The following is a 115,343-nucleotide window of genomic DNA, read 5'->3' on the forward strand; positions in this document are numbered from 1 at the left end:
AGGTCATTAATCCTGCGCAACATATTATCCTCTGGAACGATTAGGTCATAGAGTCCCATATAAGGACTTAGCTTGATGGACTGTTGTTTTGGAATCATCGGAACCACCCACTTAACATAGATTACCTTCATTATAAAACAAAGAACGGCAGAATCCCTCACAAAAAGTAAGGGATTCTGCCGTTCTAGTTAGGCTAGGTTAAAAGCTATTAGTTAAGTAGCACTAGGTTGATTGGAGCGGAAGGTGCGAGACTCCTGCGGGAGCAGCGGGACAGGTGAGCCTCCTGGAGCGGAAATCAACCGGCTAATTTAACAAAGGCTATCCTTTAAGGACTTTTTCAGTGGCCTCGCCCAGGCTAGGGGTTTTTTCTTTTCCCAGTCATAAAAAAACATGCCCCTACATACTAATCAAATAGTGAGTTTCTATTATAACTTCATGTGCATTTCTCTTTCCCGCAGCATCAAAGCTCGGCATAAAGAGAGGTGAAGAGATGGGAGCTATCCCTTACACCGAAGAAGACGTTAAGCTTCTGGCCCGGCTCATGCGCGCAGAAGCTGAAGAAGATGGAAAGCTTGGCATGCTGATGGTCGGGAAGGTGGGTGTAACCGTGTCCGGGGGGGATTGTATAGGCTTCAAGGATATCCGGTTAATCAGAAGGATGGTCTTTCAGAGTCCAGGCGGGTTTGTGGCCTTACAAAAAGGTTACTTCTATCAAGGTGCGCGGCAAAGTGAGCTGATTTGGCCCGCAAAGTCATAAACGGACAGCGCCACCACCCTGCAAGCAATGCATTATGGTTCTTCCGGTCTCAAGCCAGCTGCCCGGCCCAATGGTTTAACCAAGCGAACCCTGGACGGTTCAAGGCCCATTGCTTTTATAAACCTACTCCGCAGGACTGTCCTACAGTCTACTAGAAAAAATGGCAAGGCTATTTCATCCGTACTTAATTTAAGATGGCTGATTTTAATTTTTAGGAGGGAAAAAATTGAGTCAATCTAATTATGGTCAATACCCTTATTATGGTCACCAGCAGCCTTACACCGGGGCTGCTCCAAAGGCACAGAACTATCAGGCACAGCCTGGAATGGCGGGAATGCCTGGAATGGCGGGAATGCCTGGAATGGCGGGAATGCCGCCAGGAGGGACAGTTGCAGGCGTTAGCGCAGGCGCTGCACCAGGCACGCAGATTCCTGGGATGCTGCCGCTTGAACAATCCTACATTGAAAACATTCTTCGTTTGAACAAAGGAAAGCTTGCTACCGTGTACGCAACCTTTGAAAACAACACGGAATGGAATGCAAAGGTATTTAAAGGCATCATCGAAGCAGCAGGGCGTGACCATTTAATCCTAAGTGATCCGCAAACCGGCATGCGTTTCCTCATCCCAATGATCTATCTGGATTACGTAACATTTGAAGAAGAAATCGAATATGAATATCCTTTCGGAGGCGGAGCTGGATTGACCCAATACTCGCCAAGATAAAATAAAAAGGAGCTTTGACCCCAATGTCAAAGCTCCTTTTTATTATAGATATTTAACTGCAGCAATAATCAACAGCACCCACGCCGCTAAAAAGGCTACGCCGCCTAGCGGGGTAATCGCTCCCAGCACGCTGATTTTTGTCAGCGTTAATACATATAAACTTCCGGAAAAAAGTATAATGCCAATTAGCATCAGCCACCCTGACCACGATAGCAAGGCAGTGGCCGGCAGTTTGCCAAGCAGGACACCGATAATCAGCAAGCCGGTTGCATGGAACATTTGGTAGGTTACACCTGTTTTCCATGTTTCCAAATACTTTGGCTCAACTCTGCCCTCAAGTCCATGGGCTCCAAATGCTCCTAAAGCAACTGATAAAAAAGCATTAATGGCTCCGATGATAATAAATAACTTCATGTTCCCCTACACCTCTTATCCCATTTTAAAAATCAAACAATGAATCGCCGTTTGCCTCATCATCCATTTTCATTTTCTTTGGCTGCAAATTTGCAGGCTGTGCAGCCGGCGCGCTGTATGTATGGCTGACAGAAGCAGCAACAGAAGTGCTTCCTGTTTCTGATTCTTCCAAAACGAGCTCGCATAAAGACTTGATCGCCTGTACCCTTTCCCTGATACGGGCTTCTGACGAGCTGTTTTTTGCTTCAAGCAATTCTTTTTCCATCTTACCCAAAAGTTTTTGAACAGAGATGTTCAAACACTTCACCTCTTTCTGCGAAAAGCGGCAAATCTGCTTTTCCTATTGCCATTATAGCTATATTGGCCTTCCTTCTAAATCCTGGGGCCAATTTAAAGTTTATCAGTTTTTCTTTTCGAAACGCAAACAGGGATGACCAGATGCCCGAAAAACTTCCATGGCGGGCATCAGGCTCGTCTTGAATTGGAAAGCCTTGCATCCTTTTGGATGAGTACGATCCCATGTGACATAAAAATTTTTGCATTTGAAACAGTCTATCCGCTGTGAAGTCATCTATTTTCTCAATCCCTCTTTCCCGTTTTAACCCTCTTTTGTAATGCAGAAGCATATTTCGAGCAGTTTCTTTTATTCTCTCAAAATAAATGTATGTTTCACGTGAAACATGGCGAATCAAATCATAGTTCAGAAATCTTCCAATCGATTGGCTCCTCGCCCTGTTCCCTTAAAAGTTCATTTGCTTTTGAGAATGGCCTGCTGCCAAAGAATCCTTTACGAGCGGAAAACGGGCTTGGATGCGGAGATGTCAAGATAAAATGCTTTGAATCATCAATGAGCTTTCCCTTTTCCTGTGCTGGTTTTCCCCATAATATAAAGATAACAGGCTTTTCCCTCTCATTCAGCTTTTGGATGACCCTATCGGTAAACAGCTCCCATCCTTTCCCCTTATGTGAATGAGCCTGTCCTTTTCGGACTGTCAGGACCGTATTTAATAGAAGAACACCTTCTTTCGCCCATTTTACTAGATAGCCATTGTTGGGAATATCGCAGCCCAAATCAGCCTGCATCTCTTTAAAAATATTTTTTAGGGACGGCGGGATTTTTACATCAGGTTTCACAGAGAAGCTTAAACCGTGTGCCTGGCCAGGCCCATGATAGGGATCCTGCCCCAGAATAACCGTCTTCAGATCCTTGTAAGGTGTATATTGGAGAGCATTAAATATATCCTCCTGCTTGGGGTAAACGGTATAATTCTCATATTCATTCTTTAAAAACTCCCTAAGCTGCCTATAATAAGGCTTCTGAAACTCTTCACTGAGAACCTCCTGCCAGTCATTTTTCAAGATGTTTTTTGTCATAAGGATCCCCTTCCCTTTTCATCTGAAAGGCTCATGCCTCGCTATTTTTATATACCCCGTTAACACCCATATAATTAGTCATTCGTTAACATTAACTAATCTACCATTCTTTTATCCATGTTTAAAATATAGCAGAGCGGATAAATATTGAATATAACGGGCAGCATAAAATGCCCTTCAAATATATAGGCTAAATCTTATAAGGAGGATGTTATATATGTATAAAATCGAAGTCGTAGAAAATGGCGTACAAGCAACAGACACAATCGGAATGCTGGAAAGTCAAGGATTTAATAAAGATAACATTTACATTTTCGCACATGACAAGGATCGTTCTGAGCACCTTTCAGATGCTACTGATACAGGTGATGTTGGTATGAAGGAGCAAGGTTTTTTCGATTCTGTCGGCAACGTATTCAAAAAGCGCGGAGATGAGCTTCGTTCCAAGTTTGAATCTGTCGGCTTAACAAAAACAGAAGCGGAACAGTACGAAAAGGTACTGGATGAAGGCAAATTAGTAATTGTAGGTACAGACGAAGTAAAATAATTAAGATAGAACCTCTCTTAGTTTTAAAAAAACGAGCCCGGGCCATCTTCATGGTTACGGGCTCGTTTTTTTGTTATTTATCCCATTAATCGCTGATAAATCGATTTTGCCTGTGTTAAATTCTTTGTTCCATGAATAAGGGCCCGACCGTCTTTAAAAATGACGAGGCGCTGTTCCTCCATATCAACTGACAGCAAATAGGGGTTGCCTTTTACCTGGTATCCAAGTGATTTTAGCTGCTTTACCAGTTCACTTAACTGAATTTCTAGCTCTTTAGGCGGACGGATTTGTACCGTATCCCTTCCGCAAAGAACGGTAGACTTCATCATGTTTTCCGTCTGCAAATATGGATAGGTTCTTTCTTTTCCGCATGATAGACAGCCTTCATCCTTCGCCTTCGACACCTTCATGCTCGTATACTGGTTCCGCCACAAGTCAAAACTCACCATCTCGGTTCGGACTGCATCCCAATCCTCTGCTAAAATTTTCAGTGTCTCTGCAGCTTGATGGGCAATGACCATTTGCACAGCCGGGGCAATGATTCCGCCCGTATCGCAGGTCATCCCTTGAATCGGTATTTTCTTCAAAAGGCAATTCAGGCAAGGAGTCCTTCCTGGAATAATCGTCAGGCTCATGCCAAAGCTGCCTACACAGGCTCCATATATCCAGGGGATCTCGTATTTTTGCGAGATATCATTAATTGCCATCCTGGTTTCAAAATTATCGGTGGAATCTAGAATGAGATCCACTCCCTCAACAAGCTCTTCCAGCTTTTCAGGAGTGGCATCCCCGATCACCGAGTGTATTTCCACATCCGAGTTAATCCGCTTTAAGCGTTTTTCCGCCGCGGCAGCTTTTGGAAGCTTTTCAGCTACATCACTTTCTGTATAAAGCTGCTGACGCTGCAGATTGCTCGCCTCTACATAATCCCGATCAATGATCGTCAGCGTGCCAATTCCTGCCCGTGTCATCGTTTCGGCATTTCCCGATCCCAGAGCACCAGCTCCAACAATCAGCACATGTTTGGAGCGGATTCTTTCCTGCCCCTCGTTTCCGATAGGCGGAAACAAAGTCTGTCGTGAATACCTTTCGGACATGGCTGCACCTCCTTAGAAAAGCGTAAGGCGCCCGCAGACTAAAGTCACCGCGTCCTGTGGCAACGTCTGCATGACCTGCAACTCCCAAAAGTTATACTTTTGGTCGTGCCATGATTATGCTGACAAAGCCTTTCCTGTCCCGCGGCCCTCCAGCATAAGACAGGCCCTGTAAGAAGGTGATTTTTCCTTCTGAAAGAGATTGGCTTATGACCTTGAGCTGATGGCGCCTGAAGCTAGATAATTATCTGATTTGCTTTTCTGATTTATTCTAATGGGAATATCACCCTCCGCTTACAGGAGGTATAAATGCGACCGTATCTCCGTCCTGGATCACTTCATCATCTGAAGCAAATTCTTCATTCACTGCTGCCATGACCGTGTCCAGTTTCAACCCGTACTCTTCCGACAGCAATTGCTTCAGTTCCGCAATCGTTTTGCCGCTTGCATCCTTGGTCACTGACTCTTCGCCAACATGATCCCGTAAATGGGCAAAAAACATAATTTTATTCATTTAAATCCTTCGCCTCCGGTTTCCCTTCTGGATATGCTACTGTTTCAAGCTGATTTCCAATCCACTCTTCTCCGTCTTCCCAATGTTCCTTTTTCCAAATCGGCACAATCTCTTTGATTCTCTCGATAGCATATCGGTTTGCTTCATAGGCATCCGCACGATGGGGAGTAGATACTGCTATTACAACCGCGACATCCGTAATGTCCAGCTTGCCTGTACGGTGTGTGATAGCCACTTCTGCCCCATCCCAGCGTTCTTTAATTTCCTTTCCGATTTGCTCAAGCTTTTTAACCGCCATCGCTTCATACGCCTCATAAATTAAGTAAAGCGTTTTTTTGCCATGTGTAAGCTCTCGGACGGTTCCAATAAAGGTTGTAATTGCCCCCGCCTCCCGCTGCACTACTTTATCTATAACACTTTGGATATCAATCGGCTCTTTTGAAATCTCAAAATTCATTGGATCACCTCATTATTCTATAGGAAAGCCTCTTTTTGCCTAATACATCTTAAATCGGCGTTTATCCCATTTTGACATATACCCTGCCGGAAGTGAAATGACTGCTTTTAAAAATATTTTATTTAGGATGTTTGCCCTTTTCAGCTGCCATTTTTAGTGCCATTTGGTACTCATCCGGGAGATTCATATTAAAGAAATGGGCTTGTTCATATAAAAATCCCATCCTTTTAAGTTCGTCACCCTTCATAATTGAAGCATTAATGTCATGCAAAAATTCGCGGATCCTCAGCCTGTTGTCCCTCAAAGCTTGCTCTGCTGCTTCCTTCGTATCCTTTCGGTAAGCTGCATAAAGGGGATGAAGACGGCCTTCGATTTCTGGCACCGCTGCCTGATGGGTATCCAGTTTTTTGAGAAGAATTTTTCCAAGCTCCGTGGATATAAATGGCATATCACAGGCAACAATCAGGTTCTTTAGCGTATTGGATGCGGTCAAGCCTGCATGTATTCCTGCAAGCGGTCCCTTTTCTTTCCATTGGTCACTAACCATGGGAAGCCCAAGGAATTGGTACTCTTCCTGGTTGTTGGCCACGATAATCATTTCTGATGACATAGAAGCCAATTGGTTTGCTATGCGTTCAATTACCGTTTTGCCGCCTATTTGTAAAAGGGCTTTGTTCTCCCCCATCCGGCTTGAATGCCCTCCTGCTAAGATAATACCCGTTATACTCATCGTCCTCACCTGACTTTACCGTTATGAAGCCCCTGGCTCCCTATTTAACCATTCTATCCTTATCGTTTTATTTTACCATCTATTCCGTTGTGTTTCTTCGATAAAGGTCCGCCGGCTTTTATCAACCAATCGGAAACAGGATCGGACCTGAGGGACTAAAGCTAGGAGCTGACGATTAGACGGGCAAGCCATTCAGCCTGGAAGAACTGACAGTCAGAGGAATCGGGTATAAATTTACCGTCTCCTGAAAAAACTAACATTTGCCTTTGCAGATTGTCTGCGGAGAAACCGGCTCTGGGTGAATAGGAGCCGGTTTCTCTGTTTTTAAGACAAAGTACTCTCATTGCACTCATTTCCGAACTATTTAAAAAGGCATTCTGCCAGTTGAAGATCTTTTATCTGCGGATAGACCTGCTTTATATGCGGATAAAAAATTTTAATGTGCGGTTACGCCGGATTTATGTGCGGATAAATTTTTCTCTTTCTATACAACAACGAGGGAACCCTCCCCCATACGATCTTCACTATCCAACTCTCTCTCTTCCACTACCAATTACCTTTTTTAAAAAAATCAGTGAATCAATCGACTCATTTCCTTTAAATCGTGCAGGTAAATCCCTCCCTTTATTAGAAAACACCTCGATATACCAATTTTATACAGGAGGGAATACGATTGAAATTTAAAAAGATATGCTCGGCGATATTAACGTTCTCCTTAACCGCCAGCCTTTTAGCTGTCCCCGCCAGTTTTAGTACAGCAAGCGTAACAACTCAAGCCACAGAAATCAGCTTTGAATCTTCCTCACTGCAAAAAACCTTTGAAAAAGCTGCAAAGGAATTTGGAGTTTCTGAGAGCGTCCTTTTGGCAGTTGCTTACAACCAGACGCGCTGGGAGCAACATGAAGGCCAAAGCGAGGCTGGCGGCTATGGAATAATGAATCTTGTTGATTTGCCGGCTGACCTTAGCGCCAGAGGCAAGCATGATGATGGGCTAATCGAAGCTGAAGCTTCCAGCATCAGCAGCCTCAATGCTGCTGCAAAACTCCTGAATGCTGATCCGGAAACACTAAAAAAGGATTCGGAGCAAAATATCCGGGGCGGCGCAGCGCTGCTTGCTGAATACGCACGCCAGACTACTGGAGAACTGCCTTCCGATCCTGCTGACTGGTACGGTGCAGTCGTGAAGTTCAGCGGCACTGACCAAGAAGCAATTGCAAAAGACTTTGCGGACCAGGTCTATGCCACGATCCAGCAAGGGGCTGAAAGAAAAAATCATGATGGACAAAGAGTGGCTTTAAACGGTCAGGAAATTACACCAAATAAGAACACAGCCAGCTCCATCCCTCTTCGCAATACAAAATACACAAATACCGACTGTCCAAATGGCCTGGATTGTACCTTCATCCCTGCCGCCTATAAGCAATTTTCGAGCAGCACCGGGAACTACGGCAATTATGACATCGCCAACCGCCCGGAAGATGATCTCGATATTCGCTATATTATCATCCATGATATTGAAGGAAGTGCTCAATCTGCGATCAGCCACTTCCAGAACCAATCTTATGTAAGTGCACACTATGTTATTGATTCAGCAACCGGAAAAATCACACAGATGGTTCGCCCTGAGGATGTACCGTGGCATGCAGGAAACTGGTATTTCAACATGCATTCCATCGGCTTGGAGCATGAGGGCTTTGCCGCTGAAGGTGCTGACTGGTATAGCGAGCAAATGTACCGCTCTACTGCGAAGCTTGTAAAATATCTCTCAGAACGATTCGGCATTCCTTTGGACAGGCAGCATATCATTGGCCATGATGAAATTCCTGGATTAACAGCAGCCAAGCACCGGGGAATGCACTGGGATCCTGGCGCCTATTGGGACTGGGGGCACTTTTTCGACCTTCTTGGAGCCTCTATTAATCCAAGCGACGGAGACAAGGACAGTGATATCGTTACAATCCGCCCAAATTACAATACGAATCAGCCTGATTTTACGTACAGAGGAATTGAACAAGAGCTGGAATCTTCTAGTCTGATCCATTTATATCGTGAACCGAGTTTTGACGCTCCACTGGTTCGCGATCCTGTTCTTCACAGTGGAGGTAATAGTACGAGAAATATTAACGACTGGGGCAATAAAGCAGCCATTGGCCAAAGCTTCTATAAAGCTGGACAGGAAGGCGATTGGACAGCTATTTACTACGGCGGACAAAAAGCATGGTTCTATAATCCGAACAATACGAATAGCGTCCCAGGCAGCGGAACATTAATTACGCCAAAAGAAGGGCTTGATTCCATACCTGTTTATGGCGCTGCCTACCCGGATGACGCTGCCTATGACGAAGCCGGAATTGCAGAATGGGCAAGAGGGAAAGCCCAGGTGCTCTACCAGATGCCTGCCGGCCAAATCTATACAGCAACAGCACCGATTCAATCAGACTACTACCACGCAAAGTATTACAACGACCCTGCTACCAATAAAGTCGTAAAGGGCAATGATGAATACTATCAAATTTTCTATAATCACCGCTTAGGTTTTGTGAAGAAAAGCGATGTTGAAGTAGTAAAATAACAGCATAAAGGGAGTTATTCTTTTTTAGAGAATAGCTCCTTTTTTTGCTAAAAGGGATTTCTTTTTCAACATTACTAGTTATCGCAGCAATTGCCATAACAACTATATAAATCTTTCACTTCTGTACTTTTGGGAACAGCAGCGGAAAACTTAATCCTGTGAAATAATCTCTGCAGCCCTTTTAGTTTTTACCTTTTGCAATTATTGTTATAATTAGAAAAACATATCCAGCAGAACTTCAAGGAGGAATTTTGCACATGACCATGAAAAAAGTTTTAACAATTGCAGGTTCTGATACAAGCGGCGGCGCTGGCATCCAGGCTGACCTTAAAACATTTCAGGAGCTCGGCGTTTATGGAATGACAGCCTTGACAACGATCGTGACTATGGATCCTAAAAACAACTGGAGCCACAATGTGTTCCCAATTGCTAATGAAACATTGGAGACACAGCTTGAAACGATTTTATCAGTCGGAATTGATGCCATGAAAACTGGCATGCTCGGTTCAGAAAAAGTTATTAAAATTGCAGCAAAAACAATCAAAGAAAATAACTTGGATCGCGTAGTCATTGACCCGGTAATGGTTTGCAAGGGCGAAGACGAGCCTATCCACCCTGAATTGAATGAAGCATTAAGAGATCTGCTTGTTCCGCTTGCGACTGTTGTAACGCCTAACCTATTTGAAGCCTGGCAGCTTGCCAAAACAGGTCCGATCCGAACCGTCGAGGACATGAAGGAAGCTGCAGTTAAAATCCATGAGCTTGGCGCCAAATATGTACTTATCAAAGGCGGCAGCAAATTAAAACACGAAAAAGCCGTTGACCTTCTATATGATGGACAAGAGTTCACTCTATACGAAAGTGAACGTGTTGAAACTACCTATACACACGGAGCAGGCTGCACATACTCTTCAGCCATCACAGCTGAGCTTGCCAAAGGCAAACCTGTAAAAGAAGCTGTCCAAACAGCCAAGGAATTCATCACAGCAGCGATCAATCATGGTTTCCAATTAAACGAATATGTCGGTCCTACTATGCCTGGTGCATACCGCAATTACGGTGCAGGCCGCCTCGAATCCGAACAAGAAAAATAATCTGAAACAGAGTCCTTAAGGCTCTGTTTTTTTGTGGGAGGCTATGTTAAACCGGATTGTTGATTGGAGTGGAAATCAACAGGCAAGTTTAACAGAGTTTTTTGGAAAAATGGTTGAGATAATTGGACGGATATTGTCGTTTCGCGGATAAAACCAAATTTTCGCGGTTATAGGATCTACCCAATGTATAAGCCTCTCTATTCCTTAGCATTCTCCCCTCGCTGGCTGCATTTTTACAAGATCCTCCCTCCCTTTAAGCTCCTTTTTCGCTTTTCGGCTTTTTTTTTAGTAAGATAAAAATACAATCTGCCATTTTCAGGCTGAACAGATAGTAAACCACATAACTTATACATGAAGAGATAAATTGGAAGGGGGATTATGGATAATGGAACCGGCAGTTAAAGAGACGATACAAAAAGAAATAGACCGCTTAGCCAATAAAGACGTATATATTCATTTGGAAACAACGAATGGGGCGTATGCTTCCCATTTTGATGAAAGCTTCTTTTCCTCAGGAGCGTATATCCGCAATGCCAACTTGATCTATGAACATGGCAAAATCACTGGAAACGGCCCTTTCAGAGTTGGATTAAAACTGAATTTTGGCTGGGTTTACGCTGAAGGCATCACGCATTTTGAAGTGGATGAAAAAGAAAGGCTTCTTTTAGCTGGCCACGATTTCAGCGGCAAACTTGCAGTTGCGCTGCTGATCAGTGAAACGCCATTTGAGTAGAAAAGCTGAAGCGCCTTTCCAAGGGACGACTATGGCTCTTAGACTCTTCTGCTAGACATAGAGAACACTTAAACACATTGAAAGGAGCATACCGAAATGGAAAAGGAAAGACATGTACTCGTTTTCTTCCCTCATCCGGATGATGAAGCATTTGGGGTTTCAGGAACCATCTCCTTACATATTGAAAACGGGACGCCTGTTACCTATGCCTGCCTGACACTGGGAGAAATGGGACGCAATATGGGTAATCCCCCTTTTGCCAACAGGGAAACATTACCGAAGATCCGCAGAAAAGAGCTGGAGGCTGCAGCGAATGTGCTGGGCATCCAGGATTTAAGAATGCTTGGCTATCGTGATAAAACCGTAGAATTTGAAGACGAGGAATTGCTGGCAAACAGGCTTGGAGCCATAATAGGCGAAGTCAGACCGTCACTCATCATTACGTTTTATCCGGGATATGCCGTACATCCCGACCATGATGCAACAGGTGCTGCTGTTATCAGAGCAGTCAAGGAACTGCCTGCAGACAAGCGCCCAAAAGTTCACTGTGTGGCATTCTCCAATAACTGTGAAGAAGAAATCGGCCGGGCTGATGTTGTAAACGACGTCAGTGCAGTAGCCGACCGGAAAATTGCTGCCATCAAGGCACATACTTCCCAGACCCAGCTCATGGCGGCAAATATGGAAGAAAGCCTTAAAAATCAAGATCCTGAAGTGATGGCAAGAGTCTATAAAGAACGTTTCTGGACCTATAAATTCTAATATATAAACAAGGCCGCCTCTGATGTCAGGGCGGCTTTTTTCCACTTTTATTTCTAATCTTGCCCTACTTTTTGCCCATGAGCTTTTCACGCAATGGTGATAAAATCTTCATAAGAGTTGTGCAAGCGTTTTCATTTCATCTCTTTGTGCAAACGATTGCACCTTCCGATACCCGCAATCCAATCTAATAAGGAGGGAAATTCATGAAACAAGCAAGAAAAGCCGGCATCTGGATTATGCTGCTAAGTTTGATTCTCAGCTTATTTACAGGAATGAATCCGCAATTATCATCTGCAAATACGGTCCAAAGCCCTGTTGCAGACGGAAATAATGTGACTTTTTCCTACCAGGGTGAAGCTCAGCAGGTTCGTATCGCCGGAAGCTTTACCGACTGGCAAAATAAAGCTTTAGAGATGACCAAAGGAGAAAATAATATTTGGTCAAAGACTATCCATCTATCACCTGGAGTCTATGAGTATAAATTTATTCTGGATGATAGCAATTGGATTACCGATCCAGCAAACAGCCAGCATGCCAATGGCAACAGTCTATTGGTAATAAGCGGACTAAAGACTGCGATGCCTGTTGATATCGAAAAGTGGAGCACAATCAACCTTTCTGCAAACCTATTAAATAGCGATGGCACCACCGAGGATGTGCAGCCTGCCTGGAGTTTAAAAGAGGAAACAGAAGGCGTTACGCTGATAGATAACCAGCTGATAATTTCTGATATTACCGCAGCAGGAAGCGTAACCGTTATTGGCGAATACAATGGATATACACTTGAGCACATATTTCAAATTGCTGCTCAGATAAATACCTATACTATTAACTACCACCGTAACGACGGAGAGCAATTGAATTGGGATTTATGGGCTTGGGAAACTGGGAAAGATGGCGGTGCTTATCCTTTTACTAGCCAAACAGAAGGGTTTGCGCAAGCAGTTTTAACATTTGCTTCAAATGAAATTAATGTTATCCCCCGCCCCGGCAACTGGGATACACAGGATGTTACTAGAATCATCACTATGCCTGAAGGCCAAAACGAAGCAGAAGTATGGCTGGCACAGGGTGATGAAACCGTTTATTACTCAAAAGAGGATTTTGACAATAGCAACATAGAAGATAATCGCCGTTTTATCGAGTTTACTTATGTGAGAGACAATCATGACTATGAAGGCTGGAACATTTGGACCTGGCAGACTGGTGTAAAAGACGGACAAGCTGATTTTACTGAAGTCACCGACAAAGGGGCTGTTGCTTTGATTGAAATTGGCCAGCAAACCGAGCAAATGGGCTTTGTAATTCGCAAAGGCACAGGCTGGGACCAAAAGGATCCATATGGTGCCGACCGCTATATTAAAGCAGGGAACGATAACTATACCAAGGTGGTTGTCACAAGCGGCCAGGGTGAATTCTATCAAGTCCCTTCCATCACTGGACCTGTTTTAAATAATGGAAGCCTCACCCTCTATTATAGAGATCCAGAGCTATTCAAACAGGGAGAAATGGAATCAATTGAAAAGGTGCAGGCAAAATTAGATGGACAGATTCATGAAATGACGTACTCCCCTAAGGAGGAACGCTTCTTCACAACGGTTGATCAATTGGAAGAAGGAACACACGAATACTCTTTCCTTGTTACGAAAAATGGAGAAACCTCCGAGGCTGCAGATCCTTTTAATACCGTTGATGGCAAATCAACCGTCACCTATAAAAACCCTTCAGCTGAAATCATCGCTGGAGTAAAGCCGGAAAAAGTGACCTACAATGAAAATGCTGTTCTATCCATTGAAACGATTCTTTCCGATTCAGAAGTAGCCATTAAAGAGGTTTTTGCAGACCTGTCTGCAATCGGCGGAAGCAGCAAAGTCAGCATTGACCCGGCTTTAAATGCACAAACCATTTCCATTGATCAATCCGTTACGGCTGGCCAGAAGCATTTGCCGATCACAGTCGTGGATGAATATGGAAACGCGCATGAAGGAAAAGCATCCATTGAAGTAGCAACCCGAACCTTTAGCGGCAAAAAAGGTGACTTTGATTGGGATGAAGCCCGGATTTATTTTATGCTGACAGACCGCTTCAACAACGGTGATTCTTCCAATGATGATCCGAATGGTGTAAATTACGACCCTTCCCACCTTGAAACCTACCATGGAGGAGATTTCCGAGGTATTATTGAAAAACTCGATTACCTTGAAGATTTAGGCATCAACACCATCTGGATTACACCAATCGTAGATAACATCAATTGGGATCTCCGCTATGACAAGGATGGAAACCAGTACGGCTACCATGGCTACTGGGCTAAGGATTTCTCAACATTAGATGAACATCTTGGAGATATCCAAACATTCCAGGAGCTGTTGGAAAAAGCCCATGACCGCGGCATAAAAGTGATGGTGGACGTGGTTCTAAATCATACAGGATACGGACTGAAGGAAAATGACCCATCCATTGGACTAGGGATTCCTAACTTCCCTACTGACGCTGACCGTGAGCGCTTTGCCGGTATGATCCGGGATGGCGGAACCGATACGATCCGAGGCGAGCTTGCTGGTTTGCCAGACCTGAAGACTGAGGAAGAAGCAGTCCGAAGACAAATGATTGAATGGCAGACGGCCTGGCTTGAAAAAGCAAAAACAGATCGCGGAGACACGATCGACTACTTCCGCGTTGATACCGTTAAACATGTGGAACACACAACCTGGAAAGCATTTAAAAATGCACTGACTGAAATCAAGCCCGACTTTAAAATGATCGGGGAATACTATGGCGGCCATGCAGATGAACATGGCGGCTTTCTGGACAGCGGCGAAATGGATTCCATCCTGGATTTTGACTTTAAGCATACGGCGGCTGATTTTATTAACGGCCATATTGATGCAGCGGAGGAAAAATTGCAGGCGAGAAATGGTAAGCTGACAAACACCGCTACGCTGGGACAATTTTTAAGCAGCCATGATGAAGATGGCTTCCTGATCACAAGTGCAGGCGAAGATTGGGGCAAAATGAAAATTGCCTCTGCCCTCCAAATTACGGCAAAGGGCCAGCCAGTTATCTATTATGGTGAAGAAATTGCCCTTTCAGGCAAGCATGCAGGCGATATGGATAAAGGTGAATTCAACGAAAACCGCTATGACTTTGACTGGTCCTTAATTGGAAATGACATGCACGAGCATTACCGGAAGCTTCTTAACATCCGGAAAAATTACTCTGATGTCTTTTCAAAAGGGTCACGTGAAAAGCTAGCAGGCAGCGATTCTGACGGATACCTGTTCTTTAACCGCTCCTACAACGGCACGCACGCTGTTGTCGGGTTAAACATTGAGATGGAACAGAAAAAAGTAACCATTAATGTCCCATTTGCTGCCGGCAGCAAGGTCATTGACCAATATAGCGGCAAGAAATACAATGTGGACAAAAACAACCAAATTAAAGTCAAATTGCCAGGCAGAAATGACGGCGGTACCGTCATTCTTATCCAGGACGAAAAGAAGCAGAAATAAAAAACAGGGAGCCTTCTCACGGAAGGCTCCCTGCTTTTTTATATACTACTTCTCCAACATTTCCTTCAAATACTGAAGCTGGCTTCCATCTTCCTGTTTAACAATGTTCACAATAAAACGTTTTGTTAATTTTGCTACAAGGCCGCTTGTTTTGACGTTTGCTTCCATCTCTACCTGCGTTCCTTCTTCTATTTCATGAAAAGCATATTTATATTCCGTAATTAATCCATTGGCATTGCTGCGTGTTGTATAGGTTTTATCTTTTTCAAAGTCAATGATTTCAACATCGGCTTTTATATTTTTTCCTCTGACCATACGGGTTTCAATAAATTTTGTCCCTCTTCCAATCTCGCCCTCGGTCTGTTTTTCCACTTTCACGACATAAGGCATGAGTTCAGGGGCGTTTTCCATCGTAACCATATAATTAAATACCTCATGTACAGGTTTATTGATGATCTCACTGGAACGAAAATCAGCCATGCTTTGCACCTCAGAATCATAGAGTGAAACTTCAATCAGTGGGGGTTTTCTTTATCCCCCACTGATTGTTAGTTGAACCAATCGGGCCTTACGGGCAGTTTGAATCCCACTTATGCTTCTTCAATCCCTCTGAATCTTGAAGTGGGAGTCTTACTGCCCGTTAGACTGCGATAAAGTCTATGAATTCATTATATAACAAAAACTCTGTACTGACTAACGCCCTACTCGCTAATGGCTATTAAAAAGGCTTTTCTCATAGATTGTTGTTTTGCTATGAATTCTGCCCGTTGATTTCAGCACGGGGCACTTGCTTTACGAAAACAGCCATTAAAAAAAGATCCTAAACAGCTTATAACTTCCGATGAAAATGGGAGCAAAACCTGCACCAATCCACGATGACAATTTTCCTGCCGGTTATTTCAATGATTCCCTCTTTTTTTAGCCTTGAAAAGACCCGGCTAACACTTTCACGGGAGGTTCCTACTAAAGTGGAAAACTCCTGGACTGTAATCGGAAGCTCAATATGCATCCGGTTGCAATGATTGGCTCCGAATTTTTCTGCAAGCCTCTCTAGTGTCTTGATGGTTTTCGTATAAACATCAAGCAGAGCAATGTCTCTCAAAATGGATGTCATATCCCTAAGCGACTCACTCATGTAACGGATAATCTGGACTGCCATCTCGGGAGAGTACATTAGCTCCTTTTCAAGGTCATCTGTGTTCAAAAAATAGATTTCTCCATCCTGTACCATCGTACCCGTTGCCGGATAGGTTTGACCTGTCTGATTAAATAGATTGGCTTCCGCAAAAATTTCACCCTTTTTTTTAATGCAGACAATGATTTCGTTTCCCTGCTCATCCTGCTTGGTCAGCTTTACAATGCCTGAATGGACAAAATAAACTCCTTTGGCTACCTCGTATTCAGACATAATTTTATCGCCTTTAGTATACGCCCTTTTAATGATCCGTTTATCTATCAGCTGGATGGACTCACTTGGAAGATCCTTGAAGATTTCAATTTTCCCTAAAAACTCCTTGATTAGCGGCTGCTGGTACAACGCTCCGGTATTATCTCTCATTTCGTTTCCCATCCTTATCCCCCGCTTCCACTTTGTAATCTTTAGGATTATTGTAGCGAAGGCCTCTTATTTGGAAAGTGATATATCTCACATTTTCTCCAAAAGCGCTCAAAACACTTTCACAAATCCTTCACATTAACCTTAAAAATCCGTGAAAAACATCACATAAAGATGCGTAAGCTGAAGTTAGGATGATAAAGAAAACTCTAAGGAGGGAACAAAGTGAAAAAACCTTTTATTCATTTCATTATCAGCGCCATCCTCGGGCTTGGTATTGGATACTTGGCCTTTGATGTTCTGGGTGGTGAAGACGATCCAGGTAAAGAAGCTGCTGTACAGGATAATGAAGCATCCAGCACCGGGGAAACCAGTCAAAAAACTGGAGAAACATCCTCCGATTCAAATACAGCAACTACCGTTATTGCCGAGGAAAATATTCTTCAGGCAAAAGGCTGTCTGGGATGCCATTCTGTGGAAGGTTTAAATCTCCAAGGCGGTGCAACAGGTCCGGACTTATCACAAGCTTTTAATAATGTCGAAAGTAAGCACAGCAAGCCTCTAAATGAATTTCTGAAAGAACCGACCTCGGCAGTCATGTCGGGTGTTATTGGCGGAAATCCACTTACTGAGGAAGAAATTACCCAAGTTGCAGATTTGCTTAAACAGGCTTCAGAATCTAAATAACTATTAAGGTGGTGCCATGCTTATGAAAAAATGGGTTCCAGCTGCTTCCGGCCTGCTTGCCGGCTTTTTGGCAGCAACTGTCTTTTTTGCTGATTTATCGCCTGCACAGCGAAGCGAAGCATCAAACGACACTAATAAAAGCAACGCTGAAAAGGTTTATGTCCCATTTGGAGAAAAAGATGAATACTATTTATTTGCATCAGGCGGACATTCCGGACAAATGTTCATTTACGGAGTCCCCTCAATGCGTCACATTCGTACTGTACCAGTTTTTTCAAAGGATTCAGCAACCGGCTATGGCTGGGATACACATTCGAAAGAGATGCTGGGTGACTATACCTGGGGCGATCTTCACCATCCTGCATTTTCTGAAAAAGACGGCGACTATGACGGAAAATATATGTTTGCCACTGATGTTGGGAACAGCCGGGCAGCGTTGATGAATTTAGAAACATTTACAGTTAAAGACATTATTAATGTTCCTAATACAAGCGGTCCGCACTGTGCTGCATTTGTTACCTCCAACACAGAATATATGTTTCTTCCAACCCGATTCGCTGTCCCGATTGGAAGAGAGTATGCATCGCTTGACGAATACAGTGAAAAATACCGCGGGGTTATGTCTGCTGTTACATTTGATGATAAAAAGGAAAAATTAAACATCGCTTATCAAGTAGCGCTCCCGCCATGGTCATATGATTTGTCAGATGCAGGTAAAAAAGTGTCCGCAGACTGGGCAGTAATGACGACTTACAACACCGAAGAAGCCACTACCAACCTTGAAATCAATGCTTCACAAGCTGACAGGGATTACATCGTTTTGTTCAACTGGAAAGAGTTAGAGAAAATGATCAAGGATGGACAATATGACGAAGTGACAGGACAAAAAATGATTTTCCCAGAAAAACATAAAGGCGGCATTTACCTCGTTCCTGTCGCAAAATCGCCACATGGTGTAGATGTAACACCGGATGGCAAACGATTTATTGCATCCGGAAAACTGGCACCTGCTATGACTGTATTTTCTTTCGAAAAAGCATTCGAAGCGATTAAAAAAGAAGATTTTGCGGGGGAACGCAATGGAATTCCAGTCTTAAAATATGAATCTGTAATGGAAAAAGAGGTAAATCCTGAAAATGCTCTTGGGCCTCTTCATACACAGTTTGACGAAAAAGGAATGGCATATACAACAATGTTCATCTCCTCTGAAATTGTAAAATGGGATCCTAATACCGGCGAAACATTGGATCGGGTACCTGTACAATATTCTCCTGGACACTCTGTGGCAGCAGAAGGTGATACTGTCGATCCTGATGGAAAATATCTTATCGCTTTAAACAAAATTGCCAAAGACAGTTACTTGTCTGTCGGCCCTTCCCATCCGGAATCTATGCAGCTGATTGATCTATCCGGCAAGAAAATGGAAGTAATCCAATCATCACCTGTTAACCCTGAGCCTCACTATGCTCAAATGATTAAGGCAGATAAGATTAAAACAATTTCTGTTTATCCAAAAGATGAAAACAATCCGGATGCTGTATACAGCCAGGATCAAACGAAAATTGTCCGAAAAGGAAATGAAGTTCACGTTTACGGCATAGCCATGCGCTCCAAATTCATCTTTGATGCAAAAGTCGAGCGGCCTGATCAAATTGAGGTAAATGAAGGCGACAAAGTGGTTATTCATTTAACAAACATCGACTTCGATCAGGATATTACCCACGGTTTTGCCATTAACGGCTATGACTTAAACATTGAGGTTCAGCCGGGACAGACCAACACAATTGAATTTACAGCTGATAAAGCAGGCACCTTCCCGATCTATTGTACGAATTTCTGTTCAGCATTACACCAGGAAATGACAGGCTACTTTCTTGTGAAACCAAAAAAATAAAAGGTGAAAGGGTGTCAATTTCGATTGATGCCCTCCCCCCTTTTAAGAAAGGCGAGATACCTGTGGATCGTAAATATTTTTCCACCACTTCTTCCATCCTGCTAATCACAGCCTCCGCATTGATTGCAGCTTCTTTATTTTTCCCCTGGTGGGGCATGGAATTTTTTGCTCCCCAGTATCCGGAGGGCTTAAATATCATTGTCTATCCCAATAAGCTTGAGGGAGAAATTGATATAGTCAATGGCTTGAACCATTATATTGGAATGAAAAATTTCAGCGAGGCTAATTTTCCTGAATTAAGATACCTGCCCTTTCTAATTGGAGGGTTAGCCATTCTCACACTCATTACAGGTCTCCTCAAAAGGAAAGCCATACTCTTTTTGCTCATTGGTTTTTTTATTATAGGGGGAATGCTCGGTGTATGGGATCTGCACAGGTGGTTAAAGGATTTTGGAACAAATTTGAGCCCTACTGCTCCCATTACTGTCGAGCCCTTCATTCCGCCTATCATTGGTGAGAACACCTTAGCCAATTTTATTACCCATAGCTACTTGGGAAGCGGATTTTATATGGTAGCAGCAGCCTTTATTCTTCTGATAATTCCTTTATGGAAGGAACGGAGAAGATGAAGAAACTCTGTCTCCTTGTTTTCTTAATCTTTTTAACCTCCCTGGCTTTCCTAAAATATGGATACGCTTTTGGGAGCCTGCAGGATCTTATTGATTCAGCTGAAGATGGAGCAATTATAAAACTGGAAGACAAAACGTATGAGGGAAATATCACTATTAATAAAAAAATAGAAATTATAGGGAGCAATAAAACAGTCATTAAGGGTGACGGTACGAGTAATGTCGTATCTATTCGCTCTCCAGGAGTAGTTATGAGAAACCTCACAGTTATGAACAGCAGCATGGACCGGAATTCCTCCGAGGAATATGCGGCAGTAAAGATCTATTCCGACGGCAACCTCCTGGATCGCATTAAAATCAGCAGGTCCTTCCATGGAATCTATTTAAGCCAGGCACACGGAAACGTTGTTCAAAACTCGGAGATTACCGGTCTGGGTAAAGGAGAAATTGCCAACCAGGGGAATGGTCTTCATGTTTATTATGCCAACAGCAACTTATTGAAAAATAATAAGATAACCGGTACAAGAGACGGCATGTTTTTTGATTATGCCAATGACAATACCATTTCAGATAATGAGATAAGCCATACCAGATATGGTTTACATTATATGTATTCTGACCATAACCGCTTTAAAAACAATATTTTCTTCTTTAACACCGGCGGAGCAGCTGTCATGCACTCCAGTGGACTAACTCTTTCAAACAATCAATTTATTTTTAATTATGGGCACCGTTCCTTTGGAGTTTTGCTCTTGTCTGCCAACAAAATCGAAATAGAGGATAATACTTTCTTTTTAAATCAGCGGGGCCTTTATATTGATCAATCGACTTCAAGCTCCATCCGGAAAAACCGGATTATTAAAAACCAAATCGGCATTGAACTTTGGGCCAGCTCAAATGATCAGGTTTTTTCAGCTAACCAAATTCACGAAAATACGATTCCTGCAGTCAGTTTAGGCGGACAGGGACAAAACAGCTGGAGTGAGAACGGCGTGGGAAATGATTGGGGCAGGACTTTACCCAGCCTCGATTTGGACGGAAATGGCATAGGTGATGAGCCAATTAGTTACCAGTCTTCATTCCACCAGCTCATAGAAGATCATGAGTTAACCTATTTATTTTTGAAAAGTCCGGCTATAGCCGTTTATGAAAAGATGAATGCTCTTCTTAAGAAGAATAAAACCATGTTTGAAGACACTTATCCGCTAGTTCGACGAGGCGGAGACAGCATCCCATTGGTTTGGTTGCTACTTGGGGCAGCTGCCTCCTTAACGATCTTATTAAAAGGGAGACAATGGCTATGCATTACATTTGGAAAGAATGGAAGGAAAACATAAGAGGAAAAGGACTATGGTTATCCTTCGGCATCGTGATACTGGTCTCGGTCATTATTTTATACAAATCCACTATTCTTTCTTTTGATCAAGGATTTTATATTTTACTGTTAACCTTATTTGATTCAATGATCTATTTCATCCCTATTCTGTGTTTATTTCTTGGAGCATTCTCAATCTTCCAGGAAAAAGAACAGAAAACCTTAGTCATGCTTTTAACAAGAAACGAAAGTTATTCCAGCTTTTTGCTTAAAAAGTCCCTTGCAATTCAGGCCGTTTTGGTTGGCCCCATTTTCATATGGTTTCTGATCTATATTCTTCCTATAAAATTTTATTTTCAGCTGGATGGCAAGCATTATGCAGTATTTTTAACCTCCCTTTTAACCTTGATGCTGGTTTTTAACCAGTTTGGAATTTTAATCGGAAGTCTCTCGCGGTCACGTATGCAGATTGTAGGGTATGCAATTATAACATGGTTTTACTTTTTCTTCTTACACGATTTTATTATGCTTGCCCTATTGCCTTATATCACATATGAAAATGTAAAACTTTTTTCAATCGCCTATTTTTTCAATCCTTTACAAGCTTCACGAGTTTTTCTTGAGACAGGTCTGGAGGTTTACTCATTCGGACATATGTCCAAATTGCTGAAATCATTTATGTGGGTGAAGCCTGGGTTTTTTTTAATCGGAAATGCAGTTTTGCTTCTCCTCTTCTCATTTTTATTAGCCGTGGCTTTGCACCGTAAGGAGGGATTAGATTGATTGAAATAAAGGAATTAACTCAATTTTACGGAAAAAAAATTGTTTTAGATCATGTGAATCTTACCATTGAAACAAATGAAATCTGTGCTCTGGTCGGTCGAAACGGAGCGGGAAAGTCTACTCTTATTAACAGCCTGCTCGGGATTATTCCTGTTAAAAAAGGGATCGTAAAAATAAATGGATTAAAGTTTTCCAAGAGAAATTCAGGAGATATTGCTTTCTTGCCTGAAAAATTCATGCTTTATCCGCCCCTATCAGGGCTTGAAAATATGACCTTTTTTGCCCTGGCTTCCTTAAAGACAGTGGATATGGTGCGTATCAGGGAATTATTGGAGTCTGTCTCTCTTTGGGAAGACCGCCACCTCGCCATTAAGAATTATTCAAAAGGAATGCTTCAGCGGTTGGGATTGGCAATAACACTTTATCAGGATTCAGGCATTTTAATACTTGATGAACCAACAAGCGGCATTGATCCAATGGGGAGAAAAGAAATTCTTCAAATTTTGAAATCTCTTGAGGGAAAAACCATTCTTTTATCTTCCCATCATCTGGATGAGATCAGACAACTATGCACACACGTTGCCTACTTAGAAGATTGTACAATTCAAAAATTTACTGTTGATGAATTCCTGGAAACTCAAAGGTTGGGAGATAATGCGTTATGAAACAGTTTTTTATTGGAAGTCTTTTGCTGCTTATTCTGATATTATCCGGGTGCAGCTCCAGCCCGAACATTAATATCGAAGTAAGTGAACCTTTCTTTATGCAAAAAGATAAAGCCACTTTATTCAAGGTAGCAATTTCAGAGAATAATAATGCTTTAACTGATTTAAAGGTAACAGCCGATTTTTCCATGAAAAATATGGATCACGGGCAATACCAGACAACCCTTCAGGAAGAAAAGGATGGAATTTATTCCGGAAATATTGAATTGCCAATGGCAGGTGATTGGGAAATCTTCATTACTGCTGAAAAGGGCAGCAAAGTAACAGAGGAAGTCCTCGAATATGAAGTGAAAGAGCCAGAGGGCGCTGCACTTATTAACGGTGATTGGATAACTGAAAAAGACTTGGAATTCTACCTTTTTATTAATAAACTGCATATCGCGATAAGCAGATCCCAGGATGAACAAACCTATAAAGGCAATGCCCTGAATGAAGCAATGGCCTATTGGGATGCCCAGGAGAAAATGAATGAGGACCGCAATCAGTTATTAACACAAATTATTAGGCTGCGTTCCATGGCATATCTCTCTATAGAAAAAGGCCATGAAGCAACAAAAGAAGAAGTATCCAGCGAACTTGAGAAAGTAAAGGAGCAATACAATCAATTCGATATAGCAAAAAAAATGATACAGGAGTACGGCGATCAAAGATTTTGGGAGAAACAGGAGAAACAATACGAGTTAATTGTTCTCTCCCAAAAAGTCCAGCAGGATTTAATTGAAAAAGTAAAAAAAGAAAACCCTGATGTCAACGAGCAAGAAATCTATTATCTTGCCCAAAAGCAGTATGAAGAGCTGCTCGTCTCACAGGTTAATTCACTTAAGATTGAATTTTTTTAAAGAAGCTTACAGCTCCCCTTTAAACAACTTATAGACCTTCCATCTTGGATGGGAGGTTTTTTTGTCGAAACATTTATCAAATAATGAGTGATTACTCACTTTACACCACTGGTTATTTGCTATATGATTTGTATGAGTGATTACTCACTTTTATGAAAGAGGTGGAAATATGAATAATGAAAATCCGGTAGTTTTCATTCAAAATGTATCAAAAAGCTATGGAAAACAGCAGGTACTTAAAAATGTAAACTTAGAAATCATTCCGGGAGAAATATTCGGCCTCCTCGGTCCCTCTGGAGCAGGAAAGACGACCATAGTGAAGCAGCTGGCCGGATTGGAAACTCCCACACAAGGAGAAAACTATATTTTCAGTGAAAAGATGCCCCGTTTAGATTTGATGAACAGGATTGGCTATATGGCCCAATCCGATGCCCTTTACGGAGAATTAACAGCAAAAGAAAATCTTGATTTTTTTGCTTCTCTTTATGGACTAAAAGGAAAGGAAAAACAGCAGCGAATGAAGGATGTTATGGAAATTGTATCTTTAACCGAACACTTCGATAAGCTGGTTTTCAACTATTCTGGGGGAATGAAGCGACGCCTTTCCCTTGCTATCTCGCTTCTGCATAAGCCGGGATTGCTCATTCTTGACGAACCTACTGTTGGCATTGACCCTGTCCTGAGAAAAGGTATTTGGGCTGCATTTAAAGACCTAAAGGATAATGGAACAACTATTATCGTTACCACTCATGTAATGGATGAAGCAGAAAAATGCGATAGGCTGGGAATGATCAGGGATGGACAGCTCATTGCAGTTGGATCTCCCGAGGAATTAAAGCAGCAAACAAGCGCGGCCAATATTGAAGATGCCTTCCTGGCATATGGAGGTGCTTAAAATGAGAATTACTGCGCTGGTTATTAGAATACTCCGCCAGATTGTAAGAGATAAACGGACCATGGCCCTTTTGATTTTCGCGCCTATGCTTGTCCTGACCATGCTTCACCTTGTATTTAATGGAGATGAATATAGGCCTAATATTGGGCTCGTTGATATACCTGAAGCAATTGAAACTCAATTAAACTTAGAAGATGCTATTATTAAACATTACGAATCTGCTAATCTGGCAGAAAGTGATTTAACGAGTAGGGAGCTGGATGGGTATCTGTTGTTTGAAAATATGGCTCCATCCATAGTCCTGGAAGGGAGCGACCCGAGTGTAAACGGCTCCGTCTTAAGATGGGTTCAAAACGCGTTAAAACCCTTGCAGCAAAATCTAACCAATAAGGAAATGGAAATCAATTATCTATTCGGCTCAAGCGACATGGGGCAGTTTGATTATTTCGGCCCAGTCCTTCTTGGATTTTTCGTCTTTTTCTTCGTTTTCCTTATTGCCGGTGTTTCCTTTTTGCGCGAGAGAACCACTGGAACACTTGAAAGGCTTTTAACAAGCCCGTTAAGAAAATGGGAAATCGTTGCAGGATATACCATCGGGTTTGGCGTTTTCACCATGATCCAGGCTACGATTATTGCCTGGTACGCCATATACGTGCTTGGAATGCTGATGGAGGGAGCTTTTGGCTATGTCCTGCTCATTACTTTGCTTCTTTCCTTATCAGCACTAACCCTGGGGATACTGCTATCCTCCTTTGCCAATAACGAGCTGCAAATGATTCAATTTATTCCGCTGGTTGTTGTGCCGCAGATCTTTTTTTCCGGTTTATTTAACCTCAAAACGATTTCGGAATGGCTCAGCTGGGTTGGACCTTTAACCCCTTTATATTATGCTGCCGAAGCATTGCGGAATGTGATGGTGAGGGGCTTTGGCTGGGATATGATTTATAAAGACCTGCTGGTATTGCTGGGCTTCTCTCTGCTATTTATGATTCTAAATATTGCTGCTCTAAGAAGGTACCGAAAAATATAAAGCCTGTAAATTTCTTTTTATATTTTTAATCCTTTATAATAAATGTATAGATTAGTACGGATAAAGGAGTTTACTATGTCAGAGCACGATTCGGTTATTGAAGAGTTATTCCAGGAAGAAGAGGGACTCACGGATAAGCAGAAGAAAATTATTATAGCAGCGGTTGAATCGTTTTCCGAGAAAGGCTATGCAGCTACCTCAACTAGTGAAATTGCTAAGAAAGCAGGAGTAGCAGAGGGAACGATATTTCGTCACTATAAAACAAAAAAGGATTTGCTGATGGGCATTGTCTCACCCATGATGGCAAAATTAATCGCCCCATTTGTCATAAAGGATTTATATAAAGTAATCGATCATAAATATGAACGTTATGAAGACTTTCTAAGAGCTATGATGGAAAATCGGATTGCCTTCTTAAAAAACAATATGCCCCTTTTAAAGATCCTAATCCAGGAAATTCCGTTCCACCCCGAGCTTAAGGAACAATTTAAAGAGCATATTGCCTGCAAGGTGTTCGAACGCTTTGTTAACCTGGTGGAGTTCTATCAGAAAAAAGGCCAAATTATTAATATTCCTTCTTACAGTGCCGTTCGAATGACCTTTACATCCATATTCGGCTTTTTGATCACCAGGTATTTAATTTTGCCTGAAGCGGAGTGGAATGATGAGGAAGAGATTGAATTAACCATTCAATTCATTATGCATGGACTTTCTGTAAAATCATAACAAAAGCCTGGCAGCTGCCAGGCTTTTTATATATCAGTTAAAGAAATTCTATAAAGCTTGTCATCCTTTTCAAACGGATTTCCGCGGCCATCTGTGTTGTTGCTTATAAAATAAAGGTTATTTCCTTCAATAAAAACATCCCTGATCCGGCCTAAATTCGTCACAAGCTTTCTAACTTTTTTTGCCTCCAGGTCAAACTCCAGAACTGCACTGCCTCTTAAGGCAGCGGTGTAGAGCTTGCCATCATGGTAGGCCATCCCGGAAGGAGCCCAGGTTTCATCATCCCCTGAAGTAAACAAGGGAGATTCCATGCCTTCTTTCTTTTCAGTCCCTTTTATGACAGGCCAGCCATAATTCTTTCCGGCTATTATTTTATTGATTTCATCATTGGCTGAGGGCCCGTGCTCACTTTCATACAAAGTCCCGTCCGCTGCCCAGGCAAGTCCCTGAGGATTACGGTGGCCATAGCTATAGACATATGAATCGGGAAAAGGATTATCTTCCGGTATGGTGCCGTCCAGATTCATTCTTAAGATTTTGCCTCCCAAAGAATTCATATCCTGCGCAATTTCCGGATTAGCAGCAGCATCGCCTGCTGTTGCGTAAAGCTTGCCGTCAGGGCCGATTTCAAGGCGGCCGCCATGGTGGAACTGGCCGCTCGGAATTTTATCCAGCAAGATCTTTTCCTCTTTCCATATTCCATCCTGAAGCTGGAGAGTGACAATGCGGTTAAACTGGCCGGTGCTGTTTTCGTAGGTATAATAGGCAAAGGCTTCATTCGACTTGGAAAAGTCAGGGGCCAGAACAAAGCCAAGGAAACCCGCTTCCGCTGCTGTAGACAGCTTTTTTTCCAATTGTACCTTTTGGCGTTCCTTTTTGCTTTCGTCAACTTTTACAATGCTTCCCTGTCTTTCCGAAATATAAAAGGTTTCTCCCGTTTTGGCAATGGACCAGGGAATATCCAGCTCATCAGCGAGAATTTCCGGTTCTTCATTTGCAGGAAGGCTGACTTCCTGCTCTTCAACCTTTTCCTTTACCTCATTCTCCCCGGCGTTTGTGCAACCGGCAATAAATACAAAAGCCAGAAGCCATACACCTAATACCCTTTTCACCCAGCTCCAACCTCCTTGAATTACTCTAGTACTTCCCAAATCGCTTTAGCTACTCCGCTGTCTTCGTTTGTTGATGTAACTGCATCACATTGCGCTTTAATGATTTCATCGGCATTTCCCATTGCGACTGATCTTCCGGCCCGTTTGAACATGGACAAATCATTATAATTATCGCCAATCGCCATCGTTTCTAGATTTGAAATTCCTTTTTCTTTTACAAAAGCTTCAAGGGCAATCCCCTTTTGTGCATCCACACTTGTCAGCTCCAGGTTTTCATCCCCTGATGAACTCACTGCCATACCTTCCAGCTGAAGCAAGTCCTCCTTTGCGGAAGCGAGAAAATCTGGTTCAAACGAGAAGGCCAGCAGCTTATAAATTTGATGCTCCTCGTGGTTGAAAAGTTCATCATAGCTGTTCACTTTATGCACCAGCCCCTTTTTAAACCGTTCTTCTGCGGCTTTTGTGACCTCGTCAATGTCCGCTTCAGGGTTTCCGCTTAAAAAGATATCCACAATGATTGAGACGCCTCTATCTTCATCCACTGTATATGTACCTTGGTTTGTATACACCTCGAAATAAACATTGTTCTGTATAAGGATATAAGCAGCTTTTTTAGCCAAGGCCTTATCGAGCGGATTGGAAGAAACCATTTTTCCATCCGCAGCCCTTACCTCAGCGCCATTTGCACAAATAATCGGGCAGGAGATACCAGCTTCCTCCAAAACAAAGCTTGCTTCGAAGTACGAGCGTCCGGTTGCGATTACAACCTCTACTCCTTTTTCTTGTGCTGCTTTGATTGCTTCAATATTCTTATCCGTTATTTTCTGTGTTGCTGTTAAAAGAGTTCCATCCATATCACTGGCAATGCATTTGATCATGTTTATCTCACCTTCTGGCTGTAGTAGTATTTTTACAGAAAAACTTATTTTGCCATTCTAACATGTTCTTTAAATTATTTTAAATGTTTGTGCTCTCCCCTAAATACGAGGCTCGTGCCTTCCGCTTCAATCAACACAGTTGCTATAACAGGAATAGCTGTATCACAGCCTATTTTTCTAAACTAAATACTTACTCCCTTCCCTGATGCTTAACTTGGCAAGGGGATTGGAATCGATAAACTCTTTTACTGAAGCAGGGTTTGTTTTGGAATACTCCCTGAGAGCCCATCCAATCGCTTTTTGGATGAAGAACTCCCTGCTTTCATTATTTAGGAGAATATAGCGGTATAATAACTCTTCATCTGTACGGTCTTTATACTTTAACTGAAATAAAATCGCGGTCCGGCGAAGCCACATATTATTGCTGGAAGCCCATCCGTCAATTCTCTCCTTTATCACTTCAGGATGCTTTTCCGCAATTGCCCCAGCCGCATGCGAAGCAAGCATGTCGACTGTATCCCACCAGGACTTTGATACAATCAGCTTTTCAATTAAATCAAAATGGCTCTTGTCCAATTTCTTTGTGAATTTCCCAATATAGTCAAGAGCGGCACTTTGATATTCTCTTTCTTCCATCTCCCACAATGCTTCAACGAAATCCGGCTTGAACTCCTGTTTTAACATCCCGGTTTCATTAAAGAATTCTTTTAATAAAATTCTTCTTTCAGGCGTTTTAATTCCTAGGAAAGGAAACTTGTTTTTCATGTAGCTTCCCATGGGAACAGCTTTCTCTTCACATCGGTTTTCCTCAAAAAGCTTTATTAACAAAGTAATATTCATATAAGCACTCCTTTTTACATCGAAACAGGTTTTATATCATCATGCTAAGGGTAAGGTATTTTAGGGATTTGTCTCTTTCTCCGTTTTTGGACAGCTTTTCCTCTTCTTATTAAAATCCATTTTAAAGAGTTAAACCCGAATAATACAATTCCCATGAATGATTAGACAGAAAAGAAGGCCAAAATACAACTATGCGTTATTTTTTATGTTCGGTTAGTTTAGGGGGGATTTTATTGAATGATAAATCCGGCAATATAAACAGTGTATTTTGGATTTCAGCTGTTGTTATTTTGCTTTTGGTTTTACTGGGGGTTTTTACTCCCGAATTATTTGCAAGTGCAGCAACAAAAGCCTTTAATTTTACTACATACGCATTTGGTTGGTTTTACTTAATTTCGGTCTTGTTTTTTGTCTTATTCTGTATCTTTCTTGCCATAAGCAAATATGGCCGCATTAAACTTGGGAATGATGAAGATAAAGCGGATTATCCCTTTTTCACATGGATTGGGATGCTATTCAGCGCTGGGTTTGGAATTGGATTAGTTTTCTGGGGAATTGCGGAACCGATGAGCCATTACTTTACACCGCCAAGGGAGGGGATGGAGCCTTTAACAACAGATGCTGCCCGGGAAGCTATGGGCTATTCGTTTTTCCACTGGGGTGTAAGCCAATGGTCTGTGTTCACCATTGTCGGCTTGGCGATTGGTTATTTTCAATTCAGGAAGAAAGAGAACGGACTTATTTCCACCACTTTAAATCCTTTATTCAGCAAAAAACGGGAGCCTGCTACCCTAAAGAAATTCATCGATATTTTGGCTGTTATCGCAACAGTCATGGGGGTAGCGACATCGCTTGGACTCGGTATTCTCCAGATTAACGGAGGTCTGGATGCAGTATTTGGTATTGAAAAAAGTGCTTTAACGCAAATTTTGATTATCGTGGTTATGACCGCTTTATTCCTGTTATCCTCATCTACAGGACTCAATAAAGGGATTAGATACTTGAGTAACCTAAATCTTGGACTTGCTTTAGTCCTTATGCTTTTCGTTTTGGTTACAGGTCCTACCGTGTTTATTTTAAATACATTTACACTTGGAATAGGCGATTATATCTCAAATTTTATTAATTTGAGCCTTCGCATGACCCCTTATAAGGGCGGCACATGGATCCGGGACTGGACCATTTTTTATTGGGCCTGGGCCATTGCCTGGTCACCGTTTGTAGGAGCCTTTATCGCAAGGGTTTCCAGGGGAAGGACCATCCGTGAATTCGTGGTTGGCGTCCTGATTGTTCCTCCGCTCATCGCCCTTATTTGGATTGCGGTATTCGGCGGAACAGCTTTGCACTTCGACCTTTTCAGCGGTACTGCGATTGCAGAGGCTGTTAATAACGATGTAACTTCAGCCTTATTCCAAACCTATAACCAGCTGCCGTTCAGCTTCCTGCTTTCCGTCCTTTCCATCCTGCTGATTCTGACCTTCCTGATCACATCTGCAGACTCAGCAACCTATATTTTAGGAGTAATGACGGCGAATGGCACTTTATCACCGCCGCTCACTACACGGATTGTATGGGGAATTTTGATGGGGGCCATTGCGGCAGTCCTCCTTTTAAGCAGCGGCCTTGAAGGTCTGCAGACTGCCTCTCTCGTCACGGCTCTTCCATTTACGATTATTCTGATTCTTATGTGTGCTTCGTTATTTAAGATGCTTCGTAAAGAAACAATACCGGTTAAACGCAAGAAATAGGCTGAATGTCTTTAAGATTATTTTGTTTACACACTAACAGACCTCCCACTAGGAGGTCTGTTTTTATTCCACTTTGAAAAACAGACCTATCCACTTTTTCTCCGTCTTCTATTCTTGTTGTTTTCTTAACAGCCTATTGATAATGGCTATAAATCTTTTTCCAAAAGCATAGAAAGCATACATATTTTTCAAAATCCGCTGCAGTTAGTGTTGCCAGCTTAAATATTATTTCAGAAAAGAAGGAATATAGGGAATTTTACAGAAAATATAATAGGTTTAGGGATCAATTTTTTTAAGGGGGTTACATCATGAAAGTACTGGTATCATTCTTTAACCGCATTATGCAGCGGTATCTGCCTGATCCATTTTTATTTGTTATTATCTTAACTTTCGCCGTTTTTGGATTAGGTTTGATTTTTACTGACAACGGGCCTTATCAGATGGTCCAGCATTGGGGCAATGGTTTTTGGGGACTTTTAGTCTTCTCCATGCAAATGGTGCTTGTCCTGGTAACAGGGCATGTATTGGCCAGCAGCCAAATTTTTAAAAAGGGATTAGGTGCTCTTGCCTCAACTGCAAAGTCACCTGGCCAGGCTATTATCATTGTTACGGTTGTTTCCATGATTGCCAGCCTAATCAACTGGGGCTTCGGTCTTGTCATCGGTGCTTTATTCGCCAAGGAACTTGCTAAAAAAGTTAAAAATGTGGATTACCGGCTTTTGATTGCAAGCGCTTACGGAGGATTTATTGTTTGGCATGGAGGAATTTCTGGTTCCATCCCATTGACGATTGCTACACCGGGCCACTTTTCGGAAGAAATGATTGGTGTGATTGCAACTGACCAAACCATTTTTGCCGGGTTCAACCTTTTTATTGTTTTGGCACTCTTCTTGATTTTGCCTTTTGTTAACCGCTTTATGATGCCATCAAAAGAGGAGACAATCGTTGTGGATTCTGCACTTCTTCAGGATGATGTTCAGGCTGCCACTCTCGAAAAAGGGGCTATGACACCGGCAGAACGACTAGAAAACAGCCGCATTATCTCCTTGCTGATCGGACTCTTTGGACTCGTTTTCCTGTTTTACTATTTTGCTTCAAATGGCTTCAAGCTCAATCTTGATATTGTTAACTTCTTGTTCCTGTTTCTTGGCATCCTTTTCCACGGAACACCTAAGCAGTTCCTGGAAGCGGTCGTTAATGCTGTTAAAGGAGCAAGCGGCATCATTGTCCAGTTCCCGTTTTACGCTGGAATCATGGGCATGATGACAACTTCTGGATTAGCAGCAGTTATGTCAGAGGGCTTTGTTTCAATTTCCAATGAATTCACGTTCCATTTTTTTGCGTTTCTAAGTGCAGGATTAGTAAACTTTTTCGTTCCTTCTGGTGGGGGACAGTGGGCAGTTCAGGCTCCTGTTATGCTGGAAGCGGCAAAGGCCATGGACGTATCCATTCCCAAAACGGCAATGGCTGTTGCATGGGGAGACGCCTGGACAAACTTAATCCAGCCTTTCTGGGCTCTGCCTGCTCTTGCGATTGCTGGCTTAAAAGCAAAAGATATCATGGGATACTGCGTACTGACTCTGCTTGTGAGCGGCGCAGTCATTTCTCTGGGATTGCTGTTTTTCTAAAAATGTAAGAGGATGGTGCGTTCCCATCCTCTTTTTTTGCGGTTCGTTGATATTTGGTCCAGTTTCGTTGATATATCATAAAATTCGTTGATAAAACTTCTTCACCGCCGCCCAAACCTGCTCAAGAAACAAAAATGCATGACAGCCAGGCGGCCATCATGCGCAAATTAAAGCATCCCATTATGATGATCATTTTTCATGTTTTGCATATGCGACTCCATATAAGCCCTTTCCGACTCAGAAACATGCTTTGCATTTTCCTCAGGGTCAAAATCGTCAATTCCCTGTCTTTTATGCCACCAGTCAACAAACATGCCAACTCCCAACAGTACTGCACAAAAGCCAAGAAGATAAAGAATCAATTTGATCACCTCTATATATTATATTATTTTTCAGAAAATAATGACATCTTTAACGAGCCCATTTTCATAGAGGCTTTCGTTTATACTTTCACGGTTTCGGGCAGGTTCTGATAGCCTTCCTGATAGATGCGGCTAATAATGGATTCAATTTCGGGCTCCTCCACTGTCAAATCCTTGATATTATGAGTCTTCGTAATCTGGGCAATTAATTCGGATGCAGAAACCGCATCCCGGTTAAACCGAATCCAGAATCGGCTGGATTCCTCTTTAAAAACCTCACCGCCTGTAACCTTCAAGCGGTGGGAAGATTCCTCTAAATCTACAATGAGTATCCTGTTTTTTCCGAACTTTTCTTTCACGACTGCCATTTCGCCATCATATACCTTTTGCCCATGGTCGATGAGGATCATGCGTTCACACAGCTTTTCGATGTCTTCCATGTCATGAGTTGTTAAAATAACCGTGATTTTTCGCTCATTATTAATCTCTTTAATAAACGTCCTCATTTTCTCTTTGGCTACAACATCCAGTCCGATGGTCGGCTCATCCAGGAAAAGAATCGGCGGATCATGCAAAAGAGAAGCAGCAATATCAGCCCTCATTCTTTGCCCAAGCGAAAGCTGGCGGACAGGTGTATTCAGAAATTCATCCAGCCCCAATATTTCAGTAAATGTATCCATGTTTTCTTTGTAGCGTTTATTCGAAACCTGATAGATTTCCTTGAGCAGCTCAAACGATTCAATTGTAGGCAGATCCCACCAAAGCTGTGTCCTCTGGCCAAAAACAACTCCGATATTCTTGGCATTTTTCTGCCTGTTTTCATAAGGAACAATGCCGTTTACCTTAACTTTTCCTGAGCTTGGAACGAGAATACCCGTCAGCATTTTAATAGTCGTTGATTTGCCTGCCCCATTCGGTCCTATGTAGCCTACCATTTCGCCCTCTTCTATGGAAAAGCTAATATCCTTTACTGCTTCCTTTTTAATATGCTCCCGTTTCACAAGGCTCTTCATAGCCCCCAGAAGGCCTGTTTCCCTCTTGGCAACCATGAAGTCTTTCATTAGATGTTCAACCTCTATAATCATCATTCTAGCCCTCCTAGTCTATGTTACGAACCTGTACTTTTATATTGCTTCAATCCCAGCATCCAAATATAATAGGCTACGGCAAAAAAGATGATTCCGACAAGCGGCGAAAAATAACCTATTTTGTCAGGGAAAAATGGCGTTTCTTTTTCCAGTAAAACGGCAGCAGGAAAGTAGTTAACAAATCCGAAGGGAACCACAAAGGCTGTGAACCATTGTACGGCCTTCGGATAAATAACCAAAGGATAGTTGGTTAAATTCCTTGCTGGATACATGGCGACCCAGTAAAACTGCTCTGATTTGGTCGTCCAAAATGCAAGGGCTGAAATCATCACCAGCAGCCCGCCCTGTATGAAGACGCCTCCTATAACTGAAAACAGAAGAAATAAACTTTTGCCAAGTGTCCAATCCAGCTGCAGCTCAAAGCCAACCCAAATAAAAATACCAATACTGAAAATAAATTGGCCAAAGGAGGCAACATCAAATTTCATCGCCATGAAATGAAAAAACGGATTGATTGGCCTGACAAGAAAGCGGTCAAACGTGCCATTCAGGATGTATGTGTCAAGGCCTCTAAAGTGGAAAAATAAAATAATGCAGAATCCCCAAGATAAAATGGCAACTGCAAATAAAAACAGCATTTCATAAAAAGTCCATGAACCCAATTCCTGAAACTGGTAGAGCATAATCCACATCGTTACCGCAGTTCCTGTATATGAGGTAATCAGCCCCACAATCCTCATCACAAAGGCAAAACGGTACTGCAGCTGTGCCCTTACACCAGCAGAGATGAGTTTAAAGTATAAATCGAAATATTTTAGAACACTCACTCTCTATCCTCCCTGAACAACAACTTTATGTGATGCTCTGTTCCAGACCAGCCTTAATAGCAAGTAACAAACTCCCACCCAAAATAATTGAATCCCTAGGGACAGCAGAATAGCGCTTCCGGAAATTTCACCTATAAAAATGGCGTTTGGTATGTAATAGATTCCTTGAAACGGCAAATAAAGCGCCATTTTCTCCAGCCAGCCCGGAAAAAACCAAAGCGGGATGACCGATCCAGAAAGAAGGGACATCGCAAAGTAAAAAATATCGACGATGCCGCCTGTTTCCACTAGAAAAAAGGAAAGCAACCCGAAAGACATCTCAATACAATAGCGAATCAGAAAACCAATAAATGCTGAAATGATAAATAATACCCAAGTCTGCCAGCTGTCCGGCAAAGTCAAATCCATGAATATAAACAGGACAGTATATAAGGGAAGCAGGGCTGTGAGAATATAAAACGCTACACTTCCAAAGTCCGCAAACAGGTAGCGCAGCGGTACATCAAACGGTCTCATTAATTCCAGGGAAATATCCCCTGTCCGGACCTTCTCCTGAATATCCCAAAGCGGGGTACCCGCTCCATTTACTCCCGTTAAAAATTGACTGACCACAATATACGTGAGCATCGCCTCAAAGCTGACACCGCCCGCTTCTTCTCTTCCTGCATATAAAGCAGTCCAAATCGAACCCCACATAAGGAGAAAAATAAGATTGGAGCCAAGCCTCGACCAGACATCGAACCGGTAAACGGCCGAACGAAGAAAAGCCTTCTTCGTGAATGTCCAATATAAACGAAACCTAAACATTCACCCACCCGCTTTTTGATTATTTTGATTATTTTATATTTTAACATAATATGGGAGCTGAAAATATGCTTGTCAAAATAATCTTTTCTGTGTTTAAAAAGGAGGGAAACGGTGGAATTTAAGAGAAAGGAGTTGGCTTTTTAGAGGTTATGAATTAAAATAACTTTTGGTTTATAAATATTAAATTGAAAAGGTGAATTGTATTGATTGATGCATCCAGAAAGAAGTACACATCTTCAGAAATATTAAAATTTGTTATTCCATCACTTATCGGAATCAGCTTTTTTATGGTTCCGCTAAAATATAACGGGGAAATTACGATACCAATCGCCATTTTTTCAGGCTGGATCCAGGATTGGCTTTCTGCATATCTCCCTGAAATTATGACCTTTATCATCGTTCTGACCCTTCTCGGTACAATCATTGCAAAGTTTTTAAAGCCAGCTTTCTTCGAAAAAAGCACGTTCTTTAAAAATTTGTTTGATGTTCCGGCTATATGGTTTGCGGCAAGAATACTGGGGAGCATTTTTGCTGTAATGACCCTGTTCCAAATTGGGCCTGAGCAAGTTTGGTCTGAATATACCGGTGGCTTGCTGCTAAATGATCTGCTGCCCATTCTATTCTCGGTCTTTTTGTTTGCAGGACTTTTTCTGCCGCTGCTATTAAATTTCGGCCTTCTTGAATTTTTCGGGTCATTATTAACAAAAATCATGCGCCCTGTCTTCAGGCTTCCAGGAAGATCTTCGATTGACTGTGTCGCTTCCTGGCTCGGAGATGGAACGATTGGTGTTCTTTTAACAAGCAAACAATACGAGGAAGGCTATTACACTAAAAGGGAAGCAGCTATCATTGGCACCACCTTCTCAGTGGTGTCCATCACCTTCAGCCTTGTAGTAATCTCACAGGTTAATTTAGGCCATTTATTCGTGCCTTTTTATTTAACCATTACAGCAGCCGGATTCGTTGCGGCGATTATTAGCCCAAGGATCCCGCCATTATCCAGAAAACCTGATACGTATTATAACGGCCAGGAAGGCGGACTCGATGAAACAATTCCAAAAGGACACACTCCAGTCAGCTGGGGATTATCCCAGGCAATTGAAAAAGCAAAAGGCAATCAGAGTGGAAAGCATTTCTTTGAACAAGGTGCCAAAAACATTCTTGATATGTGGATGGGTGTGGCGCCAATTGTTATGGCACTTGGCACACTTGCACTTATCATCGCTGAGTACACACCAGTATTTAAGTATCTGGGCATGCCTTTTATTCCGCTCCTGCAGCTCATGCAGGTCCCGGAAGCAGCTGCAGCTTCTGAAACCATGATTGTCGGATTTGCAGACATGTTCCTTCCATCTGTTATTGGGGCTAGCATAGAGAGTGAATTAACTCGCTTTGTCGTAGCAGCTGTATCGGTTACACAGCTAATTTACATGTCCGAAGTGGGCGGACTGCTTCTAGGTTCAAAAATTCCGGTTTCTTTAAAAGACTTAATCATCATTTTCCTGGAAAGAACAATTATTACACTGCCGGTAATTGTACTGGCTGCACATATTATTTTTTAAATATCAAAAGGGTATCCGGCATGGGATACCCTTTTTGTTTGAGTTCCTTAAAAACATTGGAACGATCTGATTCTTCTTAAATCCGTTCCGTAATAGGTCCAGCGCCATCTTCTCCAGCGCCAGCCTGCTACAGAGGTCCGGCCGACATATGTCGGGTAAAACCAGAAGCTGTTTCCATTTTGAAGCCATACATAAGTATAGCGGAATAAACAGCCCCTAATGGCACCAGGATCAACTGCAAATGCTGTGGCTTGCTGCATCTGTGGAGTAAAACTTGGCGGAGGCCCCGCTGGCGGTCCATCTTGCTGTCCCCCGCCGCCCGGTGGTCCCGGTGGCCCAAACCCTCCTCCTGGCCCTCCTGGTGGCGGTCCCGGCGGCCCGAATCCTCCTCCTGGAAACGTTCTGCCATCAAAAACATAGTCTGGCATATATGGATAAAAAGGATAATTTGTATAATCCATCTATTCTAAGCTCCTCTCCATATCCCTTCGGTGTAATGTATGCCTCTTGCCTAAAATCGTGATTACGCCTACTAGACCTTTTCGGAAATCAGCAGCAGTTCAGAGCGAATGTTCTCTTTAATCCTTTCTACTGCCTCAAAATCCATAGCATCTACATATATCTCTTCTAATTCATCATGAAGACTTTTTGCCCTTGCCAAATAAGATATTGCTTCACTCATTTTATTTTTATAACGGGTGCTGATGTCTTTAATCTGTTCAGCATAAATTTCATCTGTTCCTGAATTGATGGTGATATCATACATATCAATGATTTCATCACCATCTCGACTCGGAAAATATTCATGTGGTGCGGTGCTATCGAAAATAGCCAAACCCAGCTCCCGCACTATGATCATATCGAGGCTGTGAGGGTCAAAGCCACAGTGATAGATTTCAATATCAAATCCTCGGTTTTCGGCCTCTGCAGCCAGCTTCTTCAGCATAGTTGACTTGCCTGAACCTGGACGCCCCTTAATAAAGTACCTCTTCTGAATATCTTCTGTAAGATTTGGCACGAAGTCTACCGCGCCTGTTGGAGTGGCGGCCCCTAAATAACGGTGCTTAACAGATGGTGTTTTATTCAATTTCATATTTCTATAGAAGGTCTGAATGAGCTTTTTCGTCAGTTCATCCGCCTTTTGGAAATTCATATTTTCGATATAAATTTTTTCCCATTCGTCATGGATTTTCAACGCTTCAGCAAATGTTTCGTAGGCGGTTGCGAATGAGCTGCTAATCTGGCTTGCCAATGAAGTAATTTCTTCTTTTTTCCCAGCCAATGCCTTCGAATCCCAGGCTTCTCCCAGATTGATATATTCATCAACTGCGCCAGGTGCTTGAGGTTCAATGACATGCGGAGCTGTTCCATCTACAATGCCTGCTTTTAATGCTGGAATGATAACTCCGTCGATCGAATGATTGTCAGAAGAGCAGTGAATATATTCAAGATCATAGCCTTTTTCAGATAGTTCCGCTCCGATTGCTTTCATCAGAGAGGATTTTCCTGTCCCAGGCCCGCCTTTTAAAATAAAGAGGCGGTCAAGCCCTTGCAGGTTGGAATCAAATAAACTGTGGAATCCGCGGGCAGTATTTCCGCCGGCAAAGTAATTTAATGTCTTCCCAGCCACTCTTACACTTCCTTTCGAAATGCATTTTCACCTTACAGTATGCAAAGGGAGAAGGATGGGTGAATGCCTATGAAAAAAAAGCTGATGGTTGCTATATTTTTATTAGTTGAAGTTATTTAGGCAAAGTTGACGATATATGCAAAAGATTGATATATATTTATTGAGTTGACGATATAAGAGGCAAAGTTCATGATAAACTGGATTTTTAATAATAAGGCTCTGATAAACTTGCCTGTTGATTTCCGCTCCAGGCACTCAGTGAACCGCGGGCGGCCCGACGCTCCTCGTCCCATATCGCGTCTGCGGGGTCCCCTTTGACACACTCCTCCCGCAGGACTTTGAACAAGCTTCCCAGAATAAAGGGACCGCACGAAGGAAATGCGAATGCATTTTCGAGGATCTCGTGCCTTTCGCTCCAATCAACATTAAGCTTTAACACAGCCAATAAAAAAGAGCGCTAAACCACAACGATTAGCACCCTTTAAAGGATTATTTATTCACTTTTCACAAGATCCTCTAGCTTTGCCTCTATAACTTGCTGTAAATCCCCTATTTTCAGCTCCATTTGCATGCCAATCTTACCGCCGCTGACAATGATGCTCTCGAGTACGGAAGCCTTAGCATCAACGTAGGAAGGATATTGCTTTTTCATCCCGACTGGAGAACAGCCTCCGCGGATATAGCCGGTAAGCTTCTGGATATCCTTAACCGGAATCATCTCTACCTTTTTTTCACCTGCAGCCTTTGCAGCCTTTTTCAGATCAAGTTCATCTTCCACCGGAATGATAAACACATATACCTGCTTACTGTGGCCTTGAGCGACTAGCGTTTTATAGACCGCCTTAGGGTCTTTCCCAATCTTCTCCGCAACCGAAACCCCGTCTATCTTTCCATCCTGACTGTCGTAGGTGATTAATTCATAATCCAGCTTCTGCGCGTCCAGAATACGCATCGCATTCGTTTTATTCTTAGCCATACCTGCTCCTCCATTACCTATTTTCCCCATTTTAGCACTTCCCGCCACTTTCAAAAAGCATCAGTTGGTCTAGAACCTGTATAAGTATCTGGCACCCCTGGACGTCCAACCGAGACATATTGAATCCCATGCTTTTCCGTTTCCTTGACGGAATAGCAGTTTCGGCCATCGAAGAGGAGGGGAGTTTTCATGCTTTCACGGTATTTAGAAAGGGAGAACTCTTTGATTTCCTTCCATTCGGTTACGATGAACGCCAGCTCTGCCCGCTCGATGGCCTCATCAATGGAGGATGCATAGCTGATCTTGTCACCAAACAGGCGCTGTACCTTTTCCATGGCGACAGGATCATATACCACTACATCCGCACCTTCATCCAGCAAATCACGGATCAAATCCAGAGACGGAGCCTCCCGGATATCATCTGTATTAGGCTTGAAGGATAAGCCGAGCACAGCAGTTCTTTTTCCTGACAGATTACCAGCCAGATTTTTTGCCTTCCTGTATAACGTTTGCTTTTGTCTGTCGTTAACCTCCCTAACCGCTCTGAGTATTTTAAAATCATAATCATTTTGGCGGGCCATTTGCTCCAATGCCTGGGTGTCCTTTGGAAAACAGGAACCGCCATATCCAATTCCGGCATTCAGAAACTGGTTTCCGATCCTCTTATCCATTCCCATTCCAGTACTGACATCCTCGATATTCGCACCTGATAAGTCACACAAGTTGGCTATTTCGTTGATAAAACTGATCTTTGCCGCCAAAAAAGTATTGGAAGCATACTTAATCATTTCCGCACTTCGGGGATCTGTATGCAAAACAGGAATGGCAAGCGGCTGATATATTTCCTCTACAATCCGAGCAGCCCTCTCATGGCTTGATCCAATCACTATGCGATCTCCATGAAATGTATCGTAAATTCCTGAGCCCTCACGAAGAAATTCTGGATTCGAAATCACTTCAACAGTCAAGCCAGGCATAGCATTATCCAGAATCACTGCCTCAATTCGTTCATTTGTGCCAATCGGAACTGTGCTTTTAATGGCTACCGCTACGTCCTTTTGAATGTTTTCGGCAATGTCCAAAGCGGCTTGATCAATATTAGTGGTATCCGCTGAACCATCTGCTCTCTGCGGCGTACCCACTGTGATAAGAATGCAATCAGCATCTTCATAAGCCAAATTGGCTTGATCTGTGAAAAACAGACGTTCTTCACCCATATTTCTGCTTATCATTTCCTGAAGCCCCGGCTCAAAAATTGGGCACCAGCCGCGATTTAAATCCTCTATTTTTTCTGTATCCTTATCGAAACAGATCACAATATGTCCAATCTCGGCCAAACAAGCGCTTGTGACCAGACCTACATAGCCTGCCCCGGCAATGGTGATGTTCATGAAAAGACTCCTTTATCTACTCAATAAAAAACAGGATACTCACATGAGAATCCTGTTTTCATATTACTATTTTATACGATATACGCGCGCTTCATAAGGCTTAAGTGTGAAAGAATCAACATCTTCATGCTTTTCAACAGCGTAGTTATTCAATAAAAGCTGGTCATATGAAAGCTTAAATTCTGATTCAAAGTCTGCTGCCTTGGATGAAAGGTTTGTAATAACCACTACCTGATCATCCTCAGAAGTGCGGGTATAGGCATAAATCTGCTTATCTTCTTCTAGTAATAAATCATATTGCCCGTATGTGAAGACTTGATTTTCTTTTTTCAGGCGAATCATTTTCTTATAAAAAGAAAGGATGGAATCTTCGTCCTGAGATTGTATTTCCACATTAATATTCGTAAAGTTCGGATTTACTTTCATCCACGGCTTGCCAGTTGTAAACCCTGCGTTCTTCTTTGTGGACCACTGCATTGGTGTACGGCTGTTATCACGGGATAATGCCCAAATGATCTCCATGATTGCCTGGTGGGACTTGCCTTCTTCTTTTTTGATGCGGTACAAATTTTTGACTGCCACATCGTCATAATCATCAATGGAAGGGAATTGAACATTTGTCATGCCAATTTCCTGTCCCTGGTAAATAAACGGTGTTCCCTGCATTAGGAAATACATCGCACCCATTGAAGTTGCGCTTTGGTGCCAATATTCATCATCATTTCCCCATGTTGAGACAACACGCGGCTTATCATGGTTCTCGATGAATAAAGCGTTCCAGCCATCGCCTTCAAGCCCTTTTTGCCAGCGGGTAAGAACTTTTTTAAGCTCTACGATATCAAGTTCCGGATTGGTTTCCGCATCCCACAGGCCAAGGTGTTCAAATTGGAATATCATATCCATTTTGCCTTTTTCCTCACCAACCCAAAGGTCTGCTTCAGCAACAGTAACACCGTTCGCTTCGCCAACAGTCATTACATCATAGTTAGCATATGTGCGGTCTTTAAATTCCTTTAAGAATTCATGAATTCCTTCCTGGTTCATATGCATATCAAAGGATGAAACATACTTTTTCTTTTTCGGATTCGGCATGTCAGGGAAGCCGGGACGCTTTTTGATATGGCTGATTGCATCGATTCGGAATCCATCGATTCCCTTATCCAGCCACCAATTAACCGTATCATATAGCGCATTGCGGACTTCTTTTTTCTCCCAGTTCAAATCAGGCTGTCTAGTAGAGAAAACATGCAGGAAATATTGATCCGTATTCTCATCATACGCCCATGCGGATCCGCCAAAAATACTTTCCCAGTTGTTTGGCTCTTGACCATTCTTGCCGTCTCTCCAAATATACCAATCCCTTCTTGGATTGCCTTTGGAGGAGCGCGACTCTATGAACCAAGGATGCTCGTCACTTGTATGGTTTAAGACAAGGTCCAAAATCAGCTTCATATCACGCTTATGGACTTCGTCAAGCAGCTGGTTGAAATCCTCCATCGTGCCGAAGTCTTCCATAATATCCTGGTAATCTGAAATATCATAACCGTTATCATCATTTGGAGATTTGTACATTGGGCAAATCCAAATGACATCTATACCTAAACCTTTTATATAATCAAGTCTTTGAATGATTCCCTGAAGATCGCCAATCCCATCCTCATTTGAATCCTGGAAACTGCGTGGATATATTTGATACCCAACGGCTTCCTTCCACCAAATCTTCTTCATATTAACACCCTCAATTTATAAAAAATTTCTCATTAGTGTGCAAACGTTTGCATTGAGCGGTATAAAAAAAGGCTGCTTGCTATCAGCATTTGCATACTACTACAGTAAGTGTAACGCTTACAATTGATTTTATCAATACCCTTTTCGTGACAAAATTGGGTTAATTTCTGGAGAAGTGGTTCTATTTAAACACAATAAAGCCGCAGTTTTCTTCACTGCGGCTTGCTAGGATTTAGGCTGGCTCCAATTGAAGCTGATCCCAATATGGCTTTAATGAGTGGCAAATAATCTTCCGCATAAAAGCCTTATCCATTTCCGGAAGGAGTTTTTCAGCAAACCCCCATGCATTTTCTTCTATTTTCAGGGCAATTTGACAACGTTCCTGTTCAGTCCCACAAAGGTCAAGCCGTTCTGCCAATTCTTCGAGCTCTTTATCCTCCGCATGCCCAAGTTCATGTGCAAATACAACAGCAAAATAATCCCAAAACTGTTCACCTGAAGAAAACAGCTGATAACATTGGTTTTTAATCTCTTCAATATATAGTGTAATTGTGTGTGATCCCATGCTGTACTTTCCGCCTGCTAAACGATTTCCCGGAAAATGACCTTCCAGCTTAATATTCACAAGGCTCCCTGATCTCTCCAGCAACTCCTGAACAACTAGATCCAATCCCTCTTTTTTCAATTCATACACCTTTCTCTATGAGTGTTCAAATAGTGCGCATTTCCCGACTTTTGAACAGCCCCCAATAGCTTATAGGCTATTATATGAGAAAAAGGCCAAAAAATAAACCTAGTTAATTACCCTTATATAATGAGTGTGAAACCTTTTAAATCTACTTTTTTTCCTGCATAAGCGATTTATGAATCCAAATGGCTGCCTGAGAACCTTCTCCCATTGCGATTGTGACTTGCTCAGAGTGTGCTGCGACGTCGCCTGCTGCCCAAACATTTTTTACATTAGTCATCTTTGATCGGGCATCTGTTACAATATGCTTATTTTCTAGGCGTTCGACTCCCAGCTGTTTGGCTAGGCCGGATTTTACCTCGTTTCCTCCAAAAGCAATAAACCCTCTATCGCCTGTTACTTCTTTTCCACTTTCCAGCAGTACTCCATTAAATTTGTCATCTTCTGCAAGAACCTTTTGAATTTCACTTTCAATATATTCAATGTTCTTTTCCTTCATTTTCTCCATGAACATTTGATCTACCGCGGCTTTTTCATGGTTAATATAAACAAGGTCATTCGTCCAATAGGACAAAGTTAATGCCATATTAGCACCCGCGTTCCCTGAGCCGAGTACTATCGTGCGTTTGTCCTTCACCTCATATCCGTCACAATCCGGGCATACATACACTGAAATGCCCAGGCACGGCATTAATTCAGGGAAGGGAGGGATGCGATCCATGACCCCTGTTGCGAGCAATATCCGGATGCCGCTGTATTTATTCCCGTTAGCGGATGTAACTTCAAAACCTTCGCTTGTCTTTTGAGCCTGCTCAACCTTTTCGAAAGCAAACTCCACCCCAAGGCTTTCCGCATGCCTTTTCCCGATTTCCCGCAATTCCTGGCCGCTAACACCATCAGGATACCCTAAAATATTATGGTAGCTCTTGCATATGGTAGAGCGTCCATCATTTGAATCAAGAACCAAAACTCTATGCTTATACCTGCCAAGCTGAATAGCAGCCTGCAGGCCAGCAATTCCGCCACCAACAATTAGACAATCATAAGCCAACTCTGTTCCTCCTTTTCTGTGCCAAAATAGGCTGTACCTGTAATTTACCCGGAAAAATCCCATCTAAATACAAAAAAGGAGAGTTTCGGTCAATATCCGAAACTCCCTTTTTCCTTTATTTATTCATATGTGCAAGAAAGCCGCCAAGAAGCGTATCCAAATCTTCTTCGCTTTCCTCTTCAGGTTCATCTTCTGCTTGTTCTTGCTGTTTTTTTCTTGCTTTTTCCCAATCAAAATCGAGCAAATCATCTTCAATATCCGACACCGGTTCAGAATGGGTTTCTTCTAAGGCAGCCGCCGCTGAATCATATTGTTCAAGCTCAGGCAAAGGTTCCTCTTGCAGATACAATGCCTCATCCAGATCAGAAGACCTGCTGTTCAGGGAGGCAAGCAAAGACGTAGCACGAACAGGATCCGTAATTAACTGATAAAGAATGCTGCCCAGTAATGCTTCTGAATGCTCATGCTTTAGCCAATCCCTTTGAATCTTGCTTAATCCCTTAGGAAGGGGAATGGTAATGGTTTCCCTATCCTTGTTCTGGGAACTGCTGACTCCCTGCATTACATACTCTGCAATTTTGCTTGAAAAATTCCGTCTTTCGGTTTCCTTCAGCTTTTGCAAATGCTTCAAGATATGATCAGGTGTATCAGAAGGGACACGAAAGGATATCGATTGCCCTCTCTTTATTTCAGAAGAGGAAGCTTTTTTCATGAAGTATCACCCTAGTTGGCTTTAACAGGTTTTTTATCCTGGTCTGCCTTTTCTTTATTCGTTCTTCTTGTAAAATCTGAGACCAGCTTATAATAAGCATTTGCCATCATCCAGATGCTTTCTTTTTCATCCTCGAAGAAGTCAATATTATAGCCGTCCAGATTGTTATTTAATGTTTTCAGATAATCTTTTAAAACAATAGAACCGCCGCCTACAAAGTAGCAGATCTCTGTTTGTGAGTTCTTTTGCCACACATTGCGGAGCAGGCGATACTGCTTCTTAGCCAGGTCAAGAAGAATGCGGTCTGTTATATCATGGACGCTTGTCCGGCTTCCTTTTACCATGATGTGGTTGCGGTCATTCTTTTTCGTAATGATTTCAACTACATCTCTGCGACTGTCCAGCTCAACACCATGCTTCGATCTGATTTCTTCGCGGATGGATTCAAGCGCTTCTGAAACCCCAAGGTTAAATCCTTGAGCTTTGTCATCATCAACATTGCGGTTTTTAATCACAGCAATATCGGTTGATAACCCGCCAATATCCTGAATAAGAATGCGCTTATCAATTAAATCCTTATTAATAATGTTTAAGTTATTGTCCATTACAAGGTTAATGTAAGCCGCAAAACCTTCAGGATAAACTTTGACTTCATCAAATTTGATGTTGACCTTTAATCCTTGATATTTTGGTGTAACAAGGAATTCAACCTGATGGACAGATCCCAGTAATTTTGAACGATAACCGGCATCTTTTCCTTCTTTCACTTCACGAAGGGGAAGGCCTGTCCCAAGCGTATAGTTTGAATCAATGACATTTCCTGATTTTTTAAAACCTGTTGAACCATCTTTCTGAACAGCATCCAATGCCAATGCGGCAAAAAGCATTACTAATGTCTGATCTTCTTCAGACTTGCTGCTTCCAGGATCAAGCTCAGTGGCATTATCGCTTTTTGTCGCCAAATGGCCGACACGATAAATCGCATTATTTTCTTTCAGGGCAGGGGAGTGGACTCTAATATGTATACCTTCAAGCGGATCCTTGCTGTCCAGCTCTTCAATTCCGATAACCGGTCTATCTTCAACATCTCTTGCAATTACATTTGGGATGTTTAATTCTGCATCCATTTTTCCAAATATCGCTTTAATAGAATCGTTCCCTACATCAACTGCTGCAATTCTTGAATTACTCAATTCACTTCAATCCTTTCATTCTCTTAAATAGAGGTGTTTATTTAAGAGTAATCCAGATTACTAGATTTTACAATGAGAGGAGATAAAAAGTAATGAAAGCGTAAAGACGTAAACAAAGTGTAAACTTTAATCATCGTTGTTTACACTTTTGACCACATGTATACACTGTTGCATACTCACTATTTTACCAAAAGTGTACGTTTTTGCATACATGTATACATTTTTGTGTGCAACTGTATTCGTTTTTGCTTACTTGTTTACATTTTTGTTTACATTCAAAAATCGTCGTTTTTTACCCTAAAAACTTTTTAGTTGTTTTTAAAAATAGGCTCTGTTAAATTTGCCTGTCGATTTCCCTTCAGTCACTCGCTTTCCGCGTGTCCTCCGCTCCAATCAACAGGGGGCTAAAATCAACACTGAACGTTAACACAACCTAAAAATAAAGGGAAGTGCCAGGTTTAATGAAACCACTTTCCCCTTTTTTTAAAGGTACATTTATTATCCATTTTAAAAAATGATAATTAAATTAGTGTTGTGAGCTCTTTAAAGCTGATTTTACAGCTACTTGCTAACCGGATTACCAAATCAAGTTTTCATTATTTATTCCATATCGAAGTACGACTATGCCAATGTAGACCCTGAGAAGATTATGTACTGACAAAGCACCAAATTTATTGTTCCCTTGGTCAGGCCCGGAAGCTTAAGACCTTCTAATTCAAACTGAAATTTTTTTATCCAACAGATTAGATTCTTTAATATTAAATAAGGTTGGCCCCTGCATTAGTCCCCCTTTTAAGCATAAATAGATTTTATAAGATGGTCGGTTATATAGCACACATTCTGTGTAGAATCCAAAATAACGACTTTACCTGGAGAGGCAGTGCCTGCTGAAATACAAAGAGGAGGGAAGGGGGTTTAAAATATACTTATATAAATGATCAGCACCGATCTGGCGTCAGCCTCGTCACTGCGCTCCTCATAGAATATGCTGCGGTGCTCGTTCAGTCGCTTCCTTGATCTCCTTCCATCTTAATGCCTTCAATGTTATTGCTCTTCTTTTAATAGCAGGATAGAAAACTGGGATGTCGATTACTCGGTTATTGATTCTTTATATAAAATTATCTAGTTTCCAAGAAAGAAGAAATAAGGGATAAATACCAATGCCCTTTTTCCAAAATAGCCGCCTGTCATAAATCCAGCATAGTATATGTCCTATATAAAACGAAAAAGACGGGAAATCATTTGCAGCTTCACATTTAAAGGCTTAGGTTATTTACAAGAAGAATATTCATTCGGCAATCATATATACATTTTCGTATGCGTGTATACAAATACGAACACATGGCTTCATACTAATAAGCATACGTGATTGTACACTTGTTTACGTTTTTGTATTCATTTGCAAACAACACCGTGTACTTGTATACACTATTGTTTACACGAAAAAAACTCACTCTTTTGTCCTATTAAAACTTCCTTTCTGTCTATATATTTCTTGCTTTCAAAGAATAAATTTAATCAAAGAAAAAGGACGCCTGGTTAAACTATTACCAGACATCCTTTGGGAAGTATCATTTAATAATGCATAAATAAATCGGCACTTTGAGCTTTATTCTAAAACCTAATATATATCCATACAAGTATTAAACAAACTAAAAAGAGGTACTTACTAAACAAAAATTCCATACTTCCTAAAATAGGTATTGAATTTTTAAAATCTTCCGAGTGTCAGTTAATAAAAATTAAATGTTATAAAATTATGAAAATATTTTAAATTAAACTATTTAATAGAAAAAAACTCCTTTAAAATAGATATATATATAATGGAAGGGAGAACAGTTTTATGCACGGCTCAAGAATCTTCATGTTGTCGCTATTTTTTATTTCAATAGCCATTGCTTTTTCCTCAAAGGGTATCATTGTTGAGAGCCCTGCATATTTTAAAGCGCTGTTCGTTTATTGGTTCTTTTCAAGCTTGTACCATCATTTGCGCATTATCAGCAAAAACGGCAGTACCAGTATGGATTATGGCATCAATTACAGCCTATCGATCGGTATATTTACCGGGCCTTTAGGTTTATTTTTATTTGAAGGCATCTACCGATTTACCGTTTATTTCAATAAAAAGCTCACGAAAACAGCTGATCCGGATGAATTTGTCCATACCTTTTACAATATCGGTTCTTTCGTGCTCAGTAATTCGATTGCTTTTTATCTGTTTAATTTTCTCTATCCCCTCTTTCAGCCAGTACCGTTTGGTTTTTGGATCATCATGCTTATTCTGATAACCGTCACATCCCTGCTTTCAGATGCTTTCTTAATCACCATTTTCACTTTGTTGGGAGATATCAAAACAAAACGGGAAGCAATTGATTTTATTAAAACAAGAAGTATCCTGGATATGGGGAAAATAGCCTTCACCAATGGCCTTTTGCTGCTATTCCTTCAAGAAGGCAAATGGGAAATGCTTATTAGTTTATTTGTCCTGAATTATCTTGTAAGCCGTTCATTTCTTTCAAAATCCCAAATGCTGCAAAATAAGATAGAACGGGATAAATTTGAACAAATGGCCTATACAGACTTTTTAACGGGTGTATACAACCGAGCCTATATGGATAAAAAAATGACTGAGCTGAACAGAACGGATGAATATATCGGCATTATAGTGGCGGATATAGATAAGTTCAAAAGAATTAACGATAGTTACAACCATGCTGTTGGCGACCAGGCGATCAGGCATTTTGCCAATACGCTAAAAAGCTATCTGTCCAAAGAAGATTACTTATTTCGAAGCGGCGGAGAAGAGTTCACAATTTTTCTCAGAAATCGCAACTATTCGGAGAGCGTTTTATTGGCGGAAAAAATTCGCAAGGGAATTGAAATTAGCACTTTTGAAGCCGAATTTAAGGAAGAAAACATTTCACTATCATATACTGCGTCATTTGGACTGTTTTTCTATAAAGTAAATGAGCAGCTTTCAATCGAAAAAGCATATGTTTATGCAGACCAGTTGCTGCTGCAATCAAAGGATTTGGGCAAAAACAGGCTATCGAGCAGTGACGCATTTAGTAATAAAGAAACAGTACTTGCTGAGGTTTAATAGAATCTGAAAAACGCCACCGGATTGGGTGGCTTTTTCTATGGGAATAATATACATGTTTTTAAAGAGTCCCAAAACAACAATTATTCTGAAAAAATAAATTTCTGGATAAAATTAAAGGATAATTCAATTATTCATACTAAAGAGTCGATAATAACCATGGTTACATAAAATTTTTTTTGACAATCAGAAACTACGAAAGATATTATAGAATAGCTAAAGGAGGATTATACATGACAGATAATAATAGGCAGAAAATTGTTGAAAGTGTGCCTCAAAAAGGCTTCTTTGGCCATCCTAAGGGCTTGTTCACACTTTTCTTCACTGAGTTTTGGGAACGTTTCTCTTACTATGGAATGAGAGCAATCCTTGTATTTTATATGTATTATGAGGTTTCAAAAGGCGGATTAAGCCTTGATGAAACAACTGCACTTGCCATCATGTCTATCTACGGATCATTAGTTTATATGTCCGGTATTATTGGAGGCTGGCTGGCAGATAGAATCTTCGGAACTTCAAAGGCTGTTTTCTACGGCGGAGTTTTAATCATGCTTGGTCATATCGCTCTTGCTATTCCTGGAAGCCTTGCAATGTTCTTTGTATCCATGGTGCTTATCGTCCTTGGTACGGGACTTTTAAAGCCTAACGTATCCAGCGTTGTCGGGGAAATTTACAGTCCGGAAGACACGCGCCGTGATGCCGGCTTCAGTATTTTCTACATGGGTATTAACCTTGGCGGATTCCTTGCACCTTTAATTGTCGGAACAGTTGGAATGAAATATAATTTTCACTTAGGTTTCGGTATTGCTGCAGTAGGTATGTTCTTTGGATTACTGGTATTTATCTTTACAAAGAAGAAAAACCTGGGATTGGCAGGAACATTTGTTGCCAACCCTTTAGCAGTTGATGAAAAGAAAAAAGTTTACACACGTATTGGATTGGGAGCCTTAATTATTGCGATTTTAGTTGCAGTTGGTATCCCTACAGGACTTTTAACAGTAGATACTTTTATCGCGCTTGTTGGTATTTTAGGGATCACAATCCCAATTGCATACTTTACAGTTATGTATCGCAGCCCTAAGACAACGGATGTGGAACGTTCACGTATCATTGCGTACATTCCGCTGTTTATCGCATCTGTTATGTTCTGGGCTATTCAGGAACAAGGTTCAACGATCTTGGCTAACTATGCGGATAAGCGTACACAGCTGGACTTCATGGGAATTCATATTTCACCAGCATGGTTCCAGTCACTTAACCCATTATTTATCATTTTCTTAGCGCCAGTGTTTGCATGGATGTGGGTGAAAATGGGCGAACGCCAGCCTTCAGTTCCACAAAAGTTCTCATTGGGTCTATTATTTGCCGGTCTATCATTCATCGTGATCCTGGTACCTGCTTACATGGGCGGAACCGATTCTCTGGTAAACCCATTATGGCTTGTGCTCAGCTACTTCATCGTCGTACTTGGTGAACTATTGTTATCACCTGTAGGACTTTCAGCAACAACAAAATTAGCGCCTGCAGCCTTCTCAGCACAAACCATGAGCCTCTGGTTCCTATCAAATGCTGCGGCACAGGCTATCAACGCACAAATCGTTAAATTCTACACACCAGAAACTGAAATGACCTATTTCGGTGTCATCGGTGCAGCTGCAATCGTACTGTCTATCATCTTATTCCTATTGAGTCCAAAGATTCAGGGATATATGAAGGGTGTACGTTAAGCATTAGAAACGCAAAAGCCAGAAGAGTTTAGCTCTTCTGGCTTTTTTATATTTGTCTCTGTTAAACTTGCCTGTTGATTTCCGCTCCAGGAGCTCAGCGAACCGCGGGCGATCCGGGAGCATCCCGCTTGAATCTCGCCCTTCCCCTCCAATCAACAGGGTGCCAAAATCAACAATGAGCTTTTACACAGCCATATATTTAAAAAGGAATCGGACAATTTACTTTACTTTTTCCACTTCTCCAGCAAAGGCCCCTCGTCACCATAAACAGGATCCTTATCAGGAACCGGCACACTCTTAATTTCTGCTAAAGTCTGTGCACGTTCTGCATTGTCTTTTTTCTTCATATTTGGGCTTCTTCCATCCGGATAAGCACCGACAACTTCGAAATCAGCACTGCTTTCTAGCTTTTTATGGCCTGTCCCTGCCGGAAGTACAATTACTTCACCTGTCTGCAATTCAAGTTGCTTTCCCTCATCGCCTCCAATAAAAACTGTGGCATATCCCGCTTTTACGCCTAAAACCTCATGCGTATTGGTGTGATAATGATGATAATCATACACTCCGCCTGTCCAGCTCCCGGTCCAATTATGGCGGTTAAATGTGGTTTCAATATCATCCGGATGATCCTTGAACACACCTTTATAAACGATGACAGGCAATGTCGGGTTATTTGGTATTTGTCCATCATCTTTTAGCATAAATGTTTGTACTTGTTGGTTCACAAGGTATTGCGCTCCTTTCCCGGCTATATCACCAGCTTCTGTTTAGATTACTGCTCTCAAATGTGTTTCCGCCTTTAATCGTTCCATTTTGGAATCCTTTATAAAACCATGATTTCCTTTGTTCTGAAGTACCATGAGTAAAGCTTTCAGGAACTACATGACCTTGTGCTCTTTTTTGGAGGGTGTCATCTCCGACAGCGGTCGCAGCATTCAATGCTTCTTCCAGGTCGCCCTCTTCCAGATAACCCATTCCCTGTGCATGGTGAGCCCATACACCGGAATAATAATCAGCCTGCAATTCAAAACGGACTAGATATTGATTAAACTTCTCTTCGCTCATCCGCTGGCGAAGGTGCATAATTTCTTCTGTTGTTCCTAAAAGGGTTTGTACGTGGTGGCCCACTTCATGGGCAATTACGTAAGCCATCGCAAAGTCCCCTGGAGCTTGGAATTTCCTATGCAGCTCCTCATAAAAGCTTAAATCAATATAAAGCTTTTGATCACCCGGGCAATAAAAGGGGCCTACTGCTGAGGTTGCTGCCCCGCAAGCAGACTGGACACTCCCCGAATACAATACAAGGGTTGGCTCTTTATAAATTAATCCTTGTTCTTCAAAAATTTGAGACCAAACTTCTTCTGTATCAGCAAGGACGACAGAGACAAACTGTGCAAGCTCTTTTTCCTGCTCTGTCTCCTCGTATGGAACAGATGTACCTGAGTCCATTCCTGCCATATTGCCTAAAAGTTCTCCTGGATTGCCTCCAAGAAAGGTAAATATCAATAGTATAATGATCCCTCCAAGGCCTCCGCCAACCAGCGTTTTTCCCCCGCCGCCCATGCCTCTTCGATCTTCTACATTAGAACTCGCTCTTCTTCCTTTCCATCGCATGATTTATCCTCCTAATGAAAGTAACTAATATAAATTGATTTCATTAGTGTATACCCGAAATTAAGTGATTTATTAACCTGCCAGCAATATTCTTAGGACAAAGCTCCATTTCACATTTAGAAAATAAAAATAAGGTGCCTGTTCGCTAGACAGACACCTTTAAAAATCACATTTGCTCTATTGCTCCGGCAGGATCATAGTGCTCTAAATTAATATCCACTTCTTCCCCGAGAGCAAGCTTTGCCAGCTGGGCGCCGAGAAACGGCCCTGCAGTCAGACCTGAAGCGCCAAGTCCATTTGATAGGTAAAGGCCTTTAAAGCCAGGAACTTCGCCTATAATAGGCAGGAAACCAGGCGTATAAGGGCGGAATCCTACACGTGCTTCAGCAAACGTTCCATCAGCCAGACCGGGTGCAATCGTCAAAGCTTTATCGAAAATTTCTTGCAAACCGCCTGCGGTTATCCTTAAGTCGTATCCCATTTCATCTTCATGGGTAGCACCCACGACCACCCGGCCGCCGTCAAAAGCTAAAATATACTGATTGTTTGGCGGCATGACAACTGGCCATTTGCCCGTATCCTCACCTTCAAGCTGCAGATGGACTATTTGGGCTTTTTGCGGTTTCACATCCAAATGTATACCCAATGGTTTAAAAAGCTCACCAGCCCATGCTCCAGCTGCTACAATCACATTTTCTGCTTCATAATACTTTTCGCCAGCTTTAACCCCAGTGGCTGCATCTCCAATGCAAACAAGCTCAGCAGAGCCCTGCACTAGATCAGCACCGTGTTTTTCAGCCGCTCTCAGGAGCGCATCCCTTAATTCCCGGCCGTTAACGCGGGCCGCACCGCTAACATGAACAGAAGAATATTCTTTTGCTAAAGGGGGAAACAGTTCAGAAGTCTGCACCGGGGACATCTGTACAATATCTCCAACCTCAGGGGCATCCTCACGCCTTTTAATCGCTCTTTCTTCCATTTTTTCAAGTTTAACAGGATCTGTATGAAGGCTTACTGCTCCTACTTTCTGATAACCTGTATCCTTCTCGCCATCCTTCTCAAGCTCTTTAATAAGCCGCTGATAATATGCCGCTCCTCCTTTGGCCAGTGCATACCAAGCCTTATTCCGCCGCTGGGTAAGCCAGGGACAAATAATTCCCGCTGCTGCGTCAGTCGCCTGCCCAGGATCTTTGCGGTCAATGACCGTAACCTTTACGCCTGCTTTTGCCAAGTGATAGGCTGCGGACGCCCCAAGGATTCCTGCACCTATAACCACATATTTTTCCATAGTAACTCCTTTTATAGGTATTAATTATGCACCTATTTTACAGGAGTTATCAGGAAGACTCAAAGAACCCTCTATACTTTCTATCTATACTAGTAAAGAGGAAAGACCCATCGCTGTGTGATGGGTCCCAAGAGTATTTATTTTTTCTTATCTTTCTTCAATTCAACTTCATAAGTAAAATCAACCGCATTTTTATCATCTGCAGGTGCTGCATATGAAGTAATCATATAGTTCTTTCCGTCTTGGAAAAGCTGTCTCAATTGCAATGCATTTTCTTCCGTTACATTAAACGGATCAACCGTAACAACCTTATAGGTATTTTGCTTTCCTGTTTTAGTTCCAACTTCTCTTTCATTAATAAAAGTAACTGTGTAGTTTACATACTTGCCCAAAATTTCATTCATTGACTTGAAGCCTTCAGTAGAAGATCCGTCATGGCTATAGCCGATTTCCGGAATTTCAATATTATCAATGAACCAGCCAGTGTCGTTGTATCCCCAGTCTGTCAAATAGCGGAAAGATACTAGTACCTTCTGGCCTGCATACTCGCTTAAATCAAAAGTTTCTTGCTGCCATTCCTCATAATGTCCAGTGAACCCTGGTACGTTTTCTTTAATTTTTGGATAGCCTTCTTCAACTACATCACTGCGAGTATTTTCATTGGCAAGGCTTTTCCATGTGTTGCCTCCGTCAGTTGACACTTGAACTACACCGAAATCCCATTGTTCTTCGATATCTATAAAGTTATCAAATTTCAATGTGGCAGTTTCAACACCAGAAAGATCTGCTTCAAAGATTAATGCATTATCCGCTTCGTCTCCTTTATTGCCCCATAGAACCCGGTTACCAGAATCCAACGGATCAGCTGTGGATTTCCACGGAATAGGCAGGAAGTCTACTCCATCAAATGAGATTCCATTAATTTTATCCTGGAAATCCAGTTCCTTGAAATCTCCGCCCCAAGCAGGAACGCCATCTTTTTCAAATTCTAAAGCCTTTTCAAAGTTAACTGTCATACCACGCTTTGTACCTTCTTTATCAACCACAAGGTCCCGAAGGTTAATACTATTAAAATCGTAAATTCCTTCGCCTATTTTATTTGAATCTAAAGTTAGAGCTGTAATAAAGTTCTGATATAACTGAGTGAAGTCCATGGATGAGCCATGTGCCTTTAAGACCTCATTAACGCTATCGATGCCTTGTGTTTCATTCAATGCTAAATCACGGATAAAGTCCTGTCCGAATTTATCATTCATATACAAAGTAAATAGATAAACTTGTCCATAATCGGCAATGGTTTCAGGGCCAGTCTCTGCTGTTCTGTGGTCATCCCAGTTTACTAATGAATTTTCTGGATGATCTAAATAGAAGTTAATAGAGCCAGCATCATGGCCATATCCTCCAAGATACTCAGAGAAAGTGGACATACCTTCGTTAATCCAAGTTTCTTCAGCACCATCATTGTCAGCATGGATTAAATGCTGCAGTTCATGAATAGTAGTTCCAAAGAAAGTAGATTCCAAGCGAGTTTCCCAGCTATTGGTATCGATTGTAATAATGTTTCTATCAGTATAGTTTTCTAGTGTTTGCCAGAAGAAGCCGGCGACAAAGAATGGGTAAGATGGATCGTAATATCCATCATCTTTGATATTATCCACTAGCATAATAACTTTGTCGCTTCCTTCATAGTAGCCTTCTGGAACATTACCCCACTGAGCTAGAGGTGAATGTGAACCATCAAGAGTATCAGGTGTGCCGAAGAAAGAAGTAGCTTTAGGATAGATATTACTGTCAAACTCTTCTCTTAGCTTATCAACTTGCTCCTGTGTCACAATATGAGCTGGACGCTTGTCTCCTTCAGGGAAGGATAGATCGTTAGCTACCCAAATCTCTACATTATCCCCTACGCTGCGGAGAGTGAACTCTTTAAATTTTAATTGTCTATCTAAGAAGAATTTAGTTCCTCCATCATATGTAAAAGTGCTGTCTGCTGACTCACTTTCTTCACTTGCAGATTCATCGAAATTTATTTGCGCTGCCTGTTCCTTAATATTTTTCTCAGCCTGCTTCAAAAATGATGAATTCTCAGACAGCCTGTTTAGCTTGCCATCGATGTCAACGCGGTCCCCATATCTTTCTACGTCCCATTTCGGAACTGTAGCCGCTTCCGCTGTAGAAGGGGTTGTTGCCAGTGGCGATAATAAAGAGAGCGCAAAAGCTCCCGTTGTTAGAAAAGATAATAGTTTCTTCTTTTTCACTATTCTAGCTCCTCTCATTTAACTTGTTAGAATTATCATAACATAGTGAATTTTAGCTAAATAACAGTCATTTATACTATTTTTACCAATTAAATATAGTTAACATTACCTATTTTTAAGGATTAAGACCTTTATAAGCACTACTTATGGCGTTGAATTTTATAAATAAAAAACTGCATAATGGGCTTAAAAACCCATCATGCAGTTCCTTAAAACGGCTTATTCGGTTCATATGTCGGCTGCTGGTTTTTGGCCTGGTATTGCTGGCTCTTTGCTGCAGCATCCTGTACGTTTTCCTCCAGGGCAAACTCAGTATCCATAGCCTTTTTAAATTGTTCAGCCTGGTTTTGAGCGGCTACTACCTGTTGTTCTTCTGTAACTTTATTCGGCTGCTTTGCCATTCCATATCTCTCCTTTATTCGGAATATAGATATAGATTTTCCAAAGCTCCCAGCACTATTCATCCTTTTATAATTCTACCTTCGTCCCAACTCCTTCACGGATTGCTTTTTCATACACGGCTGCAGCCACTGCGAGGTCAAAATAGGCGATTCCAACTGATTTGAAAAAGGTTATCTCTTCGTCATTTTCTCTGGCTGTAATCTTCCCAGCTGCCAGTTCCCCCAGTTCACCGTGAAGCTCTGAAAAGCTCCATTTTCCTTCATTGGCAGGAATGATAAAATCGCCTGCTTCATCCTTTACACCCTCAATCGTATCTGCCACTATTTTAGAGCTTTTCAAGAGCGTTTCTGTGTCTACTTCCTGCATATGGGGAAGATAAGAGCCTACCCCGTTAATATGCGTACCAGGCTGGAGAGCCTGGCCTGAGAAAACCGGCCTTTCAGAACGAGTACTGCAAATAACTATATCCGCTTTGGAAACAGCTTCATCTGCATTTTCAATAATATCTATTTTGCCTTTAAACCCCTTAATTTTTTCAGCAAAGTCATGTGCTTTGGAAACAGTCCGGTTATAAAGCATTATTTCGTCTATTTTACGGACTTCCAATACAGCTTGAAGCTGCTCCTCAGCCATCGCCCCGCAGCCAATAACTGCTGCTGACCTTGCCAACTTTTTCGCCAGATGCTTAGTGGCAATTCCGCTTGCTGCTCCTGTCCGCACCCTTGTTAAATAAGATGCATTAATACATGCTAAATGCTCACCATTTTCCGTATCACTTAATAAAATAACTCCCTGTGTTGTTTTCTTCCCTAGAGCTGGATTGCCCGGGAAAATGGTGACCACCTTTACAGCTGTTTTTCCGATAGGCACCATAGCGCTCGGCATATAAAGTGCAGAGGCCTTTTTATCCGGGAAATCCAATACCGTCCGGTGAGGGTTCTGGATTTTCCCCTCCATGTAGTGAGCTAAAGCCTGCTCCATGTCCTTAATAGCTGATTCCATTGAATAAATCGACTGGATTTGTTTTTCAGATAAAACAAGCATTTAATCTACCTTTCTTCTTTACCTTTTTAAGCTTTTTGATCAGTATGATTTTGTCCCAAACCTGCATGTAAGGAGTCGGCTGCTTCAGAATCTAAGTCCTGATTGCTTCGATCACGTACTGATGCGATCGCAATTAAGGAGATGGCTGCTGCAAGCATGATATACAGGGCCACAGGCACATAGGAATTGTCATAGGCATTCAGCAAGGCTGTTGCAACCAGCGGAGCAGTACCTCCAGCTAAAGCTGCCCCGATTTGATAGCCAAGCGTGATGCCGGTATAACGGACGTTTGATTTAAAAATTTCTGAAAACATCGTGCCAAGGACCGCTGTAATCGGAGCCCAAATGATGCCAAGGCCCAGTACTGTCGCCACAATAAGCAATAAAGCAGAGTTTTGATGCAGAAGCCAGAAGTAAGGGAATGCATAGAGCATCATGAGTAATGTACCGCCCACATATAGCTTCTTGCGGCCGATTTTATCCGATAATTTCCCCATAATCGGAATCAATATGGTAGTAACAATTGTTGCAATTGTTACAGCATTTAACGTAACCGTACGAGAGAATCCAAGCTGTGTGGTGGCATAGGAAACGATAAAGGTTCCGAAAATATAGAACGGCGCTGTTTCTACTACCTTCGCGCCTACTGCAATCAATACTTCCTTCCAATGGCTGCGAATCGTTTCAACGAAAGGAATCTCGGCAATCTCACCTTTTTCCTGGGCCTTTTTGAAGGATGGTGTTTCATCAATACCTTTACGGATCCATAAGCCAAAGATGACAAGCAGAGCGCTTAAGATAAATGGCACACGCCAGCCCCATGACAGGAATGCCTCTTCAGGCAGCAGAGTCATAATGGATAGTGCAAGGGTCCCAAGCAGCATACCAATGGTTACACCCATTTGCGGAATGCTTCCGAAGAATCCCCTTCTTTCCTTTGGGGCATATTCAACAGCGAGCAGAAGCGCGCCTCCCCATTCTCCGCCAAGCCCAATTCCCTGTATTAAGCGCAAGACAATAAGGAGAATCGGAGCAGTTGCTCCAATATTGTCATAGGTTGGCAGAAAGCCCATCAGGACTGTAGCTCCTCCCATAAGTGACAATGTCAAGACAAGTGTTTTCTTTCTGCCAATCCGGTCCCCGATATGGCTGAAAATAACGCCGCCAAGCGGACGGATGAAAAAAGCAAGGGCGAAGGAAGCGTACGCCAGCATCAAACCAACAGCCGGATCATCACTCTGAAAAAACATTTGATTAAAAACAAGTGCAGCAACCGTTCCATATAAAAAGTAATCAAACCATTCAATGGAACTTCCAATTAAGCTGGCGATCAGCACCTTCTTTTCTAATTTCTTTTCCACTAAAATCCCCCCTCATTTTGGTGAATAACATACAAGCTCATCATAATTTACACTATTTTGATGTTTCAATATATTAGGAATATTTTATGAATAAATAGATCTTATTTACTGCATGTTTTCCTAAGGTGAAAGTATGGAGTTGTTTTTGATATAATCATATTACTTAGATGGATTTTGACATTAACTGGAGTGAATACTTTGAATTCAAAAAAAGCACTGCCTCTTTTATTCGCAGTTATGTTTCTCGTTATGGTGGGGTTTGGAATCATTATTCCTGTTATTCCCTTTTATGCAGAAGAATTAGGAGCCTCGCCTACGGAATTAGGCCTGCTGATGGCCGTTTATTCCTTAATGCAGCTTCTCTTTGCCCCGATGTGGGGACGAATTTCCGACAGAATCGGCCGAAAGCCAGTCATAATGATTGGGATTTTCGGACTTGGCCTGTCCTTTTTCCTTATGGCTTTGTCCACTGAACTTTGGATGCTGTTTGCTGCGAGGATCATTGGAGGCTTTTTATCATCCGCTAATATGCCGACTGTTATGGCTTATGTAGCAGATATAACTTCTGAAGAAGACCGAGGGAAAGGAATGGGTATAATCGGAGCCGCTATCGGTTTAGGATTTATTTTTGGGCCTGCAATAGGCGGTGTCTTTTCCCGGGAGAGTCTGAATGTACCTTTTTTCCTGGCGGGAGCCTTTTCCTTGCTTACATTCTTTCTCGTCATGTTCGTTCTGAAAGAATCCCTTTCACCGGAACAGCGCAGCAATCGGTCTGCTAAACGGCCAGGATTACTAAAAGCATTGAACGGACCTGTTGGCATTCTATTTATCCTGCAGCTGTTTGTCTCTTTATCCCTGGCAGGCCTGGAAGCAACGTTTGCTTATTTTGCTGCTGAAAAGGCAGGTCTGGGTACGGTTGAGCTTGGCTATATCTTTATGATTATGGGATTTGCAGGTGCCCTTGTACAGGGCGGATTAGTAGGAAGGATGACGAAAAAATACGGAGAAGGCTCTGTTATTCAGATAGGCATTGCTGTATCTGCTCTCGGATTTGCTCTTATATTATTGATTGATAGCTTTGCAACAGCTGCCATTTATTTAACCGTATTTGGTGTAGGGAACGGTTTTATCCGTCCAAGCGTTTCCTCCCTGCTGACAAAAACCTCGCAAACCGGGCACGGCAGTACGACAGGACTATTATCATCGTTTGATTCTCTGGGCAGAATTATCGGTCCTCCGCTCGGCGGTCTGCTATTTAGCATCAGCATTGGTTTTCCTTACATCTCAGGGATCCTGCTTTCAGCTATTGCATTTGTCTTATATCGCATATACTCCGCAAAAGCAAGCACCAGCCACACAGTTATATCTTAAAAAGCAAAAGGGAGGCCATTCAGCCTCCCTTTTAATCTAAATTTTTTCTTTTTGCAATATTACCTGGACAACATGGCCAGTACCCGTATGTCCTGTGCCCTCCACTCTTTCTTGTTCCCCATAAAAGAAATGAAGCACCTTATAGCCCCGAATCCATTTAAGTAGGTCTGCGGGATCATATACCATATCAACCCTTTTAGGGCCGCCTGTTTGATAACGAAGCTGATCCTCTGAGTAAACCTCCAGCATAATGATTCCTCCGGGCTTTACTACTGATATCAGCTTATCAAATACCGTTCTTTGATCCTTCTTAAAAAAATGTCCAAAAATCATTATGGATGAATCATACTCTTCGGAAGGCACGGGATCATGGATTAAATCCTTCTGTCCTGTTTCTACTCTGACGTTATGGCGCTCAGCCAATTTTTTTGTCTTCTTTAATCCGTTTTGCGTATAATCCCAGGCTGTTACATCATGGCCCTGCCTGGCAAGAAAAACAGCATTGCGGCCTTCACCCTCTGCAAAAGCAACAATTCTTTTTCTACCCTCAAGCCGGTACGCCTGTTCTCTTATAAACTCATTTGGCTCTTCACCATATACATATTCCTCAGCTCCAAACTTCTCTTCCCATTGATTTGCCATCTAATCACTCCTATTCTTTATTCAACCCTATTATAGCCTTACGATTAAGTACAATAACCCAATAAGGTATTCTAGAAAGACTTATGGAAATCCTATTGTATAATGGAAAAAAGTCCATACTGAAAAAGGGTGGAGTACGATGAAAGAGCTAACATCCATGGAAGAAGTGCAGGAATTCATCCAGAATCACGAACTTAGCTTTATTTATGTGTTAACTGATAGCTGAAGTGTCTGCCATGGTTTGCTTCCTCAGGTTGAGGAAGTATTAAAAGAATATCCCCGTATTGAAGCTGGCCTCGTTAATGCGGGCAAGGTAACGGAAATAGCCGGTTTTCTCATGGCTTTCACAGTACCTGTCATTGTGTTATACCTGGATGGAAGAGAGGCTTTAAGGGAAGCCCGCTTTGTTCCGATAGAAAAGCTTCGGGAAGATTTGCAGAGGATTTATGAAGGAGTCTTTGGTGAATAGAAATACAAAAAGGGACTGCCAATGGCAATCCCCTTTTTTCTAGCGGTTATAGTCAATAACATATAGGTATGGAATACGGATATCCCCTTGAGTTGAAGTTACGTTGATATATCCGCTCATAAATTCAGGAGTTCCTTGCTGTCCTGGTCCCTGGCTGCCGCGGTTTCGAACCGTGACCGTAACTTCTTTGCTTTCCTTTGGATTAAGAGTAACTTCATTGGAATTTATACTTAAGTTTTCATCACTATTAATCGTATATATCTGCTCTTGGTCAGAGGAATTAACCAAAGTAAAGGCTATTTGATAGGTTTGCTCCCCTGCAGGACGCACAAGCCCAAAGCTCAATGATGATGGAAATGCCATTGCAGCCGGTTCCATCGCTTGGCCAAGATCGATAAGGCCAGAGCCAACTTTTAGTGGATCTGATACATCTGTATCAGGAATCACACTGCCTTCCACATCATTTGCTGTTCCCATCAAGGCAGCTTTCACTTCTGCCGGCCCCCACCCTAACCCTTTTTCCTTGCTATTAGCCAGAAGAACAGCGGCGGCTCCGGCTACATGAGGACTAGCCATTGACGTACCCTGATAAAGCTCATAGCCTCCACCAACAACCGAAGAGTAAATATTTACACCAGGCGCTGCTACATCAGGCTTTAACTGATAATTTGGCGTTGGACCCCATGAACTGAAATTGGCTAGTAAATTTGGAGTTGTTTCCACTTCAGTTAATGGATATGTGATCGTTACGCTACGGTTTTCAGAACTGTCTATTAGCTCATTACCAGCACTATTTCCAATCATAACTGCTGGTATTAATGCTCCGTCAGATGACATTGGAATCGGTTCTTCCACACCGTCCAACTGATAAATAATGGCTCCAGCTGCTCCGGCCGCTGCAGCATTGTTAATCTTTTCTGCAAATGTACAATTGCCTCTCTGAATAAGGGCAAGTTTTCCTTCAAGAGGTTTTCCGCTTATTGGAGAACAAGCAAGCTTATCTCCTCCTGCATGATCTGCCCAAACGGTATATTCACCAGATAATGCTTTTGTTACTTTACCTCCAGCAGTTCCGGTTGTCGCAACTGTTTTTCCTTCTTCCAATGCTTCCGATTCAAGGAACATCGCAAATGAACGGCTATTGGTAGTCGCTGCTAAAGTGATTACCTTATCGGCAGTACCCGGAGATCCTACTGTATAGTATCCTGGTCCTTCGTTCCCCGCCGAAATGGCAACTACGACTCCAGCATCAACTGCTGCGTTTACAGTCATGTCCAGCAAATCTGCACCCTTGTGAGGTGTTCCGCCCAAACTAAGGTTCAAAACATCCATGCCGTCTTTAACTGCTTCTTCGACTGCTTTCGCGATAAACAAACTCTTTGCATTTTCTACATTGCCTGGGAAAACATTATAATTTCCTATGTAGGCAGCAGGTGCTACTCCACTTAGAGGTTTGTCACCCAGTTCAGGTATTGTTCCTGCTTTACCAGCAATTGTGCCTGCCACATGCGTTCCATGGCTATCAACCGCTTCAGGAGTCTGCCAAGGCTCCTGGTGGAAAACCTTTGCAACTATTACTTTATTGCTTGTGAATTCTGCTGCTCCTTTAGGATAGCCAGTTGGCGCTTCCATTCCTTCATTTGCCTTAAGGAATTCATGTTTTTGGTCAATTCCAGAATCGATTACCCCCACTTTCATGCCCTCACCAGCACCTGCCTGGCCGCCAAGCGCATTCCAAACTGGTTCAACATTGATTAAAGAAGTACTATCACTCATTGCCTTTTGATAGGTTCCGCTATAACCTGTTTTTAAAGCACCCGGTCCACGGCTTACTTCCTTTAGGGAAATTCCATTAAGCTTTATACCCACACCATTAAACGTAACAGCATATTCTGTTACAACTTCAACTTGCGGAAACTGTTTTGCCAGCCATTTTATATAATTCTCACGTTGTGCTTGAAGTCTTTTGCCATACTTATTTGCGGCTGGGGAATTGAGATTTACCTTTTGACCCTTTGAGGGTTTCGTCGATTCATAGCCGCTGATTGATCCATCATAGGAAGCAATCGGTGCATCACCAAATTGTACAAATGCATAATTGCTGTCCTCTTGATTCGCTAATGTTGCCCGATCGTCATTGATTACCCTCGCTTGAATCGGCATAGCAGCACTAAATATCAGGATAAGAGCCAGCGAAATCCAGGTAAACTTTTTAAAGCCCTGAAGAAACTTCAATAAAAAACCCCTCCTTATTGCAAAATAAATACAATATACATTTCTGTTAGGAAGGGCAGGGTTCCTTGTATTTTTTTAATTATTCTGAAAATAATGCTTTTGTCCTAATACAATTTAATATAGAACTAAAAAAACCATGAGCAGAAATATAAGTCCCTGTTCATGGTTTTTTCAAAATTTTAATTTAAATATCCAATTAACTTATTAGACGAGGCCTGGATCAGGCTCTTCCCCCGGCTTAACTTTTTTAGCCTTTTTCTTAGCCCCGCTTTTTGCAGGAACTTCTTTTCTAAACTCCTTTAAAATGGCAAAAGACATGGCGATTAATACAAAAGTCAGCGGAAATGCACTGACAATAATGGCTGTCTGCATGGCATTCAGTCCGCCAGAGAGCATCAATACGATTGCTGAGGCTGATAAAAACAGTCCCCAGACGATTTTTACAAAGTTAGGCGGATTCAGGTCACCATTGGTTGTTTGCATCCCCAATACGAAGGTTGCAGAATCAGCAGAGGTTACAAAGAAAGTAGTTATAAGCAATAATGTTACGATAACGAGAGCCCCGGAAAATGCCAAACGGTCATATACAAAAAATAATGCTGTCTCAAGGCTTTGGCCAGCTATATTTGCACCTTCAAAAAACTCAAAATAAATGGCCGTCCCTCCAAACACGCTAAACCAAAAAGCACACACAAGCGTAGGAATGACAAGAACGGCAATCATGAACTCCCTGACTGTTCTTCCCTTCGATACACGGGCTATGAAAGTCCCGACAAATGGAGCCCATGCAATCCACCATGCCCAATAAAAAATGGTCCAATCCTGTATCCAGGTTGCTTGCTCTTCATTAAAAGGAGCCAGCCTCAATCCCATGCTGGGAAGGTTTTGCACGTAGCTCCCCAATGTAGTTGTAAAAAGGTCAAGCACAAATCCTGTTGGCGCTAAGATCAAAAAGGCAAAAAGCAAAATAACAGCCAGCACCAGATTAGCATTACTTAAGTATTTTATCCCTCTTTGAAGGCCTGTACTTGCTGATAGGATAAACAAGACTGTTACGATTGCTATAATTATAAGCTGTACAGTAAAGTTGTTGGGCACTCCTGCCACATAATTAAGACCGCCATTAATTTGGGCTGCTCCCAGTCCAAGGGAAGCGGCTACACCAAAAATCGTTGCGAATACAGCAACACTATCGACAATGATGCCGATGATCCCTTTGGCCCGATCTCCTAAAAGTGGTGTAAGAGTAATACTCATTAAACCCGGCTGTTTCTTTCTGAATTTATAATAAGCAAGGACAAGCGCTATAACAGAATAAATCGCCCATGCATGAAAACCCCAATGCAAATAAGTATATCTTAAAGCGACTCTTGCAGCCTCTGGAGTGCCTCCTTCGCCAATTGGCGGGCTCGTAAAGTGGGAAATCGGTTCGGAGACTCCAAAAAATAACAAACCTATGCCCATTCCAGCACTGAATAGCATGGCAAACCAAGTGCTGCGTCTAAAATCGGGCTTATCATCATTTGCACCTAATTTGATTTTTCCATACTTGCTAAAAATCAAAAACAAAGCAAATATAAGAAAAAAGGTAGCTGATAACTGATAAAACCAGCCAAACGAATCCAGAAAGTAGGCTTTGGTTTCATTCATTACTTCACCTAATTGGACAGGTGCCACCATGCCCCAAATAACAAAAGCACTCGCAATAACGAGCGATATCCAAAAAACACTTGTTACCTTTTTCACTGCTGCCAACTCCTTTATACGATTTAAATAAGATTATTTTATGTTTCCCGAATAAAGAGAAACCATGAATCAAACGAGCTACCCCTATCACACTAGCTCGTTAATCATCCACATAATTTCAGCATGGTAAAGATAATCCCTATCAAAATGTAAAAGCAGACCACTTTGACTCACAATTAAGCAGCAGAGATGGCCTATAAAAATAAATATGTCCCCATTTACCCAACTGGTATTAACAAATGGGCAAGCCTTTAAAAAAAGTCCTGCAAACCGGAATTTAATTGTGATCTATGGCCCTTCCGCAAAAAGCATCCCTGCCCAAACCAGTCTCTATAAAGTTTTTGTTTTGTGTTTATAATTAAAGCATTACTTAATATTACAAAGTGAAAAAGGAGTGCCTATAATCAGCACTCCTTTTGTCGTGTAAAGCGTTCTGGCCTTTAAATGCTCTTACTCATCATCTATCTCGCCATCACCAATTTCATCCTCTTCTTCAACATCTTCAACTTGTTCGCCTTCTTCAGGCTTCTCATCATTTCCGCAGCCCGCTAGCGTTAAGAAGGAAAGGGATAGGAAAAACATCAATAAGAACTTTTTCATTTTTTGTAGGCCTCCTTTTTACTTAGGTTTTCCATCAGCAAGCGATATATGTAGTGGTTATGACTTATTCTTTTGAATAATTGTATTAGATTGAGAAAAAACTCTTAAAAGGCTGCAAGGCAAATATCTTATTATAAATTGGTTCTTGTAGATTAAAGGATGTGTCAAAGATGGATTTTTTTCAAGGACAGCATACACTCACCGCCATGGAGTGGGGTCTTAGGGCTGTCGTCGCTTTTTTCTTTTTAGTGATTGTTGCTAGAATCCTGGGACAGCGCGCTATTTCCCAATTAAGGCTCCTTGATTTTGTTATGGCTTTAGTAATTGGAAACATTATTGCCCATCCATTGTCCGACGAGGAACTTGGACTAAAAGGTTCTGTTGTGACAACCAGCGTGTTGGTTGTCCTATACCTTGCTAGTTTATTCAGTATCTTAAAATGGCCAGCCGTTAGAAGGCTAGTTAATAATAAGTCAATCACAGTCGTACAGAATGGAGAAATCATTTATAAAGGCTTAAATAAAGCAAGAATTTCTATTGATGTGCTTCTAGAAGAATTACGCGAGAAAAAAGTAGATGATGTAAAGAAGGTGGCGCTGGCGCTATGGGAAGCAAATGGACAAATATCCCTTTTTCTAGACCCCAAATATGAACCCATTACACTGGCTTCCTTACAAATGAATGCAGAACCCTTCGATATGCCAAGAACCATTATTAAGGAAGGTAAGGTAGATAAAAAAGAATTGAAATACTTTCAAAAGGATGAAGGCTGGCTTGTCTCCAATTTAGAAAGTTTATATCAGACTGAAATAAAAAACGTTCTGCTAGCCACCATGGATGGCAAAGGTAACCTGAAGGTGTTTTTATATAATTGATTTTGTTATCAATCATGCGGGTTATAATTTCCGATCTTAACGTGAAGATTAGAAAGCGTTGCGCCGTTAAAGAATGGAATATACCTCAGGCAATCACAAATATGCCTTGAACAGCCTTGTTGAAATCACAGGCTATCATAACGAAATTCGGTGACTGGAAACCAACACAATAAAAGAGAGGATTCTATCAAATAACTGACTATTTTATCGATTGCGTTCAAAACAACAAGATTTTAATCCATCTATTGAGGATTCACTAATTACTCATCAAATTTGCGAGAGGATTGTTAAGTATATAGAAAAAGAAGTTAATCATTTATGAGCCATACTTTAGAGCACCAAAAGTCAGAGCGGGGGCTCTTACTTTTTTAGTTTTAATTTTAAATAAATATTCATTTATTAAATATGGAGGCACAAGGAAATTTAATATAATAGAGTTGGAGTTTAAAAAATTTAGAAAGGATGTGGATCATGCCTTTTAAACCTCGTATTGAATCTGCTGAATTATTAATTCTTAAATCCTTAAATAATCGTATGGGTTTGTCTGACAAGGACACGCAACACTATCTCAACCTTAAAAAGGGCTATGAAGGGGAGGTGCAATTTGATTTATGGACAGAAGGACTTCAGAGTGAATGCTTTATCTTAAATGATTTGCTGCTTCAACTAAATAACACCGTGTTCCAGATAGACTCATTAATTATTTTTTCAGAAGCCCTTTATTTATTTGAAGTGAAGAATTATGAAGGAGATTATTATTTTGAATCAGATAGGTTATACAAGAAACCAAAATCTGAAATAACTAATCCACTAAACCAGTTGAGCAGAAGCGAATCCTTGCTGCGCCAGTTACTCCAAAGCCTTGGATCTGACTTACCCCTTTTTGCTTCAATCGTTTTTATCAACTCCGAATTCACCTTATACCAAACACCCCTAAACAAACCATTTATTTTCCCTACTCAACTTAAACGCATTTTGAAAGACTTAAATGCAATCCCCTCACGGTTAAATAGAAAACATAAGTTACTAGCTGATAAATTAATTTCACGGCATCTTGAGGAGTCTCCGTTTAAGTTATTGCCAACGTATAATTATGGCCAGCTGCGGAAAGGGATCACATGTGTGGAGTGCACCTCGTTTTTAATTTTAGTCGATGGACAGAAATGCATTTGCAAAAAATGCGGGCATGAAGAAACGGTTTCAACGGCAGTAATACGAAGTGTAAAGGAATTTAAACTTCTTTTTCCTGAACAAAAAATTACTACAAATGTAATCCATGAGTGGTGTAATGTGGTGAAGTCAAAAAAGAGGATAAGAAAAGCTTTAGGACAGAATTATAAAAAAATAGGAGTTCGTCAATGGTTGTATTATGAATAAAACATTTAGCGAGGCGAGGGTTTTCCTCTAAAACCATTATGAAGGACTTTTCTCAACTTCCTTACTGGATTTTGCCCTTCATGACCTCCATGAAGGACTTTTCTCCAACTATTTTACTTTATGATGGCCTTCATACCCCTTATGAAGGCACTTTCTTCAACTTCCTTACTGGATTTTGCCCTTCATGACCTCCATGAAGGACTTTTCTCCAACTACTTTGACGATTTCTATCCTTCATACCTCTATGACGGACTTCCCATCAACTCTCTTACTGACTTCTGGTCTTAATATTACTTCCTTACTTATGATACGGCTCCCCCCGATTAATCCGGAACGCCCGGTAAACCTGCTCCAAAAGGATCAGCTTCATAAGCTGATGGGGAAAGGTCATTTTTGAAAAAGAGAGTTTTTCGTCCGCACGCTGGAGGACCTCCTGGCTGAGGCCGAGGGAGCCGCCGATGACAAATGCAACTTTGCTTTTTCCGTATGTAGCCAGTTTATCAAGTGAGTCGGCGAGTTCCTCTGATGATTTCATTTTGCCCTCAATGGCTAGTGCGATAACGTGAGCATCAGGATGGATCTTAGAGAGAATCCGCTCACCTTCTTTTTGCTTGACCTGAATCATTTCCGTTTCACTTAGTTCTTCTGGGGCTTTTTCGTCCGGAACCTCGATCATTTCCATTTTTGCATATGCCGACAGCCTTTTTAAATATTCGTCAATTCCTTGCTTTAAGTATTTTTCTTTAAGCTTTCCTACTGTAATAATTGAGATATTCACAGCTCGTCCTCACTTTACAAACAAGATATCCACATAATTTATCCACATATCCACATTTTTCATCTACATCTTGTATGAGATCATTCGTTCGCTACAACATATATTGCGTTATTTTGACAATATTCACAGGTTGTTGATAACTTTTTTTCCTCTTTAATTTTTGTTAATTGCGGGAATGTTTCGTATTCATCAACCACTGTATCTATAGCCAGATCAACATGTTCTTCACAACAGTAAATCATTTTACAAGCTCTCCTTTCAGGCCGGAGCCTTACTTTTTTTATCGTTCCTGTGGATAATTATATATTCTGTCTGCGTTTACAACTTATCCACACCCCATCTTAACAAAACAATAAAAAACAGGAAAGCGTAATCGCTTCCCCGTTTATTCTTTCCCGTATCCATTAAAATGTTTCGCCGCTTAGTTTTATGGTTGTTTCCTGCAATTTGCCCTCTCGGTAAAACTTAATCTTCATTTGTTCTCCAACTGCTTTTTTCGTATAGAGATGCTGGCGCAGTTCGATGATGTCTTTTATTTCTTCTCCATCCATCTCAACAATGACATCCATCTCTTTCAATCCGGCCTGTGCAGCTGGAGAGTTAGGCTCTACTTGCGTGATAGCAACCCCTGTTTTAACATCTTTAGGCAGTTTCAATGCTTCCTGTTGATAGTAGCCTGGAATATCATTTACGGAAGTTAACTGAATCCCCATATATGGCCGCCTTACCTCGCCAAATTTCTCGAGGTCATCTATTACAGGGCGTGCATAGTTAATAGGAATTGCTAAGCCAATTCCCTCAACTGCATTCTGTGCAATTTTCATGGAATTAATTCCAATTAACTGGCCTCTGATATTAACTAATGCTCCGCCACTGTTTCCTGGATTGATGGCAGCATCTGTCTGGAGAACCTCTGCCTGCCAATCGACTGTGCCATTTTGGTCTATATCAACTGGCACCGCCCGTTCTACCCCAGAGATAATTCCCTGTGTAACGGAGCCAGAGAATTGGCCAAGAGGATTCCCTATGGCTATAACAGGTTCCCCTGGCTTAAGAGTATCCGAATCCCCAAATTCAGCTACAGTCTTAATTTCCTTTGCATCTACTTCCAATACAGCCAGGTCAGTCCATATATCGCTCCCAACCAGCCTTGCCGGAATCTTTGTGCCATCCGGTAAACTTACTTCAAGTTCTTGAGCTCCTTCTACGACATGGTGATTCGTGACAATGAAAGCTGTATTTCCTTCTTTTTTATAAATGACCCCTGAACCTGTTCCAGCAGGTTGTCCGCCGCCATTATTTTCGTTTGACCAAAATCCGGCTGTTTGGATGTTGGTAATGCTCACAACTGCATCACCTGCTTTATCTACAGCCTTGGTCACATCGGTAACCACATCGAGCGAGACATTTTGGACATTGGCTTTGCCATTGTTGCCGTCCGCTTCTTCCTGTAACTCCTCATCAGGTTCAACCGTATAAGGGAGTACGTTATAATCGGATAGTTTAGGTACCGCGACAATGACAAGAATTGCCCCTAATATAATACCTATAAGACTGGCCAGAAAATATCCGCCTCTGTTGCCTTTTTGCCTTTTATAACGGTTCTGATGATCTTGATCATAATAGCCCAAGCCGTACCAATCCTTTCTTTATAAATTACAGAAACGCCAGCTTCCCGCAGTGCTGGAAAAAGCCGTTTAAGATATGAATGCTAAAATTTATTCTTCCTTTATACCCAATATTATACTCTCTCGATTTTAAAAATCTAATCAAAAGGCGCGGACTCAAGCAATCTTACGACTTTGTTCATACTTTTGTTTCATTTTTTTAATAGCTCTGTTAATTTGGCTGTTGATTCCAGCTCAAGGCACTCGCTTTCCGAGGGCGGTCCGGGAGCTTCCTCGGCGCATTCGCGCCTCCGGGATCTCCCGTTGACACGCTTCTCCCGCAGGACTTTGAATAAGCTTCCTTGAATAAACACCGCACGAAGGAAATGCGATGCATTTTCGAGGATCTCCCGCCCTCCGCTCCAATCAACAAGTGCTAAAAATCAACAATGAGCTTTGAGACTGCGTTTTCAAAAAAAGCAAAATAAAAAGGAATGCGCAGCAGACCCAATGTTCTTCGCGCATCCCTTTTTCAATTTTTATTTTTAAACAGCTGTTAAAATGGTTGGTACCTTTGGATCTGTATCGTAAAGATCAAACTGCTCACCTACAATGATACCTCGGCTCTCAAGCGTCTGTGTAACCGACATTCTCGCCAGATCCTTAATATTATTATCAAGGCTCAAATGAGCGAGATAAATGCTTTTTGTGCGATCTCCAGCCACTTCACTCATAGCAAGGGCAGCATCTTCGTTCGATACATGTCCCACATCGCTAAGGATTCTTCTTTTAATATTCCATGGATAACGGCACATACGAAGCATCTGGACATCATGGTTGCTTTCAAACACATAAGCCTCAGCATTCGAAATAAGGCCCTTCATACGATCACTGACATACCCTGTATCGGTAATTAGCACAAGTTTTTTCCCATCCTGATGAAACACATAAAACATGGGATCAGCCGCATCGTGGGAAACGCCAAAGGATTCAATATCCAGAGAACCGAACGTCTTAACCGTTTCCATATCAAAATGAAACTTTTGGTCAACTGGCACTTGTCCAATTAAACCGTCCATCGCCTGCCAGGTTTTTTCATTTGCATAAATAGGCAAATTATACTTTCTTGCAAGAATACCCACACCTTTTATATGGTCACTGTGCTCGTGTGTCACTAAAATCCCTGAAAGCTTCCCCATATCCCTGTCAATCTGTTGAAATAGGGCTTCCATTTGCTTCCCGCTTAAGCCGGCATCAACTAGAAAGGAATGTTCCTCCGTCTCGACAAAGATCGCATTCCCAGTACTGCCGCTCGCGAGAACGCTGAATTGCAAAGACATATTCTCTCACTCCACTATTTTTTTCTCTTCGTTGGTTAGCTGAATAATCTGCCCCTCGAAGGCATGGACAAATAAGTTTTCCTCTCCATTAATGACGAATCGCCAAGCAGGAGTTAATACTAGAGATGAGCTTGAATGCACAAGAGTAAAATATCCGAGTTCCACATTGGTAATCTTGGACTTTGGCTGCAGCGATCCGTTTTCAGAAAGTGTCTCAATCGCCTTTATTGGCTGAATCACTTTCTCGCTTTCCTGCATTTCTTCAATATCTTCCAGCATTGTCTGCTTATAAGATACAATTTCATTTTCCTCATTCAAGTAGAAAGTTAGCTCACCATTTAAATTCATATAAAACATTTTATCTTCAAATTGCTGATAATAAGTCAGTGTATTGCTGTTTTTGCTCTTTTCCCAAAAACGATATTGGTCTCCATATAAAACCTTGTTTTTAATAAATGAATTCAATTCAGAAGGATTAAATTTCTCGCTGATTTTATAAGGTTCATCAAGGACTGAGTTCAGGACTGTTCCTTCAGTAATCGTTATGTCCTGTCCTTTCAGCTTCATTTTTTTCGCTTCTTCCATTTCTTCGATATCAAAAACCATCGGCTTGGCGCTTAAGTACCTGTCTTTTGGATTGTTTTTTGGGAGATCCACATCAAATTCAATTTCATCTGTCTTGAGCCGCTTTTCAAAAGAAGCCTGGGCCATAGGCTCATACTGGCTTGCATCCTTAAGTTTAAAAAACTCATACATCAAATAGATATCCAAAACCAGGAAGGTTAAAATAAAGATTGTTTTTATCTTACTCCAATCCATTATTCATACCTCCTGTTTCATCAAGTGAGATACTTTTCCATTCGCCTTCATAGCGATAAAACCAGGAAGGCTCTAAACGAACAAACATGGTTTGTGGATCTTTGACCATTTTGTATCCCAATGCAACATCCTCCAAGTTTTTGGAATCAAATCCTTCAAGCTTTTCCAAGTACTTGATGACTGATTCCCCTGAACTTAAAGATACGTCAGTTGATTCTGTACGTAAGCCAAGCTGAAAGTTGCTTCGCAAATATTCCTCATTTTGTCCCCAAACTTGGCGAATCTCAGAAATCTTCGGATCATCGCTGAAAACCGGATAGCCCGAAGAATCATAAAGACGGAATGTTACCCGATGGTTAAGTTCATTCATTTCGGCAAATTGGTAATTATCCGTCCATCCAGCATGTTCGTTTATAAAATCAATGCTCTTTTTTAAAAGATCTGTAGACTGAATGGTTGGATTATTGCCGGCCGCCAGTTTTACATATCGAAGTGTATTTTTATCAAAATTTACTCGAAGCAAGCTTACATTATCATTATATTCTTCTTCTGATGGCTGATAGTTTTTCTGGACCACACTTGGGTCACTGAATAAAGCATTTTTATATTTTTCCGAGTCCAGCTCTTTTGACAAATACTGATACCTTGCCATTTTTGTGTCATGTGCTGGGAAAAACAGGGTCCTTGAATTTGAAGCTTCATATGAAAAATACTCTTTGTACTCCGGACTGTACTTAAAGAATTTGTTTTTAAAACTCTGGATAAAAGATGCAGGCACATGGCTTCTAAAGACCTGCTGGCTGTCTAAGGAAACAAAATAGACGATTCCATCTTCCTTTTGAGGTTCTTCAACATCAATTACAATTCGATCAAATTGAAAATTAGTGAGATCCTTATCGTCCACTTTGATGACTGTTTTATATAATTCTATCGGAATAGAATCAGGGTAAACAATGACTGCTTTCCCCTCATTATGAACAAAAGAGGGGATCCCATCCACTTGAGTAGTGATATTTTCAAAATCAGTAAAATTCCATCTGCTGATTTCTTTAATCGTTTTTTCTATTTCGCTTGGGCTAACCGTTCCATAATGTTGGTTGCTGCCATGGTGAAACAAAAGAGTATCCGGTCTGACAATTTTACTAACATCTTTTTTAGCTGCTATTGCTACTTCCTGTACCGTATTGGTCTGTTCCATTGTTTCGTAGTTTGGCTGGTAAGTCCAAAGATTCCAGGTTAACAGCGCACTTGTCGCAACCAGGATGGTTAGTATGAATGTTTTAATATTTTCATATGTCATTCCCAATCATCCTCTTCCGTTCGAACATAAGGAAGGCTAAATGAAATCGTTGTTCCTTTTCCTTCCGTACTGGTTGCCCAAATCTCTCCGCCATGTGCTTCCACCATTTCTTTCGCAATGGCCAGTCCAAGACCCGTTCCGCCGAGTTTTCTAGTTCTCGCTTTATCCACTCGATAAAAACGCTCAAAAATCTTATCAATATTTTCTTTCGGAATGCCTACACCCTCATCTGAAACACTGACAATAATAAATTCATCTTTTTCTCCAATACTGAAGGTCACTTTTCCGCCTTCAGGAGAGTATTTAAGCGCATTTGAAATGATATTATACAGCACCTGGGTCAGCTTGTCCTCATCTATTTCTACAAAAGCTGAATGGTCAGGAAGCCTTCTTTCGAAAGTCACATTCTGCTGCTTGGTCATTTCAAACCGGTCGATGATCCTGTTATAGAAGAAGATGAAATCAATCCATTCCTTTGTCAGTCGATAATCCTTGCTATCCATTTTTGAAAGCTGAAGAAGGTCATTCACAAGGCGAATCATACGCTCAGTTTCATTTTGGGTGACATCCAGGAAGTTTGGAGCAATCTCTTCGTCTTTCCAAGCTCCTTCTGCAAGTGCCTCCAAATAACTTCTCATCGTAGTGAGCGGGGTCCTAAGTTCATGTGAGACATTGGCCACAAACTCACGGCGTTCCATATCAATTTTCTCCTGCTCGGTGATATCGTGCAAAACGGTAATTAAACCATTTACAAATCCGGTTTCTTTTTGGATAACTGAAAAATTGGCACGCAAGATCAGTGTATTCGCTTTACTGCTATAATCCAGAATCACAGAATCACGTTCATTAAGGAGCTCCTCAAAGGTGTATTCCTCTTCCAGTCCCAGTAAGGAATCAATCGAAGAAGACAGCACCGTTTCACGTGAAACATTCAGCATTTTTGCAGCAGGCTCATTGATTAAGATAACGCGCCCTTTGCGATCTGTTGCAATCACCCCATCTGTCATATAGGAGAGGACAGAGGAGAGCTTGCGCCGTTCTCCCTCCGTAGTCGCCTGGGCTTCCTGCAGCTTCTTTGTTAAGCTGTTAAAGGTAATGGCCAATTGGCCAATTTCGTCATAACCATACACCTTTACCTTGCGGGAGAAATTCCCCTTCGCCATTGCAAGGGCTTGTTTTCTCATATCCGAAATAGGGCGTGTTATGGTCTGGGCTAAAAGAATGCCCAATACCGCTGTAATAGCCAGCGCGATTGCTGTACCGGTTGAAAAGATATTATTGATTTGCCTCATCTGGTCATAGATGTTCTCTATTTTTGCAACAAGATAAATAGCTCCGATAACATCCCCATTGTTTTTAATAGGTGTTACGAGCACCCATACGCGATTGCCAAAGGGGTCAACATAATCCTCAGGTACCTGCTGAGAGGTTGCTATGGCCATTTTGATTAAATTATCAGTAGATCTCTGTCCCACTACGCCCTGGTTGTCCGGGTCGGAAGTTCCCAATATTTTAAGCGTGTCTCCTTCAATGACTCGGACCTCTGTAATATCAGTAGAATAATAATCCCTTAATAACCTGTGAACGTCTTCCTCCAATGTAGGGCCATCCTCATCCGGCAGCCTTTCCTTGGTCATTTGTTCTTCCAGGTAATAAGCAAGCAAATTAACCCGTTCCTGAATGGTATCTTTAAAGTTGTCCTTTAATGTGGACTCCAGCTGCCTGACAAAATAAACGCCGATAATTTGCATGGCTACCAGGATAAGGAGGACATATATAATCACAAACTTTAGGTGAATGGATCGAAAAAAACCAACCTTTTCCATTAACCCTCTTACTCCTGTTCAGGATTCCGCAAGTAATAACCGACTCCTCTTCTTGTTACGATCCATGTCGGGTGGCTTGGATTATCCTCGATCTTTTCACGCAATCTTCTTACAGTCACGTCAACAGTACGGACATCGCCATAATAATCATAGCCCCAAACAGTCTGAAGCAGATGCTCTCTTGTCATGACCTGTCCAATATGTTTTGCCAGATAGTGAAGAAGTTCAAATTCACGATGTGTTAATTCAATCGTCTCACCGCGTTTGGAAACCACATAAGCATCCGGATGGATAATAAGTGATCCTACTTCTATTTCATTTGATTCTTCCTCTTCTTCAGACTTTGAAGCAATTTGCTGATGGCGCCTTAAATTGGCTTTCACACGGGCAATTAACTCCCTTGTGCTGAAAGGCTTTGTCACATAATCATCTGCCCCCAGTTCAAGACCCAAAACCTTATCGATTTCAGAATCCTTTGCTGTCAGCATGATGATCGGCATATCATACTTTTTGCGTACTTCACGGCACACTTCAATGCCATCTCTCTGTGGAAGCATGATATCAAGCAGAATTAGATCCGGTTTGATTTCCTCTACCTTGTCCAAAGCATCATTGCCGTCATATGCACAAACAACCTCATAGCCTTCCTTTTTTAAATTGAATTGCAGAATATCTGCAATTGGTTTCTCATCGTCTACTACTAGAATTTTTTTATCCATACCCTATCTCCTTTTTTCTTGCATCATTTATTTATTTTTGGAGCAGTAGAATTCAATTTAAATCATATGTTCTCTACTTTACTTTACCACTTTATAAGTGGGAATTCATCTATTTGAAAAAGATGGCTATTCTCCTGAACAGGACAAACCATTACAGCCTGCAAAATGAGGGCTATGCAGACTATTCTTAACTATAAAAGCCTCTAGTATAAAACTAGAGACTTTTAAAATCATTTATTTACTTATATATTTAAGTGGATCTTGCATCTTTCCATTTTTATATAGCTCAAAATGCAGATGAACGCCTGTGGAATCTCCAGTCGTGCCCATTACACCGATCTTTGATCCTTTTGAGACTGTCTGGCCAGCACTTACACTAATTGAATCCAAATGAGCATATACGGTGCGGAAGCCATTTTTATGGTCGATCACAATTTTATTTCCGTATCCGCCATCCCATCCCGCAGATACGATAACACCATTATCAGCTGCTTTGATGGTCCGGTTGCTAGGTCGTGCAATATCAATTCCTTTATGCATTTTACCCCAGCGGTACCCTACCTTACTGGAAATATAACCGCCGACTGCAGGGTACGCAAAGCTTCCTTCACCTCTGGACGGAATTACTTTTGTTCCCTTAATGACAATATGCTTAACTGGCTCTTCAAGGACTTTTTCTTCAGATACCTCTTTTTTAATGGTTTGTCCATTTTCTTCAGAAATCAAATATGTTGCAGCACGGATACCATTTTTTCCTTCCTGCTTCACCTTAGTATCGCCTTTAGGGAGGCTGCTATCCTCAATTACTTCTTTCTCAAATGAAATTTTTTCTTTTTTGAAAACTTCTTTTTCAACAATAACCTTTACATATGGCTTAGGGACGGTTACATTCAATTCTTGTCCAACTTTTAGGACTGAATCTCCCTTTAGTCCGTTGTTTAACTCTATTAGCTGCTTCATATCAAGATTATGGGCACTTGCTATGCTACTTAAAGCATCTCCCGCTTTTACAAGGTATTTCTTTTCTTCTAAAGTGCCTTTTTGAAGAAGTTTTGCTGCTTCTTCTGCACTAATAATCATGTCTGGTTTAACTTTTGTTTGTGAAACTGAAACATTTTCATTAAATCGAACGTCTAAAATACGAGTTTCATTTTCTTTAAGCTGTGGTAAAGGAGTACTAGCGGAAGCTTTTCTTTCTTCCAGATCCTTTAGTTCTTTCTCTGGTACATAGGAAGCCTTCATTTTAGTAAGTGCAGCTTTTGCCTGCTCTGAATTTTCAACATAAGCTACAGTCGTTCCGCCAATAACCAATGCAGCTGCTTCCGCCTGAATTTCAATATCATCTTTTATTTCGTTCACTGCCTCTGAGTTATTAACCTCAGAATTGGACTCAAATACTTGTTCAGGAATAAAAGACAGTTCTGAACCAAGCGATAACTGTAAACCTTTATAAGAGCCTTCAAGCTCTTTAATTTTAGTATCGACCATGTTCTCTATTATTTCTTTGTCTGATACAGTGCCGATATACTGATCGTCCATATAGACATAGTAAACAGTCATTAGCTTATCATCATTTGCCAGTGCTGAAACACCGCCAGCAAACGTTAAAGCCGCTGCAGCAAACCCTGTTGCAACTGTCTTATTCATTATATTTCTAAAGCTCTTAGCTGTATATTCAGTAGCTGAATTTAAATTCTTCACCCAATTAAACATTGTTACATCCCCCTAGACTACGGTAACAAACACACTTTCATTTAGTGCTATGTAACTACTAATTTATTTACCTAAATTTTTTCACAATATTTACTTTACCATATAGAGTATCAAATAGATTAATAGACTCCGTAATGTAATAAAAATGTATAATAACTGACATTTTGTTACTTTTAATGAGAATTAATTGGAATAAAACAAATGATTTTTGTCGAAAAAAGGAAAGAAAAAGTAGGAGAAAATCCCTATATATAAAGGTTTTTGGAACTTACGAAAGAGAAGAGAAGAAAAAAAGAAGAGACGCTTAACTTTTACACTAGATAAATAGTAGAAAACTAGTTATATTACAAAAATGTAACAAAAAGGAGTATGAATGATTTCATACTCCTTTTTTGGGATGGCTCAGGACGGAATCGAACCGCCGACACAAGGATTTTCAGTCCTTTGCTCTACCGACTGAGCTACTGAGCCTTATTAAGTTATTGATCCTAAACCAAGCTTGATTTCGTCCTTCGTCCCGATTTCAGGGAGCTTATTCAAGCTGTGGTTCAATCGGTACGCTGAAGTATTTCATGAAGCTTACTCAGACGTGCTCTACCGACTGAGCTACTGAGCCTTATTAAGTTATTGATCCTAAACAAAGTTGATTTCGTCCTTCGTCCCGATTTCAGGGAGCTTATTCAAGCTGTGGTTCAATCGGTACGCTGAAGTATTTCATGAAGCTTACTCAGACGTGCTCTACCGACTGAGCCGAATTAAGTTAATGTTGCCTAACTAAAATTATGTAAAGTAAATGGCGGTCCGGACGGGACTCGAACCCGCGACCTCCTGCGTGACAGGCAGGCATTCTAACCAACTGAACTACCGGACCAATATAATAACCGCCAGCAAGTTAGCTGGGCTTGCCAGCTTTTTGCTGACGGTTATTTGCCATGACCCCTACGGGATTCGAACCCGTGTTACCGCCGTGAAAGGGCGGTGTCTTAACCGCTTGACCAAGGGGCCATATAAAAGAAAAATGGTGAGCCATGAAGGACTCGAACCTTCGACCCTCTGATTAAAAGTCAGATGCTCTACCGACTGAGCTAATGGCTCATACTAAAGATGTTTCCTAAAGCTTGATACTGCTATCTCAGATGTTCCAAAGCCCTGCGTTCTTTGTCGCAGATTTTAAAAGTTTGCTATTCGAGGATGAATCGCTTCGATGCTGCAAATTTTAAAATCCTCTACCGACTGGGCTAATGGCTCGTACTAGATCGTCTCTGTGACGACGCTTTTTATAATATCATAGAGATTTATAAAAGCGCAATAACTTTTTTATAAAAATTTCTTTTAAAATTAGGCTCTGTTAAACTTGCCTGTTGATTTCCGCTCCAGGAGCTCAGCGAACCGCGGGCGGTCCGGGAGCCTCCTCGGCGCATTCGCGCCTGTGGGGTCTCCCTTTGACACGCTCCTCCCGCTGGAGTCTCGCCCCTTCCGCTGCAATCAAAAGGGTGCCAAAATCAACAATGAGCTTTCACAGCCTTAAATTAAAAACTAAAGAAAGTACTATTTTATAAAAAGAAAATTCATCAATACCAAAAAATTAATACTCTGTTTCTGCGGTTATTAACAAGCAAACAGGCTTTATTCCCCGGTTATTACGTTCTATTCCCCAAAATCAGATTTCTACTCCATAAGTTCACAATTTAATTGTCCTAGGTTCATTCTTTTGAAGAAGGTCAAACAAAAAAGCCCTAACTCACATTAGGGCTTTCCAATCAAATCTTAGTTTTGTCTCCAAGGGCTGCGGACAACGTTTGTTTGTGTGCGATCCGGTCCTACAGAGAAGATGGATAATGGGATTCCTGTTAGCTGGGCCACACGCTCCAGGTAATGGCGGGCATTAACAGGAAGCTCGTCTAATGATTTGCAGCCAGTAATATCTTCTGTCCAGCCTGGAAGTTCTTCGTAAACAGGCTCACATTCAGCCAATACTTTTAAGCTTGCAGGGAACTCTTCAATCACTTGACCGTTATGGCGGTAAGCTACACAGATTCTCAACGTTTCGATGCCTGTTAATACATCGATGGAGTTAAGAGATAAATCTGTAATTCCGCTGACGCGGCGGGCATGACGAACCACAACACTGTCAAACCAGCCAACACGGCGGGCACGTCCAGTTGTTGTACCGTATTCACGGCCTACTTCACGAATCTGATTGCCGATCTCGTTATCAAGCTCAGTCGGGAAAGGACCATCACCAACACGTGTTGTATAAGCCTTGGAAACACCAACAACATGCTTAATTTTTGTAGGACCTACTCCAGAACCGATTGTTACGCCTCCAGCTACTGGGTTAGATGAGGTAACGAACGGGTATGTACCCTGGTCGATATCGAGCATAACCCCTTGTGCTCCTTCAAACAGCACGCGGCGGCCTTCGTCCAATGCATCGTTCAGAACTACGGATGTATCGCAAACATAATGTTTGATTTGCTGGCCATATTCATAATATTCATCTAGAATATCTTCAATTTTGAATCCTTCTGTTTCATAAAAACGCTCAAGAAGGCGATTTTTCTCTTCAAGGTTGCGGGCAAGTTTTTCTTCAAAAACTTCGCGGTCAAGAAGATCTGCGATTCGGATTCCATTTCGGGCTGCTTTATCCATATAAGCAGGACCAATTCCTTTTTTCGTTGTACCGATCTTGTTTGCGCCTTTGCGTTCTTCTTCTACCTCATCAAGTTTTAGGTGGTAAGGCAGAATAACATGTGCGCGGTTGCTGATGCGCAGGTTATCAGTTGTAACACCTTTATCATGAAGATAAGCCAATTCTTTTACGAGCGCTTTCGGATCTACAACCATCCCATTTCCGATGACGCAAATCTTATCGCTATAGAAAATTCCAGATGGAATTAAATGCAGCTTGTATGTTTCACCGTTAAACTTGATTGTATGCCCCGCATTGTTTCCGCCTTGATAGCGGGCGATTACTTCAGCATTTTCAGAAAGGAAGTCAGTGATTTTTCCTTTCCCTTCATCTCCCCACTGCGTACCAACTACAACTACTGATGACATAAAAAGCACCTCCGGGAATCCCATGGTTTTTATAATTTCTATTTAAAATAGTTTTTAACAAAATTACTTTTTTCAACCACTTTAGTTTAACAAGGCAACGTATTATAGTCAATAAAACACGAACATTTTTAATAAAAATATAAAAATATGTTCGTGAAACCATGAAAATATGAAAATATAAAAAGGGCAAGCAGTTTCTGCAAGCCCTTTTCCTTATTTATGCACCAGGCGGAGCGAATGAATCATCAAAACGTTTCTCCAAGTTTACGAATTTATTATACTCTTTCACAAACGCCAGCTGGACCGTGCCAACAGGGCCGTTACGCTGTTTAGCGATAATAATTTCGATAATATTTTTGTCCTCTGATTCTTTATCATAGTAGTCATCACGATATAGGAATGCCACAATATCGGCATCCTGCTCAATACTTCCGGATTCACGGATATCAGACATCATTGGCCGTTTATCCTGGCGCTGTTCCACTCCACGTGAAAGCTGGGAAAGAGCAATAACCGGAACCTGGAGCTCACGTGCCAATTGCTTTAAGGAACGGGAGATTTCTGATACTTCCTGCTGGCGGTTTTCTCCGGAACGCCCGCTTCCCAGGATTAATTGCAAGTAGTCAATAAGAATCATACCAAGCCCATGCTCCTGCTTTAAACGGCGGCATTTTGAACGGATATCTGTGATTCGCACCCCAGGAGTATCATCAATAAAAATCCCTGCGTTGGATAGGCTGCCCATTGCCATCGTAAGTTTTCCCCAATCCTCATCTGTCAGGGAGCCTGTACGCAGCCTTTGCGCATCAATATTTCCTTCCGCACAAAGGATACGCATAACCAGCTGTTCTGCCCCCATCTCCAAACTAAAAATAGCTACGTTTTCTCCAGTTTTTGTAGCAACGTTTTGGGCAATATTCAAAGCAAAGGCGGTTTTACCCACGGACGGACGGGCACCGACGATAATAAGATCGTTTCGCTGAAAACCTGCTGTCATTCTATCCAGCTCGGTAAATCCTGTTGCAATCCCTGTAATATCGCCTTTGCGGTTATGCATTTCCTCAATATTATCGTAGGTCCGGACAAGAACATCTTTAATATTATGAAAGGCACCTGCATTTTTCCGCTGCGCTACCTCCATAATATTTTTCTCGGCTTCTCCTAAGAGAACTTCAACTTCATCTTCACGGGTATAGCCATCCTGGGCGATCCCGGTAGCTGTCCGGATCAAACGGCGAAGCAATGCTTTTTCTTCGACGATTTTGGCATAGTACTCAATATTTGCTGCCGTTGGAACAGATCCAGCCAGTTCACTTAAATAGCTGACTCCACCAGTATCCTCCAGAAGCTTTGCTGCACTAAGTTCTTCTGTTACAGTCACTAAATCGACCGCTTTTCCCTGGTCGCTCAGCTTGAGCATCACATTGTAAATCTTCTGGTGAGCCGCCCGATAGAAGTCCTCAGGTATCAATATCTCTGATGCTAACGTAAGAGAGGAGGGTTCAAGAAAGATTGCCCCAAGCACTGCCTGTTCCGCTTCTATATTTTGAGGCGGGAGCCGATCTGCAAATAAATCACTCATCTAGTCAAGCCTCCTTTAATTAAAAGCATAAGCAAAAACTATTCACATCTAAATTGATGCTATATTTAAATAGGCACTGTTACACTTGCCAGTTGATTTCCGCTCCATGCACTTAGCGAACCGCGGGCAGTCCGGGAGCCTCCTTGGCACATCCCCGCCTGCGGGGTCTCCCTTTGACACTCTCCTCCCGCAGGACTTTGAATAAGCCTCCCCGAATTTACATCGCACGAAGGAAATGCAAATGCATTTTCGCGGGATTAGTGCCTTCCATTCCAACCAACAGGGTGCTAAATCAACAATAAGCTTTAACAAAGCCCCATTTATTTAAAATAAAAATAAAATAATTAATTCCTTTAAAAAATGTGACCAGCAGAAACTGATCACATTTTTAATCAACCCTTTTATTTTAACATGTTTATTCGCAAAATCTACTTCCAAAATTAGTGTATGTTCAAAAGGGCTGCCTGCTATTATTAATTTGACTCTTTTACATGGACATTTAATGTTGCCATTACTTCAGTATGAAGTTTAACTGGAACCTTTGTATAACCTAAAGAACGGATAGCGTCATCCATTTCAATTTTTCGCTTGTCAATTTTGATTTTATGCGTTTTTTGAAGTTCTTCAGCAATTTGCTTGCTTGTGATGGAGCCGAATAGGCGTCCGCCTTCACCAGCTTTAGTAGAAAATTCAACTGTAAGCTTCTCCAGTGTTTCTTTTAATTTTTTCGCATCAGCAAGCTCTTCTGCAGCAAGCTTTTCTTCTTTTTTCTTTTGGGCATTCAGACTACTTACATTCGCCTGGCTGGCTTCAACAGCCAGCCCTTGTTTAATCAAAAAGTTATGTGCATAGCCGTCTGCTACATTTTTAACTTCACCTTTTTTGCCTTTGCCTTTAACGTCTTTTAAAAAAATAACCTTCATTCCTTTTTTCTCCCTTCGAAATATTCATCTATAGCCATTTTTAAACGGATTTCGACATCATCAAGCGTCGCATCATGAAGCTGGGTGGCAGCGTTTGTTAAGTGCCCTCCGCCTTCCAGGTTTTCCATGATAACCTGAACATTGATATCCCCAAGGGAACGCGCGCTCACACCAATCATGTTTTCAGAGCGGTTTGAAATGACAAAGGAAGCTATTACGCCATCCATTGTCAGAAGTGTATCAGCCGTCTGTGCAATCAGCACTTGATCAAAAACCTGGTCAGGCTGCCCTTTGGCAATGGCAACTCCATCCCGGTAAAACTGAACGGTTTCAATCAGTTTTGCACGCTTGATATATGTGTCTACATCCTCTTTTAAAAACTTTTGGACAAGTACAGTATCCGCACCCTGCCCGCGCAGATAGGAGGCCGCATCAAACGTTCTGGATCCTGTTCTTAATGAAAAGCTCTTGGTATCGACAATAATGCCAGCCAACAGCGCTGTCGCTTCCAGCATTTCAATTTTGCCGTTTTTCGGCTGGTATTCCAGAAGCTCTGTCACAAGCTCTGCCGTTGAAGAAGCATATGGCTCCATATAGACAAGAAGAGGATTATGAATAAATTCTTCTGCCCTGCGGTGATGGTCGATTACAACAACATGCTCAATTTTATGAAGCAATTTTTCTTCAATCACCATGGAAGGCTTGTGGGTATCGACGACCACAAGCAAGGTGTCGTCTGTTGCCATTTCCAATGCCTGTTCAGGGGTAATGAATTTCGAAAAGAGCTCTTCATTCTTTTCAATTTCCTTCATCATTCTTCTGACACCTGTATCCAGTTCATTGAAATTCACAACAACGTAACCTTCACGCTGGTTCATGCGTGCCACTTTTTGTATTCCAATGGCTGCTCCAATGGCATCCATATCAGGACTCTTATGGCCCATAATAATCACTTTGTCACTCTCGGAGATAAGCTCCTTTAAAGCATGCGAAATAACTCGGGCACGGACTCTGGTCCGCTTCTCCACCGGATTGGTTTTTCCGCCAAAGAATTTAACCTTTCCATTCGTCTGCTTAATAGCTACCTGGTCACCGCCTCGGCCCAAAGCCAGATCCAGGCTGGACTGGGCAAGAGAACCAAGTTCAGGAAGCGAGGAAACGCCAGTTCCGACACCAACACTTAAAGTAAGAGGAACATTTTGTTTGGATGTTGATTCCCTAACGTCATCAAGGATGGTGAATTTTCCTTTTTCAAGGAGCTGCAGTATGTGTTCATTAAAGACAGCAATGAACCTTTCAGACGAAACCCTTTTTAAGAAAACACCATTATCCTGCGCCCACTTATTTAAAATCTGGGTAACAAGGCTGTTGAGGCTGCTTTTTGTCTGATCATCCATACCTTGAGTTAACTCATCATAATTATCCAGGAATATAAAAGCAATGACTGTTCTTTCTTCCTGATACATTTTTTCAATTTCTGTCTGTTCCGTTACATCAAAGAAGTATAAAAGGCGTTCATCAGGTTTATGGATCACCCGGAACTTACGGTCGTGAAGTGTAATGATCTCTGTTTCTACCTCTTGTTTAATAAGTGGAACAAGCGAATCCGCGACGTCATAAAGCGATCTTCCAACTAGCGTATCTTCATCGAAGCATGATGCTAAAAAGGGATTTGTCCATTCAATATAATAATCATCATTGATTAGCATAATCCCAATCGGCATTTCCATAAGAGCTTCTTCGCCGACTTTTTTTACCCGGTAGGATAGGGTAGAGATATATTCTTCCGTTTCCTTCCTTTGTTTTTGGTCCAGCTGAAAAAGGTAGTAGAAAGGAAGGATGGCCAGAAACAGCCCTATTAGTGCAAAAAGCCAATTGTAGTACGCCAATATTCCGAGAAGCACCACTGTTATGCCCATCAATCCAAATATCGGATAGCGTATGGACCGCTTTTCTAAATACGAAGGCATGTTTTCAGCTCCTAAACAGTAGTGTTATTCATCACTTTTTTTCTAATCTGTGCCTTAAATCGAATCCTAAGTCAATTATACCTAATATCCTCACAATATAAAGGACAAATGGAATAAGAAATGTAAATACCGTAGCTATAATTGGCACTGCTTTGGGAAACCCTTTTAAATGGCTGAAGAAGAAAATAAAGGAAAGTCCTTGAATAATCATAAACAGCTGTAAAATAAACGCGATATTTACAAGTGCCAGGAACCAGTAGCTTCCCTCAGCAGGATTAAAAATAAACGATGCTACAATCGTAATTAGATAGTACCACAAGATGCTTTTGGGCAGGCTCATTTCCCTAAAGGGCTTCCAGCCTTCAACATTAATTCCGAACCTTTTTGCAATAGGAAATGAAACCAATTGAATGAGGAAAACGGAAATGACAGCCGTCATCACAAATAAGCTGGGTGTTAAGGTTTCAATCATTTGCAAACCAGCAGTAAACTGATCCACGACTTTGTCATCGACATTCTGCCCCATGCCTTCCAGCATCCCTTTAGACATTGAGATGGACTCTTCCATTAGCCCAATGCCCTCTTCAATAAAATTGACATTAAATAAGGCCGCAGCCGCTGCATACTGCAGCAATAAGCTAGCAAGAAATACAAGCGTTCCCGCAATAAATGAAGATGCCCTTCCTTTTTTCTCCCTGATAAAATCACCGATTACCGTTCCTGTCAAACCAAATGTCAATGCAAGTGGAATAGCCATAATGGAACCAATAATCAAGGAAAGCAACACGCCTCCAGTTAGAAAAACAACTGCGCTCATCCGATTGTTTTTAGCTGCAAACATAATAAATGGAAGCGCCAAAAAGAAAATAGATACTGTACCGAGAATCGGCACATACAAGGAAATTAGAAGAAGGACAGCAAATACAGCTAAAAATACAGCGCCTTCCGTTAATTTATGTACATTATTCATTCTTACACCCCTTAAACTGCGTGTCCAAAAAGGAGGAAAAGGGCCTGTTTATTTTTCCCGGCTTTTTGAAGCAACTCCATAAATGACAACTCATAAAATCTATTGTAGCTAGTATTAAAGACAGGTTCAACCTTGTTGTTTGAAGAGCCGGATTATAGGCATGCCCTGCCATATTTTAATCAAAAAGATAGGGGAATTAAATATTCAGAAGAAAGATGGCAATCTGATTCTGGATATGATACCTTTTAAAACTAATAAAAAAGACACCGGAAAACCGGCGTCTTTTCAGTGATTGTTATTCACCTGATACGTATGGCAATAAAGCCATTTGGCGCGCACGCTTAATAGCAATCGTTAATTTACGTTGGTATTTAGCGTTAGTACCTGTTACACGACGTGGTAAAATCTTGCCGCGCTCAGAGATGAATTTTTTTAGAAGATCCACATCTTTATAGTCGATGTGAGTGATTCCGTTTGCAGTGAAATAGCAAACCTTACGACGTTTTGCACGTCCGCCTCTGCGTCCTCCAGCCATGGTCATTTACCTCCTTTAGCTTTTTACTTTTTATTTATATCCGTTCGATAATCGGGCACTATTAGAATGGAAGGTCGTCATCGGAAATGTCGATTTGGCCGTCATTTGCGAATGGATCCTGGTCCACACGAGTATAGCCGCCCTGATTACGATTATCTTGGCGTTGATTCTGATTGTTGTTATTTCCAAACGGGGAATCCTGATCTCTCGGTCCGCCGTAATTCGTATTGTCGCCTCTGCCGCCAGAACTATTCTTCGGCTCAAGGAACTGCACACTCTCAGCTTGGACTTCTGTCACATATACGCGCTTTCCGTCCTGGCCCTCATAGCTACGTGTCTGGATGCGACCGTCAACGCCTGCGAGACTTCCTTTTTTCAGGAAATTCGCTACGTTTTCAGCAGGCTTTCTCCATATCACACAGTTGATGAAGTCTGCTTCCCGTTCACCTTGCTGATTCGTAAAAGTACGATTCACTGCAAGAGTGAATGAAGCTACTGGTACTCCATTCGGGGTATACCGTAAATCAGGATCCTTTGTCAAACGTCCGACAAGAACAACACGGTTCATCATCAGAATCAACTCCTCTCGGTAAAAATTGCTTTATCTATTATTTTTCGTTTTTAACTACGATATAACGGATGATGTCTTCGCTGATTTTAGCTAAACGAGTGAACTCGTCAACTGCTTTTGCTTCAGCATTAACGTTCATTAGTTGGTAGTAGCCATCACGGAAATCATTGATTTCGTATGCAAGGCGACGCTTACCCCAATCTTTTGATTCAGATACTTCCGCACCATTATCAGTTAAGATAGTGTTAAAACGCTCAACAAGAGCCTTCTTAGCCTCATCTTCAATGTTTGGGCGGATGATGTACATAACTTCGTACTTTCTCATCACTTTCACCTCCTTTTGGTCTAAACGGCCCTTCAAAAGGGCAAGGAGCAATATATTCATTACTCACAAGTTAAAATTATAGCACATTAATTTTGTAAAAGCAATAACTGCTAGAGTTAATCATAGAATAGGTTTTTCTCTCCACTCGGGAATGAAATGTCCTTTAATCTCTCTGCGAATTAGGATGTTTTTTCTGCATTTAGACTATTTGAAAGGGATACCGGATAAGGACACCTTAATTTCATTTGAACTAGATATTGTTTTCCTTTTTAGTGACTTTTATACGGGCTTTTGTCCTTCAAGAGCTTGTTGACTGACTTTTTGTTGATTATTTACGTTTTTTTGTCCTTCATAAGCTTTATGATTGACTTTTCGACAGCTGGTTTGCTGTTTTGGTGGTTCATTTTTTGCTCTCAGGGGATATAACGGTCACTTTCGCATGTTTATCGGTCAGATTTCATTTTTATCGGTCACTTTTAAAAAATATCGGTCAAATTCTACATTTTATCGGTCACTTTTTTAATATATCGGTCACTTGGCGCTCCATCAACTTTGCACTACCTGGATAGTAAAAAAAAAGAACCCCTAAAAAGGAGTTCTTGATCAGTTCGATCTATTAAACGTTAAAACGGAAGTGCATAACATCTCCATCTTTTACAATATACTCTTTACCTTCAAGTCGTACTTTCCCAGCTTCTTTTGCAGCTGTCATGCTTCCTGCTGCAAGTAAGTCATCATAGGCAACCGTTTCAGCTCGGATGAACCCTTTTTCAAAATCAGAGTGAATAACTCCCGCACATTGAGGAGCTTTCATGCCTTTGCGGAATGTCCAGGCACGGACTTCCTGAACTCCGGCAGTGAAATAAGTGGCCAGTCCAAGAAGGCTGTAGGCTGCTCTGATCAGCTGGTCAAGACCTGATTCTTCAATGCCGAGCTCCTGAAGGAACATTTCTTTTTCCTCCCCTTCAAGCTCTGCAATTTCAGATTCAATTTTTGCACAAATGACAATAACTTCGGCATTATCCTTTTCTGCAAATTCTCTTACCTGCTGCACATATTGGTTTGAAGAAGGATCTGCAACATCATCTTCACTAACGTTCGCTACATAAAGAACAGGTTTGATTGTAAGCAAGTGCAAGCCTTTTACAACCTTCATCTGTTCTTCCGTGAACTCCACTGTACGAGCAGGTTTATCTGATTCGAATGCTTCTTTTAACTTTTCAAGAATTTCTAGCTCAAACACGGATTCTTTATCTTTTTGCTTAGCCAATTTGCTCACGCGTCCAATTCGCTTATCAACAGATTCAAGGTCAGCCAAAATCAGTTCCAGATTGATTGTTTCAATATCATCAATTGGGTCCACTTTACCAGAAACGTGTGTAATATTATCATCAGCAAAACAGCGGACAACCTGGCAAATGGCATCCACTTCGCGAATATGTGAAAGGAATTTGTTTCCCAAGCCTTCCCCTTTACTTGCACCTTTAACGATGCCGGCAATATCAGTGAATTCAAAAGCGGTTGGTACAGTTTTCTTAGGCTGAACCAATGCAGTTAATTTAGTCAAGCGGTGATCAGGCACCTCAACAATCCCTACATTTGGGTCAATCGTACAGAACGGGTAGTTTGCAGACTCCGCTCCTGCCTGGGTAATTGCATTAAACAAAGTAGATTTCCCGACATTCGGCAAACCTACAATACCAGCTGTTAAAGCCATCCAAGTCACTCCTCATTTTAAAATCATCATCTATAAAAATCCGATTCATATCAATTTAAACAAGCCTTTAACAATTATAGATATTTGCCCGGGAAAAGTAAAGGCAGCAAGAAAAGCCGAGGCAACTGTTTGGGGATGACAAGCATAAGGTGGTTCCTGTAGAAGGTGTTTTTTTCCTTATGGAAGGGATCGTCTTATGACTCGATTCCCCAGGAGCCGCAGCTAGACAACAATAAAGGTGCCAAATACCCATACCAGTTGCAGAAGTGGTGTAGATACCTGGCACCCAATTTATACTTTTTCAATATTAACAAGGCAGTCATACAGCGTGCTGCCCAGGCCGTTGTCAGATTCACGGCTTGATGTGAGGTTATTGACAGGACCGCCGAATTTTGTCCAGATACCTTCGTCGATATTAATCGTATCCGGGTGGGCTATTTTCATAATATGGACACAGCCTTTCATTTCACCCCGGTCATTCCACACTTTAACAAAATCATTTTCTTCAAGCCCAAGCTTCATAGCAATATTTTCTGCAATTTCCACCTTTGCTTTTGGTTCAGGCTTTAGCAAATGATAGTGTTGAGAGTGGTTGGAGCGAAGAGGGTGTATCGTTAATAACGTATAAGGATATTTCTTCGCCAGATCCTCGTCTGTCCACTTTGTTTCTTTAGGCAGTGCAAGGGTCAGCTTGCTTTCGAAACCCTTCCGGAAGGCAGCTGACGAGGTAAATTCATACTTTCCGCTCGGTGTTTTAAACTGGCGGTCTGCCCACGGCACTGTATCAACCGGCAGCTCCTTATGGTATGAGTCCCGTAAGCTTTCAAGTGTGAATCCATGCTCTTTGAGAGATTGAAGCCCCATATTGATAAATTCTTCTCTTGTAAAATCAAAATCAGCCCCAAACCCAAGGTGATTGGCCAGCTCTGTCCAAACCCATAAATCAGGCTTGGCTTCTCCTGGCGGTTCAACCAGCTTAGGCCCATAGTTTACATAGTGATGATACATCGAAGAATAATAGATATCTTCCTGTTCAAAAACAGTGGCAACCGGCAGCACATAATCAGCCAGTTTTGCCGTATCTGTCATAAACTGCTCCATTACAACAACCGTATCCACAGATGCAAAAGCCTCTCGAACCCTTGAAGAATCAGGGACCTGGGTTAAAGGATTTCCGCAGGTTACGAAGATCATTTTTATTTCAGGATCTTTGGTTGTTAAAATTCCCTCTGCCTGTCTCATCATCGTAAACTGCCTTGAAGAAGTTTTGCGGTGGGGAAGGGCAAGGGATGCCGTATCAAAACTCTGCCCTACCTGCCTATTGGCATAATTCGCTCCTCCGCCAGGAATGCCGATATTGCCGCTAACAGCAATCAAAGCATCCATCAGCCTGACCGTATTGCCTCCGTTTTCGTAGCGCTGCATGCCCAAACCGAAAAACGTGGATACAGGACGATCCCCATACACAGCCGCAAGCTCCGTCATCACTGCAGCAGGCACTTCCGTTTTTTCAGCAATTTCCTCCAGCGTTATAGTATTTAGAAGCTCAGCCAAGTCTTCAAAGCCTACTGAATGATTGTCTATGAAACTCTTATCCTGCAAGCCGAGCCGCAGCATCTCCTTCATGATGCCGGCCGCAAGCAGCCCATCCATTCCTGGCTTCACAGAGAAATATTTATCCGCTATTTTGGCAGTGGCATTATAGATTGGATCGATCACATATAGTTTGGCTCCATTTCTCTTTGCTTCCTGGAGCATTTGAAACAAATGCATATTGGTGCGGGCCACATTTCTTCCCCAAATGACGATATGTTTGCTGTTTAAAATATCATCAGGTCCATGGCTATAAGCATCTCCTAAATCCCAGCTTTGTGCTTCAATCCCGGCTCCCCAGCAAATAGAGCCCGTTAATTCGGTTACACCGCCATAACAGTTAAAAAACCGCTGATCCAGGTTCGTCAGCAATCCGCCATTAGCGTAATCATGGCTATGCAAAATGGAAGCTGTTCCAACCGTATCTTTTAACTCCTTCATTTTCAGGGAAATATCATGTAAAGCCTGTTCCCATGAAATTTGCTTAAACTCGCCACCAATCCTTTTTAAAGGATAAAGCAGGCGTTCCGGTGAATTGGTTCTGCTCTCAAGCATTCTGCCGCGGCCGCAAATTTTCCCCTTTGTAATCGGATGGCTTTTATCACCATCAACTTTTGTAACCTTTCCGTCTTCAACAGTCACATGAAAACCGCAGCTGTCCCAGCAGTTTAGAGGACAGGCTGACTTGAATTCCTTTGCCATGAACCTCATCTCCCTGATTTTCTATTTATCTAACCCGCTTTATTCCTCATGCCTCACGAGAATTTTCTTCATTTTGCGGGAAAATTCTCTTCTTGGGATCATGACGCTGTGCCCGCAGCCTTCACATTTAATTCTGATATCTGCTCCCATTCTGATAATCTTCCAGCGGTTTGCCCCGCACGGATGAGGCTTCTTCATCTCGACAACATCATGCAAATTAAATTCCTTTTGTTCCATCTCTTACCCCTCCGAATTCAATTTTGATTTATCCTGGGCAGGCCCTTCTTCATTCCGTGTATACATAACAAGACGCGGGAACGGAATTTCAATGCCATGCTCATCTAAACAAAGCTTAATTTCTTTTCGCAATTGGCGTGCGATATAAAAATGCCTCATCGGCAAAGTTTCTGATACAACTCTAAGAACAACATCAGAAGCAGCTAGGTTTTGGACCCCTAGAATTTCAGGCTGCTTAACCATATCTTCATATTTCTCAGGCAGCTTCTCAAATAAATCCTGAAGCACTTTTTCCGCTTTATTAATATCTCCTTCATAAGCAATGCTGATATCTACAAAGGCAATGCTGTTATTCAAAGAAAAATTGGTCACCTGCATAATGCTTCCATTCGGAAGAATATGAACCTCGCCGGTCCAGTTTTTAATTTTCGTCGTTCGAAGGCCGATTTCTTCAACGGTTCCTTCAAACTGATCAACCCGAATATAATCCCCAACCGAAAACTGATCTTCAAAAATAATAAAGAATCCGGTAATGATGTCCTTAACAAGGCTTTGTGCGCCAAACCCCACAGCCAATCCCACAATTCCGGCACCGGCCAAAAGTGCTTTTACATCAATGGTCAGTACGGACAAAGTCATGATTGCTGCTACAAAGAATACAACATATGTGAGCATATTCTCCAACAACTTCAGCAGTGTAGCTTCACGGCGTTCGGAGATCCTTAGCCTCGAAGGTGTTCTGACTTTAAAAATATTCCGTATTGCCAGCTTGCCAATCCTAATCAGAATACTCGTAAGGATTAAAATCGCAATGATCTTAAGAAAGCTTTCCCCGATTGTTATCCACGTTTCTTCATTTGAAAGCTTATCTATCATACTGTTAAACATTTTTTCAATATAACTCATGGTTTCACCTGCTTCATTTTAGTGAAAGTAATTAAGAAAACAATCATTTCATGCCCCATAGATAGCCTGCTTCACTAGCTTGTATGAATTATACTTGATCTTTCCATACAGTGCGAACCTATTTAAAACAAAATTATTTTATCAATTTTCCACTTTCATTTACAGTTTTTAGTTTTTACATAAAAGCAGCGCCTTCATATAAAGCCATTGTTTAAGGATTAAATATTATAGGTATGTATAGATTACAAAAATTTTCCGTATACTGATAAAAACGTTTTATTAATGGACCGCCATTATCATGATCTCATCACTTTGAACCGGCATGGCAAGGAATAAAGAGGGAGTGGGACCTATATGAATTTCAAACCAAATTTGTTTGATAAAAAGGGCGGGGCTTCTGCCAGAATATCGCACGAAGAAACAAACTCTGCTGCTAAATTGGCTGCTGAGCTAAAAAATATATTGCCCTCAGGCGTCAGTAGCCGTCCCATCGTTTTTGTCTGTATTGGCACAGACCGTTCTACAGGCGATTCATTAGGTCCGCTTGTCGGCACACTCCTTGAGGAAAAATCCATTTCTTCCTTTCACGTTTACGGTACACTCGAAGATCCCATTCATGCTGTAAACCTGGAAGAGAAGCTGAACGAAATTAAGAAGAAACATTTTAATCCCTATATTATTGGGATTGATGCATGCTTAGGCCGATTAAAAAGTGTGGGAGTCATCCAAATCGGGGAAGGGCCCGTTAAGCCAGGGGCAGGCGTGAACAAGGATCTTCCGGAAGTAGGGCATATGCATATAACCGGCATTGTGAATGTAAGCGGCTTTATGGAGTTCTTTGTCCTTCAGAATACAAGGCTGAACCTCGTGCTGAAAATGGCCAAAACAATTGCCAATGGCATTTATGAAGCCAGCCTAACACATCAAACTGCACCAGCCTGGCCGGCATTTAAATGGGAACTGAACCGTGAACAAACACCATAAAAATTGAATTAAAGCCATGGGAGCAACAGACTCTCATGGCTTTTTTGATGAATTATTCTCTTTTCCTTTTCAGACTTCACGGTCTAATAGGGATTGGCCAGCTCTTCAGAAACTCTACCGGACACATTCCGAAACGAAGCTTTTAGAAACAAGCTGTGTTAAAACTAATTGTTGATTTAGCACTGATGATTGGAGCGGAAGGCGCGAGATCCTCGAAAATGCATTCGCATTTTCTTCGTGCGGTGTTTATTCGAGGATGCTTATTCAAGTCCTGCGGGAGAAGCGTGTCAAAGGGAGACCCCGGCAGCATTAATGCTTGAAGAGGCTCCCGGACCGCCAGCTGTTCGCTGAGTGCCTGCAGCGGAAATCAACACCTAAGTTTCAGAGCCTAAAAATAAAGCCCATAAAAGTAAACTACTGAAACAATTACCCCAGTTACCAAAATCCCTGGCAGCAGGTTTGCTACCCGGATTTTCGTCAGTCCAGTTAAATTCAGACCAATAGCAAAAATCATTATTCCACCTGTAGCAGTCATTTCTTTAATAAAGCTGTCCATCAGCAGCTGAGGGACAAATCGGTCAATTTGTGTAGCAAAAAGGGCAATCAATCCTTCATAAATCATGACCGGAAAAGCCGAAAACAAAACGCCAATTCCCAGGGTAGTCGTGAGAATCAATGCAGTAAAACCGTCAATAATGGACTTTGTATAAAGAACAGAATGATCGCCTCTAATCCCGCTATCCAGTGCGCCGATAATAGCCATGGCGCCAATGACAAAAATCAGTGTCGCTGTAACAAAGCCTTCCGAAATACTGCCTTCACCCTTAGAACCAATCTTGCTTTCAAGCCAGCCGCCAAGCCTATTCAATTTATCTTCCAAGGCAAAATATTCACCAAACACGGTTCCGAAAACAAGGCTTAATATGACTACGAGAAAATTCTCGCTCTTAAAGCCCATCTGGAGGCCAAGCACGATGACAGCAAGGCCAATGGCATGCATAACTGTTCCTTTCATATTTTCAGGAATGCGATGAAGCAATTTCCCTAAAAAGGTTCCAATAATAATTAACAACCCATTAACAAGCGTACCAAGCAGAAACATACTTTTCACCTTATCTATTATTATTTCGTGATTCGAATAATTATTTTATCTACATTATCACGGAAGGTTCATTTATACAATCATTTTTTAAGAATCCTGTTAAAAAAATAAACCATCCTGAAGATGGCTTAAGAATGGGTATCCAAAAGTTCTATAATGCGCTCCAAGTCTTCTTTAGAGAAAAACTCAATTTCAATCTTTCCTTTGTTTTTAGATTGCTTGATATGGACAGTGGTTCCGAATCTTTCTCTAAGAGAGGATTCACGTTCCTTAATAAAAATATCCTTTTGAACCTTCGGCTTTTTCGTTTCACGTGAAACATCATTCAGCTGCTGAATCAGCTGCTCCAGCTGTCGGACATTTAATCCATCTTTAATCGTTTTTTCAACGAGTGCTGGTAATTTTTCTTTCTTTCTTAAACCCAGTAATGCTCTGCCGTGGCCCATCGATATTTTTCCATCTGATATCAATTCCTGTATTTTCGGCGGAAGAGATAGCAGACGGATGTGATTCGCAATGTGCGGCCTGCTTTTTCCAAGGCGTTTGGAAAGCTCCTCTTGTGTAACCTTCAATTTATCCATTAACAGCTGGTAGGCTGCAGCTTCTTCAATAGGGGTTAAATCCTCACGCTGCAGATTTTCAAGGACTGCAAGCTCCATCATTTGCTGTTCATTTAAATCTTTAACCACAACTGGAACGGTTTCCAGGTTTGCTTCCTTTGCTGCCCGATAGCGCCGCTCGCCGACAACAATTTCATAGCCCTTTATGCTTTTTCGGACGATGATCGGCTGCAATATTCCATGCTCGATAATAGATTGCTTTAGTTCTTCAATTGCTTCCTTTTCAAATACTTTTCGGGGCTGATAAGGATTTGGGCGGAGCTCTTTAATTTTAACTTCATTTACCGTTTCTTCTTTCTCGGTTTCAATATTATTAAAAAAAGCATTCAGACCTTTACCTAAACCTTTAGCCATTTGAAACCACTTCCTTTGCCAATTCTAAATATACTTCAGCTCCGCGTGACTTCGGATCATAAGTAATAATAGGTTCACCATGGCTCGGAGCCTCACTTAATCGCACATTGCGGGGAATGATGGCTTTATATACTTTATCCTGGAAATACTTCTTAACCTCTTCAATAACTTGTATGCCCAAGTTCGTACGGGCATCAAGCATCGTCAGCAAAACGCCTTCAATTTTCAAATCATGATTCAAATGCTTTTGAACAAGGCGGACAGTATTCAAAAGCTGACTCAAACCTTCAAGCGCATAATATTCACATTGAACCGGTATAATGACCGCATCGGATGCTGTTAGCGAGTTAATTGTCAAAAGTCCCAGGGAGGGAGGACAGTCGATAATGATATAATCAAAGTTTGCTTTTACCTCTTCTAGAGCCCTTTTCAACCTTACTTCTCTTGATATGGTAGGAACCAACTCGATTTCCGCACCTGCCAGCTGGATCGTAGCGGGAATCGCATATAAATTCTCAACGGATGTTGGCTTTATTACCTTGGATGCTTCCACATCGTCAACAAGCACGTCATATATGCATTGATCCACATCAGCTTTTTCAATGCCAATCCCGCTCGTTGCATTTCCCTGGGGATCAATATCCACTAATAAGACTCTCTTTCCTATGTATGCCAAGCATGCACCCAAATTGACTGAAGTAGTAGTCTTGCCCACTCCGCCTTTTTGGTTCGCAACAGCTATAATCTTGCCCACGGTGTCACCTGCTTTCATCTTAAAAATAACAAAATATATATTTACTTATCTATCATTATTGTTTTAAATCACGTAGTCTATTTTATCACGAAAAAGGAGATAGAATTATTTTTTTGTTAAAAATAAGAAGATTCTAACAGTCTTTTGGAATTAGAGTATTGCATTTGCTAAGGTCAATAGGGGCTTATATGGGAACTGCGAAAAAAAACGCGAGAAACGCAGCAGGAGGCTGCTTGATTTCTCGCGTTAATCTTATTTCTTTTTAGGAATTTTGATTGTTATTTGATAGAATTCATCAAATTCTTCTTCTTCAGAATCGAGATTGATGCCGCTGTCAGAAACCATGGAAAGGGATTGGCGGATTGTATTGACCGCTATTCTCATATCCTTGCTGAAAGCCTTCCGCTTTGGTTTCGGCTTTGGATTTTTCTGTTCAAGGATCCTTACGACCCGATCTTCTGTCTGCTTGACGTTAAGATTTTTTTCGACAATCTCCTGCAGCAATGCGACCTGCTTCTCAGGGTCTTTTAATGGGATGAGCGAACGGGCATGCCGTTCTGTAATCGATTTGCTTAATAATGCATCCTGGACAGGCTGCGGCAATTTTAACAGCCGAAGCTTATTCGCAACGGTTGATTGGCCCTTTCCAAGGCGCTGCGCCAATGCTTCCTGTGTCAAATTATGCAGTTCCAATAGCTTTCCGTACGCAACAGCTTCTTCAATTGGGGATAACTCTTCCCTTTGAAGATTCTCGATTAATGCAACCGAAGCGGTCTCTGTATCACTTAAATTCTTTACGATTGCCGGAGCTTCTTCCCAGCCGAGCTTTTTCATGGCCCGATATCTGCGTTCACCTGCAATAATCTCAAACTGGCCGTTTTCAAATTCCCGTACGACAATCGGCTGGATAATTCCATGTGTATGGATGGTTCGAGAAAGCTCTTCTATTTTTTCATCATCAAACACCGTTCTTGGCTGGAAACGGTTGGGAACGATTTGGTCAATAGGTATTTTCTTAACTTCTTCTTTTTCGCTTAAGTCTTCAATATCCAATTGTTCTTCTGCTGGTTTTTCCGCTGTAACTTGTTCTCCCTTTTCGCCTAGGCCAAAAAAGCGTGAGAAAGAATGCTTCATCACCCTGCACCACCTTTACGAAACTCCCTATTACATATTCTCTATAATAATGACATTTCCTGCCGAACTGTAACAATATAATAATTTGGTAAAAGACATATTAATCTATACCATTATGTCATACATTGCTGAAATGCGCACCCTACTCAATTGGTGTTTTATTGGGCGTACCCGGCTTTCTTGGGTACTTTTTGGGCGTGCTTTTTTCCTTTTTAATGATCAAAATGTTGCGCTCACTTTCTTCCTCAGGCAATGTGAAGGTATGAGAGTCAACAAGTTTTCCTCCTAAGACCGTTATCGCTTTTTTGCCGGCATCCAGCTCTTCTTTGGCACTTGCACCCTTCATAGCAACAAACATGCCTCCAGTTTTAGCCAGCGGCAAACAAAGCTCGCTCAATACAGACAGTCTGGCAACAGCCCTTGCTGTTACAACATCAAAGGACTCCCGGTATTCCTTGTTTTGGCCAAAGGTTTCCGCGCGGTCGTGAATAAACCGGACGTTTTCTAATTCTAATGCCTTGGCCAAGTACTCAAGAAAACCAATGCGTTTATTCAGCGAATCGACAATCGTAATATGTAAATCCGGAAATGCAATTTTTATCGGAATGCTTGGAAAACCCGCACCCGCTCCGACATCACAGACTTTCAGCGGCTGGTTAAAATTAAAATAAAATGCCGCTGTAATTGAATCATAAAAATGCTTTAGATAAACATCTTCTTTGTCTGTAATAGCTGTTAAATTCATTTTTTCGTTCCATTCCACTAATGTGGAATAATATGTTTCATATTGATTTAATTGCCGGGACGAAAGGGCAATCCCATTCGCCGCCAGCATTTCAGTAAATTGTTCTATATTCATTAGCAAATCCTTTCCGCTGTAAGACATGATCGGATTAATTATTGGATACAAAAGTATAACTTTGAGCTTCAATAACTGTCTAGCTCCAGCGCCTAGCCCCTCGAGGTCACAAACCAGTCTAGTTTCGGACAATCCTCCCAGAAAGGCAAAAAACGCCTTCCCGTGAGGCTCGTCTTGTGCTTGAGGCCCACAGGATGTGGGTTATGCAGACGTTACCCCAGGACGTGGCGTTCTTAGTCTGCGTTCCTTCGTGGGCAAGGCGCCTCCGCATTCCTTATTCTGCTGATATCCTTGCAATTCTTCCTTGTTCAAGATAAACAAGCAAAATGGAGATATCAGCAGGGTTAACACCGGAAATTCTCGATGCCTGTGCGATCGATAGCGGCCTAACTTCTTTCAGCTTTTGTTTCGCTTCGGATGCTAGCCCGTTAATAGCATCATAATCAATGTTTTCAGGGATTTTCTTATTTTCCATCTTCTTCAGGCGATCCACCTGCTGAAGAGATTTTTCAATATAGCCTTCATACTTGATTTGAATTTCGACCTGTTCAGTTACATCCGGATCGAGTGTTCCCTCAGCCGGAACAAGCTTTTGGATATGTTCATAAGTCATTTCCGGCCGCTTCAACAAATCAGATGCACGAATGCCATCTTTCAGCTCACTGCCGCCCTGGCTCTTGATCAGTTCCTGTACTTCACTGGTTGGTTTAATAATAATGCTCTGAAGGCGCTTTTTCTCTTCTTCAATGGCCTGTTTTTTCACCAGGAATTTTTTATAGCGTTCTTCGCGGATCAGCCCAACCTTATGCCCAAGCTCTGTTAAGCGTAAATCGGCATTATCATGGCGAAGAAGCAAACGGTATTCTGCTCTTGAAGTTAGTAGACGGTATGGCTCATTTGTCCCTTTTGTGACCAAATCATCAATCAGTACGCCAATATAAGCATCTGAACGGCTTAAGATGACTTCTTCTTTGTCCAGAGACTTCAAACCCGCATTCATGCCAGCCATAAGACCCTGTCCGGCAGCTTCTTCATACCCTGATGTTCCGTTAATTTGACCAGCCGTATAAAGATTTTTTACTTTCTTTGTTTCAAGAGTCGGCCATAACTGGGTCGGCACAATGGCATCATATTCAATAGCATAGCCTGCACGCATCATCTGGACATTTTCCAATCCAGGAATGGTTCTAAGAATCTTCTGCTGAACATCCTCAGGCAAACTTGTTGAAAGGCCTTGCACATAAACTTCCTGTGTATTCCGTCCCTCAGGCTCCAAAAAGATCTGGTGGCGGGGCTTATCATTAAAGCGGACAACCTTATCTTCAATGGATGGGCAATAACGAGGACCTGTTCCTTTAATCATTCCGGAATACATTGGCGAACGATGAAGATTATTGTCAATCAGCGTATGCGTTTCTTCGTTTGTATAAGTCAGCCAGCATGGCAGCTGGTCAGTAATATACTTTGTTGTTTCATAAGAGAAAGCTCTTGGCACATCATCGCCAGGCTGTATTTCCGTCTTGCTGTAATCAATGGAATGGCTGTTTACACGAGGAGGGGTACCTGTTTTAAAACGCACCAAATCAAACCCAAGCTCCTGTAAATGCTCTGAAAGCTTTATGGATGGCTGCTGGTTATTAGGGCCGCTGGAGTACTTAAGTTCTCCAAGGATAATTTCCCCTCTTAGGAATGTTCCTGTCGTAATGACAACTGTTTTGGAAGAGTACACGGCACCTGTCTGGGTAATAACGCCTTTGCATTCCCCTTCTTCCACAATTAGCTGCTCAACCATCCCCTGAATCAGCGTCAGGTTTGGTTCATTTTCCAATGTCTTTTTCATCTCGTGCTGATACGTGAATTTATCTGCCTGGGCTCTCAATGCGCGGACTGCTGGCCCTTTTCCGGTATTAAGCATTCGCATCTGAATATGGGTTTTATCAATATTCTTGCCCATTTCTCCACCAAGCGCATCTATTTCCCTAACAACAATCCCTTTCGCAGGTCCCCCTACAGAGGGATTGCAGGGCATAAAGGCTACCATATCCAAATTTATCGTAATCATTAATGTCTTAGCGCCAAGACGGGCCGAAGCAAGGCCTGCTTCTACACCTGCATGTCCGGCTCCGACTACTATGACATCATAACTTCCAGCTTCATATGTCATGATGCGGCCTCCTTTACTGCAATCAAAATCCGCTTAATAGCGACATTTTTCTTGTCTAAAAATGATCTATTTCCCTAAACAGAACTGCGAGAATAATTGGTCAATCAAGCTTTCATGGACACTGTCGCCAATAATTTCGCCAAGCAGCTCCCAGGTTCTTGTTAAATCGATTTGCACGATGTCTATTGGCGTTCCCATTTCAACACCCTGCATGGCTTCGTCAATGGCATTTAAAGCCTGATTTAAAAGGGCGATATGGCGGGTGTTTGATACATAGGTTATATCGCCGGCTTCAATTGAACCTTCAAAGAAAAGGGAAGCAATCGCATCTTCCAAATCGTCTACCCCTTTATCCTCTAATAAAGAGGTCGTAACCAGCTTATGGGTTTTTGAAAGTTCATGAACGCGGTCCATATCAATTTTTTGTTCCAGGTCCATTTTATTTACAATGACAATGACATCCATGCCTTCGACTGCTTTAAATATATTTTCATCCTCAGCCGTCAATTCATCCGAATAATTGAGTACCAGCAAAATAAGGTCTGCTTCCTTTAATACCTGTCTGGATTTTTGGACTCCAATTCGTTCAACAATATCTTCAGTCTCCCGGATCCCGGCCGTATCAAGCAATCTCAGTGGAACGCCTCTTACATTGACGTATTCCTCAATCACGTCGCGTGTTGTTCCCGGTATATCCGTTACAATTGCCTTATTTTCATGGACAAGGCTATTTAATAGAGAGGATTTTCCAACGTTAGGACGTCCTACAATAACTGTTGAAAGTCCTTCACGCAAAATTTTCCCCTGCTGGGATGTACGCAGAAGCTTCTCAATTTCTTTCCTTACATAAGCGGACTTTTCCAACAGCATATGATGGGTCATTTCCTCTACATCATCGTATTCAGGATAGTCAATATTCACTTCCACATGGGCAAGGATCTCCAGAATTTCCTGGCGGAGCTTTTGAATGAGCTTTGAAAGCCGCCCTTCCATCTGCCCGAGCGCCACATTCATGGCCCGATCCGTTTTGGCCCGGATTAAATCCATAACAGCTTCTGCCTGCGACAAATCAATTCGTCCGTTCAAAAACGCTCGTTTTGTAAATTCCCCCGGCTCTGCCAGGCGTGCTCCATTGTTTAATAATAGCTGCAATACACGATTGACCGAAACCAAACCACCATGGCAGTTTATTTCAATAACATCTTCTTTCGTAAATGTTTTCGGGCCCTTCATCGCTGAAACCATTACTTCTTCAGCTACCTCACCTGTTTTCGGATCAATGATATGGCCGTAATGAATGGTATGGGAGGCTACATCCTTCAAACGTTTTCCTCCAACCCCTCTGAACAAACGATCCGCAATTTCAAAGGCCTGGTCGCCGCTGAGCCGGACAATGGCTATGGCACCCTCACCCATCGGCGTAGAAATGGCCGCTATTGTATCAAATTCCACTCTCTTCACCTCTCTTTTCTTTAACTTTCATCAATCTATATAAAAGTGATTATTATATCGATTCCCCAAATTAATAGAATATCACATGCCTATTTGTTAGAAAAGCATCTCAAACCGCTCATTTTACGCTTGTCCACAGACATTTTCTTTTTGATAAAGAAACAATTATCCACACGTCTCATATTTAATATGCTCTATTTTAACTTATCCACATGTGAATAACAATAAAACCAATGGAGAATTAATATTTTACGGAGGAATTGATTATTTATAAAAGGCTGTTTTCGCAAAGTTTGGACTATAAAGCTTGCCCGTTGATTTCCGCTCCAGTCACTTGCTTTCCGCGGGGAGGAACGGGAGCCTCCCCGGCGTTTCACGCCTGCGGGGTCTCCCGCTCCCTCTCTTCCCACAGGACATTGAATAATCATCCTTGACTAAACACCGCACGAAGAAAATGCGGATGCATTTTCGAGGATCAAGTGCCTTCCACTCCAATCAACTTAGTAATTAAAACTAGTTTGTAAGCAACAAAAACAACAATCTATACGAAAAGAGCCTTATAAAAAAACCCTTGGAACTAAATCCAGACATAAAAAAACCCAATCCGTTAATGGATTGGGTTTTTAAAATCGTTCTTCCGGCTATCTTGTTCTAGCCGGGGCTATGACAATATGGCGATGTGGATCATTGCCATCAGAATACGTTTTTATACTCTTATGATGAACGAGAGCGGTATGGATAACTTTCCTTTCATAGGAAGGCATAGGTTCCAACGCAATTTCCTTTCCCGTCTTCAGAGCTTTTTGAGCAAGCCTTTCAGCTAATTGAATCAGTGTATCCTGGCGTCTCTTCCGGTAATCCTCCGCATCCAGCACTACATTCAGATACTGGCCAGATAAGCGGTTGATAACAAGCTGTGTCAAATACTGCAGTGAATTAAGTGTTTGTCCTCTTTTTCCGATTAAAAGAGCAATTTTTTCACCGGATAGGATAAATTGAACATTTTTTCCGTCCTTTAATGTTTCAATTTCAACGGACATTCCCATTTTCTCACTGACATCCATGAGGAACTTCTCTGCTTCTTCAATCGGATCGAGCTTCTTAACAGCCTTCACGACTGCCGGACGGGAACCGAAAATCCCAAAAACGCCTTTTTTACCTTCATCAACTATTGTTATCTCTGCGCGGTCTTCAGTTGTATTTAATTGAGCTAAAGCTGACTCTACTGCTTCCTTGACGGTCTGTCCTGTAGCAGTTACTTGTTTCACTTTTTGGCTCCTCCTGCATTTCCGGCCGCCGCAGCTTTCAGGTCCGGACCTTTAATAAAATAAGTTTGTATGATCATAAAGATATTACCCACTACCCAGTAAAGAGAGAGAGCAGCTGGGAAATTAATAGCAAAAATAACAATCATGATCGGCATAAGATAAAGCATCATCTTCATCTGTGCTGCCATTTGCCCTGTATGTTCTGTGCCGGCCATCATCATTTTTTGCTGAATGAAAGTTGTAACACCTGCAATTACTGGCAATAAATAAATTGGATCCGGAGAACCAAGATCAAACCATAGGAAATTATGGTTTGCGATTTCACGAGTACGTGTAATCGCATGATAGAAACCAATTAGAATCGGCATTTGAACGACTAATGGAAAACATCCTGCAAGAGGGTTGACCCCGTGCTTTTGAAATAATGCCATCGTTTCCTGCTGTAGCTTCTGCTGGGTTTTCTGGTCTTTTGAACTGTATTTTTCACGTAGCTTCTGCATTTCTGGCTGAATTGCCTGCATCGCCTTCGAACTCTTCGTTTGCTTGATCATTAATGGCAAGATAACGAGGCGAATAATGATCGTAACAATGATAATCGATAGTCCATAGCTGCCGCCTGCAATTTCTGCTACTTTAATGATAAACAGCGAAAGCGGGTAGACAATATACTCGTTCCAAAAGCCTTCGCTTTCAGACGTAATCGGCTGGTTGATCTCAGTACAGCCTGACAAAAGCGCCATAACAAAAACCAAACCGACTAATAGGAATATTCGTTTCTTCAACCGTTTTTTCCTCCTTATTGCTCCTAATAATTAAATATATTGCATTTGCTTGTCCCCAAAATAGAGACACGCTCATATGTATCTTATTTTATCATCTTTTATAATGAAGTGCTTCATAATAAAGATAGATAAAGACTATAGATTTTTAGTATTTCCAAGTCTCGGTTTATTCAAAACCCGTGAAATCTTCAAAACATGGGTAAGGCTTTTTTTCACCTCATGGAAATCCATATCCGCAACTGGCTTCCTGGCAATCACAATCAGATCATACTGTGGTTTTATTTCTTCCCCCAGCTCTAAAAAAGCTTGTCGGATATACCTTTTGATCTGGTTTCTCATTACAGCATTGCCGATTTTTTTGCTAACAGAAAGCCCTATGCGGAAATGTTCCTGTTCCTCTTTTCTCAATATATAAACGACAAATTGACGGTTGGCGAATGACTTACCCTTCTTAAAGGCCTCTTGAAATTCTTTATTCTTTTTTACCCGAAATTCTTTTTTCATGTCATCACCCACTTGGAAAAGCATTTGAACCTTGGCAGAGGAGTTCCGCTTTCAGCCCATCGGCTAACATTTATCTATACATGGAAAAAAAGACCACTGACGTTTCAGTGGCCTAAGCAGATAATACTTTTCTTCCTTTACGGCGGCGGCGAGCAAGGACATTACGTCCGTTCGGAGTGCTCATGCGGCTGCGGAAACCGTGAACTTTGCTTCTCTTACGCTTGTTTGGTTGATAAGTTCTTTTCATTATATGACACCTCCCTGAGGAATTGCTGTTAAAGACAGTCTTTCTAATTATATAGATGAAACTAGAAAATTGTCAACTATGCACCGTTAATCTCTCTGCCATCAATGGCAAAAAGTCTTTTTGTTAGCCAGGCTTCCATTCTGCCTATCCTCTTTCTCTTTTAGCAGATCCGAATAAACCCACTCAGAAAGTTTACCTTCTTTTCGCTTGAATGTCATCCTAATTTTCATTTTTTCCACGTTTTTCTCTTAAAACCACTGAAAAATCCCTCTGTGGATAAAATTTCGACAGCATTTTCATTATCCACATCACATATCGACAAGTTTTTCACACAAACAGAGGCTGTGGACAATTATTATGCACATGATAGGGGACTTGTGGATAAAGGTTTAAAAAGCATTGCAACCATTAGGATTATCTGTTATCATTATTGTGTTTTCACACTTAATAAATCATAGTGCATATCTTCATTATCCACAGATTGTGGATAACATGTGGACAGGTTATCCAAGGGGTTTGTAAAAGTTTGTCCACAGACAGTGGATACTGTCGAAATTCCACTTTACTTCCTTATTATATAATTTTCCACATAAACAGTTTCGTATATTTATTAACTCAAGGGTTGTACAACTTGTATAACCTATCGTTTTTGTTGCACGAAACTAACGGCAAAGGAGGGATATCTATTGGAAAACATTGCGGATCTTTGGAATAACGCTCTTGCCAATATCGAAAAGAAAATCAGCAAACCAAGCTTTGATACATGGCTAAAATCAACAAAAGCCCATTCCCTTCAAGGCGATACTTTAGTGGTTAAAGCGCCCAATGAGTTTGCCCGTGATTGGCTGGAAGAGCGCTATTCCCAACTGATCTCCGGAATTCTTTATGACATTACTGGTGAAGAGTTAGGAGTAAAATTTATCATTCCGCAAAATCAGAGTGAAGAAGAGGTGGATCTTCCACTTCCGCCAAAAAAGAAAAGGACAGAGGAAGACCAGCCTGAATTGCCATTAACAATGCTTAATCCAAAATATACATTTGATACTTTTGTTATTGGGTCGGGTAACCGCTTCGCACATGCAGCTTCACTTGCAGTAGCAGAAGCACCCGCAAAGGCGTATAATCCATTATTTATTTATGGGGGAGTTGGACTGGGAAAAACTCACCTCATGCATGCAATCGGCCATTATGTATTAGATCATAATCCATCTGCTAAAGTGGTTTACTTATCTTCCGAGAAGTTTACTAACGAATTCATTAACTCAATCCGAGATAACAAAGCGGGAGATTTCCGCAATAAATATCGAAACGTGGATGTTCTTCTTATCGATGATATTCAGTTTTTAGCTGGAAAAGAACAAACTCAGGAAGAATTTTTCCATACATTTAATACATTGCATGAAGAAAGCAAGCAAATCATTATCTCAAGTGACCGGCCGCCAAAAGAAATTCCGACGCTTGAGGACCGTCTTCGCTCCAGGTTTGAATGGGGACTTATCACTGATATTACTCCGCCTGATCTGGAAACGCGTATTGCCATTTTACGAAAAAAAGCAAAAGCAGAGGGTCTCGACATTCCAAATGAAGTCATGCTGTACATTGCTAATCAGATTGATTCAAACATACGTGAATTAGAGGGTGCCCTTATTCGTGTAGTGGCCTATTCCTCTTTAATAAATAAAGATATAAATGCGGACCTTGCAGCAGAAGCTTTAAAGGATATCATTCCAAGCTCCAAGCCAAAGGTAATCACAATTCATGAAATCCAAAGGGTAGTGGGCGAACATTATAATGTGAAGCTTGAGGACTTTAAAGCGAAGAAAAGGACAAAGTCAGTTGCTTTTCCGCGGCAAATTGCTATGTACTTATCTCGGGAATTAACCGATTTTTCCCTACCTAAAATTGGGGAGGAATTTGGCGGGAGGGACCATACAACCGTCATTCACGCCCATGAAAAAATTTCAAAATTGCTTCAGTCAGATTCTCAATTTGAGAAACAGATTAAAGAAATAAATGAATTGCTCAAGGTTTAACTGTGCATAACTGAACCTAACTTACACACAGTCTGTCCACATGTGGATAGGCTGTGTTTCCTTTCGAAAAATGCAGTTATCCACATGTTAACAGGCCCTACTAGTACTTCTATTACTTTTTTATAAAAAATATATATATTCATTAGGCCATTAAAATATGCTTGGAGGATTTAAAAAAATGAGATTTATAATCCAACGGGATCGTTTGGTTCAAAGCGTCCAGGATGTCATGAAAGCTGTAACAAGCAGAACAACCATTCCAATCTTAACTGGAATTAAAATCGTTGCTTCAGAAGAAGGGGTAACACTAACAGGAAGTGATTCCGATATTTCAATCGAATCTTTTATTCCAAAAGAGGAAGCTGGAAATGAGATTGTTGAAATCAAACAGCCAGGTGCAATCGTGCTGCAAGCAAGATTTTTTAGTGAGATCGTTAAAAAACTTCCTACTGACAGTGTTGAAATCCATGTCGAAAACCACCTTCAGACTGTTATCCGTTCAGGCAAGTCCGAGTTTAATTTAAATGGATTGGATGCTGAAGAGTACCCTCACTTACCTCAAATTGAGGAAGAAAATGTTTTTAAAATTCCGACGGACCTATTAAAGGCCATGATCCGCCAGACTGTTTTCGCAGTGTCCACCTCAGAAACACGCCCTATCTTGACAGGTGTAAACTGGAAGGTGGAAAATGGCACCTTAACCTGTATTGCAACAGATAGCCACAGGCTTGCATTAAGAAAAGCCCAAATCGAAACAACTGCCAACGAAAATTATAATGTTGTCATTCCCGGCAAAAGCTTAAGTGAATTGAGCAAAATCCTTGATGACAATAATGATCTTATTGATATTGTCATTACCGAAAACCAGGTATTGTTTAAAGCCGAACATTTGCTGTTCTTCTCAAGACTGCTTGAAGGAAATTACCCAGATACATCAAGGCTAATCCCATCAGACAGCAAGACAGATGTAGTTGTTACTACGAAGGAATTCCTGCAGGCAATTGACCGTGCCTCATTACTGGCAAAGGAAGGAAGAAACAATGTAGTCAAGCTGTCCACTATTGAAGGCGGAGTGATCGAAATTTCATCCAATACGCCGGAAATCGGAAAGGTTGTCGAAGAGGTCCAAAGCAAATCAGTTGAAGGCGAAGAACTAAAGATTTCCTTTAGTGCAAAGTTCATGATGGATGCTCTAAAAGCCCTTGAAGGCACAGAAATTACTGTAAGCTTCACTGGAGCTATGAGGCCTTTCATAATAAAACCGTTAAATGACGACTCAATCCTTCAATTGATCCTGCCAGTAAGAACGTATTAAAGACTAATAATGGAGCTGCCGGCCATTGCCGGCGGCTTACTTTTTTTATACAAGAAATGATCTGTATAGGTATTGGTTAGTAATTGAGGTAAGGTCCATGAAACTGTCAGATCGTATAAGCGAAAAGCTGGCCAAAATAGACCGAATATCGGCAAACTGCCAGGGAATAATGAATATTAAAGGCTATAGCGGGTTTTCTTTGTGTATCTGCGATTTATTTAGTAAAATAGAATATTAGATAACATTCTAGAAATTGTTGTGCTTGGTGCATGATAAAAAAAGATTTCTCCGCATAGCACATAAAGTCTGACAATGGGAAAGAGTGAATAATATGACGGAAGTTCAAATCGATACGGAATATATTACATTGGGCCAATTCCTGAAAGCTGCAGATGTGATTCAAACTGGCGGAATGGCTAAATGGTTTTTAAGTGAATACGAAGTTTTTGTAAATGGGGAACAGGATCAAAGACGGGGAAGAAAGCTAAGAACAGGAGATAAAGTGGAAATTCATGATGTCGGTGAATTTACGATCGTTTAGCTGGCTGTTTTTAGCGCGAAACCCTAAAAGGATGTAGCGTCTATGTATATAGAGCAATTGCTTTTGAAAAATTACCGGAATTACGAAGAACTGGAAGTTAATTTCGAGAATAAAGTGAACGTTATTTTGGGAGAAAATGCCCAGGGGAAGACAAATGTCATGGAATCCATCTATGTACTGGCAATGGCGAAGTCTCACAGGACATCAAATGACAAAGATCTTATTCGCTGGGATCAAGATTATGCTAAAATAGAAGGAAGGGTCCAAAAGAGCCATGGATCTCTGCCAATGCAATTAGTGATAAGCAAAAAAGGCAAAAAAGCTAAATGCAATCATATAGAGCAGCAGAAATTAAGCCAGTATGTCGGCAATATGAATGTTGTTATGTTCGCGCCTGAAGACCTCCATCTTGTAAAAGGGAGCCCTCAAGTAAGGCGTCGTTTTATTGATATGGAGATTGGGCAGGTTTCACCTGTCTATTTGCATGATATTAGCCAGTATCAAAAAATTCTCCAGCAGCGAAACCACTACTTAAAGATGCTGCAGATAAAAAAGCAGACTGACCATACTATGCTTGAAATTTTGACAGAACAATTTATAGAAATGGCTGCGAAAATTGTTTCCAAGCGGTTTGTATTTCTTAGATTGCTTGAAAATTGGGCACAGCCGATCCATGAAGGCATTTCAAGAGGGCTGGAGACTTTGAAAATTGAGTACAAGCCCTCTGCAGAGGTATCAGAAGAACAAGATTTGTCGAAAATGGTTAAAGTATACGAAGAAAAATTTACAAAAGTGAAAAACAGGGAAATCGAGCGGGGGGTAACCATGTTTGGCCCCCACCGGGATGACCTTATTTTTCACGTAAATGGGCGGGATGTGCAAACATTTGGTTCTCAAGGCCAGCAAAGGACGACAGCCCTATCCGTTAAGCTCGCCGAAATCGAACTGATCCATTCTGAAATAGGAGAGTATCCCATTCTCCTGCTAGATGATGTCCTCTCAGAACTGGATGATTACCGCCAATCCCACTTATTGAATACCATTCAAGGGAAGGTACAAACGTTTGTCACAACGACAAGTGTTGATGGAATAGACCACCAGACACTGAAAGAGGCAGCAGCCTTCAGTGTTGAAGCAGGAAGGATCAAAAAGATTCAGTGAGGTGATCGCATGTACATCCATGTAGGTGAAGATGTGTTAGTCCGAGCAAGAGATATTGTGGCAATAATTGATAAAGAAAGCGCCATATCTACCGAATATGCAGAAGAGTGTTTAGAGCGCCAGGATGATTCAGTTATTAACCTCGCAAAAGGATCTTACAAATCTGTGGTGGTAACGACTGAAAAAATCTATTTCTCCCCGCTGGCTTCCGGTACATTAAAAAAAAGATCGCATAAATTAAGTGTTCAGGAATTTTAAAAAAATTATAGTTTGGTGCATCTCAAAGTACAGCCAAGCTTTTTTATAGATTAGCGAATTTGGAATGCAAATGGAAAGTGTAGGTGACCGATGTGGCAATGGAGCAAAAGGCAGTGCAGGAACAATCCTATGATGAGAATCAGATACAGGTTCTGGAAGGTCTGGAAGCGGTTCGAAAGCGTCCGGGAATGTATATCGGTTCAACAAGTGCCAAAGGACTTCACCATCTCGTTTGGGAAATAGTCGATAACAGTATTGATGAAGCGCTTGCCGGATATTGTTCAGAGATCAATGTAATGATCGAAAAGGATAATAGTATTACTGTAGTTGATAATGGCCGCGGTATACCGGTTGGAATACATGAGAAAATGGGCCGGCCGGCAGTTGAGGTTATTATGACCGTTCTTCATGCCGGTGGAAAATTCGGCGGCGGAGGATATAAGGTTTCCGGAGGTTTGCATGGTGTTGGTGCTTCCGTTGTAAATGCTCTCTCAACTGTATTGGAAGTGTTTGTCCATCGTGATGGCAAAAAATATTATCAAAAATTTGAGCGGGGAGTTCCAAGTGCTGACCTTGAAGTAATTGGAGAAGCAGACCATACCGGAACAACCATCCACTTTAAGCCTGACAGTGAAATTTTTACTGAAACGCTTGAATATGATTATGAAACTCTGGCAAACCGCATCCGCGAATTGGCTTTCTTGAATAGAGGATTAACGATCACGATTGAAGATAAACGTCAGGAAAATAAGAAAAATGAATATATGTACGAGGGCGGAATCAAATCGTACGTTGAACATTTGAATAGAACAAAAGAAGTTCTCCATGATGAGCCTATCTATATTGAGGGAGAACGTGAAGGCATTACGGTTGAAGTATCTATTCAGTATAACGATGGCTTCACAAGCAATATTTACTCTTTTGCCAATAATATTCATACGTATGAAGGCGGTACGCATGAATCAGGCTTCAAAACGGCATTAACTAGAGTCATAAATGATTACGCCAGAAAAAACGGTGTCTTTAAGGAAAGTGATGCGAACCTTTCGGGTGAAGACGTCCGAGAAGGTTTAACGGCGATCGTATCCGTTAAACATCCGGATCCCCAGTTCGAAGGTCAGACCAAAACCAAGCTTGGGAACTCTGAAGTACGTGCTGCGACGGACACGATTTTCTCTGAAGCTCTTGAAAAATTCATGCTGGAGAATCCAACGGTAGCAAGGAAGATTGTTGAAAAGGGTCTTATGGCTGCGAGAGCAAGACTTGCTGCCAAAAAAGCGAGGGAGCTTACCAGAAGGAAGAGTGCCCTTGAAGTTTCCAGCCTTCCGGGTAAACTCGCAGACTGTTCGTCCAAGGATCCATCTATAAGCGAATTGTATGTGGTTGAGGGTGACTCAGCGGGTGGTTCAGCTAAGCAGGGACGTGACCGCCATTTCCAGGCCATCCTTCCGCTTAAAGGGAAAATTCTTAACGTAGAAAAGGCCCGTTTGGATAAAATCTTGTCCAATAACGAAGTGCGTGCCATCATTACCGCGATCGGTACAGGAATCGGCGAAGACTTCGATATTTCAAAAGCGCGTTACCATAAGATTGTCATCATGACAGATGCCGATGTTGATGGAGCGCATATTCGCACATTATTATTAACATTCTTTTACCGCTATATGAGGCAGATTATCGAAGCTGGATATATTTATATTGCACAGCCTCCACTATACAAGATCCAGCAAGGCAAACGGATTGAATATGCTTACAATGATCGTGAACTTGAAAAGACTCTTGCGGAGCTGCCAAGCCAGCCGAAACCAGGAATCCAGCGTTACAAAGGTCTTGGAGAAATGAATCCAGGGCAGCTTTGGGAAACTACGCTAGATCCTGATACAAGAACACTTCTTCAGGTGAATCTTGAAGATGCCATTGAATCAGATGAAACGTTTGAAATCCTGATGGGTGATAAAGTAGAACCTCGCCGCAATTTTATCGAAGAAAATGCGGTGTATGTAAAGAATTTGGATATTTAATCTTAAAAGCAAACTTTCTGGCACCAGGAATTTTTAGAGCTATGGCGCCTCGCCAGGTGCCTCCGCTTTTCTTTCAGGATAGGGTCTCTCTATCCTGCTTTTACATAATAGGTCTATTTTATTTACTTTTAGTTTATGCCCCGTCTTGCAGGGATTTATTATAAAAAGTGTAACAACTGCAGAAGCGGCAGCCTTTGTGCTTGTTTCTGCAGATAAAACTTAGCAATAGCTAAACGATAAGTAACGAGAGGATGTCTTATCATCCCAAGTTTCTTTAAAGGAGGTTCCTTTAAATGGCCGATACACCTAATTCTAAAGTAAAAGAAATTAATATCAGCCAGGAAATGCGTTCATCTTTCCTGGATTATGCCATGAGTGTAATTGTGTCCCGTGCCCTTCCGGATGTAAGGGACGGTTTAAAGCCAGTACACCGAAGAATTTTATATGCAATGCATGATTTAGGAATGCATTCCGACAAACCTTATAAAAAATCCGCCCGTATCGTCGGGGAAGTTATCGGGAAATACCATCCGCATGGTGACTCTGCAGTTTATGACACCATGGTGCGTATGGCACAGGATTTCAACTATCGTTATATGCTTGTCGATGGACACGGAAACTTTGGTTCTGTAGACGGAGATGCAGCAGCTGCGATGCGTTATACAGAGGCCCGGATGTCCAAGATTTCGATGGAGCTTTTAAGGGATATCAATAAAGATACAATTGACTATCAGGATAACTACGATGGCGCAGAAAAAGAACCTATCGTTCTTCCGTCGCGTTTCCCTAACCTGCTGGTAAACGGAACCTCTGGTATCGCTGTAGGTATGGCTACCAATATTCCTCCTCACCAGCTTGGGGAAGTCATTGATGGAGTTCTGGCAATCAGCCATGAGCCGGATTTATCGGTTCAAGAGCTGATGGAAATTATTCCTGGCCCTGATTTTCCTACTGCTGGATTAATTCTGGGGCGAAGTGGAATCCGCAAAGCTTACGAGACCGGACGTGGCTCTATTACATTAAGAGCTAAAGTAGAAATTGAGGAAAAGTCAAATGGGAAAGAAGTTATCATTGTTAATGAACTTCCTTACCAGGTTAATAAAGCTAAACTGATTGAAAAAATAGCAGAACTTGTCCGCGATAAGCGTATTGATGGCATTACTGATCTGCGTGATGAATCTGATCGAAACGGAATGCGCATTGTCATTGAAGTCCGCAAAGATGCGAATGCCAATGTCTTGCTGAACAATCTTTATAAGCAAACGGCTCTGCAGACAAGCTTTGGGATTAACTTGCTTGCCCTTGTAGACGGCCAGCCAAAGGTACTTAATTTAAAGCAGTGCCTCCAATATTATTTGGACCACCAAAAGGTAGTTATTCGCCGCAGGACTGAGTTTGAACTTAAAAAGGCGGAAGCTCGTGCGCATATTTTGGAAGGATTAAGGATTGCACTTGACCATCTTGATGAGGTTATTAATCTTATCCGCAGTTCCCAGACTACTGATATTGCACGCGAAGGCTTAATGACACAATTCAATCTTTCTGAGAAACAGGCTCAGGCTATTCTTGATATGCGCTTGCAGCGTCTGACAGGTTTGGAGCGCGAAAAGATTGAAGACGAATATTCAGGCCTTGTAGCGCTTATTGCCGAATTAAAGGCTATTTTGGCTGATGATGAAAAAGTATTGGAAATTATCCGTGAAGAATTAAACGAAATCAAAGAGCGCTTTAACGATAAACGCCGTACTGAAATCGTTGCTGGCGGCATCGAGCAAATTGAAGATGAAGATTTAATTCCGCGTGAGAATATTGTCCTTACTTTAACTCACAAAGGTTATATCAAGCGTCTCCCTGTATCCACCTACCGTGCACAAAAACGAGGCGGACGCGGAATCCAGGGAATGG

The 115,343-nt window shown here is 41.6% G+C and carries 102 protein-coding genes, 4 tRNA genes and 1 pseudogene (1 of these 107 running past the window's edge); 35 read left to right on the forward strand and 72 right to left on the reverse strand.

Translation table 11 applies throughout. The features are described 5' to 3' along the window. The first annotated feature begins 490 nt into the window (after positions 1-490). Both IQ19_RS20185 and gerQ read left to right on the forward strand, forming a co-directional pair. Positions 491-912, forward strand: a pseudogene (locus tag IQ19_RS20185) (cell wall hydrolase). A 71-nt stretch (positions 913-983) separates the two neighbouring features. Continuing rightward, on the forward strand, positions 984-1,481 hold the full coding sequence (gene gerQ, locus IQ19_RS20190) for a spore coat protein GerQ (RefSeq protein WP_144544484.1): 498 nt from the start codon (positions 984-986) through the stop codon (positions 1,479-1,481). Positions 1,482-1,523: 42 nt separating this feature from the next. Here gerQ and IQ19_RS20195 read toward each other — a convergent pair whose 3' ends face one another. The 3 genes from IQ19_RS20195 to IQ19_RS20210 form a co-directional block, all read right to left on the reverse strand. Further along, complete coding sequence (locus tag IQ19_RS20195) at positions 1,524-1,895, reverse strand: DUF423 domain-containing protein (protein ID WP_110063667.1); 372 nt, start codon at positions 1,893-1,895, stop codon at positions 1,524-1,526. 25 nt (positions 1,896-1,920) lie between these two features. Further along, complete coding sequence (locus IQ19_RS20200) at positions 1,921-2,193, reverse strand: YwdI family protein (RefSeq protein ID WP_144544486.1); 273 nt, start codon at positions 2,191-2,193, stop codon at positions 1,921-1,923. Positions 2,194-2,588: 395 nt separating this feature from the next. Then, complete coding sequence (locus IQ19_RS20210) at positions 2,589-3,269, reverse strand: uracil-DNA glycosylase (protein WP_144544490.1); 681 nt, start codon at positions 3,267-3,269, stop codon at positions 2,589-2,591. 217 nt (positions 3,270-3,486) lie between these two features. Between IQ19_RS20210 and IQ19_RS20215 the strand changes: the two genes are divergently transcribed. After that, the gene (locus IQ19_RS20215) at positions 3,487-3,816 is read left to right on the forward strand and encodes a YflT domain-containing protein (RefSeq protein ID WP_144544492.1); all 330 of its coding nucleotides are present in this window, start codon (positions 3,487-3,489) and stop codon (positions 3,814-3,816) included. A gap of 77 nt (positions 3,817-3,893) precedes the next feature. On the opposite strand, the gene IQ19_RS20220 is transcribed toward IQ19_RS20215, so the two are convergent. From IQ19_RS20220 to mobA, 4 genes are all read right to left on the reverse strand, one after another. Next, the gene (locus tag IQ19_RS20220) at positions 3,894-4,913 is read right to left on the reverse strand and encodes a thiazole biosynthesis adenylyltransferase ThiF (RefSeq protein ID WP_144544494.1); all 1,020 of its coding nucleotides are present in this window, start codon (positions 4,911-4,913) and stop codon (positions 3,894-3,896) included. Positions 4,914-5,193: 280 nt separating this feature from the next. Beyond that, positions 5,194-5,424: a molybdopterin converting factor subunit 1 gene (moaD, locus tag IQ19_RS20225; protein WP_110063661.1), complete on the reverse strand. Its 231-nt coding sequence runs from the start codon at positions 5,422-5,424 to the stop codon at positions 5,194-5,196. Then, the gene (locus IQ19_RS20230; RefSeq protein ID WP_110063660.1) at positions 5,417-5,881 is read right to left on the reverse strand and encodes a molybdenum cofactor biosynthesis protein MoaE; all 465 of its coding nucleotides are present in this window, start codon (positions 5,879-5,881) and stop codon (positions 5,417-5,419) included. Before IQ19_RS20230 ends, moaD begins: the two co-directional genes overlap by 8 nt. A 118-nt stretch (positions 5,882-5,999) precedes the next feature. Then, positions 6,000-6,611, reverse strand: a complete 612-nt coding sequence (mobA, locus tag IQ19_RS20235) for a molybdenum cofactor guanylyltransferase (RefSeq protein ID WP_144544496.1) — start codon at positions 6,609-6,611, stop codon at positions 6,000-6,002. Positions 6,612-7,284: 673 nt separating this feature from the next. Here mobA and IQ19_RS20240 point away from each other — a divergent pair. From IQ19_RS20240 to IQ19_RS20260, 5 genes are all read left to right on the forward strand, one after another. Continuing rightward, positions 7,285-9,183 (forward strand): N-acetylmuramoyl-L-alanine amidase, encoded by a 1,899-nt coding sequence (locus IQ19_RS20240; RefSeq protein WP_242021073.1) that lies wholly within the window; start codon positions 7,285-7,287, stop codon positions 9,181-9,183. Between the two features lie 257 nt (positions 9,184-9,440). Continuing rightward, positions 9,441-10,277, forward strand: a complete 837-nt coding sequence (pdxK, locus tag IQ19_RS20245; protein ID WP_144544498.1) for a pyridoxine/pyridoxal/pyridoxamine kinase — start codon at positions 9,441-9,443, stop codon at positions 10,275-10,277. A gap of 385 nt (positions 10,278-10,662) precedes the next feature. Then, positions 10,663-11,010: a YojF family protein gene (locus tag IQ19_RS20250; RefSeq protein ID WP_144544500.1), complete on the forward strand. Its 348-nt coding sequence runs from the start codon at positions 10,663-10,665 to the stop codon at positions 11,008-11,010. Between the two features lie 96 nt (positions 11,011-11,106). After that, entirely contained in the window at positions 11,107-11,772 is a 666-nt protein-coding gene (gene bshB2 / locus IQ19_RS20255) for a bacillithiol biosynthesis deacetylase BshB2 (protein ID WP_144544502.1), read from the forward strand. 203 nt (positions 11,773-11,975) lie between these two features. Continuing rightward, a complete protein-coding gene (locus IQ19_RS20260; RefSeq protein WP_144544504.1) occupies positions 11,976-15,284 on the forward strand; it encodes an alpha-amylase family glycosyl hydrolase in 3,309 nt (1,102 codons plus the stop codon). Between the two features lie 45 nt (positions 15,285-15,329). Here IQ19_RS20260 and IQ19_RS20265 read toward each other — a convergent pair whose 3' ends face one another. Beyond that, positions 15,330-15,764, reverse strand: coding sequence for an SRPBCC family protein (locus IQ19_RS20265; RefSeq protein WP_144544506.1), 435 nt, complete (start codon positions 15,762-15,764; stop codon positions 15,330-15,332). A 349-nt stretch (positions 15,765-16,113) separates the two neighbouring features. Continuing rightward, positions 16,114-16,854, reverse strand: coding sequence for a Crp/Fnr family transcriptional regulator (locus IQ19_RS20270; RefSeq protein ID WP_144544508.1), 741 nt, complete (start codon positions 16,852-16,854; stop codon positions 16,114-16,116). 210 nt (positions 16,855-17,064) lie between these two features. On the opposite strand from IQ19_RS20270, the gene IQ19_RS20275 reads away from it, so the two are divergent. The 10 genes from IQ19_RS20275 (at position 17,065) to IQ19_RS20320 (ending at position 26,362) form a co-directional block, all read left to right on the forward strand. After that, positions 17,065-17,526, forward strand: coding sequence for a c-type cytochrome (locus tag IQ19_RS20275; RefSeq protein WP_144544510.1), 462 nt, complete (start codon positions 17,065-17,067; stop codon positions 17,524-17,526). A 22-nt stretch (positions 17,527-17,548) separates the two neighbouring features. After that, positions 17,549-19,420, forward strand: a complete 1,872-nt coding sequence (gene nosZ / locus IQ19_RS20280; protein ID WP_199749507.1) for a Sec-dependent nitrous-oxide reductase — start codon at positions 17,549-17,551, stop codon at positions 19,418-19,420. A 62-nt stretch (positions 19,421-19,482) separates the two neighbouring features. Continuing rightward, the gene (locus IQ19_RS20285) at positions 19,483-20,049 is read left to right on the forward strand and encodes a hypothetical protein (protein WP_144544514.1); all 567 of its coding nucleotides are present in this window, start codon (positions 19,483-19,485) and stop codon (positions 20,047-20,049) included. After that, positions 20,046-21,386 carry a nitrous oxide reductase family maturation protein NosD gene (nosD, locus tag IQ19_RS20290; RefSeq protein ID WP_144544516.1) on the forward strand — a complete coding sequence of 447 codons (1,341 nt, stop codon included), beginning with the start codon at positions 20,046-20,048 and terminating at the stop codon, positions 21,384-21,386. The genes IQ19_RS20285 and nosD overlap by 4 nt, the downstream gene beginning before the upstream one ends. Continuing rightward, positions 21,350-22,147, forward strand: a complete 798-nt coding sequence (locus IQ19_RS20295) for an ABC transporter permease (protein ID WP_158638868.1) — start codon at positions 21,350-21,352, stop codon at positions 22,145-22,147. Before nosD ends, IQ19_RS20295 begins: the two co-directional genes overlap by 37 nt. Next, positions 22,144-22,812, forward strand: coding sequence for an ABC transporter ATP-binding protein (locus IQ19_RS20300; RefSeq protein WP_144544520.1), 669 nt, complete (start codon positions 22,144-22,146; stop codon positions 22,810-22,812). Before IQ19_RS20295 ends, IQ19_RS20300 begins: the two co-directional genes overlap by 4 nt. Further along, complete coding sequence (locus IQ19_RS20305; protein ID WP_144544522.1) at positions 22,809-23,711, forward strand: FixH family protein; 903 nt, start codon at positions 22,809-22,811, stop codon at positions 23,709-23,711. Before IQ19_RS20300 ends, IQ19_RS20305 begins: the two co-directional genes overlap by 4 nt. Before the next feature lie 169 nt (positions 23,712-23,880). Continuing rightward, positions 23,881-24,606, forward strand: coding sequence for an ABC transporter ATP-binding protein (locus tag IQ19_RS20310; RefSeq protein WP_144544524.1), 726 nt, complete (start codon positions 23,881-23,883; stop codon positions 24,604-24,606). Position 24,607: 1 nt separating this feature from the next. Beyond that, a complete protein-coding gene (locus IQ19_RS20315) occupies positions 24,608-25,636 on the forward strand; it encodes an ABC transporter permease (RefSeq protein WP_144544526.1) in 1,029 nt (342 codons plus the stop codon). Between the two features lie 75 nt (positions 25,637-25,711). Beyond that, positions 25,712-26,362 (forward strand): TetR/AcrR family transcriptional regulator, encoded by a 651-nt coding sequence (locus IQ19_RS20320; RefSeq protein ID WP_144544528.1) that lies wholly within the window; start codon positions 25,712-25,714, stop codon positions 26,360-26,362. Positions 26,363-26,388: 26 nt separating this feature from the next. Here the strand turns inward: IQ19_RS20320 and IQ19_RS20325 are convergent, their stop codons facing one another. From IQ19_RS20325 to IQ19_RS20335, 3 genes are all read right to left on the reverse strand, one after another. Continuing rightward, positions 26,389-27,474, reverse strand: coding sequence for a PQQ-dependent sugar dehydrogenase (locus IQ19_RS20325; protein WP_144544530.1), 1,086 nt, complete (start codon positions 27,472-27,474; stop codon positions 26,389-26,391). Between the two features lie 20 nt (positions 27,475-27,494). Continuing rightward, on the reverse strand, positions 27,495-28,352 hold the full coding sequence (locus IQ19_RS20330; protein ID WP_144544532.1) for an HAD family hydrolase: 858 nt from the start codon (positions 28,350-28,352) through the stop codon (positions 27,495-27,497). Between the two features lie 177 nt (positions 28,353-28,529). Beyond that, positions 28,530-29,192 (reverse strand): DNA alkylation repair protein, encoded by a 663-nt coding sequence (locus IQ19_RS20335; protein ID WP_144544534.1) that lies wholly within the window; start codon positions 29,190-29,192, stop codon positions 28,530-28,532. A gap of 233 nt (positions 29,193-29,425) precedes the next feature. Here IQ19_RS20335 and IQ19_RS20340 point away from each other — a divergent pair, with 233 nt between their 5' ends. Together IQ19_RS20340 and IQ19_RS20345 are read left to right on the forward strand one after the other, a co-directional pair. Further along, a complete protein-coding gene (locus IQ19_RS20340) occupies positions 29,426-30,940 on the forward strand; it encodes a BCCT family transporter (RefSeq protein WP_242021074.1) in 1,515 nt (504 codons plus the stop codon). A gap of 308 nt (positions 30,941-31,248) precedes the next feature. Then, the gene (locus IQ19_RS20345) at positions 31,249-32,568 is read left to right on the forward strand and encodes a short-chain fatty acid transporter (RefSeq protein WP_144544538.1); all 1,320 of its coding nucleotides are present in this window, start codon (positions 31,249-31,251) and stop codon (positions 32,566-32,568) included. 167 nt (positions 32,569-32,735) lie between these two features. Here IQ19_RS20345 and IQ19_RS20350 read toward each other — a convergent pair whose 3' ends face one another. From IQ19_RS20350 to IQ19_RS20365, 4 genes are all read right to left on the reverse strand, one after another. Then, positions 32,736-32,930 carry a hypothetical protein gene (locus IQ19_RS20350; RefSeq protein WP_144544540.1) on the reverse strand — a complete coding sequence of 65 codons (195 nt, stop codon included), beginning with the start codon at positions 32,928-32,930 and terminating at the stop codon, positions 32,736-32,738. 80 nt (positions 32,931-33,010) lie between these two features. Beyond that, positions 33,011-34,018: an ABC transporter ATP-binding protein gene (locus tag IQ19_RS20355; protein WP_144544542.1), complete on the reverse strand. Its 1,008-nt coding sequence runs from the start codon at positions 34,016-34,018 to the stop codon at positions 33,011-33,013. Between the two features lie 20 nt (positions 34,019-34,038). Continuing rightward, a complete protein-coding gene (locus IQ19_RS20360) occupies positions 34,039-34,845 on the reverse strand; it encodes an ABC transporter permease (protein WP_144544544.1) in 807 nt (268 codons plus the stop codon). 3 nt (positions 34,846-34,848) lie between these two features. Then, the gene (locus tag IQ19_RS20365; RefSeq protein WP_144544545.1) at positions 34,849-35,652 is read right to left on the reverse strand and encodes an ABC transporter permease; all 804 of its coding nucleotides are present in this window, start codon (positions 35,650-35,652) and stop codon (positions 34,849-34,851) included. Positions 35,653-35,858: 206 nt separating this feature from the next. Between IQ19_RS20365 and IQ19_RS20370 the strand changes: the two genes are divergently transcribed. Continuing rightward, complete coding sequence (locus IQ19_RS20370; RefSeq protein ID WP_415802651.1) at positions 35,859-37,214, forward strand: YjiH family protein; 1,356 nt, start codon at positions 35,859-35,861, stop codon at positions 37,212-37,214. A 47-nt stretch (positions 37,215-37,261) separates the two neighbouring features. Here IQ19_RS20370 and IQ19_RS20375 read toward each other — a convergent pair whose 3' ends face one another. The 9 genes from IQ19_RS20375 to IQ19_RS20415 form a co-directional block, all read right to left on the reverse strand. Further along, positions 37,262-37,675, reverse strand: a complete 414-nt coding sequence (locus IQ19_RS20375) for a hypothetical protein (RefSeq protein ID WP_144544549.1) — start codon at positions 37,673-37,675, stop codon at positions 37,262-37,264. A 71-nt stretch (positions 37,676-37,746) separates the two neighbouring features. Next, the gene (locus IQ19_RS20380; protein WP_144544551.1) at positions 37,747-38,844 is read right to left on the reverse strand and encodes a PRK06851 family protein; all 1,098 of its coding nucleotides are present in this window, start codon (positions 38,842-38,844) and stop codon (positions 37,747-37,749) included. Positions 38,845-39,337: 493 nt separating this feature from the next. Next, on the reverse strand, positions 39,338-39,820 hold the full coding sequence (ybaK, locus tag IQ19_RS20385; protein WP_144544554.1) for a Cys-tRNA(Pro) deacylase: 483 nt from the start codon (positions 39,818-39,820) through the stop codon (positions 39,338-39,340). 50 nt (positions 39,821-39,870) lie between these two features. Beyond that, complete coding sequence (locus IQ19_RS20390; RefSeq protein WP_144544556.1) at positions 39,871-41,211, reverse strand: UDP-glucose dehydrogenase family protein; 1,341 nt, start codon at positions 41,209-41,211, stop codon at positions 39,871-39,873. Positions 41,212-41,277: 66 nt separating this feature from the next. Continuing rightward, entirely contained in the window at positions 41,278-42,939 is a 1,662-nt protein-coding gene (locus IQ19_RS20395) for a glycoside hydrolase family 13 protein (RefSeq protein ID WP_144544558.1), read from the reverse strand. Between the two features lie 232 nt (positions 42,940-43,171). Then, positions 43,172-43,624, reverse strand: coding sequence for a hypothetical protein (locus tag IQ19_RS20400; RefSeq protein WP_144544560.1), 453 nt, complete (start codon positions 43,622-43,624; stop codon positions 43,172-43,174). Positions 43,625-43,775: 151 nt separating this feature from the next. Continuing rightward, entirely contained in the window at positions 43,776-44,678 is a 903-nt protein-coding gene (locus IQ19_RS20405) for an NAD(P)/FAD-dependent oxidoreductase (RefSeq protein WP_144544562.1), read from the reverse strand. Positions 44,679-44,793: 115 nt separating this feature from the next. Next, on the reverse strand, positions 44,794-45,390 hold the full coding sequence (locus IQ19_RS20410; RefSeq protein ID WP_144544564.1) for a hypothetical protein: 597 nt from the start codon (positions 45,388-45,390) through the stop codon (positions 44,794-44,796). Positions 45,391-45,401: 11 nt separating this feature from the next. After that, a complete protein-coding gene (locus IQ19_RS20415) occupies positions 45,402-46,583 on the reverse strand; it encodes a ParM/StbA family protein (protein WP_144544566.1) in 1,182 nt (393 codons plus the stop codon). Between the two features lie 1,843 nt (positions 46,584-48,426). Here IQ19_RS20415 and IQ19_RS20420 point away from each other — a divergent pair. Together IQ19_RS20420 and IQ19_RS20425 are read left to right on the forward strand one after the other, a co-directional pair. After that, entirely contained in the window at positions 48,427-49,683 is a 1,257-nt protein-coding gene (locus IQ19_RS20420; RefSeq protein WP_144544568.1) for a GGDEF domain-containing protein, read from the forward strand. 233 nt (positions 49,684-49,916) lie between these two features. Next, a complete protein-coding gene (locus tag IQ19_RS20425; protein WP_144544570.1) occupies positions 49,917-51,410 on the forward strand; it encodes a peptide MFS transporter in 1,494 nt (497 codons plus the stop codon). 224 nt (positions 51,411-51,634) lie between these two features. On the opposite strand, the gene IQ19_RS20430 is transcribed toward IQ19_RS20425, so the two are convergent. The 7 genes from IQ19_RS20430 to IQ19_RS20460 all read right to left on the reverse strand — a co-directional run bounded on the left by IQ19_RS20430 (position 51,635) and on the right by IQ19_RS20460 (position 59,377). Continuing rightward, on the reverse strand, positions 51,635-52,135 hold the full coding sequence (locus IQ19_RS20430) for a hypothetical protein (protein ID WP_144544572.1): 501 nt from the start codon (positions 52,133-52,135) through the stop codon (positions 51,635-51,637). Between the two features lie 28 nt (positions 52,136-52,163). Further along, positions 52,164-53,024 carry a KPN_02809 family neutral zinc metallopeptidase gene (ypfJ, locus tag IQ19_RS20435; RefSeq protein WP_144544574.1) on the reverse strand — a complete coding sequence of 287 codons (861 nt, stop codon included), beginning with the start codon at positions 53,022-53,024 and terminating at the stop codon, positions 52,164-52,166. A gap of 166 nt (positions 53,025-53,190) precedes the next feature. After that, entirely contained in the window at positions 53,191-54,312 is a 1,122-nt protein-coding gene (locus IQ19_RS20440; protein ID WP_144544576.1) for an NAD(P)/FAD-dependent oxidoreductase, read from the reverse strand. A 137-nt stretch (positions 54,313-54,449) separates the two neighbouring features. Further along, a complete protein-coding gene (locus IQ19_RS20445; RefSeq protein ID WP_144544578.1) occupies positions 54,450-56,570 on the reverse strand; it encodes a M6 family metallopeptidase in 2,121 nt (706 codons plus the stop codon). A gap of 209 nt (positions 56,571-56,779) precedes the next feature. Then, positions 56,780-56,971, reverse strand: a complete 192-nt coding sequence (locus IQ19_RS20450) for a hypothetical protein (protein ID WP_144544580.1) — start codon at positions 56,969-56,971, stop codon at positions 56,780-56,782. Positions 56,972-57,038: 67 nt separating this feature from the next. Beyond that, complete coding sequence (locus IQ19_RS20455) at positions 57,039-58,016, reverse strand: ornithine cyclodeaminase family protein (RefSeq protein WP_144544582.1); 978 nt, start codon at positions 58,014-58,016, stop codon at positions 57,039-57,041. A 26-nt stretch (positions 58,017-58,042) separates the two neighbouring features. Further along, the gene (locus tag IQ19_RS20460) at positions 58,043-59,377 is read right to left on the reverse strand and encodes an MFS transporter (protein WP_144544584.1); all 1,335 of its coding nucleotides are present in this window, start codon (positions 59,375-59,377) and stop codon (positions 58,043-58,045) included. Between the two features lie 198 nt (positions 59,378-59,575). On the opposite strand from IQ19_RS20460, the gene IQ19_RS20465 reads away from it, so the two are divergent. Continuing rightward, entirely contained in the window at positions 59,576-60,748 is a 1,173-nt protein-coding gene (locus tag IQ19_RS20465) for an MFS transporter (protein WP_242021075.1), read from the forward strand. A gap of 36 nt (positions 60,749-60,784) precedes the next feature. On the opposite strand, the gene IQ19_RS20470 is transcribed toward IQ19_RS20465, so the two are convergent. Next, positions 60,785-61,390, reverse strand: coding sequence for a class I SAM-dependent methyltransferase (locus IQ19_RS20470; protein ID WP_144544586.1), 606 nt, complete (start codon positions 61,388-61,390; stop codon positions 60,785-60,787). Between the two features lie 241 nt (positions 61,391-61,631). On the opposite strand from IQ19_RS20470, the gene IQ19_RS20475 reads away from it, so the two are divergent. Next, on the forward strand, positions 61,632-61,859 hold the full coding sequence (locus IQ19_RS20475) for a thioredoxin family protein (RefSeq protein ID WP_144544589.1): 228 nt from the start codon (positions 61,632-61,634) through the stop codon (positions 61,857-61,859). A gap of 39 nt (positions 61,860-61,898) precedes the next feature. Here IQ19_RS20475 and IQ19_RS29035 read toward each other — a convergent pair whose 3' ends face one another. The 3 genes from IQ19_RS29035 to IQ19_RS28165 form a co-directional block, all read right to left on the reverse strand. Next, positions 61,899-64,094 (reverse strand): S8 family serine peptidase, encoded by a 2,196-nt coding sequence (locus IQ19_RS29035; protein WP_144544591.1) that lies wholly within the window; start codon positions 64,092-64,094, stop codon positions 61,899-61,901. Positions 64,095-64,298: 204 nt separating this feature from the next. Then, positions 64,299-65,840 (reverse strand): glycine betaine uptake BCCT transporter, encoded by a 1,542-nt coding sequence (locus tag IQ19_RS20485; protein ID WP_144544593.1) that lies wholly within the window; start codon positions 65,838-65,840, stop codon positions 64,299-64,301. Positions 65,841-66,290: 450 nt separating this feature from the next. Then, on the reverse strand, positions 66,291-66,440 hold the full coding sequence (locus IQ19_RS28165) for a hypothetical protein (RefSeq protein ID WP_199749508.1): 150 nt from the start codon (positions 66,438-66,440) through the stop codon (positions 66,291-66,293). Positions 66,441-66,610: 170 nt separating this feature from the next. Between IQ19_RS28165 and IQ19_RS20490 the strand changes: the two genes are divergently transcribed. Both IQ19_RS20490 and IQ19_RS20495 read left to right on the forward strand, forming a co-directional pair. Then, positions 66,611-67,315, forward strand: coding sequence for a DUF421 domain-containing protein (locus IQ19_RS20490; protein WP_144544595.1), 705 nt, complete (start codon positions 66,611-66,613; stop codon positions 67,313-67,315). Between the two features lie 471 nt (positions 67,316-67,786). Then, positions 67,787-68,692 (forward strand): nuclease-related domain-containing protein, encoded by a 906-nt coding sequence (locus IQ19_RS20495; protein WP_144544597.1) that lies wholly within the window; start codon positions 67,787-67,789, stop codon positions 68,690-68,692. Positions 68,693-68,990: 298 nt separating this feature from the next. Here the strand turns inward: IQ19_RS20495 and rlmH are convergent, their stop codons facing one another. The 25 genes from rlmH to IQ19_RS20620 form a co-directional block, all read right to left on the reverse strand. Next, positions 68,991-69,470, reverse strand: coding sequence for a 23S rRNA (pseudouridine(1915)-N(3))-methyltransferase RlmH (gene rlmH / locus IQ19_RS20500; RefSeq protein ID WP_144544599.1), 480 nt, complete (start codon positions 69,468-69,470; stop codon positions 68,991-68,993). A gap of 80 nt (positions 69,471-69,550) precedes the next feature. After that, complete coding sequence (locus IQ19_RS20505; protein WP_144544601.1) at positions 69,551-69,712, reverse strand: CxxH/CxxC protein; 162 nt, start codon at positions 69,710-69,712, stop codon at positions 69,551-69,553. A gap of 162 nt (positions 69,713-69,874) precedes the next feature. Further along, positions 69,875-71,101 carry a S1C family serine protease gene (locus IQ19_RS20510; RefSeq protein ID WP_144544603.1) on the reverse strand — a complete coding sequence of 409 codons (1,227 nt, stop codon included), beginning with the start codon at positions 71,099-71,101 and terminating at the stop codon, positions 69,875-69,877. A gap of 521 nt (positions 71,102-71,622) precedes the next feature. Continuing rightward, a complete protein-coding gene (locus IQ19_RS20515; protein ID WP_144544605.1) occupies positions 71,623-72,417 on the reverse strand; it encodes an MBL fold metallo-hydrolase in 795 nt (264 codons plus the stop codon). Between the two features lie 6 nt (positions 72,418-72,423). Beyond that, positions 72,424-73,236 (reverse strand): two-component system regulatory protein YycI, encoded by an 813-nt coding sequence (locus IQ19_RS20520; RefSeq protein ID WP_144544607.1) that lies wholly within the window; start codon positions 73,234-73,236, stop codon positions 72,424-72,426. Further along, positions 73,223-74,536 (reverse strand): YycH family regulatory protein, encoded by a 1,314-nt coding sequence (locus tag IQ19_RS20525; RefSeq protein WP_144544609.1) that lies wholly within the window; start codon positions 74,534-74,536, stop codon positions 73,223-73,225. Before IQ19_RS20525 ends, IQ19_RS20520 begins: the two co-directional genes overlap by 14 nt. Beyond that, the gene (gene walK / locus IQ19_RS20530) at positions 74,533-76,362 is read right to left on the reverse strand and encodes a cell wall metabolism sensor histidine kinase WalK (RefSeq protein ID WP_144544611.1); all 1,830 of its coding nucleotides are present in this window, start codon (positions 76,360-76,362) and stop codon (positions 74,533-74,535) included. The genes IQ19_RS20525 and walK overlap by 4 nt, the downstream gene beginning before the upstream one ends. A gap of 8 nt (positions 76,363-76,370) precedes the next feature. After that, positions 76,371-77,081, reverse strand: a complete 711-nt coding sequence (yycF, locus tag IQ19_RS20535) for a response regulator YycF (protein WP_110063596.1) — start codon at positions 77,079-77,081, stop codon at positions 76,371-76,373. Between the two features lie 234 nt (positions 77,082-77,315). Next, positions 77,316-78,794: a M23 family metallopeptidase gene (locus IQ19_RS20540; RefSeq protein ID WP_144544613.1), complete on the reverse strand. Its 1,479-nt coding sequence runs from the start codon at positions 78,792-78,794 to the stop codon at positions 77,316-77,318. A gap of 398 nt (positions 78,795-79,192) precedes the next feature. Then, positions 79,193-79,265 (reverse strand) — tRNA-Phe (locus IQ19_RS20545). A gap of 323 nt (positions 79,266-79,588) precedes the next feature. Continuing rightward, positions 79,589-79,665 (reverse strand) — tRNA-Asp (locus tag IQ19_RS20550). 62 nt (positions 79,666-79,727) lie between these two features. Beyond that, positions 79,728-79,799 (reverse strand) — tRNA-Glu (locus tag IQ19_RS20555). 14 nt (positions 79,800-79,813) lie between these two features. Continuing rightward, positions 79,814-79,889: transfer RNA gene (locus tag IQ19_RS20560), tRNA-Lys, on the reverse strand. Between the two features lie 672 nt (positions 79,890-80,561). Further along, the gene (locus IQ19_RS20565; protein WP_144544615.1) at positions 80,562-81,854 is read right to left on the reverse strand and encodes an adenylosuccinate synthase; all 1,293 of its coding nucleotides are present in this window, start codon (positions 81,852-81,854) and stop codon (positions 80,562-80,564) included. 217 nt (positions 81,855-82,071) lie between these two features. Continuing rightward, positions 82,072-83,436, reverse strand: coding sequence for a replicative DNA helicase (dnaB, locus tag IQ19_RS20570; RefSeq protein ID WP_110063593.1), 1,365 nt, complete (start codon positions 83,434-83,436; stop codon positions 82,072-82,074). Between the two features lie 473 nt (positions 83,437-83,909). Further along, complete coding sequence (rplI, locus tag IQ19_RS20575; RefSeq protein WP_144544617.1) at positions 83,910-84,359, reverse strand: 50S ribosomal protein L9; 450 nt, start codon at positions 84,357-84,359, stop codon at positions 83,910-83,912. Further along, positions 84,356-86,329, reverse strand: a complete 1,974-nt coding sequence (locus IQ19_RS20580; protein WP_144544619.1) for a DHH family phosphoesterase — start codon at positions 86,327-86,329, stop codon at positions 84,356-84,358. The genes rplI and IQ19_RS20580 overlap by 4 nt, the downstream gene beginning before the upstream one ends. Before the next feature lie 31 nt (positions 86,330-86,360). After that, the gene (locus IQ19_RS20585) at positions 86,361-87,299 is read right to left on the reverse strand and encodes a YybS family protein (protein ID WP_144544621.1); all 939 of its coding nucleotides are present in this window, start codon (positions 87,297-87,299) and stop codon (positions 86,361-86,363) included. A gap of 295 nt (positions 87,300-87,594) precedes the next feature. Next, on the reverse strand, positions 87,595-87,834 hold the full coding sequence (gene rpsR / locus IQ19_RS20590) for a 30S ribosomal protein S18 (protein ID WP_144544623.1): 240 nt from the start codon (positions 87,832-87,834) through the stop codon (positions 87,595-87,597). A 61-nt stretch (positions 87,835-87,895) separates the two neighbouring features. Beyond that, positions 87,896-88,405: a single-stranded DNA-binding protein gene (gene ssb, locus IQ19_RS20595; protein ID WP_144544625.1), complete on the reverse strand. Its 510-nt coding sequence runs from the start codon at positions 88,403-88,405 to the stop codon at positions 87,896-87,898. Positions 88,406-88,442: 37 nt separating this feature from the next. After that, the gene (gene rpsF / locus IQ19_RS20600; RefSeq protein WP_053433307.1) at positions 88,443-88,730 is read right to left on the reverse strand and encodes a 30S ribosomal protein S6; all 288 of its coding nucleotides are present in this window, start codon (positions 88,728-88,730) and stop codon (positions 88,443-88,445) included. 616 nt (positions 88,731-89,346) lie between these two features. After that, positions 89,347-90,447, reverse strand: a complete 1,101-nt coding sequence (gene ychF, locus IQ19_RS20605) for a redox-regulated ATPase YchF (RefSeq protein ID WP_144544627.1) — start codon at positions 90,445-90,447, stop codon at positions 89,347-89,349. Positions 90,448-90,738: 291 nt separating this feature from the next. After that, on the reverse strand, positions 90,739-92,742 hold the full coding sequence (locus IQ19_RS20610; protein ID WP_144544629.1) for a molybdopterin-dependent oxidoreductase: 2,004 nt from the start codon (positions 92,740-92,742) through the stop codon (positions 90,739-90,741). A gap of 39 nt (positions 92,743-92,781) precedes the next feature. Next, positions 92,782-92,979 carry a DUF951 domain-containing protein gene (locus IQ19_RS20615; RefSeq protein ID WP_144544631.1) on the reverse strand — a complete coding sequence of 66 codons (198 nt, stop codon included), beginning with the start codon at positions 92,977-92,979 and terminating at the stop codon, positions 92,782-92,784. A 3-nt stretch (positions 92,980-92,982) separates the two neighbouring features. Then, on the reverse strand, positions 92,983-93,885 hold the full coding sequence (locus IQ19_RS20620; RefSeq protein WP_144544633.1) for a mechanosensitive ion channel family protein: 903 nt from the start codon (positions 93,883-93,885) through the stop codon (positions 92,983-92,985). 354 nt (positions 93,886-94,239) lie between these two features. On the opposite strand from IQ19_RS20620, the gene yyaC reads away from it, so the two are divergent. Then, complete coding sequence (yyaC, locus tag IQ19_RS20625) at positions 94,240-94,869, forward strand: spore protease YyaC (RefSeq protein ID WP_144544635.1); 630 nt, start codon at positions 94,240-94,242, stop codon at positions 94,867-94,869. Positions 94,870-95,257: 388 nt separating this feature from the next. Here the strand turns inward: yyaC and IQ19_RS20630 are convergent, their stop codons facing one another. The 11 genes from IQ19_RS20630 to rpmH form a co-directional block, all read right to left on the reverse strand. Then, a complete protein-coding gene (locus IQ19_RS20630; protein ID WP_144544636.1) occupies positions 95,258-95,971 on the reverse strand; it encodes a DUF554 domain-containing protein in 714 nt (237 codons plus the stop codon). 128 nt (positions 95,972-96,099) lie between these two features. Further along, on the reverse strand, positions 96,100-96,945 hold the full coding sequence (locus tag IQ19_RS20635; protein WP_144544638.1) for a ParB/RepB/Spo0J family partition protein: 846 nt from the start codon (positions 96,943-96,945) through the stop codon (positions 96,100-96,102). Further along, positions 96,938-97,699, reverse strand: coding sequence for a ParA family protein (locus IQ19_RS20640; protein WP_110063580.1), 762 nt, complete (start codon positions 97,697-97,699; stop codon positions 96,938-96,940). The genes IQ19_RS20635 and IQ19_RS20640 overlap by 8 nt, the downstream gene beginning before the upstream one ends. Positions 97,700-97,951: 252 nt before the next feature. Beyond that, the gene (gene noc, locus IQ19_RS20645; protein WP_110063579.1) at positions 97,952-98,833 is read right to left on the reverse strand and encodes a nucleoid occlusion protein; all 882 of its coding nucleotides are present in this window, start codon (positions 98,831-98,833) and stop codon (positions 97,952-97,954) included. Positions 98,834-98,975: 142 nt separating this feature from the next. Next, positions 98,976-99,692 carry a 16S rRNA (guanine(527)-N(7))-methyltransferase RsmG gene (rsmG, locus tag IQ19_RS20650; RefSeq protein WP_144544668.1) on the reverse strand — a complete coding sequence of 239 codons (717 nt, stop codon included), beginning with the start codon at positions 99,690-99,692 and terminating at the stop codon, positions 98,976-98,978. A 274-nt stretch (positions 99,693-99,966) separates the two neighbouring features. Next, positions 99,967-101,856 carry a tRNA uridine-5-carboxymethylaminomethyl(34) synthesis enzyme MnmG gene (gene mnmG / locus IQ19_RS20655; RefSeq protein WP_144544640.1) on the reverse strand — a complete coding sequence of 630 codons (1,890 nt, stop codon included), beginning with the start codon at positions 101,854-101,856 and terminating at the stop codon, positions 99,967-99,969. 66 nt (positions 101,857-101,922) lie between these two features. After that, positions 101,923-103,308 (reverse strand): tRNA uridine-5-carboxymethylaminomethyl(34) synthesis GTPase MnmE, encoded by a 1,386-nt coding sequence (gene mnmE, locus IQ19_RS20660; protein ID WP_144544642.1) that lies wholly within the window; start codon positions 103,306-103,308, stop codon positions 101,923-101,925. Positions 103,309-103,949: 641 nt separating this feature from the next. Beyond that, entirely contained in the window at positions 103,950-104,576 is a 627-nt protein-coding gene (gene jag, locus IQ19_RS20665) for an RNA-binding cell elongation regulator Jag/EloR (protein ID WP_144544644.1), read from the reverse strand. Further along, positions 104,573-105,358, reverse strand: coding sequence for a YidC family membrane integrase SpoIIIJ (gene spoIIIJ / locus IQ19_RS20670; RefSeq protein WP_144544646.1), 786 nt, complete (start codon positions 105,356-105,358; stop codon positions 104,573-104,575). Before spoIIIJ ends, jag begins: the two co-directional genes overlap by 4 nt. Positions 105,359-105,493: 135 nt before the next feature. Beyond that, a complete protein-coding gene (gene rnpA, locus IQ19_RS20675) occupies positions 105,494-105,862 on the reverse strand; it encodes a ribonuclease P protein component (RefSeq protein WP_144544648.1) in 369 nt (122 codons plus the stop codon). A 112-nt stretch (positions 105,863-105,974) separates the two neighbouring features. Continuing rightward, positions 105,975-106,109: a 50S ribosomal protein L34 gene (gene rpmH / locus IQ19_RS20680; RefSeq protein WP_026584874.1), complete on the reverse strand. Its 135-nt coding sequence runs from the start codon at positions 106,107-106,109 to the stop codon at positions 105,975-105,977. A 686-nt stretch (positions 106,110-106,795) separates the two neighbouring features. Here rpmH and dnaA point away from each other — a divergent pair. The 7 genes from dnaA to gyrA all read left to right on the forward strand — a co-directional run. Further along, a complete protein-coding gene (gene dnaA / locus IQ19_RS20685) occupies positions 106,796-108,142 on the forward strand; it encodes a chromosomal replication initiator protein DnaA (protein ID WP_144544650.1) in 1,347 nt (448 codons plus the stop codon). 178 nt (positions 108,143-108,320) lie between these two features. Further along, positions 108,321-109,457: a DNA polymerase III subunit beta gene (gene dnaN / locus IQ19_RS20690; protein ID WP_144544652.1), complete on the forward strand. Its 1,137-nt coding sequence runs from the start codon at positions 108,321-108,323 to the stop codon at positions 109,455-109,457. Positions 109,458-109,788: 331 nt separating this feature from the next. Then, positions 109,789-109,998 carry a S4 domain-containing protein YaaA gene (yaaA, locus tag IQ19_RS20695; protein WP_144544654.1) on the forward strand — a complete coding sequence of 70 codons (210 nt, stop codon included), beginning with the start codon at positions 109,789-109,791 and terminating at the stop codon, positions 109,996-109,998. A gap of 42 nt (positions 109,999-110,040) precedes the next feature. Continuing rightward, the gene (gene recF, locus IQ19_RS20700) at positions 110,041-111,159 is read left to right on the forward strand and encodes a DNA replication/repair protein RecF (RefSeq protein ID WP_144544656.1); all 1,119 of its coding nucleotides are present in this window, start codon (positions 110,041-110,043) and stop codon (positions 111,157-111,159) included. 9 nt (positions 111,160-111,168) lie between these two features. Then, a complete protein-coding gene (gene remB, locus IQ19_RS20705) occupies positions 111,169-111,417 on the forward strand; it encodes an extracellular matrix regulator RemB (protein ID WP_144544658.1) in 249 nt (82 codons plus the stop codon). A gap of 98 nt (positions 111,418-111,515) precedes the next feature. Further along, positions 111,516-113,438, forward strand: coding sequence for a DNA topoisomerase (ATP-hydrolyzing) subunit B (gyrB, locus tag IQ19_RS20710; RefSeq protein ID WP_144544660.1), 1,923 nt, complete (start codon positions 111,516-111,518; stop codon positions 113,436-113,438). A 293-nt stretch (positions 113,439-113,731) separates the two neighbouring features. Then, positions 113,732-115,343, forward strand: the 5' portion of a protein-coding gene (gyrA, locus tag IQ19_RS20715) for a DNA gyrase subunit A (RefSeq protein ID WP_144544662.1). Its footprint extends 911 nt past the window's final position; the window shows 1,612 of its 2,523 coding nt (coding positions 1-1,612); it begins with the start codon at positions 113,732-113,734; its stop codon lies off the right edge, out of view.

The sequence above is a fragment of the Cytobacillus oceanisediminis genome (assembly GCF_007830235.1).
GTDB lineage: Bacteria > Bacillota > Bacilli > Bacillales > Cytobacillaceae > Cytobacillus > Cytobacillus oceanisediminis.

Bases quoted from the DNA above. Each gene is read 5' to 3' on its own strand.
- IQ19_RS20195 (WP_110063667.1), bottom strand. From the start codon at position 1,895: ATGAAGTTATTTATTATCATCGGAGCCATTAATGCTTTTTTATCAGTT.
- IQ19_RS20210 (WP_144544490.1), bottom strand. From the start codon at position 3,269: ATGACAAAAAACATCTTGAAAAATGACTGGCAGGAGGTTCTCAGTGAA.
- IQ19_RS20215 (WP_144544492.1), top strand. From the start codon at position 3,487: ATGTATAAAATCGAAGTCGTAGAAAATGGCGTACAAGCAACAGACACA.
- IQ19_RS20220 (WP_144544494.1), bottom strand. From the start codon at position 4,913: ATGTCCGAAAGGTATTCACGACAGACTTTGTTTCCGCCTATCGGAAAC.
- moaD (WP_110063661.1), bottom strand. From the start codon at position 5,424: ATGAATAAAATTATGTTTTTTGCCCATTTACGGGATCATGTTGGCGAA.
- IQ19_RS20230 (WP_110063660.1), bottom strand. From the start codon at position 5,881: ATGAATTTTGAGATTTCAAAAGAGCCGATTGATATCCAAAGTGTTATA.
- mobA (WP_144544496.1), bottom strand. From the start codon at position 6,611: ATGAGTATAACGGGTATTATCTTAGCAGGAGGGCATTCAAGCCGGATG.
- pdxK (WP_144544498.1), top strand. From the start codon at position 9,441: ATGACCATGAAAAAAGTTTTAACAATTGCAGGTTCTGATACAAGCGGC.
- IQ19_RS20250 (WP_144544500.1), top strand. From the start codon at position 10,663: ATGGAACCGGCAGTTAAAGAGACGATACAAAAAGAAATAGACCGCTTA.
- bshB2 (WP_144544502.1), top strand. From the start codon at position 11,107: ATGGAAAAGGAAAGACATGTACTCGTTTTCTTCCCTCATCCGGATGAT.
- IQ19_RS20260 (WP_144544504.1), top strand. From the start codon at position 11,976: ATGAAACAAGCAAGAAAAGCCGGCATCTGGATTATGCTGCTAAGTTTG.
- IQ19_RS20265 (WP_144544506.1), bottom strand. From the start codon at position 15,764: ATGGCTGATTTTCGTTCCAGTGAGATCATCAATAAACCTGTACATGAG.
- IQ19_RS20270 (WP_144544508.1), bottom strand. From the start codon at position 16,854: ATGGGAAACGAAATGAGAGATAATACCGGAGCGTTGTACCAGCAGCCG.
- nosZ (WP_199749507.1), top strand. From the start codon at position 17,549: ATGAAAAAATGGGTTCCAGCTGCTTCCGGCCTGCTTGCCGGCTTTTTG.
- nosD (WP_144544516.1), top strand. From the start codon at position 20,046: ATGAAGAAACTCTGTCTCCTTGTTTTCTTAATCTTTTTAACCTCCCTG.
- IQ19_RS20295 (WP_158638868.1), top strand. From the start codon at position 21,350: ATGCATTACATTTGGAAAGAATGGAAGGAAAACATAAGAGGAAAAGGA.
- IQ19_RS20305 (WP_144544522.1), top strand. From the start codon at position 22,809: ATGAAACAGTTTTTTATTGGAAGTCTTTTGCTGCTTATTCTGATATTA.
- IQ19_RS20310 (WP_144544524.1), top strand. From the start codon at position 23,881: ATGAATAATGAAAATCCGGTAGTTTTCATTCAAAATGTATCAAAAAGC.
- IQ19_RS20315 (WP_144544526.1), top strand. From the start codon at position 24,608: ATGAGAATTACTGCGCTGGTTATTAGAATACTCCGCCAGATTGTAAGA.
- IQ19_RS20320 (WP_144544528.1), top strand. From the start codon at position 25,712: ATGTCAGAGCACGATTCGGTTATTGAAGAGTTATTCCAGGAAGAAGAG.
- IQ19_RS20330 (WP_144544532.1), bottom strand. From the start codon at position 28,352: ATGATCAAATGCATTGCCAGTGATATGGATGGAACTCTTTTAACAGCA.
- IQ19_RS20335 (WP_144544534.1), bottom strand. From the start codon at position 29,192: ATGAATATTACTTTGTTAATAAAGCTTTTTGAGGAAAACCGATGTGAA.
- IQ19_RS20345 (WP_144544538.1), top strand. From the start codon at position 31,249: ATGAAAGTACTGGTATCATTCTTTAACCGCATTATGCAGCGGTATCTG.
- IQ19_RS20355 (WP_144544542.1), bottom strand. From the start codon at position 34,018: ATGATGATTATAGAGGTTGAACATCTAATGAAAGACTTCATGGTTGCC.
- IQ19_RS20365 (WP_144544545.1), bottom strand. From the start codon at position 35,652: ATGTTTAGGTTTCGTTTATATTGGACATTCACGAAGAAGGCTTTTCTT.
- IQ19_RS20375 (WP_144544549.1), bottom strand. From the start codon at position 37,675: ATGGATTATACAAATTATCCTTTTTATCCATATATGCCAGACTATGTT.
- ybaK (WP_144544554.1), bottom strand. From the start codon at position 39,820: ATGGCTAAGAATAAAACGAATGCGATGCGTATTCTGGACGCGCAGAAG.
- IQ19_RS20390 (WP_144544556.1), bottom strand. From the start codon at position 41,211: ATGAACATCACCATTGCCGGGGCAGGCTATGTAGGTCTGGTCACAAGC.
- IQ19_RS20395 (WP_144544558.1), bottom strand. From the start codon at position 42,939: ATGAAGAAGATTTGGTGGAAGGAAGCCGTTGGGTATCAAATATATCCA.
- IQ19_RS20410 (WP_144544564.1), bottom strand. From the start codon at position 45,390: ATGAAAAAAGCTTCCTCTTCTGAAATAAAGAGAGGGCAATCGATATCC.
- IQ19_RS20420 (WP_144544568.1), top strand. From the start codon at position 48,427: ATGCACGGCTCAAGAATCTTCATGTTGTCGCTATTTTTTATTTCAATA.
- IQ19_RS20425 (WP_144544570.1), top strand. From the start codon at position 49,917: ATGACAGATAATAATAGGCAGAAAATTGTTGAAAGTGTGCCTCAAAAA.
- ypfJ (WP_144544574.1), bottom strand. From the start codon at position 53,024: ATGCGATGGAAAGGAAGAAGAGCGAGTTCTAATGTAGAAGATCGAAGA.
- IQ19_RS20440 (WP_144544576.1), bottom strand. From the start codon at position 54,312: ATGGAAAAATATGTGGTTATAGGTGCAGGAATCCTTGGGGCGTCCGCA.
- IQ19_RS20450 (WP_144544580.1), bottom strand. From the start codon at position 56,971: ATGGCAAAGCAGCCGAATAAAGTTACAGAAGAACAACAGGTAGTAGCC.
- IQ19_RS20455 (WP_144544582.1), bottom strand. From the start codon at position 58,016: ATGCTTGTTTTATCTGAAAAACAAATCCAGTCGATTTATTCAATGGAA.
- IQ19_RS20470 (WP_144544586.1), bottom strand. From the start codon at position 61,390: ATGGCAAATCAATGGGAAGAGAAGTTTGGAGCTGAGGAATATGTATAT.
- IQ19_RS28165 (WP_199749508.1), bottom strand. From the start codon at position 66,440: ATGAAAAAGTTCTTATTGATGTTTTTCCTATCCCTTTCCTTCTTAACG.
- IQ19_RS20490 (WP_144544595.1), top strand. From the start codon at position 66,611: ATGGATTTTTTTCAAGGACAGCATACACTCACCGCCATGGAGTGGGGT.
- IQ19_RS20495 (WP_144544597.1), top strand. From the start codon at position 67,787: ATGCCTTTTAAACCTCGTATTGAATCTGCTGAATTATTAATTCTTAAA.
- IQ19_RS20505 (WP_144544601.1), bottom strand. From the start codon at position 69,712: ATGATTTACTGTTGTGAAGAACATGTTGATCTGGCTATAGATACAGTG.
- IQ19_RS20515 (WP_144544605.1), bottom strand. From the start codon at position 72,417: ATGTCTTTGCAATTCAGCGTTCTCGCGAGCGGCAGTACTGGGAATGCG.
- IQ19_RS20520 (WP_144544607.1), bottom strand. From the start codon at position 73,236: ATGGATTGGAGTAAGATAAAAACAATCTTTATTTTAACCTTCCTGGTT.
- IQ19_RS20525 (WP_144544609.1), bottom strand. From the start codon at position 74,536: ATGACATATGAAAATATTAAAACATTCATACTAACCATCCTGGTTGCG.
- walK (WP_144544611.1), bottom strand. From the start codon at position 76,362: ATGGAAAAGGTTGGTTTTTTTCGATCCATTCACCTAAAGTTTGTGATT.
- yycF (WP_110063596.1), bottom strand. From the start codon at position 77,081: ATGGATAAAAAAATTCTAGTAGTAGACGATGAGAAACCAATTGCAGAT.
- IQ19_RS20540 (WP_144544613.1), bottom strand. From the start codon at position 78,794: ATGTTTAATTGGGTGAAGAATTTAAATTCAGCTACTGAATATACAGCT.
- IQ19_RS20565 (WP_144544615.1), bottom strand. From the start codon at position 81,854: ATGTCATCAGTAGTTGTAGTTGGTACGCAGTGGGGAGATGAAGGGAAA.
- dnaB (WP_110063593.1), bottom strand. From the start codon at position 83,436: ATGAGTGATTTATTTGCAGATCGGCTCCCGCCTCAAAATATAGAAGCG.
- rplI (WP_144544617.1), bottom strand. From the start codon at position 84,359: ATGAAGGTTATTTTTTTAAAAGACGTTAAAGGCAAAGGCAAAAAAGGT.
- IQ19_RS20580 (WP_144544619.1), bottom strand. From the start codon at position 86,329: ATGCCTTCGTATTTAGAAAAGCGGTCCATACGCTATCCGATATTTGGA.
- IQ19_RS20585 (WP_144544621.1), bottom strand. From the start codon at position 87,299: ATGAATAATGTACATAAATTAACGGAAGGCGCTGTATTTTTAGCTGTA.
- rpsR (WP_144544623.1), bottom strand. From the start codon at position 87,834: ATGGCTGGAGGACGCAGAGGCGGACGTGCAAAACGTCGTAAGGTTTGC.
- ssb (WP_144544625.1), bottom strand. From the start codon at position 88,405: ATGATGAACCGTGTTGTTCTTGTCGGACGTTTGACAAAGGATCCTGAT.
- rpsF (WP_053433307.1), bottom strand. From the start codon at position 88,730: ATGAGAAAGTACGAAGTTATGTACATCATCCGCCCAAACATTGAAGAT.
- ychF (WP_144544627.1), bottom strand. From the start codon at position 90,447: ATGGCTTTAACAGCTGGTATTGTAGGTTTGCCGAATGTCGGGAAATCT.
- IQ19_RS20610 (WP_144544629.1), bottom strand. From the start codon at position 92,742: ATGGCAAAGGAATTCAAGTCAGCCTGTCCTCTAAACTGCTGGGACAGC.
- IQ19_RS20615 (WP_144544631.1), bottom strand. From the start codon at position 92,979: ATGGAACAAAAGGAATTTAATTTGCATGATGTTGTCGAGATGAAGAAG.
- IQ19_RS20620 (WP_144544633.1), bottom strand. From the start codon at position 93,885: ATGAGTTATATTGAAAAAATGTTTAACAGTATGATAGATAAGCTTTCA.
- yyaC (WP_144544635.1), top strand. From the start codon at position 94,240: ATGAATTTCAAACCAAATTTGTTTGATAAAAAGGGCGGGGCTTCTGCC.
- IQ19_RS20630 (WP_144544636.1), bottom strand. From the start codon at position 95,971: ATGTTTCTGCTTGGTACGCTTGTTAATGGGTTGTTAATTATTATTGGA.
- IQ19_RS20635 (WP_144544638.1), bottom strand. From the start codon at position 96,945: ATGGCTAAAGGTTTAGGTAAAGGTCTGAATGCTTTTTTTAATAATATT.
- noc (WP_110063579.1), bottom strand. From the start codon at position 98,833: ATGAAGCATTCTTTCTCACGCTTTTTTGGCCTAGGCGAAAAGGGAGAA.
- rsmG (WP_144544668.1), bottom strand. From the start codon at position 99,692: ATGAATATAGAACAATTTACTGAAATGCTGGCGGCGAATGGGATTGCC.
- mnmG (WP_144544640.1), bottom strand. From the start codon at position 101,856: ATGACATATGAAGCTGGAAGTTATGATGTCATAGTAGTCGGAGCCGGA.
- rnpA (WP_144544648.1), bottom strand. From the start codon at position 105,862: ATGAAAAAAGAATTTCGGGTAAAAAAGAATAAAGAATTTCAAGAGGCC.
- rpmH (WP_026584874.1), bottom strand. From the start codon at position 106,109: ATGAAAAGAACTTATCAACCAAACAAGCGTAAGAGAAGCAAAGTTCAC.
- dnaN (WP_144544652.1), top strand. From the start codon at position 108,321: ATGAGATTTATAATCCAACGGGATCGTTTGGTTCAAAGCGTCCAGGAT.
- yaaA (WP_144544654.1), top strand. From the start codon at position 109,789: ATGACGGAAGTTCAAATCGATACGGAATATATTACATTGGGCCAATTC.
- recF (WP_144544656.1), top strand. From the start codon at position 110,041: ATGTATATAGAGCAATTGCTTTTGAAAAATTACCGGAATTACGAAGAA.
- remB (WP_144544658.1), top strand. From the start codon at position 111,169: ATGTACATCCATGTAGGTGAAGATGTGTTAGTCCGAGCAAGAGATATT.
- gyrB (WP_144544660.1), top strand. From the start codon at position 111,516: ATGGAGCAAAAGGCAGTGCAGGAACAATCCTATGATGAGAATCAGATA.